A 115,343-nucleotide genomic window follows, 5' to 3' on the forward strand; every position below is an offset into this window, starting at 1 on the left:
TCAAACCTGGGGAAATCTCAGGGATTATCCAGGTAGGACCGGAAACCTACGTCATTCTCTACTGCCTGGGCTTCACCAAACCCGTGGATGTGGATTTTGCTTCCGTCAAAGACATCCTCACGGAGGATATTCGGGAAAAGAAACTGCGTCTTGCCATGGCAGACTATTTTGACAAGTTGCGGGCGGCCGCCACGATTGACAATTTCCTGGCCGGCACCACCCAGTCCCCCAATTTGACTCGTCGTGCCGCGGGGATGGAATCGACCGTTCGCTAGGCCCTGCACCGGGTTTACCGATACGAGAGAATGACGGGAACCTCGCGAACGCGTTCTCGGGCTGTGTTCACCCCGCCTCGAGAAGACGTGTGAGGTGGCGAAAGACCTCGCGCACAGAGACCACCCCAACAAGCTGGCCGTCGCTGAGAATAGGGATGTGCCGATAACCACCGACCGCCATACGATGGATGGCAAACGCCAAGCGGTCTTCCAGTTCGAGCGTCTCGACCGGCGAGGTCATGAAATCTCGCACAGCACGGTTTTCCCATTCCGCCCGATCGAGGCTGAGCCGAAGCAGCGCATCGCGTTCCGTGAAGATACCCACGAGCTGCGACGCTTCCATGACCAGGGCACAACCGGTCCGCGCGGCGACCATCCGCCGCAGGACTTCTCCCACCGGCGTTTCCGGTGACACGCAAACGGGATCGCGGATGTCGAGCCGGCCGATGCGATCGTAGGCAACGCTTCGTTCCAGCTCATTCTGGGGAACAAACGCCTCTTCCTGGGTGAGCGACTGATGACAGCGGACACACTCGTCGGCCCCCGCCAGGTTTTCGTGGCCACAATCGGGACAGATAATCCGCGTCATACTGTCCTCTACGTGTTGTGCAAACAGTGAAGTCGAGGTGTTACCTCGCCGGAGTTCCGTCTTCCGGCACCACCCAGGTGTCGCCTTCGTGAAAGAGGTCATCCAGGGACCGAGGCCCCCCGCGGGCCGCGATTGCCTTGGCGAGCTGCTCGTTGAGCAGCCCGTCATAGGTGGGTTGTTCCACCGCCCGGAAAACACCGATCGGCTCAGGAAAATCGGGATATCGCATGCGGCTGAGGACGTAGGCGAGAGTCGGATCGGCAGCCTTTTCATCATGGACGGCGATGTCCGCCTCGGTCACGCCGTCTCCCAGTTCCACGATCTCGGGGAGACATCCCCGGAATCGAATGCCTTTGTTCCGATTCTTGCCGAAGAGCATCGGCTTGCCATGCTCCAGTTCGAGAATATGATCCTCCTTCACCTGGCGATCGGTGGCGTATTCCCAGGCCCCGTCGTAGAAAACGACACAATTCTGGTAGATTTCCACGAAAGAGGTGCCTTTATGGGCGGCCGCCCGCTCCAGCACCATCGCCAAATGCTTTTGGTAAACGTCGATACTCCGCGCGACGAATGTGGCCTCCGCCCCAATCGCAAGGGAGATGGCATTGACCGGATGCTCCAGTGTGCCGAAGGGATTGCTCTTCGTGGGATGGCCAAGGGGAGTGGTCGGCGATGACTGACCCTTGGTGAGTCCATAGATTCGGTTGTTAAACAACAGGATAGTCAGATCGACATTCCGCCGGATGACGTGCATGAGGTGATTCCCGCCGATGCTCAGCCCATCGCCATCCCCGGTAATCACCCACACATGAAGGTCCGGGCGGGTGCACTTGAGCCCGGTGGCGATGGCCGGGGCCCGACCGTGAATCCCGTGGATTCCGTACGTATTGACGTAGTAGGGAAAACGGCTGGAACATCCAATGCCCGAGATGAATACCGTCTTTTCCCGAGGCAGGCCCAGACTGGCGAGAGTTTTCTTGACCTGGGCGAGGATGGCGTAGTCGCCGCAACCGGGGCACCATCGCACTTCCTGCCCGCTGGCATAATCATTCGGAGTCAGTTTCGCAGCTTCCACAAGGGCATCGACGGACATCGGTCAATCCTCACGCACAATGATTTTCAGGGAGGTGTTTTCCTGCGAGCGCGGATTCTTTTTCAGTTTTCACGCGCTTTGTTACTTGACGTATTCCACGACAACATTTTCCGAGGGTTGCGAGGTTTTCTCTCCGGTTTCAAGGATGGCCAGGGCGGCCTCCACAAGTTCACTCACAGTGAACGGGCGGCCTTGCACCTTATTTACCCGATGCACCGGCCGGAGATATTTCGCCTGCAATAACAGGGCGAGTTGTCCGAGATTCAACTCCGGCACCATGACGTGCTCATATCGGGACAGAATATCCTCCAGATCGAGAGGCAGGGGATTGAGGTAGCGGAGGTGCGTGAAGGCGACGTCCTGGCCGGTCGCCCACAGTTCCTGCACCGCCGAATACACCGAGCCATACGTGCTTCCCCAGCTTACGATGAGAAGCTTTCCCGACTTGGGGCCTTCCACGACCTGCGGCGGATAATCCTTGGCGATGAGGGCCACCTTTTTGGCCCGCAGTTCCACCATCCGCTGGTGATTGTCACCGTCGTAACTCACCGCTCCGGTTCCATCCTGTTTTTCCAGGCCGCCGATCCGGTGCATGAGCTGCGGTGTTCCCGGAATCGCCCAGGGACGTGCCAGCCACTCGTTACGGGCATAGGGGAGGAACGGCTGTCCCTCGACGGGTTGCGGATGCTCGACGGGTATCCTGGGGAGTGAAGACATGTTGGGGATCCGCCACGGCTCGGAGCCGTTGGCCACGTAGGCGTCGCTGAGAATGATGACGGGCGTCATATGTTTGACGGCGATCCGCCAGGCCTCGATGGCGATGTCGAAGCAGTCGGCAGGGCTCCGCGGAGCGACGATAGCCACGGGGCATTCCCCATGCCGCCCGAACATGGCCTGGAGGAGATCGGCCTGTTCCGTCTTGGTGGGCATTCCCGTACTCGGTCCTGCACGCTGCACATCAATCACCAAGAGCGGCAATTCCAGCATCACGGCCAGACCGATGCCCTCGAGCTTGAGCGAAATCCCCGGACCACTGCTTGCAGTGACCGCCATGGCTCCCCCGAAGGAGGCTCCAATGGCCGCTGCGACGGCGGCAATCTCATCTTCTGCCTGAAACACACGAACCCCAAACTCGCGACGGAGGGCCAGTTCGTGGAGAATGTCGCTGGCGGGTGTGATCGGATAACCAGCAAAAAAGAGATCACAGCCACTGAGCCGGGACGCCGCCATCAGTCCCCACGCCAATGCCTGATTTCCCATGATGTTGCGATACGTTCCCGGCGGGAGTTTGACGGGCGGAACCACGTAGCGATGGTGAATAAGTTCGGTGGTCTCCCCATAGTGGTAACCGGCCATCAGGGCCCGGCGGTTGGCCTCCGCGATGATAGGCTTCTTGCCGAACTTGGCCTCAATGAAGCGGAGGGTGGGTTCCAGCGGCCGATCGAAGATCCAGTACACCAGGCCCATCGCGAAGAAGTTACGGCAACGATCCGCTTCCTTCGTTGTCAGGCCGAGATCCTTGACGGCTTCGCGAGTCAGCCGCGTGATTTCCACGGTGACAAGCTGATAATTGGCCACCGTGCCGTCTTCCAGGGGGTTGGATTTGTATCCCGCAAGCTCCAGGTCCCGTGGGGAAAACGAGTCCACGTCCACAATCAGCAAACCGCCCGGCACCAGATCGGGAAGACTCGTGGCCAGGGCCGCAGGGTTCATCGCCACCAGGGCGTCCACCTTATCACCGGGCGTGTACACCCGCTTGGCACCGAAGTGCACCTGGAAGCCACTCACTCCGGCCTTGGTACCCCGAGGCGCGCGGATTTCCGCCGGAAAGTCGGGAAACGTGACGACGTCGTTACCCGCCACCGCCGAGGTATGGGTGAACTGGGTCCCGGCCAGTTGCATCCCATCTCCCGAGTCTCCCGAAAAGCGTACCGTGGCCTCTTCCAGCTCTATCACCCGTTTTTCCATAACGCCCTGGCCCTTCTGAATGCCGCCCGGGGCAGGATTGTTGGAAGTTGCGGAAATCGGAGGTTCCATGGGATTGTTACCTTTCAGGGCCCTTCACGCTCGATCAAAACGTCAGGAGTTGGAGGTAATGTGTACACCGCACGCGGAAAATGTTCCACAAGCCACTGAATGATGTTGATCGCATCGACCATCCCCACAACCTGTCCATCGTCATCCACCAGGGGCAGATGCCGATAGCCACGGTAGGACATGCGCGAAATAGCTTCTGCCAGACTGTCTTTCTTTTCCACAGTCACCGGGTTGGGAGATGCCACGTCTCCTATTGGGGTCTCCAAATCCGTGGCCTCCGCCAAACAGCGGAGGGCGTCTCTCTCTGTGAAGATCCCCACGGTTTGACCGCGATCGCAGACGGTCACAGCGCCCAGCTTCTGATCCCGCATTAGCTCCAGAACAGTTCTCAGGGGAACGCCACGCGCCACAGAAACAACAGGAGACGTGGCCAGCCGTGCCACGGGCTCACGCGAGATGTTGAAGGTGTTCAAAAGAGACGCCATGGCCTTGGTTCCGGAATGGCGCGACGAGCCACCCTTACCGCTGCTCCATCCCTGGAGAGTGACCCGACAAAGCAAAAGTCTTTCACGCAACTCACACTTGTAATCCGCTGGCCGGTGTTTTACCCCGGATCCGGTGCCCTTTCGGTCCCCCACATGGGCACGCCGTCCCCGTGAGGCTCGCGCTTCCCGGCCATTTCCCCGTAATCTGCAGGGAATTGATGCCCTCCCGCCCCTTCACTAAGCAAACCATCGGCAAACTTTCCCATTTGAGGATATCAATTTTGTCACTCTTAATTCTTTCATTTCCAGCCCCCTATGTCAATGCAGCGATTTGCTGATACATTCCCACTTTCCCTCTGGCGACGGGAATGCGCGGGTCCGCGCGGGCTCGCGGCACCATCATACGGACCGCGATTCGGTAGGGGCAATTCATGAATTGGCCCAACCTACGTCGGAGGGACCCGCTTGTCGGGTCCGCCGTTCAACCTTCGATCGTCCATTCCGCCTCACCGGGCACGACCAGCGTGCCCCTCCGACCCATCTCTTCGGAGGGACGTCCTTGTCACGTCCGTTCTTCAACATTGGATCGTCCATTGCCTTTCGGCGGGGACTCAAGTCCCGCGCCGAAAGCGGGGCTAAAGCCCCGCACTCCATGGAGTGCGGCGATTCATCGCCGCTTTTCGGTGAAGGCTTTAGCCTTCACCACCTTGCCGTTGGCGATGTTTTGCCACAACCACGAAAGCGTACCCCTGGTAGGGGCAATTCATGAATTGGCCCAACCTGCGTCGGAGGGACCCGCTTGTCGGGTCCGCCGTTCACCTTTCGATCGTCCATTCCGCCTCACCGGGCACGACCAGCGTGCCCCTCCGACCTATACCGGAGGGACCTGCTCGTCAGGTCCGCTTATCCACGTTCGATGTTCCATTTGCCTTCACCGGGCACGAGAGGCGTGCCTCTCCGACCCATCTCTTCGGAGGGACGTCCTTGTCACGTCCGTTCTTCAACATTGGATCGTCCATTGCCTTTCGGCGGGGACTCAAGTCCCGCGCCGAAAGCGGGGCTAAAGCCCCGCACTCCATGGAGTGCGGCGATTCATCGCCGCTTTTCGGTGAAGGCTTTAGTCTTCACCACCTTGCCGTTGGCGATGTTTTGCCACAACCACGAAAGCACACCCCTGGTAGGGGCAATTCATGAATTGCCCCAACCTACGTCGGAGGGACCCGCTTGTCGGGTCCGCCGTTCAACCTTCGATCGTCCATTCCGCCTCACCGGGCACGACCAGCGTGCCCCTGCGAAGTTTACCAGACGCCGTGGACAACGTCCCTCCAATAAACGCGGCTTCCACCCGGGCCAAGGCACACGACCATACGTACCCCAATTCGGTAGGGGCAATTCACGAATTGCCCCTCCAACACCCTGTGCCCGCGGCATGTCACGGGTTTTTGCAAAAATGGGGATGGCTCAGCACCGAGCGGGGACCGACCTGGGCGATTATCTACTGAGACGCTGGTGTTTTTAAATCGTGAGGAAAGTTATTCCCAAAGCCAGTCCAACTGCGCCACGGCGGCGGGGATGGAGATGAAAAATGGCAGCCATACCGCAAACGCCGGGGATAGTAGGTAGATGTTGCCCAGATATTCGCAGGTGAGGACGACGGCTGTGAAAAGGCCCACGACAAGAATGCCCAACCCCAGCGCGATGAAGACGTTTCTCTGCTCCCGCCGCACCACCAAAGGCAACCCTAAAAACAGCAGGTTGAGATCGCGAAGAGGCTGCACAATCCGGGCATGGATCCGCACCCGCACGTCCGCGCCCAGATCCAGACTCGGATTATGCAATCCGCGAATCAGACCCAGCGTGGAGGAATATTCCCGCCATGCCCTTCCTCCTGTTAACTGTTCAAAATCGATGTTACTGACCACAAAACACTGATCGTCCTTAAGCCAGGGATGATCGTGCGGAGTGAGGATGACCGGGCGTCCCCGGAGGAAGAGCGAGGGTTTATCCTTCAAATCCTTGGGGCGGACCATCCTGTCCAAAAGATAGCCGCTGGGGTGGTCTTTGGTGGCGGGAAGATAATACGCATTCTCGGCCTGAAGCTGCCCGCCGTACTGATCCAGACCCGGCGGCAGGAGGAAGTTGGGTTCGGCAATCCGATAGTCTTTTCGGTAGGCGGCACGACCGCGAAGTAGGATATCCGTCTCGTTATCATACCGGGCCTGAATCGGCCAGCCTTTCTCGCCCAGCAGATCGGTGTTGGTTCGGGCAAGGAGGTGAATCATGCGGGGAAGAATCATTTCTCGATTGCAGACCCCAAGCAGGATGAGCACAACCGAGCCGACCACGACGGGGGCGGTCACCCGGGCACGCGAAATCCCCGCCGCCAGAAGTGCCACCATCTCCTGCTGCCGCTGCAGCCAGGCCGTGGTGAACATGGCGGCCGTCAGCACCAGCAGCCCGAGCATACGGTCCAGAAAAGCCAGCGACTGCGGACCGTAATAGAGGAGTGTCAGTTTCAGCAGCCCGCCCCCCGCGTCGGCGGCGCGGAGAAACTCATCGAGGTTGGTAAAAAAGTCGAAGACCACAAAGATGCACACGAGACTGAAAAAGCAGACGAAGAAAGACTGGAAGAAGTGCCGGGCGATGTAGCGATCAATGATGGTGGCGAAAAACATACCGGTTTCCTCCGTGACATCTCGGCCGGTCCGTCATTCCACTTAACGTGGGGCGGCACTCCCACATCGCGCGATGGCCCGTGCCAGGCGTGCCATCCCCTTCTCCAGGCTGACGTCATCTGGCATGGCGAAGCTCACGCGGAGACAACAGCGCCGTGGCGGTTCCCCTTCTTCGGGAAAGCAGTATTCCCCCGGCACATACACGACACCTTCCTCCACGGCTGACTGGAAGAGCGGCCCTTCCACACCGGTGTCCCATTCTTCGGGCAGTTGCAGCCACACGTAGAGACCGCCCCGGGGCGGCACGTAATCCACTGCCACGACCGGCCGGAGCATGCCCTCCACAGCCTTGAGAGTGGCTTCCAGTTTGCGGCGGTAGATCGAGCGCAGCCGCGCCACGTGTTCTTCCAGCCAGCCTTCCTCGAGGATCGTGGCCATGACCATCTGGTTGAAATTGGGCGAGCCGAAATCGTGATGTCCTTTGAGGGAAAGCACCGGGTCCAGGAGCGCAGGGGGAAGCAGTCCCCAACCCACTCGGAGTCCCGGAGAAAACGATTTTGAAAACGAGCCGAGCATCACGACGTACTGACCGGTGGCGTCATAACTGCGGAGGGAGGACCACTCCTCTTCGTAATACGAGAGATCGCGATACGCGCAGTCCTCAATGATGTAGAGGCGATGTTTCCGCGACCAGCGTTGGGCCACTTCGACGAGGGCCGGACGCCTTTCCGACGCAAGGCTGAGCCCCGTCGGATTGTCGAAATAGGAGGCCACGTAGATGGCCTTGACGCGGTCCAGCTCGCCACGTCGTTCCAACCACGCCAGCCGGTCCTCCAGGGCGTCGGGAATCATGCCGTGATGGTCGCAGGCCACACCGACGCTGCGGGCCCCGAAGCTTTTGATCATTCCCAAGAACACGAAATAACTCGGCGCTGCGCAGAGGATAATATCGCCCGGATCCAGGAGCGCCTCAGCCACAAGATAAAGCAACTGATTGCTCCCCGCCGTAATGACGATCTGCTCTGGACCGGCGTGGCGCAGGCCCACCGCCGCGTCCTCCTGACAGAGGCGTTCCCAGATGGCCCGGCGAAGACGGGGATGCCCCAGGGTGGTCCCGTACTGGAGCGATTCGAGGGCCACTGTCCGACTGGAAAAAAGTTTTTCGATTGCTCTTTCCACAAGCTCCACCGGGAGGGAGAGGTGCTCCACAAAGCCAGCCGCGAGGGAAATGAGGTCCGGCTGGGCGAGGACCCTGGCCATCAGGACATTGGCAATCGGAGGCCCCCCAGACCAGGCGGCTCGCCGGCTCAACCCGGATAGGACTCGCTCCACCTCCGCCTGTTCTTTTTGCCATGAAGGCATCATTTCCCGCCGACTTTCTCCATTCCCAGTCAATGCGCGTTCCCCCATGTTCCCCATCTATTCTCCAGGATCATCCCGCCCGGGATGGTGGCCTGACTCGACCCAACCATACGGCCTTCCAACGATTCGCGCCGCCTGTGGAAACGCCACCGGCGAAGCCGTCAGACCTGGCCTTGACACCTGCGTGCCCAACACGCAGGTTACGGAAGCTGGAAACCGTCTTCGACCCCGTTTATGGTAACTCTACGGAGTGGGGCGGATCAATGGTTTTCAATGAAGTCAACGTGACGGTGAGAAAAAAAGGAATGCATGATCGAACGTTCAGGAGCGGACGTGACAAGCACGTCCCTCCGGAAAATCCTTCGGAGGGGCGCGCTTGTCGTGCCCGGTGAAGCGCGAGTGGATGATCGAAGGCTCGGAAGCTTTGACGAGTGATTCGGCAGCGTCGCTCACCGCCGGGCACCCCTTATCCAGCGGGCGCTGGTGGGTTAAAACCAAGTTGAGAGGGCACTCCGACGAAAGGACGGGCCAATGTCTTGCAAGTCTTTCGGGGAGTAGAAGCTGATTGTGGGAGCGCCACCTCATAAAACACAGGATCGCGGATGAACTCGCGGAATCGGCAGAAAAATTACTGGCTGACCCGGCGTTCGGCCCCGGTCGCGGGCAACGGCCAGCTTCGGCGGAAGGACATCCCCGCGGGGGAAACGCTGTGCTTTTACTGCCCTGCCAAGTGCTGCCATTACATCGCTTTGACGATTGATCGTCCTCGAACCTGGGAAGAGTTCGACACGGTCCGCTGGTTCCTCCTTCATGAGCGGACAGCGGTTTTTGTGGACAACGGGCAGTGGTACTTATTGGTGTTTCTCACCTGCACGAAGCTCCAGCCGGACGGCCGCTGCGGGATTTATCCCCTCCGCCCAAAAATCTGTCGCGACTACGATACAGATATCTGCGAGTTTGAAGAGAACGCGGTGTACGACCAGTTCTTCGAACTTCCCGAGCAATTGGAAGAATACGCGGAGGCGCTCCTCGGTCCGCGGGAGGGTGGATCCCTGCGATCTCCCCGGCCGGAACTTCTGCCCGTCCTCTCCTGAGGGAGTCGCCGCCCCTTCCTCGCCCCAGCCGCCGTTGCTGGATATGGGGTGGAAAAGACCGGAATGCCGGGAGGGCTGCACCGCGCATTTCTATTGTGGGGTTTTACCACCATGGCCGAGAAATTGATTCCCCCTCGCACGCTGAAAGGTTTTCGCGATTATTTGCCGCAGGTGATGATCCCCCGGGAACGCATCATGGAGATCGCCCGGCGGGTGTATCGTTCCTACGGTTTTGCCCCGATCGACACGCCGGCCTTGGAATATCTGGAAATCCTGGCGGGCAAAGGGGGCGAGGAAACCGACAAACAGATGTACCGCTTTCAGGATCACGGCGGGCGGTGGGTGGCGCTTCGCTTCGACCTTACCGTTCCGGTGGCCCGTTTCACCGCTCAGCACCTCAATGAGTTGGGCATTCCGTTCAAGCGTTACCACATCGCTCCTGTGTGGCGGGGAGAAAACACCCAGCGCGGACGTTATCGGGAATTTGTGCAGTGCGACTTTGACACGATCGGGACGCGTTCACTAACGGCGGACATCGAAACAACTCTCGTCATCCACGATCTGCTCCGTGCCATCGGTTTTCAGGAGTTTGTCATCCGCATTAACAACCGCAAGCTCCTCAACGGTCTTCTGGAACGCCAGGGGCTGGCGGATCGTGCGGCGGGCGTGCTGCGGGCACTGGATAAATGGGGCAAAATCGGCACCGAAGGAGTCAAACAGGAGCTCGAGCAGATCGTGGGGTTGACCCCTGATCAGGCCACGGCAGTGCTGGAATTGACCCAGATCCACGGCGACCACGATGAGGTCCTCTCCCAGGCGGAGAAGCTCGTCCAGGGCAGTGCGGTGGGCGAAGAGGGAGTCCACGAACTGCGGGAAGTCCTTCGCGGGGCTGCGGCAGGCGGTGTGGCCCCAACATACCTCGTGCTCGATCTGGCCATCGCCCGCGGCCTGGACTATTACACCGGCACGATTTACGAGACCTATCTGACGGCCCTTCCAGGAATTGGCAGTGTTTGCTCTGGTGGCCGGTACGATAACCTGGCGGAACTCTTCACCACACAGTCCCTTCCTGGAGTCGGGGCTTCTCTGGGACTCGACCGGTTGCTGGCGGCCATGGAAGAGCTCGGCATGCTGGAGGCCGTCAGCACCCCTGCCCCCATCCTTCTTGTGTTTTTTGACCCCGGCCGTCGTGATGATTACCTGCGGCTGGCAGCCCAGCTTCGCTCTGCCGGGTTCAATGTGGAGTTCTATCCGGAACCCAAAAAAATCAGCCAGCAACTGAAATACGCTGATCGCCGTGGGCACCGCGTGGCCCTGGTGATCGGCGAGAGTGAATTTGAAAAACAGGTGTGCCAGGTCAAAGATCTTCGGGCGGGCGCCCAGAAGGAAGTGCCCCTCGAATTGAAGGCCCTGACGGAAGCGATCAGCGAAATCCTCGCCCGATGATCGATCATCGGCGGGCAGTGCCAACCAGCGTGGAGCCGGAGACGGTGGGCGTTTCGGCGTGCACCGGTGCCAGCACCGTTTGCGGAGCAGGGAAAGGTTGGCTTTCTGCGAGTCCGAACAATTCCTGAACCGGTCTGGCGACCGTTCGAAAATCTCGCGCCGCGACTGCCACCGTCTGCCACTGGGGTGAGATAACCCGGCACAACCGGCGATATTCTGCTAGCTCCACTCCCAGGAATGCGTACCGCTCCCCACGGAAGGAAACCACGAGCGGCTCCTGGACCGGCAATCTTCCCCCCACAATGTGGAAGGCAAACACAAATAGCCCGCGAAACCCGTCTCCAAAAAGCGTTTCCCATTCGGCCAGGCTCTCCAGATCATCTTGTGTGGACCAGTTTTTCCAGTACTGGAGGTGCTCCTCGCCGGAGGGAAAACGGCGTCCCTTGACATCGACGAGCCAGGTTGTTCGGCCGCGGGGGGCCACCAGGAAATCGAGGCTTTTCAGGGAACGGCCGTCGGCCATGAGGGCTCGGCGGGCCTCGTCCACCGCGATGTAGGGAATACCCGACTCGCGGAGGAAGGCCTCAAACGCCGCTTCATAGTGATTCCCGCGCTTCGCCACGCGCCAATCCCTTTTTGCGAGAATTTCCTTTCTCTGAAAAAGCATATCCCGCCATCGCCGGGCTTTCAACCCTGATAGAGGAAATTCGCCCGACTGCTGACACACGCTGATGCCAATATCGTGTCCGTTGAATCAAAAAAACGTACTGCTGATGTGCCGCTTCGGGCTTTTGCCTTGCCGGAGATTGTCCGGTCACAGGAAAAAGACTGAAGAGCGGGACAGAGCGTTCCGATACGCTCTATGTGGACGAAAGTAATTTTGTCGGCTATCCGGTTCATTTCGCTTTTGCGTTGCCGACCGGGCCATAACGGCGGGCAAGGAGAGCACGGACCTGTACGGATACGGAGTGTAGACCATGAGACACTGGTGCGTCTTTTTCGGCTGTGCGATCGCGGCACTTCTGAGTGGTTCTGTTTGGGCTGGGGAGACGGCATCGGCACCGGCACCCCGGGTCATTGACGTGGCCCTCCAGGACGGCGGAATTCTGCTGGGCCAGGTGGTGACACCCGAGGGTCGGCCGGTTCCTCAAACCACAGTCGCCGTGGAAAACGGACAGCAGCAGCTTCTGGGGGTGGTAAAAACGGACGAGAACGGGCGTTTTGCGATCAAGGGCCTCTCTGGAGGGGTCTATCGGTTGTCCGCGGCTAACGGGACAGGTACCTACCGTCTGTGGAACCCCCGCACCGCCCCACCGGGTGCCCAGCAGGCGACCTTGCTGGTGGCAGGTCAGGACATCAACCGCGGTCAGGCCCTTTCCCGAATCGGTCAGTGGATGCGAAATCCCTGGATCGTTGGCGGTGCCATCGCCACAGCGATTGCTGTCCCCGTCGCCGTCGCCGAACACGAGGAAGGTCCGGCTAGCCCGTGATCGGGGTGTTGCAAGTGAGCCGCTGGATCTCGAACAGAAGTCCTTGGGAAAACGTCGATTGGGGTATTCACCCCAGCCATCACCAGGTTTGAAAACCGGTTGAGACGCCGACACCTCCCGATCCTACGGACCCACCGGCCTCGCCGTTGCACGACAAGGCCGGTGGTCGTTTTTGATGAATGCATTCTGCCGCCAAGGCCATTCCGCCATCGGCCACGCCCCCCATTCCGCGGCCGAAGGTGTTCAAGGTGGGTGGCTGCCCGGGTTGCACGGGCCACAACAGGCATCCTCCTGCAACCTCTCGAAGAAACCTTCTCGTGAGGGCCCCGTTCAAGGTGGGATCGCGCATTCCCTTCCACGAGACTGCGTCCGCTGGGCTCGGTTTCCTTTTCGGTGTGGGACAATTCATGGTATTGTGACTCTCCTCCATCGAGCGTTTCGCTTTTCTCGATATTCTTGAGAAGATGGGTGTGATTAAGCCCCGGGTCGGGGCTGGTTTTGTTCCGGAACCGTGCGTAGAATGGCGCGGTTCGTTTCGCGAAAGAGATTCCAGCGCCTGTGGGAACTGACCCACACGCGGACTCATTCGTTCCCCCCATGTTTCGTACCAGCGAGGTCAGCCATGCGCTCGGATCAGATCAAACTCGGCGCCGCTCGGGCACCCCATCGGAGTTTGCTCCGCGCCACCGGCGTCCAGGATGACGATTTCCGCAAACCTTTTATTGCCATCTGCAACAGCTACACCGACATCATTCCTGGTCATGTGCATCTGAATGCCGTGGGCGAGTTCATCAAGGAGTGCGTCCGCGAGGCCGGCGGCGTGCCCTTCGTCTTCAACACGATCGGCGTTGACGACGGCATCGCGATGGGCCATACGGGGATGAAGTATTCGCTGCCCAGCCGGGAACTCATCGCCGACTCGGTGGAGACAATGCTCCAGGCGCACTGTTTCGACGGGATGATCTGCATCCCCAACTGCGACAAGATTGTGCCCGGGATGCTCATGGCGGCGGTGCGATGCAACATCCCCACGATCTTTGTGAGCGGCGGCCCCATGGAGGCCGGACGAACTCCGGACGGTCGAAAGGTGGATCTCATCGACGTCTTCATCGCGGCAGCCGCGCGGCAGGATGGCAAACTGAGTGAGGAAGAGCTCGCGGAATTGGAGCGACTCGGCTGTCCCACCTGTGGCTCGTGCTCCGGGATGTTTACCGCCAACAGTATGAACTGCCTGTGTGAGGCCCTGGGTATCGCACTTCCCACCAATGGCACGCTCCTGGCCACCAGTGCCGAGCGGAAGCGTCTCTACCGACGCGCGGCCCAGCGGATTGTGGAAATGGTGTGGGAATTTGAAAAGCTGGGCCCTGGCCACGGCCTCCTGCCCCGGGAGATCATCACCGCGGAATCCATCGACAACGCCATGGTGCTCGACATGGCGATGGGTGGAAGTACGAACACGGTGCTCCACATCATGGCGGTGGCCAAAGAAGCGGAGATCGACTACGACCTGCGACGCATCGATGAATTGAGCCGGAAGACTCCCAACATCTGCCGTGTCGCACCCAGCAGCCACTACCACGTGGAGGACGTTCACAATGCCGGGGGTGTTCACACCATCCTGGGGGCCATTGCCCGGGGACGGCCTGGTCTGTTGCACCTGGATTGCATGACCGTGACGGGAAAGACACTCGGCGAGAACATCGCTGAGTACGACATCCGCGCGCAGACCGCCAGCGAAGAGGCCCTTGAACTTGCGGCAGTCACAGCGGGAGGGCAGCGAAATGTCCCGGGATTGAGCGTGCCGCGCAAGGCCCGGTCGATTCGGGAACTCACACCCGAACAACTCGGCTTCGATCCCTACGACTGCATCCGTGAGGTGGAAAACGCCTACAGTCAGGAAGGTGGGCTGGCCATCCTGTACGGTAACCTGGCGCCGCGGGGGGCGGTGGTCAAAACGGCAGGCGTGCTCCCCCGCATGCTCCGCTTCACCGGGCCGGCGGTCATCTTTGAATCCGAAACCGAGGCCTATCAGGGCATTATCAACGGGAAAGTGAAGGCCGGTGACGTGGTGGTCATCCGCTATGAAGGGCCAAAAGGCGGGCCCGGAATGCAGGAGATGCTGGCCCCCACCACGGCCATTAAAGGTGTCAAGCTCGACGACAAGGTGGCCCTCATCACGGACGGACGTTTCAGTGGTGGGACGGCCGGGGCCTGCATCGGACACATCAGCCCGGAGGCCGCCGCGGGAGGCCCCATCGCTCTTTTGGAACCCGGGGATCTCATCGAAATTGATATCCCCGCGCGCAAGCTCAACGTGCTGGTCAGCGAGGAAGTCCTCGCCGAACGCCGAAAACGCTGGTCACCGCCGCCACCGCGGTTCACCAAGGGCTATCTCGCCAAATACGCGCGGATGGCTACCAGTGCCGACCAGGGGGCCGTCCTCCGCTGGGAGTGAGCGCACGCCACTTTCCACAATTTGCGCCCGCCTGCCTGAAGCCCCGCGGGTCCGCTCTACACAAAGACCTTGCCGGGTGTATGCCCAATTCAACTCACAGAGGCGGCTCGCCAATCGCGCGGAGATACTCTGCCAGCCGGGCATACAGGTCCAGCAGACTCTGCCACTGCCGCTGGTCGAGCGTCACATGCTCGTCGTCGGAGGCCTGATGGACCGTCCCCGTGCGAATGACCCGCCGCAACCGCAGGTGGAAAAACTGCAAAAGCTCGGCCAGCTGGGCCAGTTGAGCGGGAGAGAGATCGGCGGGGAGTTCCGGCGGGATGAGCTCGGCGATGGGCCGCAGGCTCTCCGCTTCTTCCTCCCAGTGGAGTTCAGAATCAAGCGACGGGGAATACCAGGAAGAACTCCACTCGGAACTGGAAACCGCTTCCTCCGGCGACACCTTGCCCTTCTTCTGACGCTCCGCTTCCAAGCGTTTGCGAAGTTCGGCCAGCCGCTGGGCAATTTGCTGCCGGGATCCGACCAGAATGACCGTTTTGCCGAGAGTGATGAGATCGCCCGGCCGAATCTCCGCTACCTGGACAGGTTCCCCGTTGACCCGCGTGCCATTCGTGCTGGCCAGATCGGTGAGGACAATCCGATTGCGGTCTTCCTGAATTTTGAGATGAAAGCGGCTCACCCGCTCGTCGCTGAGCCGCACCACGTTTCCTTCCTCTCGCCCCACGGTGATGGGGGTTGGCAAGTCTTCATACACCCGGCCGCGATCCACTCCGTCCACGATACGAAGTGTCACCAAGGCCATGGTCGTTACCTTTGTTGGAAATGGAAGGTGGCCCTGAGGGCGACCACCAGGATGTGTTGGGTTTTGTGATACACGGTCACCTGCCGCCCCATGGGGACAAAATCAGGTATCTCCCCTATCCGGCGCAACCGCGCTCCGGCATGTTTCATTCTAAGCCGTTTTCGCTTGACAAAAAAAGAACCCCGGCCAACCGTGATAAGAGCAGCCATTTCTCGCAGCAAGATGAGTTAACAAGTCCGGAAAAGCCACCATCACCATGCCTGCCGCAAAGGCAGTTGCGGGGCAGGGGGAGGTAGCACCGCCGGAGAGCCGCCCGGCAGGACACTCCCCTGAGTATTGGAAGAGGATGGAACCGGGACGGTGCGCGATGTGAATGGATCAGAAGCAGGGGGCGGTGACGTACGAAAGATGCCTTGGCGAGCCTGCCCCGCCGACGGCAAAAGGGCTGCGCGGCCCTGCACACCTTTGGGGGCCGTCACATCCGCCCACCAGTTCCTGATCCGCTCCCACAGCGAGGGCTGAGTTCCTGGAGTCGCCGTGCCCCAGGCGGTCGTCCCAGGATAGGGAGGTGATGGCGCACCCGGCGCTGTTGCAGAAGGCCACCTAGGAGTGGCGATCTGACCTGACGGCCTCGGAATCGCCGTCCCCGAGGCGGTGGCCGGTGGATTCGTCGTTGAGGCCGCCCAACCGTCGGAGAATGTGTTTTGCGAAATCGGAGAGGGACTCCCCACCGTTCCAGAGGAAACGTTTGGTACACCTGTCGCCACGCCACTTGGGGCTCCTACCGCTGGTGTCTGGAGAGCGGGCGTCGCGGTATGCGGGGGCGGCACGAGCGTCGGCGAACTTCCGGATGGCGGCAGGGCATAAGGCACGGCATAGGCCGACCATCCCTGAGCGCTTTGAGACCCGCCACTAGAAATGGCGGACGATCCTCTCAAACTAGGAGCGGGTGCCACCGCGGCAGATCCACCCCCACTCCAAACGGAAGGCATCCCCGGCGAACCCGACCCGGCGATGATCGTGCCCGGCGGCACGGGGGTGTTGCCGACCCCGCTGGGCACGCTTGCCGACGTTTTCCCCCACAGCGAATTCCACCATCGCGCAAGCGGTGAGGGCTCGGCAGTTCGGTTGCGGCCGAAGAGGCGGGGCAGCGAGGTCCCCAGTAACGGTCGGGACTGCTCCTGAAGGGGAGGCACTGGCGCCGGCGTTCCGTAGGGATAGGGAACGACCGAGGGGGAATGCACCGTTCCCGACGGCATGGTCGACGGCGAAACGCCCGAGGTAAGAGGCACAGCATTCTGAGGGGCCGGGATCATGGCCGGCGGCAGCTCCACGCTTCCCGAGGAACCTGTCCCGAGCCGTGACTGGCCCGCTGCAGCGGATGATGCCCGGCCTGTGGACTGACCCTTGGCAAACCAGCCATCGGAACCGGCACTGGACGACGCCGACCCGCTGCGATTGTCTCCGACTCTGGGTTGAACCTCCGCGGACTGGAAAGTCCGGAAAGAATCTTTGCGGGCATCGGCAGATGAATTCCCCGCTTCCAGCTCGGCTTCGCTGGGGGCAAAGAGGATCGGCCCACCGTCGGAGGCCCATGCGCACGGCACACCAAACGGATGGGTCGCCACTAGCGAACCCAGCAGCAGGATTGCCAGCAAAACTGCGAAACAATGAACAGGTGATTTCTCTCTCCAACGCATGGTGCGCTTCTCGCCCGGGATGTGGCGAGCGAGCCGCTACCTCCCTGCGCGACTGGCTACCTTAAGTCGACAGGCCGTCACGTCCTTTCGGGGCCTTTCCCGGACGGCCAGAAATCGCCAACACACCGCCCTCTTGTGCGATCTCGGCGGAATGCCCCCACGAACTTGGAGCAAACGGCTGCCAGCACTCCAGCCGGTATCTCCCGATTAGCTTGCCCGGCCGGAAAAAGGAAACCCGGAGACGGCCACAGGTAGCACAGAGACGTCAAAAGGGTGATCGAGACGAGGGGGTAGAGTTCAATAGACGCCGTGGAATGTGTCCCTTGAAAAACCCGGATTCCACCTGGGCGGCGGAACTGGTAGGGGCAATTCATGAATTGCCCTTACAACGTCGGAGGGACGTGCTCGTCACGTCCGCTTTTCGGAGGGACCTGCTTGTCAGGTCCGATGAACACCGATTGAGGCCCTATCCCTCCAGACCGGGCACGACAAGCGTGTCCCTCCGAAAAAACTCCGGAGGGACGTGCTCGTCACGTCCGCCTCTCGGAGGTATCCGCTTGTCGGGTCCGTCGCTTAATGTCTGATCGTTCATCCCCCAATCACCGGGTACGGCAAGCGTGCCCCGCCGATCTTCCGGAGGGACTCGCTTGTCGGGTCCGTTTGTCAACGTTCGATCATCCATTGCCTTTCAGCGAGGACTAAAGTCCCGCGCCGAAAGCAGGGCTAAAGCCCCGCACTCCATGGAGTGCGGCGATTTATCGCCGCTTTTTGGTGAAGGCTTCAGCCTTCACCACCTTGCCGACGGGCAGGACAGAACCAGGACGACCAGTCGGGGTGGAATCCCAGCCAACAAACCGGCCATGTGTCGGAACTCATCGCGCCGCGCCGGCTCCCTGTGGCACCTAATCGACCGCTGCGATGTCCTGTTCCGTGATGGCCAGCACGTGAATTCGATTGCGGAGCGCCAGGTCCAGCACGCGATCGGGGTCCAGAAGGATCGTCTTTTCCGCCTCGATGGCCAGAACAGCCCCCCTGGCCGCGGCCATGACCTCCAGTGTGTTCGTGCCCACCGTGGGAACGTCGAAGCGCATGTCCTGGTGGGGTTTGGCCACCTTGACGACCGTGAATCCCCCCGAGCTGCACAACTCCCCTGCCCGGCGTATGCAGGCGTCAGTCCCTTCGATGGCCTCAACCGCCAGAACCGCCTGATTCTTGACGACCACCGTTTGGCCGATGTCGAGACGCCCCATTTCCTTGGCGACCCGCCAACCAAAAGCGATATCCTTCCATTCCGCCCGGGTGAGAGTGGCCGGCGTCAGCGGCCCTCTTTCCACGAGGACATCGGGCAAGTACGCCGTGGCCGGTCGGACGGTAATTCCGACCCGCTCGATTTCGTGGCACACGGTGGCCAGGAGCGTATCGTCCCGATTATCGCGAGAACGAAACAGAAAATGTGGCCCGAACGCACGCACGCCGCCCCAATCCGGAAAATGGTGGAGCCACATCCAGGGTCGAAAGAGTGTCACCTTGTGGATTTTCCCGGCCAGCGTGGCCTCTCGCACACCCCAGGTGCGGAGCAGTTGTAAAGACCGGCCCACCTGCCCGAGTCCGATCCACGCAAATCGTGTACACCATTGGGCCAGGGCCGGATCGGCATGGTCTCGCACTGCCAGGCAGCACACTTCGTGCCCGTGGGCCTGCAAATGCTGCGCGAGAATGAGGGGATACCGTCCCCACCCCGCAATGAGTCCGACCCGCATGGACCGCGTCTGGGAGACGGCCATGCCGTGCCCGTCGGCGGTACGGCGGATGGTGGCGGGTCCGCCCTCCATGGGTGACGTCTCCTTCACGCCGCTTCCTTGGACTGATCCAGACGGGCCACCAGTTGACGAAGAGTCTCCTGAATTTCTTTAAGCTGCCGCCGCATTTCGGGCAATTTGGCGAAGGCAGCCTGTTTGAGCATCTGTTCGCGTTCCGGGGTGGCAGGAATCCCCACGAATCGCGCGTGCGGAGGCACGTCATTGATGACGCCCGCCATGGCCCCCAGCACGGCTCCTTCTCCAATATGCACATGGTCACGGACACCGACCTGGCCGGCCATCACCACGTAGTCGCCGGTCGTTGTACTGCCGGCGATGCCCACCTGGGCGCAAATCAGATTGTGACGGCCAATGCGGCAGTTATGACCGATCATCACGAGATTATCGATTTTCGTTCCCTCGCCGATGGTCGTGGAACCGTAGGTACCGCGATCGATTGTGGTGTTGGCCCCGATCTCCACATCGTCGCCCAGGACGACATTCCCGTACTGGCTGGCAAGGACGTGCCTGCCATCTTCGCAGCAGTATCCGAACCCGTAAGCCCCCAGCACGGCCCCCGCGTGGATGATGCAGCGGTCTCCGACGATGGTATTTTCGTACAAGACCGCGTTGGGAAAGATCGTGACCTGACGTCCAATCTTACAGCCGGGCAGAATCCGCACGCCGGAATGAATTGTGGAACCTTCCCCAATCTCCACATCATCGCCGATGAAGGCGAAGGGATGGACTTCCACGTCTGGACCAAGCCGCGCGGTGGGGCTGACAATGGCTTGGGGATGAATTCCCTTCCGCTCGTTTTCCCGAGGGGGTCGAAAGAATCGGACGATGAGGCTGAAGGCCCGGTGGACGTCCTCCACCCGAATGATCGGGAAAGGCGCGGCCTCGACCTTGCGGGGAACCACGGCTGCGGCGATTTCGTTCGCGGAGACCTTGGATAACCGTTCCGGACGATCGATGAGGGTGATCTGGCGCGGACCGGCCTCCCCAAGCGGGGCAGCTCCTTCAATGACCAGATCTGCCGGCCCGACGAGATCCCCTCCAACGAGGGCGCTAAGTTCACCCAGGGTGGTCGGCATACGGCGTCCTTTCCGTTTTTTGCTCGGGTCGAATCGTTGTCTGCCGGGGCCTGTCGCCCATGCCGTCGAGTGTTTGATATGCTATCTCAAAGTCCCCTCGGCAGGCAAGATCAACTCATTCCGACATCCCCATTCTGCAAAAACCTGAGATGGCATGCGCGATATGTTTGGTATGGGCAATTCATGAATTGCCCCTACCGGTGAACCATTGTCCTTCCCGTTAACGAAAAACATGATTCGGAGGGGCACGCCTGTCGTGCCCGGTGAGGCGGAATGGACGATCCAACTTGGACGGCGGACCCGACAAGCGGGTCCCTCCGGCAAAAGGAATCGGAGGGGCACGCTCGTCGTGCCCGGTGATAAGCGATGGACGATCAAACGTTAATAGGCGGACCCGACAAGCAGGTCCCTCCGAAAGGCGGACGCGACAAGCACGTCCCTCCGACGTTGGGTAGGGGCAATTCATGAATTGCCCCTACCGTGCGTCGAACCAGTTGGCTGTCACATCATGCCGGGGTGCGGTCGCCTCTCTGGTATCTTTCCTAAATTGATCGATTCCCTCATAATGGATTTTTCTGCTTGCCGTCCGGTGGACTCTTTCGGTAGTCTGAGTGATCCAGGAAAGATTGGAAAACAAGAAAGTTGCGGTCTTCGGTGTCCGCCCACCCAAGCCGGGAACGGGTTTGAATCAGACACCCAACGAAGTTCTTGAGGTTTCAACCCAGCGAATATTTGTTGGAACATTAAGAGGAAAGCCATGAGCACAGGCGAGGCCAAGGTCTTCTGGCACGAACATGCCGTCACGCGCGAAGAGCGGGAAAAGCTGAACGGCCACAAGGGTTGCGTTCTCTGGTTTACCGGCCTGAGCGGCTCCGGAAAAAGCACGCTCGCTAACCTCGTCGACCATCGACTCTACTCGCTGGGATACCACAGTTTTGTCCTTGACGGCGATAACATCCGCCACGGTCTGAACGCCAGCCCCGCCATGCTGCGGGAACGGCATGGGGAAGAATTCGCCAAGCGCTTCGGGCTGGGATTTTCGCCCCAGGATCGCGAGGAGAACATCCGCCGGATTGGAGCCGTGGCCAAGCTCTTCTGCGAGGCGGGCATCATCGCCATCACCGCTTTTATCAGTCCCTACCGCATCGACCGCGACCGCGTCCGGGCTACCATGAAACCGGGAGATTTCATTGAGATCTTCGTGGATGCTCCTCTTGAGGTGTGCGAAGCGCGAGACCCCAAAGGGCTCTACAAAAAGGCGCGGGCTGGCGAGATCAAGGGCTTCACCGGCATCGACGATCCCTACGAACCGCCGCTCAACCCCGAAATCCATCTCGATGCCGCCCGACATTCCCCGGAGGAACTGGCCGACATCGTCCTCGACTACCTGAAAACCCACGGCATCATCCCCGCCAGTAAGTAAATCCCAAAACGACCGGGCTATCGCAGGTGGCGTCCACCGGCGGCCGATTCATGCCGTAAGTCACGTCGAAGTAACAAGATCCATCCGACCGATTTCGGCCTTGATTCCATTCGATCCGGAAAGTAGGATTGCGTTAAACTTCCTTCCCGCAGGTGCCTTCTCTCTCCATCCTGCCGAGAAGGGCGAGTTGCCCTGAGCCTTCGATTCGAACTTTCCGAAGCGCGGTGGCACTCTGTACATCTCCATCTGGGGTTGTTTTTTAGAGGGTAACGCACGGCTATGGAAAAACTTTTGCCCATCCTCATGTTGATCGGTTCCAACATTTTCATGACGTACGCCTGGTACGGACACCTTAAAGATCTCAAGAATGCCCCCATTTTCCTGGCCATAGTTGCGAGCTGGGCGGTGGCATTCTTCGAGTACTGCCTGCAAGTGCCGGCGAATCGCATCGGAAGCCGGTATTATTCGCTACCGGAACTGAAAGTCATGCAGGAGGTGATCACGATGGCCGTTTTCGCGGCCTTTTCCACCTTCTATATGCGGCAACCTGTCAACTGGAACTACGCGATCGCAGGGGTCTGCCTGGTGGTCGCGGCGTTCTTCATGTTCCGGGGAATCACTCACGGCGCGTGATCCGAAGACGAGTTTTCCCGCTGTGATCGATTCGCCTCGCCAATCCGCAGTCCGCGGTGGATGGGGGCTTCCTTTTACCATGGGTTTTCCGGTTCAAAGTCAACCGTGGCGGGGGTCTGTCCGCGACCAAGGACAGCGACGAACACCTCCTGGGCACCCGCTTCGAGAAGGACTTTCGCCGCTTCGTGACAGGTGGCGCCCGTCGTGAGAACATCATCCACCAACAGAACCCGGCGGCCCGCCAACCGGGGATGAATGGCCCGCGAACGAGCTCCTTGTTTTGCTGTCCGCTCGGGGGTGGATTCCTCTTTGAGCGGGTCTCTTTTTTGACGGAACGTCACCCAACCGGAACGCCGGTCGCGCGTGCGCTTCGCCACAATCCGGTCCCAGAACGTGGACACCACTGAGAACGCCCCGCGAACGTTTTTCCATCGCTGGGCCGGTTTGAGAGAGGATTGCGGAAGGGTCGGCCGCGTGCGGCGGAGAAGATGTTTCTCGCAAGGAAGCCTCAGAAAAGTCGCCAGGACGTCGGCGAGCACCTCTGGGCTGTTCATGTGTCGATGCCGTTTGCGACGCCTGTGCATGGGAATGGGAACAACACAGTCCGGTGCCAACGCGCGGAGTTGTGCTCCTCTCTGGCACCAGAACACACGGGCCATGGCTCGGGCGAGACGTTCTCCCTGAGGCAGTTTCATCGCCGTGATGACGTTGCGGAGCGGGCCCCAGTATGGTCCCAGTGACACAGTCCTTGAAAAGGCAAACTTCTCGCGGTGACACCAGGAGCAGCCGTTAGGAAGCAAGTTCTCCGTGTCGGCCTTCCCTCCGCATCGTGGACATGCCTTCCATGCCGGAAAAGACAACTGGGCAAGACAGGCCGGGCAAAGCAGATTGCTCGCTCCCCGCCGCGGTGGCCGTCCGCCTTCCCAAAGGGCTTCATATAGGCGATCCGGATAGGCATGGACATGCCCCTCGAAAACCCGATCCCAGCCTGGAGGATCCCCATCCCAGAAGACCGGCTGACCACACGCCGCACACAACGGGGGATAAAGGAGATTCAGAAACGACATGGCAGCGGGAAGCCCAAACGGGGTGGCGGAGGGGAATTACCCCAGGACGGGTCGCACTTGATTGCAATCACAACTCACGCCGCTTTTTTCACAGTCACCGTCCTACTTTACAAGACAGGGCCAGTCAGAGGGAGTTCCGGGGCATGCCGAACGTTCTCGGACAAATAAACCCTTCCGAGCACAGGACGCCAATGTCCGTTTCCTCGTCGAATTAAGATTAATTGTTTCAGCCCATTCTTTCGGACTCCACCGCAGACAGCCAATTCTCGATTCTGGCGGCACCCGCACAAAACGCGTTTAGAAAAGACTTGACGAAGATGAATGATACCGTCAAAGTCAACGTTTTTATCTTCGAAATAAGACACATAGCGCTTGACAGAAGGATTTGCTGTCTGTAATATGGTCGGGGCGTGGGAAGTGCGAAGCCAGGAAGGTAGGTGGGTCCAAGTTTCCGCGTTGCATTCTCTAGTCATGTGAGTCGAGGAGGTGTGCGATGCAGCGTAAGGCCTTTACTCTCGTCGAGTTGCTCGTGGTAATTGCGATCATCGGTATCTTGATCGCCCTTCTGCTTCCTGCAGTCCAAGCTGCGCGGGAGGCCGCGCGACGAAGCGACTGCTCGAATCATCTCAAACAACTCGGTCTAGCCCTGCATAATTACCACGATGTGCACAAGGTTTTCTGCGCGTTCAATGCCGGAACGACAGGGTGCGCATGGCCAAACCACTACGACTGCAATTACGGTTATATGGTAGGGTGGGTCTCGCTTCTTCCGTACTACGAGGAAACGGCGCGCTGGCAACAAGTATCGTCTCCGATGACGGTGAATGGGCAGTACTATCCGGCCTTTGGCCCTTATGCTTATGAAGACTCCGGCCGTGGTTGGCCGCCAATTCAAGGACAGATATCCCTATTGTTATGCCCCTCCGATGGGCCCGCGCACCAGTTACCCGCCCCAACCCGCCAGGGTTTTACCAATTACCATTTGAGCTTCGGGGATAAGATCTATAACAACTATTTGGCTACAAACCCCCGGTCGCCTTTCGGACGCCTTACCTGGAAGGGGTTTCAGGATATCACCGATGGTTCTTCCAACACGATCGCAGCTTCCGAGGCACTGGTGGGAGCTGTAGCCAACCGTCAACGGTTTGTCAAAGGTGGCGTGGCTGCGAACCAAAGCGGTCTAAGCCAAAGTCCAATCACATGTTACACGCGAGTTGACCCCAATGATCGAAGCCTCCTTACTGGAACGGTATGGGCGACACGGGGCCGTTATTGGGCTGAAGGTCATGCCCATGTTCAGGGCATCACCACGGTGCTGCCTCCCAATGCCCCCTCTTGCGCTTGTGGCGAAGCGCAGTATTGCTACTGGGGCGTCTACCCGCCAAACAGCAATCATCCCGGCGGGGTCAATGTGTTGATGTGCGATGCCTCCGTGCGATTCGTGAGTGATACGATTGATACGGGAAACCTTGCAGCCCCGGAACCCGATGGCATCAACGGATTCGTGCAAATGAAAAGCCCTTATGGCGTATGGGGTGCCCTGGGGTCCATGGCATCTGGGGAGACCATTCCCAGTTTCTAATCAGCTCGTGGCGATCGCCCGCGACCGAGCCCGAAACACTGAGCACGACAAGTGCCCGCTCCATCATTTCAGACTTCAGCAGGTGGTTGCATGACTCAGACAGGTGTGCCGGGTTCACACCGGGTTACATTGATTCCGGCGGCTTGATCTCAGTGCGAAACCCGTGCTGATCGTCACGCCCGCGCGACCACGGAAAGAAACCCGGGATTTTGATCGCAAGAGGGAGCATGGAACATGTCCAACCGATCGGTTAAAACGACTGCCATTCTGCTAGGCCTGCTGATCGCATTTGCAAATCTGCCAGGGTGCGGTAAAAAGTCTCACTTCCCGCTGGTTAAAACGACCGGCCGGCTTGTGTATAAGGGGCAGCCTGTCGCGGATGCTTCTGTCATGCTTTCTCCACTGGAAGGGCAGCGGGCAGCCGTGGGAAAAACTGATGCCCAAGGCCGATTTGAGCTGACAACCATGAACCCCAGAGACGGAGCGATGCCGGGAAAATATAAAATCGTAATTACCAAAGCCGCTGCCGTTGAGGCCGCCGCCGATGCTGCAGAAATGCCGGACATCACAAAAGAGCAATCCTTGGCCAAGCCCGCCCCAGCGGCAATTCCGGCAAAATATTCTAACCCTAACACGACACCTTTAGAATGTACGATCCCGCAATCGGGCCGGCATGATCTCGGTGTGCTTGAGTTGACAGATTAATCAACTGTTGCAAAGGCAAACGGCCTCGAGTAGTTGGCTTTTCCCTAACGGGTCGACGTCGTTGCAGGGGGAATTTCCCCGGGGCCCAAGCCGCGTTCGTCCCGCCATGGGATGTCCTTAACCGATTGGATGTGCTCCTCCAGTAATCGCACCATCTCCTCGTACAGTTCAGGACGGGTTGTCCGCAAATCCTGTTTCTCGTAGGGATCCGCTGCCAGGTCATAGAGTTCATCCGGCGGCTGCTTACCCTTTTGCGGTGCAGGCCGGATGAGCTTGTAATCCCCGCGCCGGGCGGCGTAGCTAAAGACACCTCCCTCCAGGCGAACCCAAAACAGGTCCCGCGATGGCAAGCGATTCTTTTCTCCTTTCCAGATCGGCAGCAGCGTCACACCGGTGCGTCCTTCCGGCACAACCGCACCGGCGGCATCGAGAATGCTGGCGAACAGGTCCATGGTGATGGCCACCGCGTCACTCTGGCTCCCCGGCGCTATCCGGCCGGGCCAGCGAACCACCATCGGCACTCGAATACCGCCTTCATACATCGTCCCTTTGCCGGAGCGATAGGGGCCGTTACGAGCACCCACATCAAGCTGGCCGCCGTTGTCGCTGGTGAAAATGACAAGCGTTTCCTCGGCAAGACCGGATCTGTCCAAAGTATTCAGCACCTCGCCAATACCCCAGTCCATGTGTTCAATGAGGGCTGCTAATTTGGCCCGTCGTTCTGGAGCATCAGGATGTCGTTGACGGTAACGCTGGAGCCACTCGTCCGGCGGCTGGATCGGCACATGGGGGGCATTGTAGGCAAGGTAGAGGAAGAACGGTTGGCCCCGCCGAGCTGAATCCGCGCGGGAATCGATGTACTCACAGGCCCAGCGGGTAAAAAGGTCCGTGGCATGCCCGGCCGGATCGATCTCAGTTTCGTTTTCCCGCATGTAGTTGATTCCGTGACGGCGATGGTTGAAATAGTCGTCCATCATGTCGCCCAGGAAGCCGTGAAAATAGGCGAATCCCCGGGCAGTAGGGATGTTGGGACGATCCAAGCCCAAATGCCACTTTCCCACCAGCGCCGTGTGATACCCAGCCTGCGCGAGAAACGCCGGAAGCAGTTCCACCTGCGGATTGAGATAACCCCAGGAATTGTTGCTGTGCGTGCGGATGACCCCCGGCACGCCCACCGCATCGGGATAGCAGCCAGTCAGCAGCGAAGCCCGGGTGGGCGAACACACAGGGCAATTGGCGTAAAAATTGATCATCCGCATGCCTTCCCGTGCAAGGCGGTCCACGTGAGGCGTTTCCAGGTCCGGAGCCCCAAAGCACCCCAGATCACCCCAGCCCAAATCATCCGCCAGAATGACAACCACGTTGGGACGCCCTTTCGACTCCGCCCAGAGACTGCCATTGCCGAGAATGCATCCCCACACAAAAAACGCGATCGCCGCAATTCGCATGCATTTGATCATGGCTGCATTCCTCTGCGGGAAAGGTCCAGGGAATTCCTGACGATTGTGAAATCGAGATTCCCACCCCACGCGATTCACCAAGTCGAACACGAGACTGGCCGCCCGGGCTGCATTCCGGTCTCAGCTCTGAAGGCCATGCCGTACCCTTCGACTGCAACACGGCATGCAGCTCCGACGACGTTAAGATTGTAACGATTTTCCGTCTTGCATCAGCCGCCCTGTCCCGCTAGAGTATTTCCGGCATAAACCACAATGGGGGGTTGAGTTTCATCGCCCGAGCAGGGATACTTTTGTGGTTGTGGGCAGGATTTGGCTAATTGGGGCAAGCGATCGCGGCCGATTTGAAGGTGAAGTGGGGCGTTCCATCTGGGCAAGCAGTGGAAGGAACACGTTCCCGGATGCGTCAGACGGGCGGGAGGGTCACAAGCCAGGCAACGACAGAAGAAGGAATACAGAAGGGCCATGTCGGAGAATCCGTCCGCATCAGCAGTTTCTCAGGCGCAGGGCGCGAATAGCTGGGAAAATTTGACCAAGCGTCCCAAACGGGGGGTACCTGCCGGTCTCTGGCTGCGGTGCCCTGGTTGCGGTGCCACGGTCTTCCGAAAAGATGTGGAGAAGCTTCTCGGCGTCTGTCCGGAGTGCGACTACCACTGGTATGTATCGGCCCGGGAACGCATCCGCCAGCTTCTCGATGAGGGCACGTTCGAGGAATGGTTTGCCGATCTCGAACCGTGCGACCCTATCGAATTTGTGGATAAAATGCCCTATCGGGAACGTCTTCGCCGTGAGCAGGAACGCACTGGCCTGCGCGATGCGGCCGTCGTGGGCACAGGGATGATTCGGGCGCGCCGGGTGGCCATCGGCGTGACGGATTCCGCCTTCATGATGGGAAGCATGGGCTCCGTCGTGGGGGAGAAACTCACGCGGCTTATCGAACGGGCCCAGGAGGAACAGCTCCCTCTTATCATTGTCTCCGGCTCCGGTGGGGGAGCTCGCATGCAGGAGGGAGTTTTCTCCCTCATGCAGATGGCCAAGGTTTCCGCAGCTCTTGCCCGGTTCGACGCCGCCGGCGGTTTGTATATCTCCGTTCTGACAAATCCCACAATGGGTGGCGTGGCGGCCAGTTTTGCCTCGCTGGGAGACGTCGTCATCGCTGAGCCCAAGGCCCTGATCGGTTTTGCTGGCCCGCGCACGATTATGGCCACCATCCGTATCGAGTTGCCGAAGGGCTTTCAAACCAGCGAATTTCTGCTGGAGCATGGCTTTATCGATCGGATTGTTCGTCGGCCGGAGCTCAAATCCGAACTCGCCCGCATTATCGACTACTGCGGCAAATAGTGTCCTCTCCCACCCGACCAACTGAGTGCCGCTGAACGGCTTGGCCGGCTTTCTGAACCGGCTATGTCCGCCCCGCGAAATGATTGCGCTGGCCTAACCACTCAGCGGGATTGCCGTTGTTTCCTACCGGAAAAGTCGCTATCCTTTACGCAGAAATCGGCGGTGAACGACCGTACCGCTCGCCCTGCAGGACGGCGTGTTTCCTGCTGTCTGCTTCGATTCGGCTTCAGAAAGTACAACCCTTGTGCTTCTTCTGGGGCTTTCCAGGATGTTCCCAATCCATCCTTCGGGGAATCGAAAAAAGGAGTGACCACCACCATGCCCACCGTGACACGGATGACATTGCCCGCGGCTTTCGCCACTCTGTTTCTCTTCGCATCAAACTTCGCCTGGGCACAAAAGTGGGCGGAGGCCATGTTTGACCACACCAGCCACAATTTTGGAATGGTCGCCCGGGGTGCCAAGGTCGAACACGTTTTTCCCCTCAAGAACATCTATGTGGAGGATGTCCACATCGCTTCCGTGCGCACCTCCTGCGGATGCACTCAGCCCCGCATCACCAAAGACACGCTCAAGACGTTTGAAACCGGCGCCATCGTTGCCACGGTGGATACACGGGGTTTTCTGGGCCGAAAAGACGCCACCATCACGGTGACGTTCGACAAGCCCTTTCCGGCCGAGGTGCAATTGCACACTTACGTGTACATCCGCAGCGACGTCGTGTTTGATCCGGGAGTCGTCCTCTTCAATGCCGTGCCGCAGGGCTCCGCTGCCGAGCGCACCGTCAAGCTCCTCTACGCAGGGCGGAGTGACTGGCAGATTGTCAAGGCTGTCCCCAGCGCCGATTTCCTCGATGTGCAAATCAATCAGACGGGACGTGGTGCCGGTGAGGTGAGTTACCAGTTAGTGGTCACGCTCAAACCGAATGCGCCGGCGGGATATCTCCAGGAACAAATCGAACTTTTGACCAACGACACTCTGGAAGAAGCCAGACGGCTCGTGCTGCCGGTGGAGGGTTCGGTCGTGCCCCAGGTCACCGTTCAGCCGGCCCAGCTCGCCCTGGGAACGCTGTCGCCTGGACAAACGGTCGCGAAAAACCTCGTCGTTCAAGCGCGGATTCCCTTCCGAGTGGTGGGACTTCAGGTTCCCGACAAACGATTCAGCTTTGTCCTACCCGACACGGAAAAGAGCGTCCAGGTCATTCCCGTGACCTTTACGGCCGATCAAACGGCGGGCCCCATCCGCGGGGAAATCGTCATCGAGACGAACCTGTCGGGCTACGAACAACTCAAGGTCCCTGTGCTTGGCACAATCAAGGCCAACGGGCAATAGCACCGCGTCCTGACTGCGTTGTTCTCTGGCGGACCGGACGAGTCCCGTGGCCTGTTCCTGACGCTTGCCGACACGACCAAAATAGAATCGTCCCGCGCACTGGGTGACGCATCGCGCGATGCGTCAGGTTCGATTTTCCATTATCAGGCCGCAGCAATGGGCAAGCGTCAATCGGCTCAACAGAACGTTCAAATCGATCTGAGAATCGGGACGTCCGGCTGGACTTACGATGATTGGAGCGGCAAGTTCTACCCCGAGGATATAAAAGGTCCGGCCCGACTGGAGTTTTACGCCACCCAGTTTAACGCGGTGGAAATCAACGCCACCTTCTATCGCCTCCCCACCGCCTCGATGGTCACCGGCTGGAACCGTCGGATGCCCCCCGACTTCCATGTGGCTGTGAAGGGATCCCGACGCATCACGCATCTGAAGCGGCTGCAGGATTGCCAGGCTGAACTGCGGGAATTCATCGGGCGGGTGGCACCTCTCCAGCAACTGAGGGTGATTCTCTGGCAGCTTCCCCCCTCGTTTCGGCCAGATTTGCCTTGTTTGGAAAGTTTTTTCGCTCTTCTCAGAGATGAAGCCGCCGCGATACCCCATGTCCGGCATGCGATGGAATTCCGCCATGCCTCGTGGTGGGATGCGGAAGCCGAAAAGCTCCTCCGCCACCATCAAATCCCCTTTGTCGCTGTGAGCCATCCCCGCTTGCCGGACAGCATCATTTCCACCACGGATTTCCTTTATCTGCGGTTCCACGGGCTGGGGCGCCAGCTTTATCGTTATGACTACTCGCCCGAGGAGCTGCAACCGTGGGTCGAACGCGTCGTTGCGGCGATCAGGACTTCCTCCGTCCGCACCGTGTACGCCTTCTTCAACAACGATTACGATGCCCACGCCGTGGAGAACGCCCGCGTTTTTCGGGACCTTCTCGCCCAGGCCTTGAAAGAAAAATGACGTCTGACCAAGCCATCGGTCCGGGCAATTCAAGAATGGCCCCCACAACATCGGAGGGACCCGCCTGTCGGGTCCGCCGTCCAAGCTTGGATTGTCCACTCCGCGTCACCGCACTCCATGGAGTGCGGGGCTTTAGCCCCGCTCTCTACGCGGAACTTCAGTCCCCGGTAAACACCAATGGTTGATCCAACGCCAAACGGCGGACCCGACAAGCAGGTCCCTCCGAGAAAAACGGACGTGACAAGCACGTCCCTCCGAGAAATCGTTCGGAGGGGCACGCTTGTCGTGCCCGGTGAAAGGCCAATGGGTTATCGATCCGTGTTGATTGGCCCCGACGAGCGGGTCCTTTCGAAAGGCCCCTCCCGCCTGGCGTTCACCCCTCTCAAGACCTCGCCGAGGTTCAAGCGACTTTCCCAAGGCGGAGCCAAGGTGGGGACGGGTCAATTGGCCCGTGGGCTTGACGTCCGCATCTGCGGGGAGCAAAGTAAAAGAGTTCTCCGGCAAATGAGTGGCTGACACGGTCCACAGCCGCGGTTCTTTTTCTGTGATTGGTTCCATCCTGGTTTTGGCCAGGCAAAACGTTGCGACCTTGCCCGGGAGTACCGACAGATTGTGCGGGACGGCTCCCACCAGCATCCACCAGAAAGGAGAGACGCTCCATGATGCGGGGAAATGCGATTGTCGGTCAGAGCGGTGGCCCGACGGCCGTCATCAACGCCAGTCTTTGTGGCGTCATCGAAGCCTGCCGACAGTATCCGGAGATCGAACGCTGCTTGGGCATGCGATTCGGCGTCCAGGGCTTTCTGGAAAGCGACGTCATCGACCTCTATCAGGAAGCCCCCGAAACAATCGAAGCCCTCAAACGAACACCCAGCTCCGCCCTGGGAAGCTGTCGCTACAAACTCCGGGATGAGGATTTCCCTCGCCTGCTGGAGCAACTCCAGCGCTTCAACATCCGGTATGTGTTCCTCATCGGCGGGAACGACACGATGGACACCATCCATCGTCTGGAAGAGTTCTGCCGCAAGCAGAACTATCCGATGCTCGGCGTGGGCATTCCCAAGACGGTCGATAATGACCTGTTTGGAACCGACCACACGCCCGGCTACGGCAGCGCCGCACGGTACGTGGCCATCTCGGTGCGGCAGGCGGGCATGCTGGCGCGGGACATGCGCCGCGTCGATCAGTTCGTCATTTTCCAGACGGTTGGTCGTTCCGCGGGCTGGCTGGCAGCGGCCTCTGCCCTCGCCAAATCGGCAGAAGACGATGCCCCCCACATCATCCTGGTCCCGGAACGCCCCTTCGATCGCGATAAATTCCTCGCCGACGTCAAGCGCGTCTACGACAAATTCGGTTGGTGCAGCGTCGTCTGCGGGGAGGGAATCACCTATCCCGATGGCCGCCCGGTCAGCCAGGCCACCGTCACTGACCAGTTCTCCAACGTTGAATTCGGCGCCATGGGGGGCACCAGTGCCGCCATGATGCTCCATCGCATGATCAGCCAGACCTACGGCTGGCGGGGCGAGTTCCAGGTGTGCGAATCTCTCCAAATGTGCGCGGCAGATCGCGTCAGCGAAATCGATCTCGAGGAAGCCTATGCCTGCGGCAGGGAAGCGGTGCGACTGGCCTCCGAAGGTGTCAGCGGCATGATGGTCTCCATCCGTCGGGAATCGAGTCAACCCTATCGCTATCGGCTGGATACCGTCCCGCTGGCCGAGGTCGCCATCAAGGCCAAACCAATGCCCGATGAGTTCATCAGCGCCGAAGGCAACTACGTCACGGAAGCGTTCCTCGAATACGCACGTCCCCTGGTGGGCCCCCTGCCCGAATATGTTCGCCTCAAAGGCTACAAAGTCGGGGCGTAAATCGGCGGATCATGCCGACCCATTTCCCCGGTCGGTGCGTCCCTGAAGAAAATCGGTCGTGCTTTGCACCCGAGCCGCCCGTCGATATCCTGAGAAAATAGCGAGGGGCATGTTATCGACATTCCCCAGCGGGAAATTTCTCCCGCGCGGGGTTTATTCTTAGAAAGATAACGTCAGGACAGATTCCCCCTGGCATTGATCATCCGGCACCCGGGAGTGATTGGCAACGCGACAAAGGTGACAGGTATGGAACTTAAGTTGATTACAAAGCAACAGGCCCAGCCACCGTTTTATGTGGGAGTCGATTTGGGGGGCACAAACATCAAGGCGGGCGTCACCGATGACCGGGGACAGGTGCTGTGGGTCGGGCAGGAACCCACCCTCGTTGAACGCGGCCCGGAAGATGGAGCACGCCGCATCGGCGCCCTCATCCGCCGTGCCATCCAGGAGGCAGGTCTGCGACCCGAGGAAGTCGCCGGCGTTGGCCTCGGCTCCCCAGGCACCATGGACATCCCCGGTGGACGCCTCATGGTCCCCGCCAATCTCAAGGGCTGGGAGTACTTCCCCATCCGCGACCGCGTCAGCGAACACTGTGGCATGCCCGTCACCTTCGCCAACGATGCCACCGCCGCCGCTTTCGGTGAGAAATGGGTGGGAGCGGGACAACGCTTCCACAGCTTGATCCTCCTCACCCTGGGCACAGGAATCGGATGCGGGATCATTGTCGGCGATCTCCTCCTGGACGGCGAGCACAGCCACGGCGGTGAATACGGACACACCGTTATCGACTGCCGCCCCGACGCGCGGAGTTGCTCCTGCGGCCGTCGCGGACACTTCGAGGCCTACGCCAGCGCCACCGCCGTGACCAAACGCGCCCAGGAGGCCCTCGCCGCAGGACGCGTCAGCATGCTTTCCCGCCGACTCGCCGAAGGTGCCAAGCTCGAACCGAAACTCATCGCCGAAATGGCCGAGGCCGGAGATGAACTCTCCCGCCAGCTCATCCTCGAAACCGCCGAATACCTCGGCATCGGCATCGTCAACCTCATGCACACTATCGACCCCAACGGCATCCTCATCGGGGGCGCCATGACCTTTGGCGGGAAAGAAAGTCGCATCGGCCGGATCTTCCTGGAACGCGTCAAACAGGAGGTCTTTCTCCGTGCTTACCCGGCTGTCGGAGATACCACCGAAATCGACTTCGCCACGCTCGGCGGCAACGCCGGATTCATCGGTGCGGCGGGCATCGCCCGTCTGGAAAAACTCAAAAAATCCTGAATTCCACCGCAGCACAGCCGCTTTCATGGAAGAGTGAATCGGGAGGTGTCATCCACGTGGGGGAAAAAACTTCAGAAACATCCGCCACCGCCAGTCCTTCCGCCTCGCCGGACCTCATCCGGCGCGAGATCGCCACCGAAACCAAACTGCTCGTCGTCAAGGTGGGGACCCGCGTCGTCACTCACCCCGATGGGCGACTCAACCAGGAACGCATCGCCCAGCTCGCCGAGGAAATTCACGCCGTTCGCGCCACCGGCCGAAAAGTCGCCCTCGTCAGTTCCGGTGCGGTGGGGGCGGGCGTGGGACGGCTCGGCCTGCCCGGGCGACCCACCAACCTGGCCGACCTCCAGGCCGTCGCCGCCATCGGCCAAAGCCTCCTCATGCAGGCCTACGACGAACATTTCCGAAACCATGGGGACATCGTCGGCCAGATTCTCCTCACCGCCGACGTCATCGAAAATCGCACCAGCTATCTCAATGCCCGCAACACCCTCCTCGCCCTGCTCAATCGCTTCGATGCCGTCCCCATCATCAACGAAAACGACACCGTCGCCGTGGAGGAGTTGCGCATGACCTTCGGCGATAACGATCGACTCGCAGCCCTCGTCACCAACCTCCTCCAGGCCGACCTCCTCGTCCTCCTCTCCGATGTGGAAGGCCTTTTCTCCGGCGACCCCAGCGACCCCCAATCTCAGCTCATCCCCCTCGTCCGCAAAATCGACGATTCGGTGTTCGCCCTCGTCCGCGACAAAAAAACCGGCCTCAGCAAGGGAGGCATGGAAAGCAAGCTCCGGGCCGCGCAAATCGTCACCACCGCCGGCGCTAACGCCATCATCGCCTCCGGCAAGCAGCCCGGCGCACTGAAAAAAATCATCGCCGGCGAACCGGTGGGTACGCTCTTTTTCGCCCAGGGCGCCACCGTCAAGGCCCGCAAACGGTGGTTCGGGCTGAGCATTCAGCCCCGCGGCCGCATCATCGTCGATGCCGGAGCCCGCCAGGCCATCGAAAAACGCGGCAAGAGCCTTTTGCCCGCTGGAGTCGTCGATGTTGTCGGCCAGTTCCACAAGGGCGACCTGGTCTCCCTCTGTGATTGTGACGGATGCGAATTCGCCCGAGGGTTGACCAACTACTCGGCCGAGGACATCCGCCGGATCAGGGGCCTGCGGACCCGACAGATTGCCCAGGTCCTTGGCTGGCTTCCCTACGAGGAGATCATCCACCGGGATAACCTGTTGGTGACCCGCTCCGCTTGAAGTGGGGAGCCGGGGCGGCCATGCCTACCCAGGGGGGCTTGCCGTGGCCACATGCTGGGGAATGTGTCTCAAGGGTAGCATCCCCACCAGCTGGTTATTCGATGCCATTCTTGGAGCGGGCTTGACAGATTTTTGGGGCTCTTGTACGCTTAGTTGCAGTCGATCTCCAGGGATTTTCGCACGACCGGCGATCGACTGCAAAACAGGGGGTGGAGGGAGGGTGGAAAGCCCGGAAAATATCGGCTTTCCGGGGAGGGTCTTAATCGAACCAAGTTGGGATTGAAACGCGGACTGGATCGACGTGATTTTCCGGATCTGCGATGGTCTTAATCGAACCAAGTTGGGATTGAAACTACAGCGTCGGCAATGGTCTCTGTGTTCACCGTCATAGTCTTAATCGAACCAAGTTGGGATTGAAACTGAAGATGTTCGCCTCAATGTAACTTCTGAAGCACGGATAGTCTTAATCGAACCAAGTTGGGATTGAAACTGCTGAATCCTGAGTTTCAGGAACGCTTGAAGGCGTTTATGTCTTAATCGAACCAAGTTGGGATTGAAACAGCGGAGAAGGGCGAGCTGGCAGGTCACGTCCTTGAGGTCTTAATCGAACCAAGTTGGGATTGAAACCGGGCGGGGCCACGGCCGCTTGGGCCTCGTGGCGTGAGGTCTTAATCGAACCAAGTTGGGATTGAAACCAAGATGCGTGCTTCACTTGTAACGTTCAGTTTAACGTCTTAATCGAACCAAGTTGGGATTGAAACTATCCTTATCTTTTCGTTATCATTGTGTGTTTCTCTCTCTTGTCTTAATCGAACCAAGTTGGGATTGAAACCACACAAAAGGTCACTCGGAAGGTTTTTGGCGGTCGAGTCTTAATCGAACCAAGTTGGGATTGAAACGGGTGCTTTGTTGGGGTTCCCGGAGCGGGGAAGACGACGTCTTAATCGAACCAAGTTGGGATTGAAACCCGGGAAAAAGCTAATCGATAATGTTGTCAAAATTGAAGAGTCTTAATCGAACCAAGTTGGGATTGAAACCCAGTTGATCGGCCTCTTTGAGGACCTTGCGATAGAGGTCTTAATCGAACCAAGTTGGGATTGAAACGCAGATCTGCTCATCACTTACTCCATCCCGTTTCAACTGGTCTTAATCGAACCAAGTTGGGATTGAAACATGGGCGGGGCGTACACCCGCCCACGGGGGGGCGGCGTCTTAATCGAACCAAGTTGGGATTGAAAGCGTGTTGTCCCGCGGGCACTGTCAACAGCCCGGTTCAGTCTTAATCGAACCAAGTTGGGATTGAAACGAATTAAAAGCGAGTGGCGAGTAGCGAGTTGCGAGTAGTATTCCTGGAGCACGTCAAACGGAAGAGTACACCGCCTGTTAGTCGTGTGTCATCACCTAGCTTGGAACTGAAAAGAGAAAACAATCGCGTTTGCGGAAACAATCGGCGGTCTACTGAAAAACCAATTGTCCACCTTCACCACTCGCTATTCGCCATTCGCTATTCGCCAAAACAAATGGAACCAAGTTGGGATTGAAACGAATAAAGGGGCGAATGGCGAATAGTGAATAGCGAATGGTAAGCGTCGCGGCCGGGAAAGAATAACGTCGGGCAGAGATTCATGGCAGGCGGGCGCTCGGTCTTTCTGGGCCAACCTGCCGTTTTAACGCGATTCGAACTCGTCTTCCAAGTTCACGGTAGGGGCCATTCATGAAATTCCCCCAGATTGTCGGAGGGACCTGCTTGTCAGGTCCGCTTAGCCGCCTGGATCATCCATCCCTTCTCGTCGGGCACGACAAGCGTGCCCCTCCGAAAAAAGTTCGGAGGGACCCACCTGTTGGGTCGGCGATTTGAGGTTCGATGATCGATCGGTGTTTTACCGCGGACTAAAGTCCCGCGTGGAAAGCGGGGCTGAAGCCCCGCACTCCATGGAGTGCGGCGATTCATCGCCGCTTTTCGGTGAAGGCTTCAGCCTTCATCCACCTTGGCAATTTCAGATGTTTTGCCGGGAGCACGAGAAGCGTTTGCGAACGATTTGTCGGAGGGACCTGCTTGTCAGGTCCGCTTAGCCGCCTGGATCATCCATCCCTTCTCGTCGGGCACGACAAGCGTGCCATCCCGAAAAGATTTCGGAGGGACCCGCCTGTTGGGTCGGCGATGTGAGGTTCGATGATCGATCGGTGTTTTACCGCGGACTAAAGTTCCGCGATGAAAGCGGGGCTAAAGCCCCGCACTCCATGGAGTGCGGCGATTCATCGCCGCTTTTCGGTGAAGGCTTCAGCCTTCACCGGGCTGGCCGACGTCTGGGCGGTCCACAGCGAAAAAATCTTGCAATGGAGGACTTTTTTGGTAAACTCAAGATGGGCCCGGCAGTAAAGTTCACAAATGGGGTGGGGTGGTAGCAAAGCGGAGCTCTCGTCATGAAAAGAAGGGTCAGGCTCGTCTGGTTCGCTCTGGCGGCAGGTATTGCCCTGATTGCCGGCTTTGCACAGTCAGGCTGTTTCACCAGGACGGCAAGCAAACCCCGGGAAGAATCGACGATCAAGGTTCTGGGACTCCTTTATGGCCAATACATGGGCCAGCACATGGGCAAGGCCCCACCCAGTGAGCAGGCCTTCCGCGAGTTCGTGCAGAAGCAAACGGCGTTTCTCCAGCAATTCCACGTTGAGAATGTGGACGAACTCTTTCGATCGGCACGGGATGGGGAGCCCTACACGGTGGTCTACGGGGATCTCTCCCAAGCGGGCCAGCTTCTGGGGGCCCCTGTCATCGCCTGGGAAAAGAAAGGTGTCAACGGACGCCGTTATGTGGTCAACACTCTGGGAAGCGTAAAGGAGGTGACCGACGAGGAATTCGCGAAACTGGGCCGCCCGTCGTAAGGGCCCGGGACCTTTCGGCCATGCGTGGCTTGCGAGTGGGTGACCCGCGGAAGCGGCAAAGGGAAAATTCCCGGGTTTGCGTGATCGGCGAGTGTCTTTTCTGAACCAGAACGGTGGAGAGGAGGTGACGCCATGTCTCGGAGACAGTCCCAACACCCCAAGGGCTTCACCCTCGTCGAGCTGCTGGTCGTGATCGCCATCATTGGGATTTTGATCGCCCTGTTGTTACCGGCAGTTCAGGCAGCGCGGGAAGCCGCGCGGAGAAGTCAGTGCAGTAACAATCTCAAGCAAATTGGGTTGGCGCTGCACAATTTCCATGACGTGCGGAGGACGTTTCCCACAGGGGGCACCCACCCCTGGCCACCCTACGCGGGAGAAGAGGAATACGAATGGCGGCCGGCGAACGGGGCCCCCTTTGGCCCGGACAAACAGGGGATGGGCTGGATGTACCAGATCCTCGATTACATCGAACAGTCGGCCGTCCTGCAGATCACCGATTGGAACAGAGTTCGCGAGACGGTCATCGTGACGTACAAATGTCCGTCGCGTGGCGGCATCCGCAAACAGGGCAATCGGTTCCTCAATGATTACGCGGCCGCGGTTCCCGGCACGGATTTTTGGAACGGGGAAACGTGGAACGTTCCGCAGGGGCGTCGCTATCGCGGCGTGATTGTGCGGACCAACTGGCGGCAGTTCGGGACGCATGACTGGCGACCCGCCGATTCGACGCAGCCCATCTCCATGTCGGACATCCTCGACGGGACGAGTCACACCTTCGTGGTGGGGGAAAAACGCCTTTTCACGCGGAACTGGGACTCCGGCGACTGGCACGACGACTGCGGCTGGGCTGATGGGTGGGATCCGGATACTCTGCGGCTAACAGGATTTGGGCAGGATCACACGGGCTTCGGTCCCGACGACACCGCCATTGATGGTGACGACGCCGACGCCGACAAGGATGACGACCCGGGATATCACTTTGGTGGCGCGCATCCCGGCGGCATGAATGGGCTGTTTGTTGATGGGACTGTTCGGTTCATCTCGTGGACCATCGATCGCCAGATATTCGACTGGCTTGCCGATCGCATGGACCGGAACAACACGCCGGGCTGGTGACTCGTCACGACAAGCAACGATCGCTGTCCTGCAAGCGGCCCATGTGGCGGGACCGTATGCCGGGAAAAGGCTTTCTGGCCCAGGCGTCGGGGGCTCTTACGCCGGGTGGCATGCTCAGTCGAAGTCCAGCCACTCCGCCGTCGAAGGCGGCTTAGGCCCTTGTCGGTGGAATGGGTTTGTGTCCTCGGAATGCTGCTGCGGCGGGGGATTGAGGTTCAAATCCGCGAGGGAGGCTTCCCGGACTTGGGGAGCAACCTCTTGCGGCCCGGGGTGATCGCCCGCCATTGCAGCGGTTTGCGACTCCCTCCGACAATCGCGCGGTCCTGAGACGGAACCAACGAGGAACAATTGTTTTCGGCCGACGAGAGCCACCCGCCGCCCACGCACCAGATTGAGAAACTCTTCGCCACCGACCTGAGCGACAAATCGACCGAGAGGGAGGGTCAAGCGCTGGGGCGGAAGAATCCACAACTCGGGACAGCGGCCCAGACCCCGCAACCGCTTTCTGAGGCTGTGGAACACTTCCTTTGATGCCCCTGGCCCCGTGGGAAGGAGAGTCACCTGGACGACACCCCACCGCAGAAGCTCGCTCCACCGTTCAGGCGGCACGCGGTCGAAGCGGACGCCGAAGGCCACCACCGGATGGACGCCGTGCGACCGCAGGGCCAGCGCGTCGAGAAGCCGCTCCACCGCCAGGACATGGGGCGGCCGGGCACCCGCCAGCACTTCCACCCCGAAAAGGCCCAATGTCTCCTGCCAAGGATGACGGAAAAGCCAGCCGGGCGTGAGCTGTCGGAGCGGCCGGGCCCACAACGTGACCAGCTCGCCTGCCGCATTATGAATGGGACCGATCAGGCTGTTCTCAAGGCGTCGATCTTTCAACCAGTACTCCAGCGTCTGCCGGTCGCTGCGTCCTGTCTTGCGATAAGCCTGGAAACATTCCTCCAGCGATCCAATGACGCCGATCGCCAAGTGGCCCACATTCTCCCACTTTACCCCGGCGCTTATCAGAAATGCCTTGGCAGCCAAGGCGAGTTCCTCCTCTTGTGTCAGCAGTTTCTGCCGGGCAAAAGTGAGAAGCCACTCGGCGGCACGGCGCTTGGCGGCATCAAGCTCGCGCTCCGCCACCGCCAGTAATTCAGGAACGGGTACCGTGAGAGGCGTTGTGGGGTCCGGTGGCTCGCCCGGGCTTTGAGCCGCGGGGGAACTGTCTGTCGCGTTGGTGCCGGTTGGCACCGGGGTGGTTGATCCTTCGGCGGAGGTTGTGTCATTCTGTTTTGCAGGGTTGGCTTTCTGCCGGGGACGCCGTGGACTCATAGGGGTCTCCTCATCATCCGTTGTTGATGGCACTTCTCGTCAACCGGCGTGAAAACAACCGGAAAAGAGCCTCTTCCGTAGCTGGCCATGGCACATCAACCGGCCCCATGGGCGACCTCGCCAAATTTTTCCACCTGATAGACCCAAATTTTTGCATCCGGCTGGCGCCACGTCTTGCTGGGAAGACCGGCCTTCTGGCAGAGCCGATCGAGAAACTCTTCAGGATCGGGAAGTTCTTCCCAGACCTGGGGGAGAAAGGTGGCTCGTGCTCCCCGCCATTGAAAGATCACGCCATCCACGCCTGGCCGCAGCTTCTGCAGCAGTTCCTCGGGAGACCTGAATTCGAGCGGTTGCGGCGGAGAAAGCACGCTGATTTCCACCGTGAGGTCCGCCAGTTCCCAATCTTCCAGGGGCAAAAACCGCGGATCCCGGGCGGCATTGCGGGCATTTTCCATCACCGCGAGGTACAGCGGCTGATCCGCCGTCAAGGTTCCAATACAACCCCGCAGGGCACCCCGCCGCCGCAACGTGACGAAGCACGCCCAGGGTTCGCGAAGCCGTGGCGGCACCGCTTTGCTATCCACGACGGGGAGCCGACCGTCCTGCACGAAGCGCCGCAAGGTGGCCCACGCCAGATCCAGCAGGAAACGTTTTTCCTCCGCTGTGAGATTGGGGAGATGGGCCAATCCTCCCGACGGGGCTTCCGCCGTCCCCTCGCCTGCGATTTCTGTATCCTGTTGAGGGGACGCATCCGGCTCGGTTTCCTCGGTGTTTTCTTCTACCTCCGGCCCGCGCGGTGCAACGCCTCCACAAAATGCCATCGCCCCGTAGCCGACCACGGCTGATTTGTCCCCGGATGTGTCTCCACTATTGCGATAGTCGAGGAGGACGGGCTCCCAGTGGTAGGCCCGCGCCAAATGGAGGGCCACGAGCACCCCTGTGCTGCCACAGGGGCTCAATTCCGGCTCGTAGCGAAGGCCTTCCAGGTAATCAAAATCGAAGCGGACGATGGCATCCAGCGTCCGTCGATCCACGTCGCAGGCGAGACGATACGGCTGATAATGGGAAAGATCAGTGCTCACCACGAGGAGCGTCTGATCGTCGAGGATGGTGGCCAAGGCCTCCGCCGCTTCGCGGGGATCCACTTTTCCGAAGACAATCGGGACAATTTCGAAATCGGACAGAACGGTCTGGAGAAAAGGGAGCTGGACTTCCAGGGAGTGCTCGTAAGTGTGGGGTGTGGCGCCAGAGGCACAAGCTCCCCAACCACCCGGTGGACGGACCCGCGCTGGCGGGTCAAAGGCAAACGGCGGATGCTGAGCGAGGATGGCGGCCTTGTTGGAAAGCGGCACCTCTCCCAGCGGAGTTTGAAAAGCGTCCACATCGGGGATGGCAGCGCCCTCGAAGTAGGCGTAATGGGAGGGACCGAGAAGCACCACCGTGGCGTATTTGCGACCGGCAATCTGTTTGTACGCGACGCCCGCCACCGGTCCCGAATAAGGATAGCCCGCATGGGGCACAACCAACCCCCGAATGGGCACCTGCGGATCCACGACGAGAGGAGCCCCGGCAAGATATTGTTGAATGGTAGCCGAGAGGCGGTCAGGGCGGCCGGGGTAGAATGTCCCAGCAACGGCGGCCGGCCGAATCCGATCGGAAAGGTGTGCGTTCACGGCAGAAGACCTGACTCCCATTCGCAAGGACCAGGCGACCGTCCCTTCATAAGACCATCCGCACTCCCCAAACCGTCGCCCGTTCTGCGAAGACTTTCTGGCCCCCACGCGGACGTTTCCGGTTCGCCCAGGTGCTCGTTTTCATTCTACCCGTTTCCCGCGAGAGCGCTTATCCCGCAAACTGGGGGAGACAAAGTCAAGCGCAGGTGGAGTGGCGAATCGGCGGCTCCCTTCTCGGTTTCGGTCAGGGCGAGACGCAAGAAAAGATCGCGGGGTTTCCTCCACGGGCGAACCGGCCCGAATTGTGCGCGGAGCCAAGCCCGGGGTCTCTGCACGAGACCTAAATTGGAAACGGAGATGCATTCCCCAAGGTTGCACCTTGCCTCTTTGCTGAAAAGCCCGACAATGCGATGATGAAGGGGAAGTGTCACGTTGGAAGCGAGAGCGTCATTCTCGGGGTGTTTTCGCAGCGGGTTGGACATCGTCGATTCGAAAGGAGGCAGCAGCCCGACGAGAGATCCCCAGCGACGCCATTTTTCCCGCCTGTTCCGCTTGACTCTTTGCGAGTTTTTGCTCATTGAATGAAGAACTCTTTGGGAACCAACAATGCACGAGTTTGGTGAACGCGTCTTCCATGTCCTGCCGCGGCAGGTGGACCAGACGGTGGCGGCCGCCCTCCGCGAGTGGCTGCCCGGGGTTTCATGGTCGCGGATCAAAAAGCTGATCGCCGGACGCTATGTCCAGGTGAGCGGGAACCTCTGCCTGGATCCCGCCCGACGACTGAAACTTCAGGATGTTGTCAAAATTCTTCCGCGTCCTGCCCAGGCTCCTCCCACCCCCCATGATGTGACCGTCATCTACCTGGACGAGCACCTCGTGGTGGTGGACAAACCGCCGGGTATGACGACCAACCGCCACCGGGACGAGTTACGGGCATCCGCCCGACGGCGTCAACTTCAGCCTACACTGGACGAAGTCCTCCCCCACATTATCGCGAAGATCGAGGGCAAGAAGAAACGCTACAAGGGCGTGCCGCCGCCGGTCCGGGCAGTCCATCGTCTGGACCGCGAAACAAGCGGGCTGATCGTCTTTGCCCGCACCGGCGAGGCCGAACGCGGGTTGATGGAACAATTCCGAAAACACACGACGGAGCGGAAGTATCTGGCAATTATTCACGGCTATCTGCCGGCGCAGACGATCAAGTCTTACCTCGTGCGCGATCGCGGTGACGGCCGACGCGGCAGTACCAAAAACCCCAACGAGGGTCGGATCGCCATCACGCATGTTCGCCCAGTGGAGCGGATCGGCAATTACACTCTCGTTGAATGCCGCCTGGAAACGGGACGCACCCATCAGATTCGCATCCATCTGGCGGAGGCGGGCCATCCCGTGTGTGGGGAAAAAATTTACAACCGGCCCCTGTTCGGGGAGCCCATTCCGGATCACAGCGGCGCACCGCGACTCGCCCTGGCAGCCGTCGAGCTGGGCTTCATCCATCCGATTACCAAGCAGCCCATGAAGTTCGAAATCCCGTTGCCCAAGGACCTCACCGATTTCCTCCATGAGCTTCGCCGGCGCGCCCGGCAGGAAAAGTCTTCGCGGGCTGAAACTAAAGAGCCTCCATCAGCTTAAACTTGAACACATGAGAAGAACCCGTTGATGCCTCCTTGACTTCAATGACCACGGGACGCTGCCATGCCACTTTTGGGTGCGCATCAGTCGATTGCCGGGGGATATCATCGGGCGGTTGACCGAGCCGTGGCCGCCGGTTGCGAGTGTCTCCAAATCTTCACCAAAAGCACCAATCGATGGGAAAGCCCACCGCTGACCGACGAACAGGTGGCTCAATTTCAGACGGCCCTGTTGCGGTCGGGAATTCGGCGGGTTATCGGTCACACGGCCTACCTCATCAATGTGGCAAGTCCGGATCCCACTTTGTGGAAAAAATCGGTGGAGAGCCTGGCCGAGGAGTATTCCCGAGCCGACCGGCTGGGACTGGAAGGTCTCGTCCTCCACCCCGGGGCCGCCATGTCAGAGGATCGCGATGGGGCAGCCGCCCGAGTGGCCGAAGCGCTCAACCGCGTGCTTGAGCGCTTTCCCGGGGCCAAGCCCCTGATCCTCTTGGAGACCACGGCTGGCCAGGGCACCAACCTGGGAAGTTCCTTTGAAGAACTCGCCACCATTGTGGAAGCAACCGAACAATCGCACCGCCTGGGCATCTGCTGGGACACCTGCCACATGCTGGCAGCGGATTATCCCATTGATCATCCCGACGGTTGGAACAAGACCGTGCGCTGGTTTGATCGCATCCTCGGCCTGCACCGCCTCCGGGCGATCCATCTCAATGACAGCCGGTCACCCCGGGGCAGCCACGTCGATCGGCACGAGCACATCGGCCGCGGCCATGTGGGGCTGGAAACCTTTCGCCGCCTGCTCCATGATCCCCGCGTCAATCACCTGCCGATGTTTCTGGAAACGCCTAAGGGAAAAACGGACGACGGCCGAGACTGGGACGTGGTCAACCTCACCGTCCTTCGCGAGCTACTGGTGCGTACACCCACCCCCTCTTCGCAGGAACCCCTTTAATACCGCACGTTCCCAAGAGGGTGCAGGCTGTTGGAACGAAGCCAGAACACTCGCTTACGGCACCGTGACGCCGGGCGGGAGAGCCGCCTTCCAGCCCGCGTGGAGCAGATCCGCCATCTCTTTGCGGACCTGTTCGTAGGCCGGATCATCCACCACGTTCCGGGTCTCCCAGGGGTCTTTTTCCAAATCGTAAAGAGCGGCCGGGATAGCGCCCTTTTTGAACTCCATGTAACTGTATTTCTTGGTCCGCACGCACTCGCCGAAGGCGTCCCCGTCATCTTCCACAATGAAGGCGGCCTTTTTCCAGGGACGTTGCGGATTCACCAGCAGCGGCGCGAAGCTGATGCCTTCCAGGTTTTTCGGTAGGTCCAGCTTGAGCAACTCGCCAAGCGTCGGCACGAGGTCAACAAACTCGACAATTTCATCGCATGTTTTGCCGTTGGCCGGGGCACCGGGAACGCGGACAATCAGCGGTGCCCGATGCGTCGCTTCCAGCATCGAGTATTTAGACCAGAATCCGTGGTCGCCCAAATGGAATCCGTGATCGCCCAGGAAAATGACGATTGTGTTTTTGTCCAGGCCGGTCTCTTCGAGGGCATCGAGAATCATCCCAATGTTGTCGTCCACAAACGTTAGACAGGCGTAATAGGCCGCGATCGCCTCCTTAGCCTGCTGCCGTGTGGGTTGCTTGAGCGTAAAGATATCCGGATTGCCGCCGAACGCCCGCTTGGGATAGGGAAAATTGACCAGACTTTCCGGCGGGGCGGGTGGATCGGGGATTTTAGCGGGGTCGTACATGTCGATGTACTTTTTCGGGCAGATGAGCGGAGTGTGCGGTCGGGACTGTGCCACCGCAAGGAAGAACTGCTGCTTCGATTTTGCAAACTCCTTCAACAGGGCCGCCGCAGTCGCAGCCATTCGGTAATCGCCTTCCTGTTCCCGCGTTCGCCCGGAATCTCCGTACCGATCCGATTGCTTCCTGCGCCACTCGCGATATTCACGGCTCTTTTCGTCCTTGGGCGGTGGCTGCCAATCGGCGGAACGCGGGACGGGAGGAAACTTGATGATCGGTCCCGGACCCTTCCAGCCTGGCGGCGGCGTGTACATCTCGATGCGATCGAACACCGAGAGCTGCTTTTCCGCGTAGTCTGTGCGGTGGAATAACTTGCCAATCACTGCCAGATAAAAGCCTTTAGCTTTCAAATACTCCGGCAGGGTAAGAACCCCTTCCGGTAAATGCGCGTCCATTTCCTGTTCATTGCGGGTCACCCGGGTTGTCAGCGGACGAAGGCCGGTGAGAAAAGACGTGCGGGAGGGATTACAGCACACTGCCTGGACATACGCCCGATCAAAACGAACCGCGGTCTGGGTGAATCGGTCCAGGTTCGGCGTTTTGCAGATTGGATTCCCGTAACATCCCAGGGCTGGGGCATTGCAGTCCTCGATGTCGATCAGCAGGACATTCATGTGTGAAGTGTCGGGCAGAGCCTGCACTTCACCCGTCAAACAAGTTGCCAGAAGCAATCCCCACAGGACAGACATACGGCACCTCCCCAACTGCGCAATGAAGAACCATCACCCTCTGGACAAGCCAATGTGGGAGAAAAACGCTCCCACGCCTGAAGCCGACGCCATTATACCTGCGCCCAAGTTGGACGAAAGAGCCCTGCCAGTGTAACTCCTTCAGGCTCGTTTTTTTCCGGATAACGGCGACCACATGAAAAGGGGTAGAGTCCGTCTTCGGAGAACCCCGCTTGACGGGTCCGCTTCTTCCGGAGGGACCCGCTTGTCGGGTCCGCTTTTCCAGGATGGATGATCCGTTTGATTCGATCGGACACAAAAACGGTTCACTGGTAGGGGCAATTCATGAATGGCCCCTACCGGAAGCCAGTCAATTTGGCCAGGATCCATTTGTTGTAGGGGCGATTCATGAATCGTTTCTACCGTGTAACTACCAGCCGAACCGAGCAGGTGAAGCCCGACCGATGAAACGAATTATCCACGCCTAGAATGTGGACCTGACAAGCAGGTGCTCGGGGTTGGATTTTGCTCCCACGCGAGCCCGTGTGGACATCCGCATCCCCGTGGGCGCGGGAAAAGTGGGGATGTGTCAGGTTGCTTCGGCCATTTACAATGGAAGGTTCGGAAAGAGATCTGGTGAGATTTGGAGGTTGACGTGATGGTCATCAAGCCGCAACGGGCGCTGATCAGTGTCAGCGACAAAACGGGTCTGGCCGAGTTCGCCCGACAGCTCCACAAATTGGGAATTGAGATCTTCAGCACGGGCGGCACCCGCCTGTTTCTCGAGCAGGCCGGTGTTCCGGTGAAGGATGTGGCGGCCTACACGGGATTTCCCGAGATGATGGAAGGCCGGGTGAAGACCCTCCATCCGCGGATCTTTGGGGGAATTCTTGCCCGCCGGGACCGCCCGGAAGATCTCCACTCCATGGCGGAGCACGGGATTCTGGCCTTCGATCTTGTGGTGGTGAACCTCTATCCGTTCCGTAAAACGATCGAGCGACCCGGCTGCACAGAAGCGGACGCCATCGAGAACATTGACATCGGGGGGCCTTCGCTGGTGCGAGCGGCGGCCAAGAATCACGCCTTTGTCGCCGTTGTAACGCAGCCCGCGCAGTACGCTCAGGTTCTCAGTGAACTGCAAACCCACGACGGAATCACGCTGGATCTGCGTCGCCGCCTTGCTGCCGAGGCCTTCGCACATACTGCCGAGTACGACCAGGCCATCGCGACATGGTTCGCCAAACAGGTGGAACCTGGTGTCTTTCCACCACGCCTGTTCTTCCGGTACGATCGGATCTCCACACTTCGCTACGGGGAGAATCCTCATCAGCAGGCAGCCGTGTACGCACTCCCTGAAGCGAAAGGACCATCCGTTGTCACCGCCCGCCAGCTCCAGGGAAAGGAACTTTCCTATAACAATTTGCTCGATCTGGAGTCCGCTCTGGAAATTGTGCGCCATTTCGAGGCCCCAGCCACAAGCGTCATCAAGCACAACAACCCGTGCGGGGCGGCCGTCGCGGATTCACTGGCTGAAGCCACCCGTAAAGCGCTGGCCGGGGATCCTGTGAGCGCCTTCGGTTCCGTGCTGGGGATGAATCGGGTGGTGGATCGCGCAACGGCGGAAGTCCTCTGTGAGCCGGGACTCTTCATCGAGGCCATCATCGCGCCGGCTTTCGATCGCGAAGCCCTGGAAATGTTGACCACCGTGCCCAAGTGGAAAAAGAACGTGCGGCTCATGGAAGTGGGGGAACTGACCCGGCCGGTTCCCTGCTGGAACTACCGTCCACTCCAGGAGGGACTGCTTGTGCAGGACGCCGATAACCTTCCCGACGACGAGACACAGTGGAAGGTCGTCACCCAGATGCAGCCGGACAATGCTCTCCTCCCCGATCTCCGGTTTGCCTGGGCGATGGTCCGCTTCGTCAAATCCAACGCCATTGTCCTTGCCAAGGACCGGATGCTGGTGGGAGTGGGTGCCGGCCAGATGAGTCGCGTGGACTCAGTTGAGATCGCGATCCGCAAGGCCGGAGACCGGGCCGCCGGCAGTGTCCTCGCCTCGGACGCCTTTTTCCCCTTTCCTGATTCTATTGAGCACGCAGCCAAGGCGGGGATTCGCGCCATCATTCAACCGGGCGGTTCTGTGCGAGATGAGGAGGTGATCGCCGCCTGCAACCAGCACCGAATCCCCATGATCTTCACGGGAAGGCGCCACTTCCGACATTGAGGCTGCGGCATCGCAGGGGGAAGGCTCAACTCCTACACGCACCCTAGGGCAGGTACTTTTGGAGCACCTCGGGCAAGTCATCCACCGTGATTAAGCGGCTGAAGTCGAGCAGACCACTGAGCGCTCGGGAATACACCTGATAGCCGATTTCCTCGAGAATGGCGATCGGGTTGAGTCCGGCGATCACGATAACCCCGACACGCCCCGAGATGACGGGAATCCCCAGCAAAGGCTGCGAGGGGAGTCCCACTGCCATGATGCCTCCCAAACCGATGCGCGCCATTTCCTCTTCCAGATGAATGACCACGTCCCGGGCATCCTCAGGGATTTCCCGAAAGCTGGCTCCGATCAGGCCGTTTCCATCTGTGATCGCCCCACGGTAATTCGTCATTCGGCTACGGATGAATATTTCCAGGGGATCGATACTGGTTCCGTCATAATGGATGATCTCTGCGAATCGCACGGGCTTGCCATCGCGAAGTTCCAACAGGCCGCCGAATCGCGACGCCGTGGGAATCCCGTGCTTAAGCAGCACACTGTTGAATGTGATTGAGCAGATGGTGCAGAAACCTATTTTCCCGGCAGGAATCTGAACCCCACCGATCGTTTCGCCGGGCTCCAGAATGGCCAGCCGTCGCCCCATACCGTAGCCCTTGTAGAAAACCTGACACACGGCATCCAGACATTGGGCGAGATCCCGCGGATTGACCACCGAGGTGTTGACCACCACCGTGCCGGTGCGGCGTTCCAGGTCGAAAGTCATCTTGTAGGTCATTTCGTCGATTCGGGCGGAAAGATATCCCACCCGCTGCACTGTCTGAGCGATGCGGAGTTCGGCGAGGCCTTTCTCGGAGATGGTATGGCCGCGATGGCCATAGGAGATAGTCAATCCTTCCCGATCGAGTTCATTGAGGTACAGGCGAACAGTCCGCTCACTGAGCAGGTAACCTGCGGAGGCCAGTGCCTCGGCGATCTCGCCTGACGTGAGAGGCTGCTGCGACTTGCGGAGAACGCGGAGGATTTCCATCCTGTGACGTGACTTGCGTTCTTCCCTTCGGGATACGGGCATTTCTTCCCGCACTCGCGGTAGGGGGGATTTCCTGCTCATGGCCGAACCTCCGAGCCCACAGTTCGAGACAGCTCACCACACCCGGCCGGACACATGCCGCGAAGTTCCGGCAGAGAATTGGCAATCTTGTGATCAACTTTTCCGGACGGCCGTTTCATCTGGCATTCAAACAGTTTACATTCAGCGAATCTTGCCGAAAACTATCCAGCAATCGGTAATTTTGCCGTTTTTTAGGAAATGGCCACAACGCTGATATGATAACTGCTCTTCGCTACTGCGGGAAAACCCGTGGGTTTGTGAACAGCCCTGTATTGACGTAATCTGGATATTTGGTAACATGATGCCGATTATTCCTGAATGTTGCTGCCGATTTGTCGGCCTGTTTGTGGTTTTCAAACTTCCGGGAGACGTACGATGAGTTTCATTCAGTACCGCAAGCAAAACGATGTTCTGGGAACGGTGAACCGGGGAAACCCGGCCGATTCGGGATTGTGCACCCTTTGCGAATCGGACTGCAAGGGGAAGTGTGAAACCTGGCTCAGCTCGCTGGTAGGCCGAAAGCTGCTCTATCCGCGGAACTTCGGCCATGTCACCGCCGGTTCCGCCAATGTTGTGGCGCTGGGCGTGGGTTATCACGCCCTTCGCATTCAGGGTTACGCCTACGACGCGACGGGATTGCCGCCGGGGATGACGGACTCGCCCGATGACTGCGTCTTTCCACGCGTCGATGTGACCACCGAATTTGGTCGTGAGGTCAAGACCAAGTGTCGCGTGCCGATCATGACCGGGGCACTGGGCTCCACCTTCGTGGCGGCGAAGTACTGGGATTCCTTCGCCATCGGCGCCGCGCTGTGCGGATTTCCCATTGTGGTTGGTGAAAACGTTGTGGGAGTGGACCGCGGTTCGAAGTTCAAAGACGGCCGGGTGGTGGAATCTCCCGAGATGGATCGCCGCGTCAATTCCTTCCTCCGCTACTACGACGGTTACGGCGCCATCATCGTGCAGATGAACGTGGAGGATACCCGCAACGGCGTGGCGCAGTATCTCATTGAAAAATTTGGCGATAAAGTCATTCTGGAGCTGAAGTGGGGACAGGGCGCCAAGGATATCGGAGGTGAGATCCAGGTGACCGATATCGAATATGCGCGGTTCCTCAAGGACCGTGGCTATATTGTGGATCCCGATCCTTATGATCCGATCGCCGAAGCCGCCTATCGTTCCGGTGCACTCCGCTCGTTCGCCCGACACAGCCGCTTGGGTGCCACCAATCTTCACTCCCCGGAGGATGTGTACGAGGACTTCATGAACTCGATCGACTTCTTCCGCAAACTGGGCTACAAGCGGATTTCGCTGAAAACGGGGGCCTACGGGTTGGAGGCTCTGGCCCTGGCACTTCGCTGCGCTGCGGACGCCAAACTCGATCTTTTGACGATCGACGGCGCCGGCGGCGGCACGGGAATGAGCCCCTGGAATATGATGGAATACTGGGGCATTCCTTCACTCCATCTCCATGCCAAAACGTACGAATACTGCCAGGTTCTCAAGCAGCGCGGGATCCAGCCCCCGGATATTTCACTGGGCGGTGGATTTGGTCGCGAAGACCACATCTTTAAAGCGCTGGCCCTCTGCGCTCCGTATACGAAGCTCGTGTGCATGGGCCGCGCCATGATGATCCCAGGTTTCCTGGGCAGCAACATCGAAGGGGTTCTGCGGCCGGAGCGGCGGGAAGCCGTCAACGGCAATTGGGACAGCCTTCCCCCCAGTGTGACGGCCATCGGGCAAAAGCCAGAAGAAATTTTCGCCGCGTGGGAGACGGTCAAGGCCAAGGTCGGTGCCGAAGAAATGAAGAACATTCCCTTCGGCGCCGTAGCAGTGTGCTGCCTGGTGGACAAGCTTGTGGCAGGTCTTCAGCAACTGATGGCGGGCGCCCGCCGGTTCAGCCTCAGCGCGATCTGTCGGGAAGATCTGATGGCCGCCAACCGCGAGACGGCCGAGGTGACCGGCATCCCCTTCATGCTCGATGCCCAAAATGATAAGGCCCTCGAGGTTCTCAAGAAGTAGCGCCGGGTCCTGATTTACACGAGAGATCTCAGGTGCGACCGTCGGCGTGTGCCGACGGTCGTTTGTTTTGAACGGGGGACAGGGCGCCGACGCGAGGCAAAAGGGCGTTCACTCCGAACGCGACGCCTGTCGTTCGCTTTCCTCAGCACATTTGACGCAGGTTGTGGCGTAGGGGATGGCTTTCAGGCGAATTTTGGGAATTCGCTGGCCGCACATCTCGCACTTCCCGTAGGTGCCCTCCTCGATGGCCTTGAGCGCGGCGTCGACGCGCTCCAGAACCTCTTTCTCATTCTCCACAAGTGACAGTGTGAATTCCTGCTCGTAATTGTCGCTGCCCAACTCTGCGGGATGGATGGACGATCCTGCCCGCCCGGCCAACCCTTCCTCGTTTTGATTGAGGGCCGCCTGGGTCAGGTAGCGAACGTTACCTGACAGACGCTCCCGCAGGGCCAGCAACTCCTTTCGGAATTGTTCCAGCTCTTCTTTCTTCAACGACTCATTCTTCATTGTCCACACCTCACGGGTGCCAAGCAAAATTGTGGCGACAATCAGGGCCAAAATTCGATTGTAGGTGGGCCGCGGAAGCCTGTCAAACAGCTTCCATCTCGAGAAATCCCCAGTTTTCCTTTGGCGATGGCCCGGAGGGGCGTGCTTGTCACGTCCGCTTGTCAACCTTGGATGAGCCACCCCAATTCACTCGCCTCCCGGTAGGGACGATTCATGGATCGCCGTTGTAGCACGTCCACACTTGGCAAATCGGTCCTATTTCGGTAGGGGCAATTCATGAATTGCCCCCCGCGCTGGTGACGCCACGTGGCCAAATGACACCGGGCACGACAAGCGTGCCCCTCCGATTCCCTTTTCCCGGAGGGACCTGCTTGTCAGGTCCGCTCTTCGGATTACGCCTGGTGGGGCAGATTGGAGGGCCCGGTTCCACCCGCCGCACGCTACTGGTAGGGGCAATTTATGAATTGCCCCTACAAAACTTTGTGCACGTGGCATGTCAAAGATTTTTTGCAAAGTGGGGATGGTTCAGGCTTCCTTCTCTTCCTGCAACCTTTTCGGCATTCCAGGTTCCCAAAAGTTTTTGTACGAAATTTCAGTCGTCGGGGCACTAATAATGTGGTGGGGTGGTGTGGCCGACCTGGCGCCTATATTGAGCCAATCCATCCCTTGGTTACCTCGCTCGGAAATGGGAGCGGGACATTCTCCGGTTGAGATTTTCTCGAAAAAACTCTCTCACCCTGCGGAGACAAACCCATGCGGTTGACCCTACGGACGCTTCTGGCCTATCTGGACAACGTTCTCGAGCCTGAAGATGCCGCCGAATTGGGGAAAAAAATCGAGGAAAGCGAAGTGGCGAAGGCTCTCGTCCGGCGGATTCGGGAACTTCTCCGCAAGGACAAGCTTGGCGCTCCGGAAGTCCTCGATCATCGCGAGAGTCTCGATCCCAACACGGTGGCCGAGTATCTCGACAACACTTTGCCCACGGAAAAGGTCGCCGATTTTGAAAAGGTGTGCCTGGAATCGGACGTCGAACTTGCGGAAGTAGCCGCGTGCCACCAGATCCTCGCCCTTGTGCTGGGAGAACCGGCCGAGGTGGACCCGGCCCTCCGCGAAAAGATTTACAAGCTTCCCCAGGTGGCGGCTCAGCACGAGTCTGCCGTGGAGCGGATTGCGCGGGATCTTACCTCTGCCGTGGAAGAAACTCCTTCCGTTGAAACCCAACCATCTCCTCCCCCCCGCACCCGACCACTCTCAGAAGAGCAATTTGTGTCCAATGTTCCCGACCACACCTACCGGCGGTGGTTGTTGGGACTTTCCGTGCTGCTCATTCTGGGCTTTGCCGTGGTTGGCGGACTGCTTGCCTATCGAATGTGGTGGCCCGCGCCGGGTGGACCGGAGACCGTCCTGGCCACCAAAGGCACGGAAGCCCCGCCGACTGCCAGCGATAAGGAACCGGAAACGAAACCCGCGGAATCCGGAGCTGCCGGTACAAAAGACTCCGCACCCGCGACGGGGCAGGGGGAGTCTGTTTCCACTCCCCCTGCTACTGAAGGCCCAGCGAAAGAGAGCCAGGAAATGCCTCCCTCTCCGCCGGTCTCGGGTGCTTCTCCGTCCGGTTTGCCTGCTGAAACAGGCCAGACGTCCCAGGAGCGCTCCCCAGAGGCTCCAGTCGCCGAACCACCCAGCGCTGCGCCCCAGGAACCGATGACGCCACCGTCAGCGACGGCCGCGCAACCCAGTCCGGCACCGACAGACGTGGCAGCGGCACCGCAACTTCCGCAGTCACCCAGACCGCCGGTGGGTGATCTCCTTCCGACACCATCACCAGTAGTGCCAGGACCACCAGCCAGTTTGTCGGGAGGCACCATTCCGGACGCTGTGCCCCCGGTGAACGTGGCACCTCTTCCCCCCGAACCGGTTGGGACCCTCCTGCCAGATCCTCGATTGCCGCAGCTCCTGTTCCTGACTGTGCCGAATCGCCCCGCTCAACGGGTATCTCCGGACCAGCAGGTGAAAACGGGCGACAGCTTTTTTGTGCCGCCCTCCTTCCGACCCAAACTCCGGTTGGGGGAAAATGTGGAGGTCGAGTGCATCGGTCCTGTGTTCTGGGAATTGGCACCTGTCGATGCTCAAGGGCGCGTGGGTCTCCGCGTCGCCTACGGATATCTCGCCATCACAGCCACGGCCCCCAACGGTGCCAGTGTGCGGCTCACCTGCGGGCCTATCGAAGGTATCCTGGAACTGAACGATCAGCACACGACAGTGGCGCTGAGCGTGGAGCGGACCCCGGATTGCCCCGGTGATCCGGAGACGCAGCCTGTTCCCTGGGTCACCGATCTTTATGTGCTCGGCGGAGCCGCGCGATGGTTGGATAGTGGGCGGACCCGTCCGCTTGTTCTCCGCGCACCCGTTCATGTCCGATTAAGTGAAACAGAGCTTCAAACGGCACCGCTGGAGAATCAGCCGGAGTGGATGCGGCCAGCCGGTGGGACGGCCGCCATCATCGAAGAACGGGCCATGGCCGTTCTGGAACGGGCCCTCCGAGATACCGAAAAGGACCCCCTCCAGGTCCTCCGGGAGAATGCCGCCGTTCGCCAGCGCGAGGTGGCGTGGCTCGCCAGGCGGATCCTTGGTTACCTGGGAGCCGCGGACGATCTTTGGAAGACACTCGAGGATTTGGATCAGCGGGCCTACTGGAATGACGCGTGGTTAACGCTGCGCCAACTCGTGCGTATTTCGCCAGCCCTGGCGGCCAGTGTACGTCGCGCTGCGGAGAACGTCCTGGTTTCGGACGGGGCTGCCGCTTACGCAATGCTCTGGCGCTATCCCTCCACCCAGCTCACGCTGGCCCAGGCTGAGGAACTTGTCCAGTACCTGGATCATGAGAAGCTGGCTATTCGCATCCTGGCGTCGTTGACGCTCCGCCAGGTGACACAAATGACGCTCACCTACGAGCCGCAAAGCTCGCCTGCTGAGCGAAGGCGGGCCATCGAGCTCTGGCGCGAACGGCTCAAGTCGGGCTCGGTACGCGGTGTCGTTTACAAGCCAGCTGCGGAACGGCCCTGATGTTGTATCGGGCGAGACAAGCGTGCCCCTGATTCCTTTTCTCCGGAGGGACCCGCTCGTCGGGTCCGCTCATCAGGATCGGATGATCGATCGCCTTTCTGCGGGCACGACAAGCGTGCCCCTCCGACCCGTAGGGGCAATTCATGAATTGCCCCTACCCGTCTTCGCCCCCAACATTTCGCATGTTTAGAAAAGTGAAAATCGGGCAGCGTGCCGATTTGTTGAGCCATGAGGCAACAGTAGGCTAAAATGCCGATATGAGTCGGGACGACCCAGCCTATCAATATCCGGTGGCCTGTCAGCGGTGCGGTGTGGAGTTGCACCTCGGTCGGGGATCCTGTTACCTCATCAACATTGAGGCCATGGCCGACCCCTCTCCACCCCAGTTCGATTTCGATGACTTATCGGCCGATCTCAACAAGGCTTTCCGCGATGTTCTGGAGGAGCTTTCACAACTGTCTGCGCAGGAAGCGATGGATCAGGTCTATCGTCGTGTGAGCTTTTATCTCTGCGCCCGATGCTATGCCCGATGGATCGAAAATCCCACGGGATGAGGCCGTCGATGTGACTTGTTTTGCCCATTTTCGGGGCGGAAGTCTTCCAACGCGTTTTTCCCAAGTTTTTCCCGGAGGAACCGGCTTGTCACGTCAATGTGTTGGGGGGACCTTTTCCGGAGGGACCTGCTTGTCAGGTCCGCGGTTTAACGATTGCTCGTCCATCCTTCCTCACCGGGCACGACAAGCGTGCATCTCCGATTCGTTTTTATTCGGAGGGACCCGCTTGTCGGGTCCGCTCGTCAGGATCGGATGATCGATCGCCTTTCTGCGGGCACGACGGGCGTGCCCCTCCGATTCCTTTTTTGCCGGAGGGACCTGCTTGTCAGGTCCACTGTTTAACGTTTGGTGATCCATCCCTTTAGTCGGGCACGACGGGCCTCCCCCTCCATTTCGCCCTTTGCGTTGCACGGGCTCGGCGACATCTATACGATTGAAAGGGGATAGATCCGGTTGGGGTAGCATCCTTTTGCTCGTGCCGGCAGGTGCTTCATTCATGAGATCACTGTCTGAGAATAGGGCCGTTCTAGCGGCGGGACTCCTTCTGGCGGGAGTTATTTTATTCGCACCAGGACATCCGTGTGTCTCCTCGGGCCCAGCCCTGGCCGACGAACCGGCCAAACCATCCTGGTGGTCGGCACTTCGAGACAGAGTTCTTTCACTTCTCGGGGAAGACGAGGGGCCGCCCCGTGGGCCGGATGCCGCAGCACGCGACGAGTCACTCCCGGAAGTCTATCGAGAGGGCGAGTACGGAGGGGGAGTTCTTCGCATCGTCAACCAGGTGCCCGTCTTGATCCTGCACGGTGACCCCGAGGCGATTGCGGAGCAGGAAGCGGCCCTCACGCACGATGCGACGGCGAATCTGGTGGCGGCACCGCAGGATTTCCTGGCGACGCTGGCCTACCCGGGCGGTTGGGAAGGACTGGTGGATCGCGGTCGCGGCCTGTGGCGGTTCATCCCCGAGGATTACCGCCGCGAATTGACGATTCTTGCAAAAAAGGCTGGCGTTTCCCTGGATGAATTGCTGGCCGTCAATGCCCTTCCCGATATGTATCGCGATCTGGCGTGTTCGTCACTTGTCGTTTTGCCCGAGCGGAGCGTCACCGGCACGATGCTTTTCGGCCGAAATCTCGATTTCTTCTCGCCCCGCCAGCTTTATCGTTACACGATCGTCAAGGTGTACGATCAGTCGGGAAAGCGTTATCGCTTTGCCTCGGTGGGATTTCCCGGCTTCATTGGTTGCCTCTCAGGCATGAACGAAGCGGGTCTGTGCCTGGCGGTGCACGAGGTCCACCTTACGGGCGACGGCGCCCCCATGTTTTCTCCCCACGGCATGCCGTATGCAATGCTGCTGCGGCGGATTATGGAACAGTGCGCGACGGTGGATGAGGCCGTGGCGGTTTTGCGTTCCTCTCCGCGCACCACGCTGCTCAACATCGTCCTCTGCGATCGGCAGAAGGCGGCTGTGGCGGAAATCACGCCGAAGAGTGTGGAAGTTCGTTATGCGGAGGACGGACTGCTGGCCTGCACAAATCACTTTCGCACGGCACGGTTACGCACGCCGGTACTTTCGTGGCGATACGAGCGGTTGATGGAGGCGGCCGAGCTGTCACGGATCGACCTGCCCACCCTTGAGCGGAAGCTGGACGAGGTCAATCTTCGTTTTCTGACGATTCAATCGATGGTTTTTGATCCGGAGAATCTGACACTCCATCTGGCGCGGGGACAACCTCCGGCGACAAAAAGACCCTATCATCGTGTGGAACTGTCGCAGTGGCTCCGAAAAAATTCACCGGCAAGTGGAGGGGAGAAATGATGGCCGATGGATCCCGTCGAGCGTGAGGAACACTTAGAGAACGTTCTCCAGGCCATCGACCGCAAGGAATATCTTCGCGCTCTCAGTGAGGCCGATCAGTGGTTGACCGAAGATCCTGCGGATGCGACGGGATATTCGATGCGGGCCCTGGTGCTGATTCGGCTGGGGCGATTCCGGGATGCGCTGGAGGATGCCCGCCGGGCGAGGCAGCTCGAGCCGCATGATCCGCAGGTGGTGATGGTCTTCGCGATGGCTGCCGAGGCCGAGAATCGGCTTTCCTGGGCGCAGGAGGCGTGGGAAGAAGCGGTGCAACTGAGCCACAGCGCGCCAGCCGTGCTGCGAGAATTTGCTCGTTTCATGGTGGATCACCGGGGTCCCAAGCCCGCGCTGGAAGCAGCGCGTCGGGCGGTGGAAGCAGACCGAAGCAACTCGCAGGCGTGGAGTCTTCTGGCAGCCGCCCAGCTCCGTATGCACCAGTTTCAGGAGGCGGAAGAGTCACTCAAGCGGGCACTGGCTCTGGATCCCAACAACGTGCAGGCGCAGGCGCTCATGGCGCAGTATCTGCTACTTCGTGGCAAACAGAACGAGGCCCTGGCGATCAGCAAGTTGCTTCAGGACCATGAGCAGGCTCGCCCCATCGTGGAGTGGATCCAGGGCGAGACCAAAAAACGAAACCTGGAACGGATCCTTGTGGAGCGGGCACTGGACCTCGAAGCGCGCCGACCGGATCCCGGGTCATGGCGATGGTTTTCCCTGATGTGGTGGGTTCTGGCCTACACTGGCGCCCTGGCCGTCGCCCTCGTGCTGGATGTGGCGGGAATCGGCAACTGGATCTTTCTACTGGTGCTCGCCTTCCTGGGAATTCACCTGGTGCTTTGGGCACTGCTCTTCCGCGGCTGAGCAACCATTGTTCCCTGTGCCATGCAGCCCTTTCCCAGGTTGGATTTTGTCGTGAAAAGGAGCGCGAAAGGTTCAGCCTTCCAGCACGTCTTTTTCGCGGTTCTTGGCCAGTTCGTTGGCTTTTTCTTCGTATTCTTTCGTCAGCTCCTGGATCCGCTCCTTGAGACGTTCACAGTCGTCTTCGGAAAGCAGTTTGTCTTTTTCAGCTTGGTCGGCCAGTTTGTTGCCTTCACGACGAATGTTGCGAATGGCGATTTTAGCCTCCTCGCAGAGCTCGCGGATGCGGGCCACCATCTTCTTGCGAACTTCCATCGACAGCGGCGGGACATTGACGCGAATGACTCGTCCATCGTTTTGGGGATTGAATCCCAGGTCGGCCGCGCGAATGGCCTTCTCGATGTCTTTGAGTGTGCCGGGATCGTACGGTCGGATGACGAGCTGTTGCGGTTCGGGGGCTCCCACGGCCGCCAACTGTTTCAGTGGCACGGATGTCCCGTAGGCTTCAACCTTGATTGATTCGACGAGTCCGGGATTGGCGCGACCTGTGCGGATGCCCGCCAGGTTCTCCTTGAGGACGGAGATCGCTTTCTCCATTTTCTCTTCGACGGTCAGGAGGATTTCGTCTTCCGTCATGCAGCACACCCTTTCCTTGAGGCTCGTCCAGCAGGCAGATCACGTCGCCCCCGGACCCCAGGACGCGACTTTTTCGATGATTGTAGCGGGCTGTCGCGAAGTTCACCAGTTCACCCCACTCACCCGTCATCCGGGAGTGGCGGAGAGCTCCGATTCGCGAACCGGCGTTTCCGTTTCGGTGATGAGGGTCCCGACCCGTTCGCCACGCACAGCTCGCTCGATATTGCCCGGCCGCCGGAAATTGAACACGACGATGGGCAGACGATGCTCGGCACACTTGGTGATGGCCTCGGGATCCATCACGCGGAGGTTCTGCCGCAGCACGTCACGGTAGCTGATCTGACTGTAGAGAATGGCGTGCGGGTTCTTGGCAGGATCGTCGCTGAAGACTCCATCCACTTTGGTGGCCTTCATGAGAATATCGGCCCCGATTTCCAGGGCGGCCTGGGCTGCCGCCGTATCGGTCGTCACAAAGGGGCGACCGGTACCGCCGGTGAGGATGACAATCCGGCCTTTTTCAAGATGTTGCTGGATACGGCGGTGAATATGGGGTTCAGCCACACCCTCCATCGGTACAGCGGAGACGAGCCGGGTCTCTACACCGAGCGATTCGAGGGCATCCTGAAAGGCCAGACCATTGATGACGGTCGCAAGCATTCCCATGTAGTGGGCCGTGGCCGGTTGTATGCTGGTCGTCCCCGCCGAGAACTGTGCCCCCCGCAGGATATTCCCACCACCGAGGACAATCGCCAGTTGGACCCCTGATTGAGCCGCCCGATAAGTCTCCTCTGCCAGCGCCACAACAGACGCCATGTTGATCCCGCGTTCACCGCTTCGGGTAAACCCCTCTCCCGAGATTTTCAGGACGATCCGCCGATACGGTGAACCCGACTTTGCAGCTTCGGCCACGGCTCACTCCTTTCCCACCTCCCAATACCAGTAGCGGACAAGTTTCAGCCCGGCCTCTTCCGCCACTTTGCCCACGGTCTTCTTGGGATCTTTGACGAACGGCTGATCCACCAGGCAGTGCTGAGAGTAAAAGTCTTTGAGACGGCCTTCCACGATCTTGGGGATAAGGTTTTCCGGCTTACCTTCCTTGCGGGTGGCCTCGGTGAGGATCTCACGCTCCTTTTCCACGAGGGCCGGGTCCAGGTCCTCGCGGCGGAGTGCCGTTGGCCGCATGGCCACCACATGCATGGCGATTTCCCTGGCTACCTGGAGGTCGTCTCCCTCGACCTGCACGACGGCCGCCTTGCTCCCATCGTGATGGAGGTAGGCCCCACACTTCCCCTCCACGCGAAGAAGCCGTCCGATACGGAACGCCTCGCGAATCCGGTTGATCGTCTCCTCATACAGATCGCGAAGCTTTTTGCCCGGCTCGCTGGATGGCTGATCAAGGAGTTCTTCCGCAGTGGAAGCTCCCGGCCCCAGGGCAAGTTGCCGCGCTAACTCGCCCACCAGTTTGACAAAGTCTTCGGCCTTTGCCACCGGCGCGCTCTCGCAGAACAGTTCCACAAGCGCTGTTCTGTCCGGGTCGCTGTACAGGCCGATGCGGCCGAACGCCGTTTCCCGGCCTGCTCGCTTTTCCATGACCTTCTGTCCGGACTTGCGGAGGATTTCGATGGCCTTTTCGGGATCGCCGCCTGCTTCCTCCAGAGCACGCTTGCAATCCATCATGGGCAGACCCGTGCGTTCACGGAGGGCCTTCACAGCGGAAGCAGTGATTTCCGGCATATCAGTTGTCTCCTTGTACTCGGTACCGTGATTGCTGCCTTTGCAGGACGCACATCAGCTTAAGGACAGATTACTTCGGCACGGCAATTGGTTGGCGTGCAACCTCGGAAGTGGCCCCCGCAATCACGCGTGGGAGGCGACAGGTTGCGGCTCTTCTTTGGAGATCGCGCTCGCTCTGCCCTCGAGGATGGCGTCCGTCAGATATCTCAGAATGATTTCGATGGAACGCATGCTATCATCGTTGCCGGGGATGGGAAGATCGACTTCGTCGGGATCGCAGTCAGTATCAATCAGAGCCACTGTGGTGATCCCCAGCTTTCTTGCTTCCCGCACGGCGTTCTTCTCTTTGTTGGGATCCACGATGATGAGGCACTCGGGCAGGCGATCCATCTTCCGCAAGCCGTGCAGGTTCCGATAAATCTTACGGTATTCGCGGTTGAGCGCCGACTGCATCTTCTTCGAATACGTGTTGATCGCCTCGCTGTGGACAAGGGCTTCGAGTTCTTCCAGGCGGGCAAACCGACTGCGGATGGTGGCGAAATTCGTGAGCGTCCCACCCAGCCACCGGTCGTTGACGTACGGCATGCCGCAGCGTTGGGCCTGCTCCGCGATGATGTCCGCTGCCTGCCGCTTGGTCCCCACGAAAAGAATCATCGAGTTTTTCGCACCGAGTTGCTGGAGATATTTGCGTGCCCGCAACAGACCGCGCAGCGTTTCGCGAATGTCAATGATGTGGATGTCATTTTTTCGGCCGAAAATATACGGCCGCATTTTGGGATTCCAGCGACTCGTGCGATGGCCGAAATGAACTCCCGCTTCGATCAGATCTTTGACCAAAATGTTACTCACACGTTTCTCCTACCACAGGCACAGCGGCTATGTCCCCAGAAGAGGGGCGTCCGCCGTTAGTTCAACAATTCACCCGGTCTACCAACTTTCCCGCTCTACCTTGGACCGCTCAAGGCAGAGACTTGTAGCATACCCGCTTTCGCAAAATGGGTCAACCAGCGGTTGAACGCGGCCTGTCCGCAGATCTCCAGTCTCCACTTCTTGCACAGGCCTGTGAGAAGCTGCGATTTTATCCGGATCCATGGTGGTGAGATTGTGAAGGCTAAAGCCTTCACCAAAAAGCGGCGATAAATCGCCGCACTCCATGGAGTGCGGGGCTTTAGCCCCGCTTTCCGCGCGGGACTTCAGTCCCCGCTGCAGCGGAGCGGACGATCCAACGTTGAATCACGGCCCCGACAAGCGGGTCTTTCCAAGAGGCGGCCCCGACAAGCGGGGCCCTCCGAAAAAGGATTCGGAGGGGCACGCTTGTCGTGCCCGGAGTAATTGAACGCGTCACGATTGGACACCGTAAACGAGTCTATCCATGTCATGGATTACAGGATCGTATTTCACCCGACCGGTACTCCGTTTACATCCGGACCGACGGTGAGATTGTGAAGGCTAAAGCCTTCACTAAAAAGCGGCGATAAATCGCCGCACTCCATGGAGTGCGGGGCTTTAGCCCCGCTTTCCGCGCGGGACTTCAGTCCCCGCTGCAGCGGAGCGGACGATCCAACGTTGAATCACGGCCCCGACAAGCGGGTCTTTCCAAGAGGCGGCCCCGACAAGCGGGTCCCTCCGAAGAAGGTCCCGGCGGGTTGAATCTCGCTGCCATGCCAATCTGTGGGGACGTCTGCCTAGCCGTCGCCACAAGAAAAAACGCGGGATGTGTCAGCCCCTCGTTTCTGATAGCCTTTTCAGACCAAACCGCAAATTCCGCGAATTTGATCAAAGCCTCACAATCGGAACGCCGATAATCTTGACGCCCAGGGGGACAGAGGGTTGCACCGGCGGAAAGGCCGGCAGGTGCCTTTTTGGGAGTTCATCCGGAGAAAAGCCCTATGCCACGCACACATCTCCGCGTTTACTACGGCCCTCAGGAAGACGAGGCCCCAACCCAACAAAACACCATTTCTTCACTGGTGAACGTGCGGCTGGGCGAAATTCTGCCCCTTTTAGTGGATGCCGTGCGCTGTCAGCGGACCTGGCTGAAAGATTTTGAACAGGAAGAAATCACGATCTCCCTAGATCTTTACGAAGTCCTCCTAGCCTACCAATATTACCGTCGTCCGTCCGCCTGAACACGTTTTCGCACCATAGACCGTCGGATTCGCACCTTCCAGGTCGATATGGGTGGAGGCCCCGGTTCCATCCGGGCCACCGGACGCGGTCAAATGCCCCCGTTAATGGACGGCCGGGAAGCCCCAAAGGACAGCGTGAAGCCGTCCCTCCGCCGGGCGAAGACCCTCCCACCGATGGACGCGTAAAAACACGTTTCTCCAGTAAAGTGGGGGTTGGGTTCCACCCCGACCGATCAACCCAGCTCCATCAGGCTCACGGTACTGGAAGGCCGTAATCTTGCGGCTCTTTCCCCCACGGGGAAGCTGGGCTTACCGCTGGAAGACGCGTCGGATTTCCGGCCGTAGTCCGGGAAAGCGGTCCATAAACTCCGCCCGATGTTTTTCCAACGCCGTCTGTTTTTCCTCAAATACATCGTGGGGGAAGAGTTTCTCGGGGTGGAAAAGGATGGAATCCACGAGGCGGACCGCGGTGGGCACATGGAGTTTGGTTCGGGGGGAATAGACCCACTCGTCGAGGCCGCCGCGGAGGATCGAGTCCAGAATCCCCATCGTGTCCTGGAGGCGGATGTCTCGCATCGATTCGCCTTCTCCCACGTAGCCAGTGTTCAGCAGGTAGCACTGGATGTGGGGATTCTCCTTGAGGATATCGTAAAACAGGTTGGCGTGCTCCGCGCGGTCTCCAGCCACAAATGGATCGTAGAAGAACACGTTTTTGATCTTACCCGCCTGAGTGGGATCACCGGCCGAGGATTCCATGGACTGTCCCAGAACCATGAATGCGGCGGCCTCCTCTTGAGTCAATTTGGCCACCGCAGGGATAGTGCTTCCCCGAGTGATGAGGAACAGATTATCGACGCGTTCGGCATTGATGGTCTGCGCGGCGTGCATAAAATCGCGGCGCTCCACCACCGCCCGACCGTTGGACGTCCGCTCCATGTTGAAAAAGTCAATAGTTCCGTCGGGTTCAATCCAGACGTTTTCCAGAAATGTCTCCCGTTTAAGGCATGCGTAGTAGGCCTCGAGCTGATCGCCGGGGTTAAGGCCATCCGTTTTGATAAAAATTCCGCCGGGCTCAAACCCTCGGAATGAGCCATCGCGATACAGGGCGCCTCCGTCATCCTGAATGAGCCAGGAACGCTCCCGACCTTTTCGGGCCAGCACTTTGCAGGTGGTGCTCGTCTTCCCGTTGGCGCTGAGTGCGGCAAACAGGGAGCACACGGTGCGATATCCACCGTGGGGTGTTTCCAGGGTGTCCCGCCGGCATCCCACATGCAGAAAGATCGCGTTGCCCTTTTGCTTTACCCGCCAGTCCTCACCCGCGAAGACGCCTTTTTTCCACTCGCCGAAGTAATTGCTGTTCCTGACGATCTTGACCATCCGGCCGTCGGGGGAGTGGGCCAGGCGGATGGTGATATCTTTTTCCGGAAGCTTCTTGCGTTTATTGGCCTCGAAGGCTTCATCCATGAACATGATCACCTGGTAGGTGGGGTTATCCGTGCTGGTCGGCTTGAAAAGCTTCAGCCCTGCGTAGGCCACATGAGCATACCGCCGGGGGACGATGAGCCGGGCGGTGATCCCTTCCGTGCCGTCGCCAACCTGGACATCGATGCTCACCAGCTCCTGCTGAGCCAACCGGCGTTTGGCAGCCTCGAGAAGATCGTACTCCTCTTTGCCGAACTTGGTGTCAATATTGTTCTTGGTGAACATCGCCGCCCGGGATGTAGGCTCCGAGTCCACCTCCAGGCTGCCGTAGCGGGTTTCGCGGACTTCGGGTTCTTCGAGAGCCATCGCGCGGAGGCGCGCTGTATCGGGGTTGCGGATCAGTCTTCCTTCCTGCTGCGCCTGCTCGAAAATGGTACGTGCGGCCTGCAAAAACTCTTCGAACATAACGTCCCTCCCGGAAAATGAAACGACAAACCCCCTGTCTCGGCTCGCTGAGCCTCTTTTTTAGGCTAATCGCTGGTCTCCAAAACTGCCAGCCCCCGTCCAGGTACGCCTGCCCCAAATCGACCGATGCATCATCCCCGATAAATGCCAGGTCATCCCCATTTTGGAAAAACCTGTGACAACCCACGAGCGCAAGGTGTCGTCGGGGCCATGCATGAATAGCCCCTACCGGGGAACCCGTGTTGTGCCGACGAAATGGGAAACGTCCTTCGGAGGGGCACGCTTGTCGTGCCCGGTGTCGCTTGGCCACCTGGCGTCACTAGCGGGGTAGGGGCAATTCATGAATTGCCCCTACCAGAAGGCGAGTGAATTGGAGTGGATCATCCAAGGTTCACAACCGGACCTGACAAGCAGGTCCCTCCGGAGTTTTTTCGGAGGGGCACGCTTGTCGTGCCCGTGATAGGAAATAGATGGATCGAACCGTAGATGGCGGACGTGACAAGCACGTCCCTCCGAGAGCGGACCGGACAAGCAGGTCCCTGCGGGCTGAGGCAAATTACTGTGGACGTTGGCGCCCATCGCCAGAGGAAAAGTGAAGATGTGTCACCGCCAAATGGCGATATTCGCCGGCGGGACTGATCCTCTACAATAGTGTTTTTGGGGCTTTTTGAGGAGTGGAACGAATCCGTGAAACGATGGCTCAAGATTGTTCTTATTGCGCTCGGGGGATTCTTCCTTTTGGGACTGATTGTGTTTCAGATCCTCCTGATCCTGGCCTCTCGGGCCCCCGATTTTTATCTGGAAAAAGTCCAGATCGATCCGGTTCAGGCCAGCCGGATGAGCGACCAGCTCCTCCAAAAGACGACCGCGCTGGCCGGACAGGTGCAGCATCCTGGCCGCTGGTATCAAGTTTTCACCGAAGATGAGATCAACGCCTGGTTGGCCGTCGATTTGCCAAAGAATCACCACGACCTTTTGCCGCCTGAGCTGTCCGATCCGCGGATCAAACTGGATCCCGACACTGTGCGGATCGCCGTCAAGGCCAGGCAGGGCCTGCTTTCGGGGATTCTGAGCATTGACCTCCACGTCCAATCGCCCGAGGATAACACGGTCGTCGTCGTGTTTCGCCGGGTGTCGTTGGGTGCATTGCCACTTCCCGTTCGGCCGCTGATCGAACGACTCAAGAATTTCGCGGCGACAGCCGGATGGGAAATCCGCGAGATGCAAAAAGATGGTGCCCCCACCTTCGTGATCAGGATTCCTCCCATGCCCGACGAAAAAGGGCAGATCCGAGAATTGACATGGCTCCACATCGTCGATGGCCGGGTCGAACTCAGCGGGATGGTGCGCAAGCGATGAGCTGCATTTAGCGGGCTCTGCTGAGGATTTCATTCGCCAGGGCGCGGACTCTGAAATCCGGGTCCTGAGCAGCCATTGTACGGATGAGGCTTAAGGCTTCGGGCGCGGACATGGTCCCCAGTGCGGAAAGTGCTTCAAAGCGGACCGTTTCATCCGGATCACAAGCCAGCAACATCAATAGCGGAAGCGGGTCCAGACCGGTCGTGTCCCAAATCGCTGAGACCGCTTGGCGACGCTCTTCGGGATTTGGATGAAACGCGAGTCGGCCGACCAGAAAGGCTTGCGGGATCCAGCCCACCTCGCGCAGTTTTTCCTGGGCCTTTGCCGCGTCGGGACCCCCGGCCGCAAACTGGCTCCAGAGAGCCCGATCCCGCTGCCAAGGATTGTCCCGCAAGTGGCCGATCCCCACTGCGGCATCCGCGCTTCCGTCCCGAGTGTCCTGGAGCGACGAAGCTCCCGGTAACTCCAGACCCGGTGGCGAAACGGTGGTTCCACTCGGCGGCGATGCTTCCATGTCCTGGGCCACCTGTTGACGGGGCTGCTCTTGCGACGCAGACAGTGGCTGGGCGCGGTCCGGAATGCGGAGCGTCGGCGGCATCTGCCCTGGTCCGAAAGAAAGGGCGGTTTCCTCCGGCAAACGGCCAAAAGTGCGTGCATCCTGGTGGGACCTCCCGCCCGACGTTGGGATCGGATTACTCGCGGGAGAATCCGGCGTCATTCCGGTTTCCGTCTCATAATGCGTGAGTTGAAATCCCTCCGGAAATCCCTTTGCAGCGGCTGGCGGTTTCTCCCCGCTGACAACGGCAAGTGGCGAATGCGCATTTGATCGCGGTGCCCGCAGGGGATTGGCGACGGGCTTTTGGGCTTCTGCTGCTTTGTTTTGGGATGCCTGTGATAACGCAGTTGGGCTTTCTGACGCAGGCTCCTCGGCCAACCGCGGGTCCGGGGGCAGGTCCTGGAGGATGGCCGCGCACTGCACCGCCAGCTCCGCGGAAGTGCCCGAGCCGGGAGAAAGGCCTTCCAAATAATCTCGCAGAATTCGCCTTACCTTGTGCCGCCGGTCCGCCGGAATCTCCGGCCAGAGACCAAGGATGCCGGCCACGGCAGCGTCCGCCTGAGCGGCTGCCTGGGCGGACCTCCGCGCGGCAAACACCTTTTCCCAGAGCACTCGCGCAGCAAATTCGGCCACTTCTGGCTCGGGATGAAGAAGTCCGCGGGCAATCGCGGTGATGCCCGCCGGTCCCAGCTCTTCTAAGTCGGCAATCATCTGGAATGCCTGGGACTCCGGCATGGCGGCAAGCTCCCGGCCCACCTTCCGCACATGCACGCGAAGGACCACGTCTAGAAGCTGCGGTGCCCCTAAAATGAACAAACCGCACAATCCGGCGAGAAAACACAATTTGCGCAAGCAGATCAAAATTGCGGGAAGCCTCTTCGACCGCGAGGGCCGGCCAGCAGTTTGGGAGTCTGGAATTTGTTGGCTCAGCGGATTCGCACGCATGACGGCCAGGGCAGCGGACAGCAAAGCCGAGAATCGACCGCGAGATTGTCGCACGAGGTCCGGACAGAGACAAGAGAAAATAGACAAGACAGAAAACTGTTATCTGTTCCACAAACTCTTGCGCGAGGAATTATTTACCCCGGCGAAATTGCTCGCCGAATAATGGGTAGAGTGACTTTCGGTGAACAAGGCCTTCTGTCCGCGAGCGGGGCGTCTGCTTCGAGAATCAGTCCTATGACCTGGAAAATCTTCGCCCCTGATAACAATAACAGACCGAGAGAAAACGCAGTGGAAATCCCTCCGAACCTCTCGCCTGCCAGAGTCGCTACAGGCCCCTTCAGCAGACGCGATTTGCTGCGATGGTTGAGCCTCGGTTTGACGCTGGTGCTTAACGGGGATGTGCATCCGGTTCTGGCAGAGGTGGGGGCATCCCGCGGTCCCAATGAACCACCTCGTGGGAAAGCCGCAAAGCAGGAGGCGGTCAGCCGGATTCCCCTTGACCAGCTCAGCCCGACCTGGCGGGGGCAGGTCCTGGAAGTGGTCAACCATGCGGCCATGTTCCAGGTCATGAATTCCCCCATCATCGAGTGTGAGCCGGAATTCTATCGCTTCCTCGTCGAGCATCCCGAGGTGATTGTTGCCATGTGGCAGGCGCTGGGGATCACCAAATTGAAACTGGACGTGCTGGGTCCCCGGCAGTACCGCCTTGACGATAGTGCGGGCACCATTGCCCAGGTGGTTTACATCTACACGGGTACAACGCAGCACGTGGTGTATTCGGAGGGGAGCTACTCGGGCCCTCTCATGCTGCGACCGGTGCGGGGGAAAGTGGTCGTTGTCCTGAACAGCAGTTTCTTGCGGGAGGCGGGCGGAACACCGTATGTCTCGGCCCAACTGGACCTGTACGTACAGGTGGAACAGGCAGGCATGGAACTTCTCACACGGGCGATCCATCCCCTGCTCGGTTCGATGACGGAAAACAACTATCAGCAAACGATGAGTTTTGTAGGCTCGGTGTATCGCACAGCCCGACTCCGCCCCATCACTTTGCAGCGGCTTACGGCCGATCTCAAGATCGACTCCCAGACCCGGCAAACCCTCGCCGACTGGATTACCCGCATCAGTACTTGGGAAGAGTCCGAGCAGACGCGTGCTGCGATGGCTGATGGCCTGCCCAGCCTGGATGAACAAAGCCTTCGCCCGGAAAGGATCCTTCGCCAGTAATCGGCCTGCCCATTCATGGCAAAGAGTTCGGCAAGTGAGCGCCTATGACCACCCTCAGCCTTCCGCGGGTTTGGAAACAGGACCTGCGGCCAACTGCAGGGCGAGGTCGTGAAGGGCCTTGATGTCGAGTTTTCCTGTGCCCAGCACGGGGATTTTTTCCACCCGATAGAAGTTTTCGGCTTCCGGGACCCAGAGAGCGGGAAAGCCATCATCGAGGAGTCGCCGCACGAGTTGCTCCGGCGTGTGCCGCAGTTCTGTGTAGAGAACAACGAGACGTTCGCCCTTTCGCGGATCTGGTACCCCCGTCACCGCCAGTGTGATCGCTTCCTCGTCGCCTCGGCCCTCGATCTTCCCCAGGGCCTCTTCGATGGCCAGATGGGGCACCATTTCTCCGGCAATTTTTGAGAACCGGCTCAGACGCCCCGTGATACTGAGAAAGTTGTCGTCATCCACGAGGGCGATATCCCCGGTGATGTACCAGCCATCCTGAATGACTTTCGCCGTCTGCTCAGGTTGGTGGAGATACCCCTTCATCACATTGGGACCTTTGACGCAGAGCATGCCGGGGACGCCAGGTCCGAGATCTTCCCCGGTTTCAAGGTCCACAATTTTCACCGCGACGCCCGGAATAGGCCGCCCCACCGTGCCCTGTTTGGCAGAAACGAACCACGGCTCCCGGACACGGGAAGGCGGAATGTTGGAAGACACCACCGGCGACAATTCCGTCGTCCCGTACCCCTCCCAGGGACGCACACCGAATTTTTTCTCGAAGGCATCGGCGACCTCCGGTGGGAGTTTCTCTGCCCCCGTGATGACGACTTCCAGATGGGCGAACTCTTCCGGCTCGCAGCGGCGGATGTAGTTTCGCAAGAAGGTGGGTGTGGCCACAAGAATGGTCGCCCGGTATTTCTTGCACAGTTGGCCGATGGGCCGCGGCTCCAGGGGACTGAAGTGATAGACTACGGTGGGCTTAAGCTGAAGGGCCGTCCAAAGTGTCGTCGTATAGCCGAAAGAATGGAAAAACGGCAGGATTCCACACAACACATCGTTCCGTCGGAGATGAAGAATCTGATTGAATGCCGCGACATTGGAGCCGATGTTGAGATGGGTCAGCATCACACCTTTCGGCTTGCCCGTCGAACCGGAGGTGAAAATCACCGTGAGCACGTCATCCGGTCGGACTCTGTGCAGCCCCAGGATGCGTTCCAGGAGCCAGGCGGGTAGGAGAAGGGCCTGGAGGGCGGCCACCAGCTTGTCTGCTCTGGTGATCTGCGACCGCAGGTCCTCCAAATACACGACTTCAGCATCAAGATGGAAAGGAAATCGCTCGAGCACCCGGCGACTTGTGAGGACGTGGCGGATGCCCGCCGTCTTGATGCAATAGTTGATCAACTCTTCGGAAAGCGTGTAGTTGAGATTCACGCTGATGCGGCGGTCCACCGCTACCGCCGCGTTGGCGACCACCCCTGCCACCGAAGACGGCAGGAGGATCCCCACGTGGGTCTCATCATCGGCCAGAATCCGTCGTCTCAAGAACCGTCGCAGTGCCAGAACGGTTATGAGGAGTTTTCCACCAGTGAGTTCGATACCGGTCGTGTCCGCCAGCTTCCGCCGCCAGAAAAGGCTCCGGGCGGTCCGCAAGAACTGCCGCGGGGGAATGTGGGCGATCTCCTTTCGCAGCGCCACCGCTTTCGCTGCCAGGAGACTGACGGCCAACTGAGCTTCCCACGGGCGCTGCACATGACGCAGCGGTTCACCAATGTAAAGCGTCACCTGCAAGCGTCGCAGCCGAGGCCACTTCCAGAAATAGCGACCACCTGAATAGCTGAAAATGCTCCCCCAAACACCGTCGATATAAACAGGGATGACCGGCACATCAAGGCCCCGGGCGATCTTCAGAAAACCGGGCTGAAAGCCCCGCATCTGGCCTGTCCGCGTCATGCCACCCTCGGGAAAAATGCCCACCAACTCACCGTTTTGGAGGGCTTCTCGCGCCTGCCGTACGCCGTGCACGAGAGACTTGGAGCCGGGCACGATGGCGATCACCCCCGCCCGCTTCGCCAGGCTCCGAATCAATGGCGCGCTGATGTACTTGGCGTGAGCAATCATCCGGATCCGCCGGGGCATGGCCAGCATGATGAGCATCCCATCCAACCAGCTAATATGGTTGGAAACCACAATCGCACCTCCCTCGGCGGGAATATTTTCCAGCCCCACCACCCGAAAGCGATACACATGCCGGGCGATCCACCCAAAAAGAACACGAATAGCGTCAATAACCGTCAGCCAGAGGATCACTGCCGCGATCGGCAACGTGATCAGCCCAGCACACGCGAACATCTGGCGTGCTGAAAGTCCCAGGAAGCTTCCCAGAAACCAGTACACCACAGAGCCCGTGATCATGCCGGAGAAGCTCAAGAAGTTGTACGCCGCCAGGATTCTTCCCCGCTCGTACGTGGGACTTTCAAATTGCAGGATCGAAATGAGTGGAATGTCATAAAGCCCCGCCGCACAACCTAAAAGAAACAGGAGTAGACAGGCGAGATAGTAGGGCGAGGAGTTCCAGTGACCCATTCCCGCTGGCAGCAAAGTAAAGGAGAGGGATATGATGGCGATGCCGAACGCGCCGATCGGCACCAGCCCCCGTTCGATCCGTCCGTGAGACCACACGCCCGCCACCACGCTTCCCACCCCAATTCCCAGGGTGAGCGCCGCGAGCATCGGACCGACGGCGGCCTGGCCGGTCGGACCCACCAGTTCCGGCACGGCCAGCTTGTCGATGGTGAGCTGAAGGAGAAGACCCAGGGTCCAGAAATAGGTGCTTCCCAAACCGGCGAGGGCCAGCGTGCGATGGCGGAAAAGTTCCCCGAGATCGCGAAAACACTGAGCAAAGGGGTTGATCGGAATCCGCCGCGCAGGATCCGCAGGTGGCAGCGGCCGAATGAAAAGAGCGGCAAGCAACCCACCGACTCCGATTGCCAAAAGGCTGCTTGCATGGATCCACCAGCGATACTGGCCCGGACCAATTCCCAGCTGTCGGGCAAGGTCGGGATCGGGTAACGTCGTCAGACTGTAAAGCCAATTTCCCAGGGAACCGCCCACAATCACAGCGATCATCGTGGTCAGCCCGATCAGGCCGTTCGCCGCTGAGATCGCCCGCGGACCCACGATTTCCGGGATGCTCCCATACTTGGCCGGGCTGAAAAACGTGCTGTGCACACCGGCCAGAAAAAGAACCCCCGCCATCGCCCAGATGTTACCCATCAAAATCGAAGCGACCGCCATGAGGATGACGATCACTTCCGCGACCTTGGCCCCCACCAACACACTGCGCTTGCTGAAGCGGTCGGCGGCGGCCCCTGCCCAACCCGCCAGTAAAATGAACGGGAGCAAAAAGATAAACGAACCTGCCGCCCGGGCAATGTCCGCACTTTCCCCGAGCTGGCTCTGGGCGAGGTCCTTTCCAATCGGGATGAAAAGCCAGCGGAGGATGTTGTCATTGAGCGTGACCGTAAACTGCGTGATCAGCAGCGCAATGAAGCTCCGTGTCAGGAGCGTCTCTTTCTGACCTTCCAAAGGTTCAACCACGGAACGATTCATAGCCTTAGGGACACTTCTGGATCATGCTGTTCCGGCTCGGCACCACCCCCATTGTCTCTTCCCAAAACTCCTAGTTTACGAAGGATCGCTTCGAAAGGCATACTACACTTACCCCCCCATTGTGGCAATCGCAATTTTCCCGGCTATGCTGTCAAAAAACAGGCGTGACGGACTCCCAACAGGTGTCCGTCCCTTGTGCCTGTGACGGTTGCTTTCGCTGCCCGCCGAGGGATCCGGTCCCCGTTTGGCCCCATTTGGGCAATTCCAGCAGAACCAGCAAATCAATACCACAGAACGTTGCCGGTTTGGTTATACTGAGGGGAGAGAGTGTGCTCCCGATACGAAAGGACGACAAACGATGGCAGCTTCCCCGGGGCCGAGTGTTCCACCACCGGGCATCACAGTCTCCTGTCCGCACTGCGGGGTGGCCCTGCAAATTCCCGCGTCACAGGCCGGGGCGATCTGTGCCTGCCCAGTCTGCCAGGGAAAATTTCAGGCGCCGGTTCCGTCTGCGATGATGCCGGGGATGGGGCCGGGTGGCCCACCGCCTCTCCCCCAGCATGTCAGAGATTTTGTTTCCAAAAAGACCGCGGCCGGGGTCTGCGGCATCCTCCTCGGCGGCTTGGGAATCCATAAGTTTATTCTTGGGCTGACTTCCGCAGGCGTCATTATGCTCCTTGTGTCGCTGGTGGGTGGAGTATGCACCCTGGGAATCTCCACCGTGGTAATGAGTGTCATCGGGATCGTGGAGGGCATCATCTACCTGTCGAAAAGTGACGAAGATTTCTACCAGACGTACGCGGTGGAAAAGAGGCAGTGGTTCTGAAACACCCGGCCGCCCCGTGCCACGGCACAATCACCGCTGGTGACCGGAGAAGAACCGCTCGCTCCGTCTGTCACGCGGATGTCACGGCACCTGGTTCTGGAGAATCACCCGATCGATGTAGATGTTTGTCGGCGTTTGCGCCATGCTGCACCAGCCGATCCATGTGAGATCTTTAAACTGCTGGCTGCCTACGGGAAGGTCCTGAAATCTGGCCTCACCATCCGGTCCGACGACCCGGAGTTGCCATTTGCCGGTCGCCGAGCTGCCCACCGGGCAGATGATTTCCAGCGTGATCCATCTCTCCAGCGGCAATTTGGCCAGTTCCTTTCCGCCGACGGTCAATCGGCCCTCGCGGATCCACAATGACGGTCCAACCTGATAGGGCCCCGAGTCCCACGTCCGCCATTCGTGAAACAGCAGGGCCCCAGGTCCCAGCCACACGTCGAATCGCAGAGTGGTAACGCCGTTTGTATGATTCGGCCGAACGATCCAGTGCGGATTGAAGACGTTCGCCAACCCTTCGGCATCTCGCAGTAACAGCGACTTCTTACCGTCGGAGGCGCGCTCCGTCGTGACAACGACGGCATCTCCGCGGTTTTCCGAAATAGCCTGACCTTCTAGCGGTGGACGGCCGGCAGGCATAAACTCGAACGATTCGTCGAGCACCAGCGGCGGTGCCGGGGGAGGAGGCGGCGCAAATTCCACCGGCGGATATTCAAAACTCTCCGGAATTTTCCGCCACTCGGCGTCGCCCTCCAGTCCTGCCTGGGTGTAATCGAACGGCACAAAACCGATCTTGAAGGCCGGTGAATCCGGAAGCAACGTAAAATCACCCTTTTCCGGATCTCTGAACCGCGGATCCGCAATGATCGAACCGACATCCCAGCCTTTCGCTTGCCGTTCCTCCAGGGTCATTCCCTGAAAGTCGATCGGCTCTCGACCGCCATTCCAGTAGAGATTGGATGCAAACTTGACGAGATCGTCATTGATTCGGCCGGCCGTGATGAGGGGGCCGTTGTCCCACAGGACGATATTCCTTTCAAAAAAGAAGGAAATATGCTCCTCCACGCGGGATCGCTGAATTTGTCCATCCATGCTGTACGCAAAGATGTTATTCTCCACTCGGTTTTCCCGGCCATAGTGCTGATGGTAATTGCCCGTCTTTGTTCGATAGACGAGATTATTTTTCATCTCGATGTATGAACTACCTTCGTCGTTGTACAGACCCCAACCGCCGCGACCGTATTGATCATACGAATAAACGTCATGGATCACGTTATGACTGACGGTCGTCCCCGGCGAAACACCCAGGGTATAAACACCTCCCATGTCGCTCAGCACGCCCCATCCCAGATGGTGAATACGATTGAATTCAATACGATTGTGATGGGCCAGCGATTCTTTGTAACCCCACACCCAACCCACGGAAATGCCTGTGTAGTAGAAATCGCTGATGTCGTTGTGGAGGACCTCGTTGTAACCGCTGTGGCCGATCCACACACCAATCGCCCCGTGATGGATGCGACCGCCACTGTGGATGATATTATTACGACACACGATATGATGCGTTTGCACCGCGGGCTGGCTTAAATCGCTGCCCCAGCCTTCGCCGATCTTCACACCACCGCCTCCCAAATCATCGAGCCAGCACTTTTCGATGCGGCAATGCGTGCAGCCCCGACGAAACCACACGCCAGAGATCCCCACATGTTTGATCTCGCACCCTTCGATATTCACATGGCGAGCACCGTCCAGCATGATAACAGCCGGAATCGTCACTTCTGCCTGACTATTAGCGTGACCTTCCGGCGGCAAGATATACTGGCTGTATTCGAAGACCAAACCGCGAAGCGTCACATGCTCGACCCACTTCTCGTTTTCCGGTTTTCCCGCAATGACGACAAACTCGGGAACGACAGGGGCGATGACGACCGCCGTCGTCATGTCCTCATCCGGTCGCGGATAGTAAAAGAGGGTCCCGTCCCGATCGAGAAACCATTCTCCCGGCTCATCCAGGGCGGCCCGAAAATTTTCCAGATGGTACCGGCAATTCGGCCCCCAGTAGGCAAAACCCCAGGGGATCGGAGCCGTGATGGTGACGATGTTCTGCTGGGGATCGACGCCGGCCAGGCGGGATCGCGAAGTCTCCCAGGAATGATAGGTCACCAGCGTCACGTCAGAGAGCCTTTCCCGAGGGATGTTGAAAAGGGGCGCGATATCTTCCCTCCGCGCCTGAAAGGCCCGATTGCTCGTTTCCACCGATTGGCCCGTGGCAGAATCCACGAAATGGTCAATCTTTCTCTGCACGTAGAAGTAAAACTTATTGGGACTTCTCGCGCGGGTTGCCCGCCGTCCATTGACCCACAGTTGTTCGAAATACCACTGGTCTGCGGCGACTTCCGGGATGTGTGTGGTCCACAGTCCATCAGGCTGTTTTTTCCATCCGGTGATGCGGCGGCCGCCGGTGAATCGAGGCTTTTCCGGCCCCTGCGCCTCGTAAATCACAGGAGATGCATCCGTGCCGCTGTCCTGCGGTTCCAGCACCAGCGGCTGGGAGAGGGTGTATTCCCCCGGCGCGATGCGGACGCGGAAAGTTCCCAAGCGGCCTTCCGCCCTCAGTTTGCGAATGACATCTCGGGCGGCTGTGAGACTGGCCAGCGGACCGTCGCTCCGATCCTGGTTCGGAGATTCGATCCTCCCCGACCACGCGTCGTTTCCCCGGGGACTCACGTAGATGACGGTTTCTTCACCGCGGATATCCAGCGAATTAACCAGTAAGACAGCAGCACACGTTGTCCAATACCAGATGGCACGCATGGGGCAGGCCCTCTGATCGCAATGATTCGGGCGGGAGCAAATTCCGATCGACGCCGTTTGGGTCGCGTTCCCGGGCCGCCAACCGTGCCCGTGAACGCGTAGGATTGTCCCTCATCGCAGCGGTCTGGACAAGTCCCCGATCTGGGTTTCACCCATCAACGGAGGGGCGTCTCTTCCGGCGCGTCCCGCGGTCCGACCACCGGCTGTTCTGGCGTGCCTTTTTCAGAGAGCCGCTTGACAAGCCGGATTTCATTGCCGCGTTCGTTGAAGGAGACCTCGTCCATGAAGGAATAGATGAGGAGCAGTCCCCGGCCGCATGGACATTCCAGGGATTCGGGATCGTGAGGGTTGGGCAGGACGGAAGGATCAAAGCCTGGCCCCTCATCGCGAATGACGAACTCGAGCTTCTGGCGGGAGAGTTCCCCGCGAAAATAGACCCGCCGATTGCAGTAAGGGGGTTCTTTTCGGCGGCGCTCCGCTAGTGCGAAATACTGGGCCTCGTCTTCTTCTCGAAGGGCCGAAGATAGCTCGAGATTGCCATGAAAGACAGCGTTGGAAAGGGCTTCCTGAAGGGCGATATTGATCCGCGTGATTTCGCCGCTGTCCAACTCGAGGCACTCCAGCAGGCCGTGCACAAAGTTCAGAATCGGTTTCAGAAGCTGACAATCACTCGCCAGGCTGAAGCTGAATCCACAATGCTGGAGGTACTGGTTGAGTCGCGAAATCTTGGCACGCTGGACGGCCGCCTCCGCCACCTGATGGACGGTGGGAAGGAGCCGCCGCGCTGCCCAGCTTTTTGCCACATAACTGCTGGCTCCACGTCGGAGGGCCTCCAGGGCCAGATCTTCACTCCCGTGTGCCGTCACAAGGATGACCGGCAGGCCGGGGAAAGCCTGCCGTAGCGCGGCCACCAGTTCTAGCCCGTTCATGCCCGGCATCAGCATGTCGGTCACAATCACATGGGGCGAATACTCGGCGACGAGACGGATGGCCTCCTCGCCGTTGGCCGCCGTGATGACCTCGTAATCAGACGACCGGGCCAGTAAACCGGCCAGCCACTGGCGATCACCCGGCGAGTCATCCACAACCAGGACACGGATCATCCATCAGGCCCTTTCTGAAAGAAAGGTTTCTCGCAAGTTGTGTGGCCTGTCACGCTGTGTAAAGGTGCGACAATTCGCCAGCGCTGTCAAGTCTCGGAGGCCGCGTTCCCTGGAGATGGCTCCTTTCTTGAGGAAACCAACCTTGGGATATTTTCGCCCTGGCCGAGTTCATTCAAGACCTGCTGGAGCAAATCCCGCAATCGCTGCAACCGCGCGGAGCAATCCGCCTCACGGTCGGTTTTTCCGAATGCTTCCACCGATGGTACCCCACCTGTCTCGAATTCCTTGAAAGTTTTCTCCAGCTCGTAGGCCACCTCGGCAGCCGTTTTCGCCCCAAAATGGCGGAAAGCACCTCCGAGAGTATGGGCGGCTCGTCGGGCGGTGGACCAATCCCGCCTTTCCAGGGCTTCTTCCAGCGCCTGCAATTGCCGGGGCATGTCTTCGCGGAATGTCACGATCAGCTCGCGGAGCAAATCGGGATCGCCCCCCGCGGACCGCAGCGCGTGCTGCCAATCCACCAGTGCTTTGGGCGACGGAGCGCTGCTTATGGGCACCGACGATGTCTCTGCAATTGTTTTGTCGGAAGCCCGAGACGGTCCTTGCGTGTCGGCCCTCACGGTTTGCCCTGCTGCCGTGCTGTCTATCACCGGCATCACCTGCGTTTCTCCCACGTGGACCCCACGGACCTCGTGAATGACGTCGGCGATGGTCTGGAAAAACTCCGCTGCGATGAACGGCTTGGCGATGTAGCCATCCATCCCGGCGCTGAGCGCCTGTTCCCGATCCCCTTTCAGGGCGTGCGCCGTCATGGCGATGATAGGAATTCGGGGCAGTCCCAAACGCGCTTCGCGGGCACGGATTTCCTTTGTGGCGGTCAGCCCATCCATCTCCGGCATCTGAATATCCATGAGGATCAAATCGAACTCGCCATCGGCGAGCGCCTCGAGGGCCTCTTTCCCATTGGAGACTGTGGTCACGTGGTGACCGTGCTTCTCCAGGAGCCCGATCGCCACCTTTTGATTGAAGGGACTGTCCTCGACCAGGAGTACCCGTAAGGGGGACAACTCGGGAAAACTGGGGGGAATCGTCACGGGGGTGGCCGGCCGAAATTGAAGTCCCAGGACCTCCGCCAGCACGTTGTAAAGCTCGGACTGTTTGACGGGCTTGCGGAGCACCCCAGCCACGTCCATCCGTCGGAAAAGTTCTGTATCGCCCGGCCGATCTTCTGAGCTGAGCACAATAATTGCCACTTTGTCGGCGGGATACCGTTTGCGGAGTTCCGCCACAAGCTGATAACCGTCCATCTGCGGCATCCGCACGTCGGTGATGACGACGGGTGGCGGGGCATGCTCTGCCTGCTCCATGATCTTTAAGGCCTCGGCACCTGACGCCGCCAGAACGGCTTCCAGACCCCAGCTTGCGAGCATCTCGGCCAAGATTCTTCGATTGGTGGCGTGATCGTCCACCACCAGGATTTGCCGTGTGCCGAAAGTATCCAGTTCGGGCGTGGGCGGGGCAGCGGGGGCAGCGCTGGGGATTTGAAAACGCGCGGTAAAGCGAAATGTGCTGCCACGGCCGGGTTCACTCTCCAGTTCAATCTGGCCGCCCATCAGATTGACCAGCCGCTGACAAATGGCGAGCCCCAGGCCGGTCCCGCCGTAGCGCCGCGTCATGCTTTGATCGGCCTGCTCGAACGCCTCGAAAATCCGCTTTTGCTTTTCCCGCGGGATTCCAATCCCCGTGTCCCGCACAACGAACTCGAGGACCGCCTCGCGCTCCTGGCGTTCTTTGGGGACAACCTCCACCACCACCTCGCCCTGCTCGGTGAATTTGATGGCGTTATCCACCAGGTTGATGAGGACCTGGCGAAGTCGCATGGGATCTCCCACGAGCTGATCGGGCACCTCAGCAGCGATGCGACAGGCCAGCTCGAGCTGTTTTCTGTGAGCCCGCACCGCCAGGGCCTTCATGGTGTCGCCCACCACCTCGCGGAGAGAGAACTCCACGGCATCCAGCTCCAGGCGGCCGGCTTCGATCTTGGAGAAATCCAAAATGCTGTTAATCAGGGCGAGGAGGGTATCGCCCGATTCGCGGATGATGCGGATGTACTCGCGCTGCTCGGGACTGAGAGGAGTCTGCTCGAGAAGCTGCGCCATGCCCAGGATGGCATTCATGGGAGTGCGGATCTCGTGACTCATATTGGCGAGGAATTCACTTTTCGCGCGGCTGGCTTCCTCCGCCGCCTCCTTCGCCTTTTCCAGAGCCCGTTGCACCGCCACCTTTTCCGTCACATCCCAGAACACCACCTGAACGCCAATAACCTGCCCCAGGGCGTCGTGGACGGGCGACTTGAGCACCTGAACATACCGCGTTTCGCCGTGCTTCTCGTATTCCTCGATGTCTTCGAACAGTTCACCGGTTTCCATCACGCGGCGATCGTCACGGCGGTACTTTGAGGCCAGATCCGGAGGATAAAAGTCGAAATCCGTCTTGCCAAGAATTTCCTCCTTGGACAATCCCAGAAGCCGGCAGAACGAGCTGTTGGCGAACGTGAAGTGACCCTCCCGATCTTTGCGCAACACATGCACGGGAAGATTTTCCACAAGCGATGCATACAGAGCTTCCGAATCCCGGAGTTCCCGCTCGATCTTCTCGCGAAAGCGGATCTCTTCCTCCAATCGCCGATTGGCCTCTTCCAAACGCTTATTGACCTGCAGGAGCTCCCACGTCCGCTGCGCCACAAGCTCTTCCGTACGGATGGAACGCCCTCCCAAAAGGTTGATGTAAAACGACAGAAGCAGCGAACACAAGGCGCCGGTGATCAGGACGGCCCACGATCCTGGCCCCCGACGCGCCGCCAGATACTCCGGGGAAACTTCCGCCCGAATCCGCCAATCCCGATCATCAAGCTGGATCCGCCGCTCAAACCGGGGTACTCCCTGAAGAGCTTCCCATTGGCTTTTCTCGCGGACATTCGCCTCCAGCAGTGTTTCCGGTTTGCCCGGCGAGGAGCCATCTTCCACCACGATCGACACGTTCTCGGCAAAGGCCCAGTTGGCCAGGGGCTGGAGCAGTTTTTCCACGTCCACCACCGCAACCAGCACGCCCTGACACTGCACCATTCGGTCTGTGGGTTGGGCGGGCACCGGCGTCCCATGGAATACCGGCGTGGCAAAAACCAACCATCGTTGGGCAAGCCAGTCGGAAGGGATTTTTGACGCGGCGTGTGCCGCCTTCCTGACCGCCCCCTGCGACTTCGCCACCTCCTCGCCGACTTTCTCCTGCCACTGGGATGGGTCAAGAACGCCAATTTTGGGCAGCAAAAACGTGCGATAGGGTTGGGCAGCACACCCTCCCTCCAGCACCGGTTGCCATTCACGCAGGGAAAACAGATCCAATCCTACAAGCCGGTCCAGCAAAGGACTCGGCTCGATATAGAGGATGGGAAAATAGATCGGTCGGCTGCCCAGGGGACGCGGTTCACCGCTGGGCGCCACTTCCCATAGGTTCAGTTGCAGGACGCCATGGTTTTCTGCCAAATCCAAGAACGCGAGCAGCTCATCGCTGTGCACCCGGGGAGCCCAGAGGACGAAATCCACGGCCGGGAACTGCTCAAATTGGGGGTGGCAAAATTCGCGAAATTCTTCTCTATGCACATCTTCCGAGGAGGCGAAAAAAGCGGCGAGGAACCGCACGAACTCCTCCGCCCGCCGGAGGTTGAATTCCAGGTCCCGCACCTGTGCGGAGAGCTGACCGGCAAACTGTCCACCGATGCGGCCAACTTCCCGCTGGACCGTGATCCGCCAGACATAGACGGTGATTGCCAGACCGAGCACAAAGACGGTGCCCGTGACCAGCCACAGGGTGAACCGGAACCGTCGACGGCCTTGCCGCGGGAGGGTCCCGTCCACCATCCTGTCATTCGCAGAAGACATGAGACAAGCCTGAAACCCGGCTAATGAGTAATCCCTCGTTCTCCGTCCCGCCCGACTCCGCGCCGCACCGAAGCCGGCTTCTCGGCCAGACCCACCGAAAATCCCTTCCCGCTTCTTTCCCGATAACCGGGAAACTCCTCCTTCGCCGAGCAGGAAAAACCGGGATCAACGGAAAAGTCTGCCACGAGAACCTCCCCATTCAACATTCTAACAGAAAAAGAATCGGAAGAAATAATCTGCGTATTTTCAGGAAACGGTTCCGGCGATAGAGTTTGAAAAAAAGAGCCGTCGCATTAGCCGATGGAGCGAAACAGGGCCGCGGCCTGAATGCCCGTGCTCATTCGCCGCAGCGGGAGCGATTCCCCCGCACCAGCAGCATGTCGGCAGGGTCAGCACCATTGCCATCCGTATTTCGGGAAGTTGGACGCCTTCGCAAACTGATCGCCGGCACCATGCGTGCCGACCGCTTTCGGTTTGCGCAGCGGTTGCGGCTTCTCAATCACCGGGCGAACCGGGGTGAATCCCTCGTCTCTGAACTCGACCGTTTGAAGAGCGAAATTGCTGCCTCGGCCGAACTCTGCCGTCAACGCCGGGAAGCCAAACCGCATGTGGAAATCCTTCCCCATCTACCGATCGCCGCTCAATGTGAAGCGATTGCCGCGGCCCTCCAGGAAAATCCGGTGGTCATTGTGTGCGGGGAAACGGGCTCGGGCAAATCGACCCAGCTTCCCAAACTGTGCCTGAAAATGGGGCGGGGTATTGAGGCGATGATCGGACATACGCAGCCCCGACGCATCGCCGCCCGCTCCATCGCCGCTCGCATTGCCCAGGAAATGGGCGTGACGCTCGGTCGTGAGGTGGGTTACAAAGTGAGGTTCTCCGACGTGACCTCCCCGGAGACCTACATCAAGCTCATGACCGACGGGATTCTCCTCGCGGAAACCCAATCGGATCGATTCCTCGAACATTACGACACGATCATCATCGACGAAGCCCATGAGCGGTCACTGAACATTGATTTTCTTCTGGGTTACCTGCGGCGTCTGTTGCAAAAGCGGCGGGATCTGAAGGTAATCATCACCTCCGCGACCCTGGATGCCGCGCGATTCGCCGAGCATTTTTCCTGGCGTGGCCGCCCTGCTCCGGTGATCGAAGTCCCCGGCCGATCCTATCCCGTGGAAGTTCGCTACCGCCCCCCTGTCCCGGACGAAGCCACCGGTGAGGCCGACTGGCAATCGGCGATCCTCGCCGCGATGGAAGAAGTCCTTCAGGAAGGCCCGGGGGATGTGCTCATCTTCATGCCCACGGAGCGGCACATTCACGAGACAACTCAACTCCTGCGGCGTCAGGCGACGGCTGATCCGCGTTTCCGAGAGTTGGAAATCCTCCCTCTCTATGCCCGGCTTTCTGCTGCCGAGCAGCAGCGGATCTTCGAGCCGCATTCGCACCGCCGGGTAGTGGTGGCCACCAATGTCGCCGAGTCATCGCTCACCGTCCCCGGGATTCGCTACGTGATCGACCCGGGAGTCGCCCGACTGAGTCGGTACTCTCCCCGCACCAAGACCCAGCGGTTGCCGATCGAACCGATTTCACAGGCCTCCGCGGAGCAGCGGAAAGGTCGCTGCGGCCGGGAGGGGCCCGGCATCTGCATTCGACTTTTCAGCGAAGAGGACCTTCTGCAACGCGATCGCTACACCCCGCCCGAGATCGTCCGCACCAACCTGGCCTCGGTGATCCTCCAGCTTATGGCGCTCAATCTGGGCCGGGTGGAAACATTTCCTTTCCTTGATCCTCCCCGGGCCGATGCAATCCGGGACGGATACAAGACCCTTTTCGAAATCGGTGCGGTGGACGAGGACGCAAAGTTGACCCCTTTGGGACGCAAACTTGCGCGACTGCCCGTCGATCCGCGCATCGGGCGAATGATTCTTGCTGCCCACGATGAAGGATGCCTTCACGAGGTGCTCATCATTGCGGCAGCTCTGGAGGTGGATGATCCGCGGCTCCGTCCTCCCGAGCGGGCGGCCGAGGCCGACCTCTGCCATGCCCAGTTCCGCCATCCGGAGTCCGACTTCCTCGGCTATCTCAAACTCTGGGACTTCTATCAGTCCCTGAAAGCCAAGCTCTCCCGGAGCCAAATGCAAAAGGCCTGCCAGCAGAATTTCCTGTCCTACAATCGACTCCGTGAGTGGTCGGATATTTTTCGCGAATTGCAGGAGATCGTGGCCGAGTCCGGGATGAAACTCAACCGCCGCAAGGACGATCCCACGGCAATCCACCGGGCGATCCTCACCGGACTGTTGTCCAACGTGGCCATGCGGCACAACCGCTACGAGTACACCGTGGCCGGAGGTGGCAAGGCCGTTCTCTGGCCGGGGTCCGGCGTCTTTGAAACCAAACCTGCCTGGGTGATGGCCGCCGAACTGGTGGAAACCGCCCGCCGCTATCTGCGGGTGTGCGCCAGGATCGATCCCGCCTGGGTGGAAGAACTCGCGCCCCATCTGATCAAAAAAACCTACGTGGATCCGTACTGGAGTCGGCGTTACGGGGCGGCCATGGTCTATGAGAAAGTGCTCCTTTTCGGCTTGCCCGTCGTGCCCCGACGACGAGTCCCGCTGGGACCTATCGATCCTCAAACCGCTCGGGAAATGCTCATTCAGCACGGTCTCGTGGAGGGCGAAATCGAGTGCCAGGCGGCCTTTTTCGAGCACAACCAGCGGCTGGTGCGAGACCTGGAAACCGCCCAGATCAAGCTCCGACGCCTGGACCTGCTTCTCGGTCAATGGGCTCAGTTCGACTTCTACGACCAGCGGATCCCCTCGCACGTGTACGATCTCCAGGGACTCCTCGCCTGGTGGAAGGAAGCGTGCAGGGAAAATCCGAAAATTCTCCACATGCAACCGTCGGACGTCCTGAAGGAGGAGCTACCGGCCGACGTGTCCACGCGTTTTCCCGACCACTTCATCGTGGAAAAGGCCCCCATGCCTCTGACCTATCGCTTCCAGCCGGGACATCCCGAAGATGGGGTCACCCTCACCATCCCCGTGGAAGTTTTCCATCACCTGGACCCGCGACGTTTGGAGTGGCTGGTCCCGGGGATGGTGGAACCGAAGGTGGCCGCCCTCATCAGGTGCCTCCCCAAGGAACTACGTCGGCGATTGGTGCCCATCCCCGAGAAAGCGCGGCAAGCCGTGGAGCTGATGCGGTTCGGAGAAGGCCGATTCCTGCCGGCTGTGGCGGAAGCCCTCTCGCGGATTTCTGGTGAAAAAATCCGTCTGGAGGATTTCCAGCTTGACAAGATCCCCCCTGAACTGCAAATGTCCATCAAGGTGGTGGACGATAAGGGACAGGTTCTGGCACAGGGCCGGGACTTCTGGCAACTGCGTGAAAAATTGGGAAGCCGGACCACGGTCGCCTATTCGGTCATCGACGATCCCGTCTGGACGAAAGACCATCTCCGTGATTGGCCCGATCAGGACCTCCCCGAAGAAGTGGAAGTACACCGCGGCGGCATTCCGGTGAAGGCGTTCCCGATGCTGGTGGACGCGAGGGACTCGGTGTCCTTACGACTGGCCGACAGTGCCGCCCGGGCGGCCTACCAGACCCGGTTCGGTCTCCGCCGCCTGCTCGCCTTCGCCACCCAGGAACGTCTCGATCCCCATTGGGATTGGTTTCCCGATCGGGATCGCCTCCGGCTCATCGCAACGCAACTTCCGGAATTCGACTTCCAGGACCAGCTTCTCCTTGCCCTCGTCGATCGCGCGTTCCTGGACGAGAGTCTGGTTGGGCCGTGGCTGATCGGGCAGTGGGGCCAGCTTCCCCGGACCCGCGACGAGTTCCGACGTCTCCGTCACGCCGGTCTGCAACGCTTGCCGCTGGCCATCCAGGAAGTGCTGTCGCTGGTTCGGCCGCTTCTTGATGGCTACCACCAGGCACGTCTGGCCGTTGAAAAACTCACTGCGCCCCAATGGGAAGAGGCCCGCCGGGATATCGAGGAGCAATTGAACGAGCTGGTGCGTCCCGGATTCTTAACCCACACGCCATGGAACTGGCTTCGCCAGTATCCGCGGTATTTCCAGGGAATTTGTCGTCGGGCGGAAGCCCTGCAACTGGGCAATGCGATCCGTGACCGGCAGGCCCTGGCCACCTTCCGCCCCTACTGGGAAGCGTACCTTAAGCGCCGTCAACTTCACGAGGAAATGGACATTTTCGATCCCGAACTGATTCAGCTCCGCTGGATGCTGGAAGAATTCCGCATTTCCCTCTTTGCCCAGGCACTGGGTACCGCCCTGCCTGTGTCTCCGCAACGGCTGGAAAAGCAACTCGCCCGCGTCCGGGGATAGGAAACCGGGTGGTCTATGGGGCCCTGTGTTGCCCGGACTACGCAGCCCCGTTTTGGTAGGGGCGATTCATGAATCGCCTACCACATTTAGATCAACGCCAGAGTTGCCCGATCCTGGTAGGGGCAATTCATGAATTGCCCCTACCGGTCAGGCACACAGTTCTAAAAACCCCAACATTAACGAAGCGGCGACCTACCCAATCGGTCGGCCTGAAACCCGTCTGCTCCCCGCTATCCGCCGGGAGGGCAAACCTTTCAACGCCACTGCATGTTCAGCTCCGCTGAGCCAGTTCGCGATCAATCCAGAACAGACCCTGCGGTGCATCCCCCACCAGCTTCAACCGCTGGACAATCGCGTCCACGGAGGCCTCTTCCTCCACCTGTTCATCCACGAACCAGCGGAGGAAACTCTGAGTGGCCACATCGCCTTCCTGCTCTGCCAGCTTCACCAGATCAAGAATTCGTTTGGTGATATGCTGCTCATGGGCCATCACGTCGTCAAACAACTGGGACAGTTTGGTCCAGTTATTGGGTGGCTGCTGAATGGCCTGAAGCTTCACCTCTCCCCGGCGAAGGATGATGTACTCGTAAATCTTCTTGGCGTGTTCACTCTCCTCTTTGGACTGGACTTCCAGCCAGTGGGCCGCTCCGGGCAGGTTGAGCGCATGGCACCGTGCGGCCATCGCTAGATAAAGATAGGAGGAATACAACTCGGCGTTGAGCTGATCATTCAGAGCTTGCAGTAGCTTTGCACTCAGCATGGCGTCACTCCTTTCCGTTGTCACATGTCAAAGGGGCCAATCGACTCGGCCACGGACTCGGCAGGTTTCCCTGTCAGGGCGTCCCGGACCGTGGTCTCTTTCCAGAATCGTGCGAAATTCATGTATTATTAGCGTCGCGATCAGAAAAGCAACTGGCGAAAGATCTGACCGATCCCCACTTCTGCAGAAACCTATAAGACACCACGGGCGAAACGCGTTGGTAGGGGCAATTGGCGGGGGCAATACTTGAATTGCCCCTAACCGTTCAACCGGCAATTGACCCGACCAATTAAAGCTCGCTCGGTGAAATGGGTCCTCCAAACTTGGAAAGCGGACCTGACAAGTACGTCCCTCCGGGTTAAATCTCGCTGGCACGCCAACTCGTGTGGAAGTCCGAGTATCCCGCAGCAATGAAAAAGCGAGAATGTGTCAGCCGAAAGATCGAAGACCGGCTGCGAAGGCGCAATCACTTCGCCTTTTCCCCTCAGAACCGGTAAAATTGATTATTATCGCCGAAAAGCTACCGTTTCTTTGTGCTCATGTCAGTGCTGATCTTCATGCTCATGTCAGTGCTGACATCACTTTGACGGCACCCTGGCTGCTAGGTTGGCGAAAGCATCACCGCCGTACAGGAATTTGAAGGACTACTCCATGAGCAATCCGGAGCCTGCCCAGAACCTTTTTGCGCGGCCACTCGAACTTCCTCAATTGCTCAGTGTTCAGAGTCAGGCGATTGTAAGCCGGATCCTCGTCAAACACCCCAGCGGATCGATCACACTTTTCGCATTCGATGAGGGCCAGAGCGTTGAGGAGCACACGGCCCCGTTCGACGCGATGATCCACGTTCTGGAAGGTGAGGCCGAAGTGAGTATCGCCGGAGAATGGCACCTGGTGCGTGCGGGCGAGGCCATCCTTCTGCCTGCCAATGTTCCTCACGCAATCCGGGCCCCCAAGGCCTTCAAGATGGTGCTCGTGATGCTCCGTCGGCCTTCCCAATAGTCAGGCTTTCCGGGAAAGATCTTCCTGGTTCATTCACCTGACGTGCTGACCGCATCGCACGGATGGCGCTGTTGATATCGCCTCGGTATCCTCTTACTGCGCCATTAAACTTTCCATACTCTGCGAAATACGCATACAACGAATCTTATCGAATTTCTCCAATACTTCTCGTCGATGCCGCCGATAGCGATAGCGGCAAACAGTTTCTCCGTGCAAACGGTAAAGGCTTGCCAACCCGCCCTGCCAAACGCATTTACCCACCTCAATGCCAAGGAGGAGTTGAACATGAGAAAAACCGCTTTCTCGACCGCCATCTTCGGCATATGCAGCTCGGCCCTGTTATTGATAGGATTGTCTTCCCTCCGCGAACCGATTCCCGTCCTGGCGCAGAACCGTTCTTCTGGAACTTCCGCCAGGTCTGCCGATACGCTGGCTTACGCCTCTGATGCGGAAGACTTCGCACTGCGCACCGACGAAGGCGCGACGACGAACGATCCTTTCAACGGAGCCTGGGACACAGGGCCCGTGCCTGATGACCCGCTTGCCGCCCGGGAGTCCGCATCCTCAGCCGGATCCACCGATCCCGCCAGTGGGTATCGCTATTATTACCGATTTGTGCCCCAGGATGAGGATTTTGTCTGGATTGAGGATTCTGACGGCTGGCAACCGAAAACCCACTATGCCGGGGATTCAGAGAATATCGATTTGTACGATTCTCCTCGCGATCAATTGACCGACTTGCCAGAGAGCGCGACACCCTCACTGGAGCAACAACCCCTTGAATCCGCGCCATACAGCTTTGTGGACGAGTACTCCCCCGAAGAGGCCGCCCGCTACGAAATGGCCCAGGAAAACCGGAGCGAGGAGAGTTCCTCCAGCCAACTCGAAATCGCTGAGGACGGCTATTTCCCGTGGTACCAGAAGTATTACTACCTGATGGGAAGTCAGGAACACGTCGGTACCCGCCCCAATTTGTGTCGTGTTGAGGAGGAAAAAACGGCCGAACCGACGCCGGCCCCTGCGACTGATCCCTCGGGCGATGCAACCGACGGTCCTGGCTACAGTTTTGATGGCCGGACCTGGGAGCCGGATTATGAGGCCGACGTCGCTGCCGCCTGGCTGTTTGCCGCATCGCGTAACCTGACGGGAGCGGACGAGGCCGCGGAGCGGCAGCTCGCCGAAATGTCGGACAACTCTGCCCAGGAAGAAATGGAATCGCTCCCCGACGAAGCTTATGAAGAATGGGACGTATATTCCGAAATGACCGATCCTGCTTTGGAGGTGAACTCGGATGAGAGCGTCATGTTGCCTTCCGACGAGAATGCCGAGGAGCAACTGGAATCCCACCAGGCTGTGATGCCCGAGGAAGAAGAGGACTTCTCCCGCGATGCCTTGGACGACTCCGGCGAGTACGAGTCGTACGATGATGCGATGGAATACAACGAGTCCCTCACTCCCGAGGAGCCTGCCGCACCGGAGGACGAAACAACCTGGACGATCGTCAATCCCGAGCCGATCGTCTCCTCCTCGGCCAACAGCGATGATGGCTCCCCGTCGACTCCGCTGATTTTCGACACCCCGTGGCACGGAGAACCGGGCGAGAACTTCTTCTGGGTGGAAAGCGACACCGTCCCCGAAAGCCCGGCCACGGTTGACCAATCCGCGGAATCCGAGCACATGGACTCCTCCTATGACTGGAACTCGGGTGACTGGGATGCAGGCAGCATGTGGGACGTGGATATGCCCGGGTATCGGATGAGCGATGAGGCCCCTGCTGTGGGGGGAAATCGGGGCGGCCAATTAGAGGATCAGCACGACTTGGAGGGCACCTCCGATCCTGCTGGGGAAAGCTCCCAAGGCGAAAATTTCCGGGGCGAAGGTCAAGAGGAAACTCCCGCCGAAGCTGGATCGGCTCCCTTGGACGAGGCAATGGATGAGCCGCTCCCGGACGCCATGTATACCGGGGAGTACCTGGAAGGGTCCTATCAATGGGAAAAGCCGAGTCTCCAGGAGAACGGCTTGGAAATGGACGTGGCTGAGCCAGTGGGGTCACAAGCGGTGCCCGCCGATGACGAGGGGGTGTCCCTCGAACGGGTCCTTCGCGGGTTGGCGGCCGCGACCATCGGTGCTTTCCCGCGGCTGGCTCTCCGGGACGTGAGCCTGGAAATCCCGGCCAACATTGAATGAGAAACTAACCTCGAACTCCCCCTTTCTGAACCGCCCCTGTGCCTGGCCTGACTTTCCCGTCGGGCCTTTTCTTTGCGCTCACGGTGACAGATTTCCGCCCTCGGCTTTGACTGCCGTCACCCGGACGAGAAGGCGGCTGACTGGAACTTTCCGAAAAGGAAATTTCTCTAATCGTTTGGCCGGGGGAACCGCAAGCTTCGCCGGAAGGAAAAGACTAGAATTTTTTGGGAGGTGGGGCTTGCGGGAAATCGCGAGGAAATGGCGGTGGGGCGGAGGCCAATCAGTGCATCCTGATCACATTCTGCAGTTTCGCCATTTTTCCCCGCCGTCCCGGTTGAAAGTTTTTGCTTGGCAAATGCACGATTCCCAAGTTAAAATGGCCATAGTCCTCCAGAGTGTGGAGTGAACCCTCGTCGCATTGGGTGACCCGATCCAGTGGTGGGGGACACGACATCGGTCCTCAGCCGTTTGTTTGTAGGGCGTCGGAGAAACGGAACCATGGTGTGCACGCGATTGACGGTGAAAATGACGGTCGGCCTGATGGTGGCATTGGGCGTGATGGGGTCGCTTTTCTCGGTGACCACGGCCGATGAAGCGGCCGCACCTCAGGCCCAGTTGGAGCTCTTCCAGGCGGCAGACGGCAGCCAGTACTTCGCGGCTGTGCTTCCGCCAGTCCCGGCGGTCCAGTCTGGTGGACGTCACATTGTCGTGCTCGTCAACACGTCGGCAGCCCAAACGGGAGCAGTGAGAGAGAAGTCGCTCGCTGCCCTGGAGAAATTTCTGGGAGAACTGACGCCAGCGGACCGCGTGCAGATCGTGGCGGTGGACCTGAAAGCAGTACCGATGCACCCGGATTTTGTGGCCCCGGGGAGCCCCGAATTTCAGGCTGGCTGGGAAAAGCTGCAGAAGCGGGCACCTTTGGGATCATGTGATTTGAAAGCCGGATTGGAGGCCGCCATCGACGCCCTAAGCAAGGCCCCGGCGGACACACGCACCCTGGTCTATTTCGGCGACGGCCTGAGCCGTGCTCACCTTCTTTCCTCGGACGAGATTGCCAATCTGGCCGCGCAGTTGTACGACGCGCATATCCCGGTGAACACCTACCTGATCGGTGTGCAGCGCGACGTGGGGCTGATGGCCTCGGTCGCCACGCACACCGGCGGCAATCTCCTCATCGATTCGCCCGAACTTGATGCGGCAGCGGTCGGCCATCAGTTGGCCGGTGCGGTCCATGCGACAGTCGTGTATCCCGCAGAAGCCCGCTGGTCAGAAAATGTCGCGGAAGTCTATCCGCAGCGGTTGCCCCCGCTCCGTTCCGATCGTGAGACGGTCGTGGTGGGCACGCTCAAGCAGGCGGGACCTGTCGAGCTCACTGTGAAGTTACCGGGCGGGGAGCAGAAATGGGCGTTGCAGGGGGCGGCTCACCCGCAGAACGGTTATCTCGTAAAGCTTGTGGAAACCGCCCGAAACACCGCTGGCAGTGCGGTGCCGGTTCCCGGAAAAGAGGCGCTCCTTCAGTTGGCCGAGAGCGCGGAAATCGGCGTTTACAATCTCACAGAACTGGCGCGGCAGGCACTGGAGCTGAATGACGTGGCTTCGGCTCAAAGGATGGCGGAAGCGGCGCTCGCTCAGGATCCTCAGAATCAAGCAGCCCGAAAAATCCTGACGCAGGTGAGACAGGTTTCCCAGGAGGTGGCCGCTCCGGCGGCGCCCGCTCCAGCGGCTCCCGGCGCGGCCCCGGCTCAACCGGCGGCTCCGCAGGCCCCGGCGGCTGACTTGAATCTCGTTGGACCGGCCGCTCCAGCGGCTCCGGCGGAAGTCCCGGGGGCGTTGGCCGAACAGGTACTCCGCGATCGCCAGATTCTGGCCGAGGCCATCACCAAAGATGTCCAGGCGGCGATCAACCAGGCCCGGCAAATGATGGGCACAAACCCCGAAACAGCCCGTGACCAGCTCAAGCTGAAGCTCGACGAAGTAAGCCGTGTTCCGGACCTTGATCCCGAGGTGCGGGAACAGCTCCTCGATCAGCTCCGGACGGCGATCCGCCAGGCGGATGTGCGCGTGGTGGAACTTAACGAGCAGCGTCGCCGGGCGGCTCAGCTCGAAGCCCAGGCCACGGAACGCCGTCTCATTGCCGAGGGATTACTGCTTAAGGAACAGAAGCTCACGCAGCTCATGGAGCGCTTTAACTCGCTCATGAAAGAGGGTCGTTACGAACTGGCTGAAGTGGAAGCGGCGGGCGAAGCAGAGAAACTTGCTCCGGACCTTCCCACGCCGCTTCTCGCCCGACACATGGCCAGCCAGGTTGGAAACTTTGAGAAAGCCATGGTCCTCCGGGAAGCCCGGCAGAAAGGTGTGTTGGACACGCTGTATCAAACAGAGCGAGCCCACGTGCCGACGCCCGACGAGCCGCCGGTGGTTTACCCCGATGCCCAAACCTGGCAGGAGTTGACTGCCCGCCGGAAGGAGCGCTACCAGAGCATGGATCTGGGTGCTTCCAGCCCCGCGGAGCGGAAAATCCTCTCCGAGTTGAAAAAACCCACCGAACTGGACTTCGTGGATACACCTCTTTCCGAAGTGATCAACTATCTCCGCGATCGACACCAAATCGAAATTCAATTGGATAAGAAAGCGCTTACGAATGTGGGCGTGGACACCAATACCCCGGTCACCAAGAGCCTCCGGGGAATCTCGCTGCGATCGGCCCTCCGCCTCCTGTTGCGGGACCTGGACCTCACTTACGTGATCAAGGATGAGGTGCTGCTCATCACCACTCCGGAACAGGCCCAGAACGATCTCGTGCTCAAGGTGTATCCCGTCGCCGACCTCGTCGTCCCACCGAACTCAATCGGGGGTGCCGGTATCGGCGGGTGGGGAGGCATGGGAATGGGCATGGGAATGGGCATGGGCGGTTACGGAATGGGTGGTTACGGAATGGGTGGTTATGGGATGGGTGGTTTCGGAGGAATGGGCGGTTTTGGAATGGGTGGCTACGGAATGGGCATGGGTATGTTTAATGTGCCCAGTGCCCCCGCGGGTAATGGCGCTTTCCGAGCGTTCAGCGTTCAGGATGATCTGAGCAAAACGCCCGACGGCCAGCCCCGTCAAAACACGACGTCCGCCATTCTTCAGGTGACCGATGATGTCCTCAATGGCCGGGTATCGCAGAGTCAATCACCGGCCGATCTCTGGGACTCCGTCTTCGCCCAGGGAACGGTCCCAGCCAAAGATGTCCGTGAGGCCGTCCGACGTTTGGTTGCCGGTCAAAAGTTCGATCATGTGACGGCCCTCATCCACGCAGCCCTGCGGCACAACCAGCCGCAACCCTGGATGTACGAGGGGCTGGCCCTGGCCCTGGAAGCGCAGGGTGGTTCGCGGGAAGAGATCGAACGGGCTCTGATGTCCGCGGCTGATTTCGCCTCTGACCCCATGGACTTCCTCGTCCTGGGGATCCAGCTCGAGCGGCATGGTCTCGAGCAGAGAGCATTGGCCATGTACCGTCAGGTGGCGAACCTGATGCCGGAATGGCCGGAACCTTATGTGGCCGCGTTGCGGTTGGCCCAAAAGCTCAACGATCGCGAAGCCCTGAAGTGGTCCACCGTGGGAATCCTCTCCCAGGTCTTCCCGCAAAAGCATCAGGACGTGTGGCTGAATGCCCTGCGAACGGCTAAGGCTCTTCTCGATGAACTCAAAGCTCAGAATCCCGAGGAAGCTCAGAAGTACGAACAGGCCCTCAACGAAGCCGTGGCGCGAGATTGCATCATCGAGGTTTCATGGGTGGGCGAAGCCGACCTGGACCTTCTCGTCGAGGAACCGGGGGGAACGCTTTGCTCGCTCCGCAATCCGCGGACCACATCCGGCGGAGTTCTGGTGGGCGACATGAGCAGCCAGGCAGGCCGGGAATCCAGCGAAGGTTACAAGGAGTACTACGTTTGCCCGCGGGGCTTCAGCGGAACGTATCGCGCTGTGGTCCGCCGTGTGTGGGGGAACGTTGTCGGTGGCAAGGTCAAAGTGACGGTGTACCTCCACTTCCTTACGGACAAGGCCCAGTCCCTCACCAAGACCATCCCGCTCAAAGGCGATGAGGCCTACATCCAATTCGAGCTTGCCGATGGTCGCCGCAAGGCGCCGCTGGCCGAACAGCAACTTGCCAGCGCCGTCATGAACCAAATTGATCTCCGCAACCGCATTCTGGCGCAGCAACTTGGTGACGGCGGAAATGCCCCGCAGGTGGATCCCAGTTCGATGGCCTCGTTCGTCCAATCGCGAACGGATGGTGGGGCGGGCGTCAATCCGGTGTGGCCGTTCATCCCCGTCCGGGGTGGCGCGGTCGGTTATGCCCCGCAAATTACCGTGATCCCTGAGGGTAGCATGCTGACCGCGGCGGCCACGGTCTCCGCCGATCGCCGCTATGTCCGCGTGAACCCCTATCCCGTGTTCCAGGGTATTGGTGAGGTGAACATCTTCAACTTCGTGACGGGGGAAAGCGGTCAAGGCCTGGGTGGCACCGGCGGCCGAGGCTTCGGTGGCCTGTTCGGTGGTGGTTTTGGTGGATTTGGTGGCGGTTTCGGCGGTGGTTTCTTCTGAAACCTGACCCCCAACAACTGGTCGACAATATCTGGCCAATCGGAATCGTTTGAAAAATGGAGACGAGGGAACAATCGTCTCCATTTCTTTTTTACCGGCTGAGGCGAATCCATTCTGCCTTCAGGTCGGGTGGAATCTCAAGAACCACCCCCTCGTGCTCGATCTTGGGCGTCAGGACAGCCCAACGCACCCAGTTTCCAGCAACCCGCCGGCCCACCTCGACATGAAGCGCCCCGGCCAGTTTCATCGGGAGCCGCACCCTAGTGGCGCCCGTGGGAATCAGCCACCATTCTTTTGCCTCGTGCAACTGCTCATCCTCTGCAACGGGCACCAGAATGAGGTAACCGTCCGCTTCGACCAGCAGTTGGTCATCCCATCGAATTTGTCCCGCTCCCTCCACGGCCATCACTTTTCCCGACCGATCGAGGGCCACAAGCCCCGGATACCAACCAGGCAAACACATGCTCACCGAGTGTCCGCAGGGAAGCGTACTGGTGAACGTTGCTTCCTGATCCTGGGCGTTGACGAAGAGGTAGGCCTCGCCATTCTCCAGAGCGACCCGAAATCCCTGCACAGCCGGATTGTCTGGCGTGACGAAAATCCGCGCTATCCCCGCGCTGTCGATCATCTGTCGCCATCTGCCGCGAAGTTGGAGGAACAGCTCGTCCGTTCCAGTTCCCGCGCGTCCCGCAACTTCCAGTTCCTTTTCCCATAAAACCATCAGCCGTTGCGAATGGCTCTGGAGAAGTCGTTCACTGGCCGGGCTTATCGCGCCTGGGACAATCACCATCCGCACCCCTTCCAGCGTTCCTTCGTCGATTGCGTCATCCCCGGCGATGGCAAAGTCCACACCAAGCGTGAAGAGAACCCGGCTGGTGAGGAGAACCGCCTCCCGAGCCACCGCAGCACGCTCCGGTGGCGCACTGTCGGGAGAGATCACGAGGACAGCGGGTTTTTCCCACCTGGGAACAAGTCGAGACAGTAAAAGCGAAGACGCCCGATAAAACCGCAGCGACGACCGCTCCGTACCATCACAGGTCCGCAGCAGTCCCCAGGGGAAGACGCGGTCATCGTCATCCCGCCAGCACCAGTTCCTAGCAGCACTGCCCCCCAAAGCAAAGACGTATTGCGGAAAGAGCAGGAAGAGTCGCTCTTGCTCGGCCACTGATCGCCGAATATGGTAGCCGTGGCCGCCCAATTCGTGCTCCCAGGCGGGATGCGTTTTCACCCCGAACTCTCCAATCGCCAGAGATTTACCCTTCAGCCGCAAATCGATCCATTTGACAGTTGGAGCGAATTCTTCCAGATCCACCCGGGGTGGACCAAAATACCCGATTTCCGCCACATCCAGACCGTCGAGCGTTCTCCGCGGATCGAGTCCGCCGATCGGCCTCTGGTAATACTCGCTGATGATCGGATGCCGCTGGTCCACTTCCCGAATCGCTGCCACAAGACGCGCGTTCCAGTGCTCGGTCTGCGAATATTGCCAGGCCAGCGAACGTTGCTGCTCATTCCTGGGGCGTAACTGATAATCGCCGTTGAGATAATAGATGAGCCCATCCAGATGTTTGTATCGCTCCGCGAAGGTCCTGGCGAATCTGGCCTGCCTTTCCAAAGTGGCTTCGTCCACCGCAACATCCTGGCCGATGAACAGCCCCGCCCGATAAATCACCCCCGCTCTGCCCGCCAGATAAAGTATGGCGTCCAGTTGCCGCCATTCGGATTCGCTCAGTTCGTAGGGGTCGCGCCACCAGGTTTGCAGATTGGCGACGAAGTCGATGCCGGCGTCGTGCATCTTCTGAAAGTTTTCCGCCCAGAACACCGGATCGCTTTGACTGGGCGATAGAAACCAGTTGGACCAGGTCGTGGTTCCACAGAGAAAACGTGGCCGACCACTCAGACGAAAATAATTCTCTCTGAAATCAAAGCCGATCTTCCCCGGTACTGAGCGGCCATCCCACACGACAAACCCCGCCCGCCCGTGATCCAGCACCTGGCCGTCAGCGGTTTGCAGTGTCACCTCCATCTCGTACAGGCCCTCGTTCAACGGTTCGAATTGTATGTGGGTCTCGAACTTCTCGCTTGGCGATAAGCGGGTTATCGGGGCGGCGTCGTGCCAGATTATCTTTTCGTTCTTCTCCCGGCTTGCCTCCCCGCAGAAAGGAAGCTCCCAGCGTCGCAGCACGCTTTGCAATCTGCCGGAAAACAAATTCTTGCAGGAATTCTCCACGACAACGGTTACCCGGGGCTCTTCATCCGGGCGGTAACAGGCCAGGTCTGCGGCAACCTGGCAGAAGTGAATTCCAGCACGCATCCGCTTGAGAAGCGGCACGAGCACACTCTGGCGAAATTCCGGAATCGCCGGAAGATTGGCACCTTCCAGTCCGAAAAACGCCCAGTGGGAGCCGCGGAATGGGCCAGCGACGTGGGTCAGCATCGCCCCAACCGTGCCGCAAGGGCGCCCCCAGCGATCGTAACCGTGCACAATGGGTTCCCAGCGGGCCTGCCGCCGTAACACGCCCACCGCGGAATACCCGCTCAAGGGCTTTTCCGTTTTCCATGTCCAATCGCCGGCTCGCAGCTCCACTACATCCTGCAAAGGCGCGTCGGCGTCAAACAGGCCCAATTGCCAGGGGCTCACTTCCAGACCATCTTCGGGTTTGCCGAAGTGGGTGTTGACGACGGGCAAATACTCCACCGCTTCCAGTTGCACGTCGTCAAACCAGGCACTTCCTGCCGCCTGGTAGAGTCCCAACCGCACTTCGACCCGCTCGGCACCCGGCGGTATTTTCAAGTTGGCCACGACCCGCTGCCAATCCTGCGTGCCCCGGAGATTGGCGTAATCGTGCGGTTCGATCCACTTCTCACCGGCAAACGGATACACCGCGAGAAAAGCGTAGCCCGATCCGCTGACGTTTTCCGTCCTGATCCATGCCGAAATCCGCAGCGTTTGCCCCGGCGTCACATCCCTGACGGCCTGCCACATGATGGCGCTGCCTTCCTGTGTGAGACTGAACTTCGCCGCACCCCGGCCGGAATGCCCTTCACCCGTCACCCATCCACAGCTTTCCGGCGAGGACCTGCGCCAGGGTGACTTCTCCGGCGTCTCAGCCGATTCTTCGAAGGAGGAATCAGCAAGCAGGGGAGTTACACTTGCCGGTTGCCCCGGCACACCGGCCACCCAACCCGATTTGGAACGCCTCGCGGGAATATCAAAGGCGTAACCGCCGAACGTGAGCAGGTCCGCACCGTCGGTCAGAAATCGCAACAAACCGGCGCGGGCTTCGGGCAGATAGTATCGAGCGTCGGGAAAGACAAGCAGTGAGACGCCCTTGCAAACTGCCGGACACCAGGCGGCCGCCAGCTCCTCCCAGGTCATGAACTCCGTCCGATAGCCTGCCTGCTCCAGGGCTGCCACGATTGCCCGAACATTCACACTCTGAGAGAATCGAAGACTGGCCGGTTCGACGATAACCGCCAGATTCTCGCCTGGGGCTGTTTCCCAGAGGGCCGGTTGCCAAACGGAGACGGGTTCCACCACCACGTCGCGAAACCAGCACCGGCCCTGCGCCTGATGGAGTCCCAGCCTGATTTCCATGCGAAAGGCGCGACGATCCGTTTGCCCTTCCCATGTGAAGGTTTTCCAGTCTTGCGTTCCACTGAGCTGAGCAAAATCTGTAAAACTGACAAGCTGTCCCCATTCGTCGTACTGATAAACAGCCGCGTAAGCATAGCCAGTCCCCTGCGGTGGCCGAACATCCTCGCATCGCACGGTTGCCCGCACCCGCAGCAACTCTCGCGGGGGTACGAAGCATCGGGCAATGGTCACCTCTCCCGATTGATCGCAGAACAGCGTTACCCCGCCGTCGGACTCCACCGTCGCTTCGGCCCCCACCAACTGCCAGTCGTCGCGACCGATCCTCCAGGCGATCGTTGGCTCCTCTGCCGCTACCCAATCATGGACCATTCCTCCCGCAACAAGCATGATGCTTCCCAGAAGAGCCAGGAACGGCCCGGGGCGCGCGGCCCTGTCAATTTCCATCCGAAAGAACCCTTCATGCGCTGTGGGTTTCATGTGTTTGTCCTTTCAAGTCCACTCCCGGATTAGTCTCACCGAGCGCGATCAGTGTGGACCTAAGCAGGATCCCTCGGAGGGACCTGCCTGTCAGGTCCACATTGTTTGGACCATCCATTTCATGGACCGCGCTCCAACTGCTGGGTTCAGTTGCTGGCCAAACAGTAAGGGCAAAGCATGAATTGCCCCTGCAACACGTTTCGCCGTGGTATCTCGCGGGTTTTGACAAAAGGCGATATGGGTCAGAAATGATCCGCATCGGTTACCTCGTTTGACGTCATGAGTGTATCGCTTATCTTTCCCAGTGCCATGCCACCTGGGAATAGCGACTGGCCAGAAGCTCTTGCGTTTGTTCTTCCGGCCAGTGCTGGAGAATCCTGTTGGCCAACCATGCCTGACGGATCCGTGCGACGATCTGGTCTCGATCAAGAGGCAAATTAGCCACAAACATTTCATGCGCGCGACCGGCGCGATAATCTGGCTCTCGCGGCGGCTGCCGGAGCAGCTTTCCCAACCACGCTAAGTCAAACTGGTAGAGAATCGTTCCATGATAGAGGACGCACCGCCGTCCGAAACGCACGCTGTTGCCTGAGACCTTGCGCCATTGTGACGCATTCTCCCAGGAATGGCGCACACCGTCAGGGACGATGGCCAAATCACTGGCTCCCGCTTGAAGCACCCTCAGCCCGTTGACTGACAGCGCCTCTCCAAGCCTTGCGAGAACCTGGGCATGGAGATGATCGACCTTCCGCCAGCCAGGCCGGGCGTCTAACTGAACCACCAGCGAATACATCAAGCAGCCCGGCCCGATGACCACGGCACAGCCTCCGCTGCATCGCCGCAAAATGGGCACGGCCAGGGACCGGCACTGCGACACGTCTACCTCTTGCTGCACACATGAGGCCCGCCCGACGACGACGGCCAGCCGAGGAGACTCCCACACCCGCAACACTTCGCCCAGTTGACCAGCGTCGGCTGCGCGGAGCAGCGCCTCGTCGAGCGCGAGGTTCTCCTCGGGAGTTGGCAGCGTCAATTCCAGGTACTGCATCGGTTTCCGGATCGCCGCAAGCGAGAACGCTCCCCCGTTGGGGCAATGACTCCTACCGAATCCAATATCCAATTAAAACACTTGACATACGCGCAAGTTTTCTGCATAAAATATCTCCAGTCGATTGACGGCCGAGAACGATCGCCCCTTGCGGTGCAGTCGGCTCTCGGTCACACCCTTGTCCTGGGCGGCAGATTCTCGTGGCCGCCACTTCGGAGGTGGAGGATTTACCATGGTACGCGACAATCCACCCGTCGCAACGGGAGTGGGCGAACCAACGGGGCTGCAGCGGGGAAAAGCCGAGGACGCTTCTCTTGCATCGGAAACAGGCAAACCAACTGACAAGACCACTTCTCCCCCAACCATTCGCCCACACAGGCAACCATCTCTGGTTTGGCTTCTGATTTCCCGCGTGGTTCTCCCGCTTGTTCTCGTCACGGGCATCGCGCTGGGGTTCGCGCGGGTCCGGGGGCTTCTCGCCCCGCGGGTGGAGGTGGGCAACGTGGTGGCCCAACTCCGTCTCGGGGGACAAACACGCTGGCAGGCCGTCGCCTACCTCACTCCCTTCATTTTCGACCAACGCTACGATGATCTGCGACGTGATCCGGTGTTGGCTCAGGCCCTCGCCGACTGCCTCACGGAAGAACTCGACCAGCCGTTGGCGGGCTATTCCGATATGTCGATTGCTGCCCGGGCACATCTCTGCCGGATGATCCGCTGCATGGATGTTCCCTCGGTCATTCCCTCTCTCGTGAAAGCTGTTCAGTGGCGCGGCGGTGGCTCGCCGGAAATGGATTCACCTGTGCGAAAAGCAGCGGCGGAAGGGTTGTACCAGTTGGGTGAACGTCTCGGCCCGGAGGTTCTTCAGACCTATCCGGAGGTCCTCCCTGCTCTTCTGGTCGCGGTGGACGACCCAGTGGATCCTGTCCGCTCGGCGGCCGCGCTGGCGCTGGGACTGCACGGAGGACCGGAAGCCTGTGATAAGCTGGAAACGCTTCTCGGTGATCCCAACCCTGCCGTCCGCTACAATGCGGCCATCGGTCTGGCCATGGCAGGTGACGCGGCAGGCATCGCCATTCTCGAAGAGTTATTCCACTCCAAAGAGACGGAAAAGCTTGCCACGACGGGCAATCTGGAATCCATCAACGGTATGCGAACGCGGCAGCTTCTCGTGATGGGACTTCGCTCCGTCAATCGCTTGATGGACATGGACCCCACCGCCCCGGTCGATGGTTTGCGTCCAGTTCTCAGCCAGCTCCAGTACAGCCTGGTTCCAGAGGACGTCAAACAACTGGCTTTCCAGGTGGAGGTCAAACTCAACCAGCGCACCGTCCGCTGAGGGTATTAAAACGAGAAGCCGATTGTTGAGGAATGAGCGATCCAAATACGAATTAATCTCGGAACAAGTGGGTTATGCGACAGAGTTGAGACTGTTGACTCGAGCTTATGGTCGATCATAATAGATTTTCGGTTATTCGTAGCCTTCTGGTCTGGATGATAGTAGGTTGATCTCCATTACCGGAGGCATGGTTATCTGTGGGTGATCAGCGCGAAAAAGGAGGCAAGTGCGATGAGGGCATCGAATTCAACTACTCATTTTTCATCCCGCACTTCGGGAATCTCAAGAAGGGCATTCGTTTTGGGGACTGGTGTATCGATCGTGCAGCTCGGCATTTTAGGAACGCACGCTAAAGCGGATGTGTCTTCTTCTGCAAATATTCAGGCCTTAAAGCAATTATTCTCGGCTAACGGCAGCAGTAGTGTAACGGGTAAAAAGCGTCCATGGCTCCAGTACACTTCGCCGGATTCGATCGACTCCGATGACGCCACTTTCCGTACAATGCTTGAAAAGATGGACCAATTTGAGCGCATAAGTCTTGCGCAGAGTTTTCAAATACTGCCCGCCATCGACCTTCGTGATTACGGGAGCTTTGGGCTTAAGCCCTATCGGGATTATCGCGACGACGAGCGGCCGAAAACGTATAACGAGGTTCCCCCACCCATCGTAGAGCGGGCGCTCCAGGCCGGGCGAATTGACGTGGACCTGGTTAGCGCAGACAGACTTCGTCGACAGTTTATATGGGTTTCAACTAATTCTTTTGCGTATCCGTTCACCTATTCAATCGATTATGACAGTAGGGTTGTCTGGCTCGCCAAATCCTTGGATATATCCGACTCAGCCCTGCGACGAAAGAGCACCTTCGAGGTTGAGCGCACAATATTGGAAAAATTTTTCGTTGAAGTTTGGGACAAACTGACCCCTGAACAGCGGCAGAAAGTTCTCGATAACATCGAAACGGCGACCGGCCGAGCCATTCCGAACAAGGTTGCGCTTGTATCGCTTGGCGGTGCTGGTGCGCTTATGGCGCTGGGCGCTGCTGTTACACTCGCCGGCTTCTCTTTTTACACCACAATGTCCGTCGTGATCTGCACGGTCGCAGGTTTCTTTGGGGTAACACTCCCGTTTGTTGTCTATACAACTGCCTCGTCGCTTGTCTGCATCTTGTCCGGACCAATTGGCTGGGCTATCGCCGGCATATTGGCCGCCGTGGGAACAGCGCTGTTACTTCAAGCGAATCCCAAGAAAACGCTTTCTTTCGTGATGGCGCTTCATTTCCTCAAAGCTCAGGCTTTTCATGAAGCCGGGCTTCTGGCATGATCCAGATGGGAATAGCCTCGCTGTTTGCTCATCAAAAGCGTGCCATCGAGCGCGCGGTATCGCAGCGTCGGCTATTAATCGTACGGCCATTTGGCAGTGGTAAAACACTGATCGGACTGTGCGTCGCCGATCAATTGCTCAGCCACCAGGCACGCTATGGGCTTTGGGTGGGGCCGGCCCACTTGCTTTCTCAAGTTAAAGATGAAGCAAGAGATTGGGGGTTGACCCTCACCATTTGTCGCGTCTCGGATACGCCCGCTTCATTTCAACCCGGCCTCCATCTGGCTAGCTATAACCGTCTGCGACTATCAAGCGAGATTTTTTTATCCCGTCAATGGGACTTTGTTATCGTCGATGAGGTGCACCGTGCTAAGAACCCCAGCACCTGGAACTACCAACTTCTCGCAAAATTGAGACGCCAAGCCCCATGGTTCGTGGGCTTAACAGGATCGCCGTTTCAAAATGGACCGTACGAATTCTTTCAAATCGTGTCACTGTTCACGGGAAGCCGGATCATCCGAAGACTGGAGGAGTGTCTCGAATACAAGCGGAAGAAGCCTCTGACGTTCTGGGAATTCCTGTGGTGGAAGCTCTTTAACCGACGGCCGAATCGGGGGCCTGTTGTCGGTATTCGAAATCCCGATGGTATAAAACAACTGCTTCAGCCCTATATCGACTTTGCCGATGGAGAAGAGATTGTCCGGGAGTGTCACATCCCTTCGGTCGATGAAGAGGTGGTGAGTGTGCAACTGGAAGCCACGGAACTCGACCAATATCGGCGTCTTGCAGGGCAAATTAGGAAAAAGGCTCTGCGCCAGTTTTTGACGGATGACCTCGACGACTCCGAGACCGCAAGCAGTTTCGCACGCCTTTCGGAACTCCGCCAGTTTCTTTTGTCATTCGAGGGAAACCCTTCTTCCAAAACACGCCAACTATGCAATGACGTGGCAAATGCAGCAAAGGATCCCTCCGCGCGAATTCTTGTCTTCTCAAATTTTCTGGACCGTGGCGTCCGCGTCATAGCCGAGTGCTTACGCACCCTTAGTGTGCCACATCTAACTTATACTGGGCAGATTTCTCATCGCCAGAAGTCGCGGCAGATCAGGTCCTTCTCCGAGGGCCTTAAGCGAGTCCTCATATTATCCCCCGTCGGATTCGAAGGCCTCAATCTAAACAATACGACTCACATTTTTATCGCCGACCCGCATTTTAATCCAGAGGTAACACGACAACTCGTAGCACGAGCGACGCGAGCAAAAAGCTCCGTTTCCAAGGTGACCGTTTATCACTACATTGCCGTGTCCGACAAATTGGCCACCGGCACTGTGGATCAGGCGGTACGGCGAATCGCCGAGCGCAAGAATCAGGTTAATAACGAACTGAGGCACATCCTTTCCGACCTGAGCTTTGATAATTGTTCATCCGCTCGAATTGTGGAAGCATAGGAGGATACAGGGGAGAACGCCAGAACCAGGCTTACCACAGCTGCATAAGGCAAATCTCACTGTTCGCACTACGACACAACGGCACCGTTTCTCATAGGTTGCCAAGTAGTTTTACAACCTATCCATTAATTTTTAGGCTCTGTAGCCATTCCTCCCGCTACTGGCCGCGCAAAATAGTATATCGTCTAACACCACTCGGTTTGAGCGAAATTGCTAATGTAACGAGACATTAGGCCGTATGTAACGATATTTCACCACCGGTTGCGGTGGATGCGGGTAGGGTCGAAGCGGTCCACCGGGGCCGGTTTCTCCGCGGGATACCCCACCAGTATGAGGCTGTGCGGAATGACGTGGTCCGGGATGTTGAAAATATCCCGCATCCCCTCCACACGGTTCTCGCGGGGATAGACTCCCGTCCACACAGCTCCCAGCCCGAGTCCGTGGGCCGCCAGCAGGATGTTCTGGGCGGCAGCCGCACAGTCAATGACCCAGTATCCCTTGGAAAGCTCCAGACTCAGGTCGCCGCACACCAGAATGCCCAGGGGAGCGGTGCGTGCAGGCTCGGCATTGGGAAAACGTGCGGCAATTTCCATCAGTGTAGCGCGGTGATCAATGACCACGAACTGCCAGGGCTGAGCGTTTCTGGCGCTCGGGGCAGCCATCGCTGCTCGCAACAGCTGCTCCTGAATGTCCTCCGGTACGGGACGCTCTTCAAAGGAGCGGATGCTCCGCCGCGTGAAGATGGCCGTCAAAACGTCCACGTGTCAACCTCCCGAACATTTTGCCATTTCCACCAGGCGAGGACTCCGGGACCAATCCCCGGCAGCGCCCGCCTCCCCACCACGCCCTCCTCGCCTTTGAACCCGGAACACTCCGCCACGAAAAACCGGGCTGCGCTGCCCGTTGATCCATCGTGCGGGCATCGACGTAGAAAAATAGTCTAGCACATAGGGAGCGCACGCTGAATCGCGAGCGACGAATAGTCCGGGTTAACGCGGCCTGCTTGAACCAAGTTGCTTCGGGCAACGCAACGGCTCAGGTATCGAAGATCGGCCCTGCTTGCTACAATGACTCTACCTTAACTTCGGCAGTCAATGGACGGCAATTTTCGTCAATCCCATCGCGGGGTGATCCATCCCGACTTTTGCAGAAACGGATGAGATGCCCACGGATGCAATCTGTTGGTACGGGCAATTCATGAATTGCCCCTACGGTTTAATCGCCAACTGAACCGAGCAGTTGGAGCCCGGTGGGCGAAATGGATGATCCAAGCTGGGAAAGTGGACCTGACAAGCGGGTCCCGCGGGGTTGAATTTCGCTGCCGCGCCAACCGGTGTGGACATCCGGGTCTCCATCGCCAGGGGAAAAGTGGGGATGTATCAGCATCGCGGGGATAAGTTTGGCCGGGTTTTCCCTCGACCACGCACAGCATCCCAAGAGAAGGACTCAAGGCATTCATGATTCGCATCGGGGACAACGGTTTGCCACAATGGGACTATCCCCGTTACGAAGCCGGGGAAAAGGTCGCCCTGTTCATTCCCTGTTACATTGACCAGTTCTATCCCCAGATTGCGCAGGCAGTGGTGGAAATCCTCCATCGCCTGGGCATCCCGCTTGTCTATCCGGAAGAGCAGACGTGCTGCGGCCAACCGGCCTTTAACTCCGGCTACTGGGAAGAAGCTCGCCGCGTCATCCGGCACTTTTGCCGGGTGTTTGCGCCCTATCGGTACATTGTCTGTCCGTCGGGCTCCTGCACAGCCATGTGTCGGGTGTTCTTCGAGCAGGCAGACCCTGAAAATCCGCAAGTCGGAGAGGTCGGCCGGCGAGTATTTGAGTTCACCGAGTTTCTGGTCAACGTGCTGGGAGTGACAGACTTGGGAGCCCGGTTTCCTCACAAGGTGACGCTTCACAGCGGCTGTCATGGACGGCGGGAACTGGGAATCCTCGAGCAGCCGATCACGCTTCTTAAAAATGTGAAGGATCTGATTTACTGTGAACTCCCCAACATCGAGGAGTGCTGCGGGTTTGGCGGGACATTCAGTGTGAAGATGCCCGGCACATCCATCGCCATGGGCGAATCAAAGGCCGCCAACATTTTGCGTTCCCGCGCGGATGTTGTTACTTCCGTGGACATCAGTTGTCTGATGCACGTGGGCGGTATCATGCGACGCAAACCAGAAATGCGGCATATCCGCGTCCTTCACATTGCTGAGATTTTGAACAGCCGGGAGTGACACGGGGCTACAATGAACTTGAAGGGTTCACTGTAAAAATTGGTGATTTTTGAAAGCTTTCTCCATCCCGGAGTTCCGGACGGATGACGGTTGCCAATCAGCACCATGTGGTGTCACTTCGCGGGGCCGCCTTCTGGAAGGCCGAGAACAAGGGCTTGGCCGAGCCGCGAGGATCCAAAGCCCTCGGGGAATCGGCAGAACGCTCCAGCAAACACAACCGGCAGGTCGCCCTGGCCATTCCGTACTGGGAATCCTGGCGTGAGGCCGCGCACCAGGTCAAACGGTACGCGATCCATCATCTCCCGGAACTTCTCCAGGAATTTGAGCGCAACATCACGGCCAGAGGTGTGACGGTTCTCTGGGCCCGCGATGCCGAAGAAGCCAACCGCCATCTTCTGAACATTGTGCGCGAGCACAATGTGAAGACCGTGGTGAAGTCAAAGTCCATGGTCAGCGAGGAAATGGAGGTCAATCATGTGCTGGCCTCGGTGGGCGTCAAGGCCCTGGAAACAGACCTGGGCGAGTTCCTTGTGCAACTGGCGGGTCAGCGGCCGACCCATATTGTGACGCCCGCCCTTCACCTTTCCGCTGCCGATGTGGGGCGACTCTTTGCCGAAAAGCTTGGCGAACCCTTCACCACCGAACATGAAAAACTCACCGATATTGCCCGGCGGCATCTTCGGCAGGAGTATCTCCGCGCGGACATGGGGATTTCCGGGTGCAATTTTGCCCTGGCCGATGTCGGTGCGATCTGCGTCATTGAGAACGAGGGGAACGCCGGGCTGTCGATGGCGGCCCCACCCGTGCATGTCGTACTGATGGGCATTGAAAAGGTCATCCCCAGCATCGACTATCTGCCGCTATTTCTCAATTTGCTTGCGCGGAGTGGCACCGGGCAGAAACTGACAACCTACACGCACGTGTTGCTCGGCCCATCACCCGGCCGGAAGATGTATGTCATCATCATCGACAACGGCCGCTCCAATGTGCTGGCGGACCCTGCCGCCCGCAGCAGCCTCTTTTGCATCCGTTGCGGGGCCTGCCTGAATACCTGCCCGGTTTACCGTCGCGTTGGTGGTTGGGCCTACGGTTGGGTGTATCCCGGTCCGATTGGGTCCATCCTCACGCCGCACCTTGTGGGATTTGAGGAGGCCGGAAAACTGCCCTTTGCCTCGTCCCTGTGTGGGGCGTGCGGAGAAGTCTGTCCCGTGAAAATCGATATCCCCCATCAGTTGGTTCATCTGCGCCATCGGGCGGTGAACACGCGATCGCCCGTCCGATCGCCGTTTGAGCGACTGATTTGGCGGGCCTGGGCCTGGGCCATGTCTCACCCATTACTGTACCGGCTGGCGATGGGCGGCGTCCGGCTGGGGGTGCGCCTGGCGCGATTTCTGCCGTTCCACCCGGGTCCTTTGGGTGCGTGGACTCGGGGCCGGGACTTACCCGCCGTTCCGCCCCGCAGTTTCCGTGCCTGGTGGCGACGACAAAAGGAGCGTTATCATCAGACAGCGGCCAGTGCGACGAGGTCTGCTTCAAGGCACCAAAGCGCTGCAACAAACTCATGACGGGGTCGAAGGATTCTCCAAACCACGGTGTCGAGAAACGCTTTTTCCTGTTGGGCAGCTTTGACAGGCCGAATCACAAACAATCATCCGCAAGGACACAAGCACCATGGGCGCACGAGAAGTGATCCTGGATCGCATCCGAAAGAACCTTGGAACAGTCGCGGAGGAAAATCCGCCACCCGTTCCCGAGGTCTGGCCCCGGAGCCAGATCACTCCGGCGGACCTCGCACGCCGTTTCTCCGAGGAATTACGTGCCGTCCACGGCGAGCCGCTGCTTCACTGCGATTGGCCGGGCTTGCAGGAAGATTTTCAGACGCTCGTGGAAAAGTCAGGCTGGCGCGAGGCGCTGGTGATGGATCGGCCCCTGGCATGGCAGCTCGCCAACAGTGCTACGGGACTTCAAACCATCGGCATCCCAGACACTCCCGTGCCGCGCGATCTGGAAACCATTCCCGTTAGTATCCTGGAAGCCGAGTGTCTTCTCGCCGACACCGGATCGGCCGTGGTTGTTTGTCGCAATCCCGGTGAGCGACTGGCCTGCTATCTTCCCCCCGCGTGTGTCATCGTAGCCACCGTGGATCGACTCTGCGAGCACCTACCGGCCGCCTGGGACCGGATCACGGGGGTGGCCCGTCAACCCGAATGCCGCGGGGAATGCGTGATCATCACGGGGCCCAGCCGCACCGCGGATATCGAAAAGATTCTCATTCTCGGGGTTCACGGCCCCAAGAGACTGGTTGTCTATCTTATCGGTGCTGAATAACCGATCCCTGGCTCTTCAGAAAGCCGCAAGACAGGAAACCGCCGAGATGGTTCCGGCGGCGGAGCCGGTGGATCCACGGGGGGCAGTCGGATCGGGGCCGGTGTTGGTAGCAGGTCCTCTCGTGCCTCTCGGGTTTGCATGAGACGCTCCTCCTGACGCACCTCGTCGAGATGCTCCAGGAGAATGCGTTTCACCTCGAGAATGGCAAGCGGGTGAGTGTGGATTGTTGTATGCTCCGCGGGAACGGCCAGCTCGGAATTCGCGCGGTCCGAATGGGCACTTTCCCAGGAAAGAACACCATCCGTGGTGCCCGTCACACGGCCCCATAGCCCGCCATCCAGAGAGACCCCCACGATATTGTGATGAAGAACCCAGGACGCCCGGGGCGCATTGTTGAGCACCGGAAAAATGGGACACTCAGGAGCGAGTGCGTCCACGCTGTCGGTAATTTTGAGAAGGTTGTCGGGGATGAGCAGTTCCGCGTTCTCTCGGAAAAATCGTTCCTGCGTTTGCAGCAACTGCTGCGGAACCCGGATCAGCTGGGCGGCAAGTCGCTGTGTCATCCCATTAGAAAAATGCGATCCCCAGTGGGGAGTGGCCAGTGTTATGATGCGGCGGACGGAAGGATTGGGATGGAAGAAGAATATTTCCCGCAGTTCCGCCAGCGTCTCCGGATCAGCGCGGACTTCAGAAAACGGATGATCGCTGACCAGCCGCCAGAACTCGTCACCGCTTTCCATCACCTGCATTTCGGCGATCAGCCCGCCCATGCTGTGGCCCACCAGGATCATCTGATCGAGTGCCGGCTGCACGTGCTGGGGATCGATCGTCTGCCGCAATTCGCGAAGTTCACGTCGGAACTGGGCGGCGGAAATCCAGAACGGTTGACCGGTGGGATATAAATAAAACCAGAACTGGTAGTTGTGGCGGATTTCCGGAATACTGCGGAGATCATTGAACATCTGCATCCAGGTCATGGGACTGGACCACCAGCCGTGAATAAAAACCACCGGAATCTTCTGCGGTTCATAGGGCTGGACCATGTACAGTCCCGTGAGCGGCTTGTCCCGCCCCGGTTGCAGCGTGAGGAGGGTTTCCGGTCGAAGCAGCCCCACGGTCGCCAGCGAGGGTCCAAAGGCAGGATTGGAGAGAAACGCCGCCAGAGGCGTTGTCAGATCAGCCTGTAACGGGACTTGTTTTCCGTTCACGTTGACATCACTGGTGGCCACCGGATCATACAACTCAAGTTGGGCCTCATAATGGCGCTCTTCTCGGGAGGATTTGGGCGACGCATCAAAATTGGGAAACTCCGGTCGCAGAAAGACGGTGACCGGGAAACTCAAGTCAGGCGGATAATACCGAGCGGCAGGTGGCTCTCCGGGATAACTTTTTCGCACCGCGATGAGTGGCACTCCCAGCCCGAAACTGACGTGATGGTTCCGCAGGCCGATGATCCGATAATCCGACACGAACTCGAAACGGCCGAAATCCTCCGGCCGCCACCTCTCGTCACAGATGATGCACTTGAGCCTCCACACCGCATCGGCGGTGCGGACCTGAAACTCCGTCCCCGGCCGAAGCTGCTCCCCCTTGCAGACAATCCGCAGGGCAGATTCGAGGGCCGCGTTGTACAGATCGCAGGCGCCACGAAAATGGGGGTCGTATGCATTCCGGGTGGAATCAAAACGGGGGTCGAAAAGGTACTGGTAAGCCCGCAACACGGTGCCCCCGTACAGATCGAGCGCCAACCGCGGCTCCGTCCGCTCCAACCGACGCGCCAGAGCGAAACTCACCTCGGCATAGGCGTACAATCCCTCCAGGGAAGGCTCACGATCCACCACCGCCTGAACTTTCTCGAGCAACATTCGCGGAGGATCGTCAAGCGAGTTTTCCAGATCATGTTGCCGGAGAAACTGGCGGGTCCGCTCTCCCAGCGGGACAGGCTGCGGCCGAAACCACCCCGGTCGGGCCATCAGGCCGTGTCTGGGGAGAAGGCCTCGTCGTTCGAAACGCCGCAGCGCGCAGCCTAGCGAGGTCGCACACACAGCGACCAGGAGCACTGCCAGCAGCACTCGCGCGCCACGCCGTTGCATCAGCACGGGGCCATCCATAGGCGACGGGGGGATTCCCTTTCGGCCGGGGTACCCATCCAATCGCGCCGGATATACTCCCCCTCGTCCCGCCCGTCAATGGCGATTCGGCTTTCGGCAAGGGCAAAGGGCAAAGGGCAGGGGCAAAGGGCAAAGGGCAAAGGGCAAAGCTCATCAATGCCCTTTCACGGGGGACTGAAGTCCCGCGCCGAAAGCGGGGCTAAAGCCCCGCACTCCATGGAGTGCGGCGATTGATCGCCGATTTTTGGTAAAGGCTTTAACCTTCACAACCTTCCCGTTGGCCCAGAACGAAACCGGAGTAACCGCTCGGGGTGGAACCCGACCCTCCAATCCGCGCAATGGAGCGCCGCCTTCCGCGGTGGCCGTCGGCCCGGGTGGCACCGGGCCCTCCAATAAACGTGGATTCCACCCCAGCCGCGGCACTGGTAGGGGCGATTCATGAATTGCCCGTATCCCAGATTACGGGCGCTTCCGAAGGGACCCGTTCTGGAGGGACCTGCTTGTCAGGTCCGATGAACAGCGATCGTCGATCCATTCCTTCTCGCCGGGCACGACAAGCGTGCCCCTCCGAAAAAGTCCCGGAGGGACCTGCTTGTCAGGTCCGATGAACAGCGATCGATGATCCATTCCTCCTCGCCGGGCACGACAAGCGTGCCCCTCCGAAAAAGTCCCGGAGGGACCTGCTTGTCAGGTCCGCTACACATTCCGCTGGTTTAAACGGTAGGGACAATTCATGAATTGCCCCTACCGGTTTCCGAGATCCCATCGTCTCCCGCCCCGCGCAAGTTTATGAACGACGGCGAAGAGAACGGCTTCCAGCGCTTGAGATCCGTGTCTATTTACGCGGTGCAGCAGGCTTCCACGAGACACGCACCGGCGCTGGCGCGGCAGATGTACACGCTGGGTTCGTTGCCGGTCTTCTGACGATACAACTGAGCCACGGTTTGGGAGAAACTCTCCGCCACCGCGTTTTCCACCAGTGCCACGGCGCAACCGCCAAACCCGGCCCCCGTCATCCGGGCCCCCAAACAACCGGGTTGCTGAAGGGCGATCTCCACCATCGCGTTGAGCGCCGGGCTGGAAACCTCGTAGTCGTCCCGTAGGCTTTTGTGGCTTTCCACCATCAGGCGTCCGAACTGCCGAAGGTCGCCTGCCTGGAGGGCCCGGGCCGCCCTCAGCGTGCGGTCGTTCTCAGTGATCACGTGGCGCACCCGTCGCCGCGTGATTTCGTCCAATTCGTTCGCCCGCCGCTCGAATTCTTCCATGGTAATGTCGCGCAGGGCTTTCACCCCGAACTGTTGGGCCGTCCGCTCACACGCAGCACGGCGCTCGTTGTAGGCGGAGTCGGCCAATCCGCGACGGGTTCCGGTGTCAAGAATCACAATCCGTGCGGTGTCGGGGATGGGTACATGGGTCAATTCCAACGACCGACAGTCGATGAGAAGGGCGTGTCCTTCCTGGCCGCAGGCGGAAATAAGCTGATCCATGATGCCACACTGGACCCCCACCCACTGGTTCTCCGCCTTCTGGGAGAGAAGGGCCATTTTGACCGGATCCCAGGGAATTTCGGCAGTGGAAGAAAATGCCCTGGCGCAGGCCACTTCGAGGGCCGCCGACGAAGACAGGCCTGCCCCGATCGGTACGTCACCCATGATGACGCCTTCCCACCCACGCAGGAAAAATCCTTCTTCCTGGAGGGCCCAGGCCACGCCTTTCACATACTCCAGAGAACCCGAGTCGGAATGGCGGATGGCGTCCAGGTGGAATTCTCCGTATCGCTGCGTATCCGCAAAATGCACCTTGACCCATCGATCGGGACGCCGCCGAAGGGCAATCCATATTGCCCGGTCGATGGCCATGGGCAGTACAAAGCCGTCGTTGTAATCCGTGTGCTCGCCGATGAGATTGACGCGACCGGGGGCCCGCACACACAGATCGGGTGCCCCCTGCCACTTTTCTTGGAAGAATTTGACAAGGCTCTGGAAAGTCACCCTCATAGCTCGCGGAGACGACAAAAAACCAACAATGGGACGGACCACCAATCCCTCTCAGAGAGACGTCAACGGTCTCGCTCGGATCCCGATTTTTACGCCCGAACACGGCCGCCGTGGGGTTCAGTGCCCTCTCTCAAAAACGGCACAATTGTGGTATGGTGCCCCGTCAAGGTACGATCGTCAAGATAGACCACCAGGTGGCGGTTTCCCTTTTTCGAAATGTAACCGGCGGTTGCGTAACTCGGGGGGTGAAACTTCAGTTTGATGACCGTCCGAAAACGTAAAAATGGACCTTGAAACAGGCCTTTATCGAACAACCACTTGCTCCGAGACGAATCCTTCAGCCGAATTGGGATCGACGCCCAGTGCCGACGTGCCGCTGCCCATTCTTGTGACGGGGCTGGCAGGGGTGGCGGGCTACCATGCTTTCCGATGGTTGTCCGCTCGCTATCCCGGCCGGGTGTTTGGGCTGATTCCCGCCCGCAATCCGCACGTCAGGGGTGCGAACGTCCTTTGTGGCAATATCGAGGATCGCGCGTGCCTGGAAACCCTCTTCCGCCAATACGAATTCGCGGCGGTGCTCGATGCGGTGGGCAATTGCGCCCTCAAACCGTGCGAGCTTGAACCCAAAATTGCCTGGATGATCAACGTGGAGGGGTTGAAAAACATCTTGCGTGCGGCGGGACACCACCGACCGCGAATTGTGCGATTATCGGTGGACCTCGTTTTCTCAGGGAAAAAAGAAGGTGGCTATGTCGAGGAGGATCCGCCGGATCCTGTGACCGTGTACGGCAAAACGATGGCTGTGGCCGAACAGATTCTTCTGGACACCGATCCCACGGCCTGCATTCTGCGGATTTCGCTTCCCATGGGACGGAGTCCCAATGGCCATGCAGGGGCCATCGACTGGATCGAATCGCGGTTTGCGGCGGGCCGACCGGCGACGCTCTATTGGGACGAGATTCGCACTCCGACCTATGTGGACTGCCTGAGCCGCGTGTGCTGGGAGGCTCTGCGTCGACCAATGGCCGGCATTTTTCACGCCGGTGGACCGGTACGACTGAGCCTCTATCAGATCGGGCAGATTATCAATCGCGTGGGCGGTTACGATCCCGACCTTCTCTTCGGAATTCCGCGGCGGATGGCGGGGCCGATTCCACCCCGAGCAGGCAATGTGACAATGGATAGTTCAAAACTTACCCGCACGTTGGGCTATGCTCCTTTTTTGCCCTGGCCATTCGACCGGCGCCTGCTGCCCACCGATCGAGAATGGCATCGGCGAAGGGAGCCGTTTTGGCCTGAGTTACAGGGTATGGGGAGTTTGCGTGACGCGGGTGCTATAGATAAACTGTTGTGTCAGCCGCACAAGCTGGAGGAAATAGAGTCAGTGAGCGTTCTCCGGTTGCCAAGGCAATTGGGGAAAACTTGCGGATATTGACGAAATCGCAATAAACTCCTGCGTTCGGTTGACCGACAAAACAAGCGAGAGGCGATGCCCGCTCTCCGCAGCGGCAGCAGGCTGGCTGATATGAACAGACACTCGCACGTGCATCCCTCGACGTTTCAGTCCGGTGTAATCCAGTGCGTTCCCTGGGCGGCAAGCGTTGAGGGCGGCACAAGGCCCTCGGGTATGGCGTTCATAAAAAAGAGGAACTCGGCAGGAATCCGGCGCTGGCCTTGCTGCAAATTGGGCAGTCACTGGCATCAGGTGACCACCTCCGTGTGCTTCTGAAGAGGACCTTCCGGTGTTGCGACTTTCGGTAATCATCCCCGTTGTCCGCACGCTGCCACGTCTTGAAGACACTCTCGTCTCCGTCCTGGAGTACGGACCGGACAATTGCCAAGTGATCGTCGTCCTGGATCAGCCCTATTCCGATCCGTATGGCCTGGAAGGAGAAATCACGTTCATTCGAGCGGGGGAGGGATTGCAGCTTGCCCGGGCACTCAACTTGGGCTGTCGCGCGGCAAGTGGCGAATGGATCCACTTTCTTCCCTGCGGTAATCTCGTGGCACGGAACTGGGCGGAAAACGCGCTCGCGCATGCCACCGACCGGCGCATCGGGGTCATTGTCCCGCTGACGGTGGATGCTCGGGATGAGTCGCGGATTCTGGCAGCCGGAATGGGCTACGATAATGCCGGACGGCTCGTCCACCTTCAACGGGGGGTTTCCCTCGAAGGCACAACCCTCGCCCATCGCAGTCGGGTTTTACCGCATTTCTCCGGGGCGTTCTTCCGCCGGGACACGCTCCTGGCGCTCGGAGGAGCGGACGAGTCGCTGGGAGACGGCTGGGTCCTTGCCGACGTCACCCTCCAGTTTTTCCGTGCCGGTTTTGTCAGCGTTCTGGAACCAACCTGCGTGGTGCGGGGTGATCCTGCTCTGGAGCCTGTGGGCTATGACTACGCGGCTGCCCGAGACGCCGAACGTTTCTTCTGGCGGTGGAGTGATCGTCGTGGTTCCACGATTCTCCGGCATCTCGCCCTGCTGACCGGTCAGACGTTGGCCGCCCTCCCGCGAGGACAGCTCTGGCCGCACGTCGCCGGGCGGCTCGCCGGGTGGCGAGGCAGCGCCGCCACAGGGCTTGTCAAAAACAATGGAACACTGCGGTCAGCCATCCGGCAAAATACCTGCGACCGTTCCCCGCCCGAGGCCAGCTACATCGCCAAAGCGGGTTGATGACAAAAAGCCCGGTGCGCCTTGGGAGTACAACTTCCAGGCATCCCGGTTGGAAGGGCGGTCAAACGGCGGATTCTACCGAAGTTCTGTGTCCATTGCCCGCAGAGGACTATGGACTCGGGGCTGACTGATCGTCCGGCGGTTTTCTATCACTCCAGCTTATTCGCCGACCGCCTGCGCCGGATCGGAGATGACATCCTCGATGCAGATGGCCTTGTGTCCCTTAAAAATACCGGGCCGGGCAAGGAACTTGGGGATACCTTCCACCCGAACGAGCAGCGGCGTGTGGATATCTTTTTTGGTGGTGATGATGTCGCCCACCCGAAGACCAATGAGGTCCTGCGTGGTGATGGTGGTGCGTGCCAGTTGGACAACGAGTTGCACGGTGGAAGTGCGAAGAGCCCGACCAATCCGCTCGGTCGCGTCGGGGCTGACCTGGCGCTTTCCGTAGGAGGCCCAACTGTTGGCGGAAAGTTTATTGGCGATCGGCTCGATGGCGTTGTACGGAATACATAGATTAGCCATTCCGCGGACTTCGCCCAGCGCGAGTTCGAAGCTGACCAGCACAATC

At 59.3% G+C, this 115,343-nt stretch carries 77 protein-coding genes and 1 CRISPR repeat array (2 of these 78 cut by a window edge); of the genes, 41 read left to right on the plus strand and 36 right to left on the minus strand.

Going from position 1 to position 115,343, the window contains the following annotated elements; all coding sequences use genetic code 11:
- Positions 1–275 carry the end of a peptidylprolyl isomerase gene (locus tag THTE_RS00215; RefSeq protein WP_168175759.1) on the plus strand. The gene continues 1,672 nt to the left of window position 1, outside the view, so 275 of the gene's 1,947 nt are visible here — the last part of the coding sequence; its start codon lies beyond the left edge, outside the window; it ends in the stop codon at positions 273–275.
- Between the two features lie 67 nt (positions 276–342).
- On the opposite strand, the gene THTE_RS00220 is transcribed toward THTE_RS00215, so the two are convergent.
- The 6 genes from THTE_RS00220 to THTE_RS00245 all read right to left on the minus strand — a co-directional run bounded on the left by THTE_RS00220 (position 343) and on the right by THTE_RS00245 (position 8,564).
- Positions 343–864 carry a CBS domain-containing protein gene (locus tag THTE_RS00220; RefSeq protein ID WP_168175760.1) on the minus strand — a complete coding sequence of 174 codons (522 nt, stop codon included), beginning with the start codon at positions 862–864 and terminating at the stop codon, positions 343–345.
- A gap of 40 nt (positions 865–904) precedes the next feature.
- The gene (locus THTE_RS00225; protein WP_095413538.1) at positions 905–1,957 is read right to left on the minus strand and encodes a 2-oxoacid:ferredoxin oxidoreductase subunit beta; all 1,053 of its coding nucleotides are present in this window, start codon (positions 1,955–1,957) and stop codon (positions 905–907) included.
- A gap of 81 nt (positions 1,958–2,038) precedes the next feature.
- Positions 2,039–3,925 carry a 2-oxoacid:acceptor oxidoreductase subunit alpha gene (locus tag THTE_RS00230; protein ID WP_095416703.1) on the minus strand — a complete coding sequence of 629 codons (1,887 nt, stop codon included), beginning with the start codon at positions 3,923–3,925 and terminating at the stop codon, positions 2,039–2,041.
- An 83-nt stretch (positions 3,926–4,008) separates the two neighbouring features.
- On the minus strand, positions 4,009–4,479 hold the full coding sequence (locus THTE_RS00235; protein ID WP_095413539.1) for a CBS domain-containing protein: 471 nt from the start codon (positions 4,477–4,479) through the stop codon (positions 4,009–4,011).
- A gap of 1,532 nt (positions 4,480–6,011) precedes the next feature.
- A complete protein-coding gene (locus tag THTE_RS00240) occupies positions 6,012–7,154 on the minus strand; it encodes an LptF/LptG family permease (protein ID WP_095413540.1) in 1,143 nt (380 codons plus the stop codon).
- A 42-nt stretch (positions 7,155–7,196) separates the two neighbouring features.
- Complete coding sequence (locus THTE_RS00245; RefSeq protein WP_157731549.1) at positions 7,197–8,564, minus strand: aminotransferase-like domain-containing protein; 1,368 nt, start codon at positions 8,562–8,564, stop codon at positions 7,197–7,199.
- Positions 8,565–9,118: 554 nt separating this feature from the next.
- On the opposite strand from THTE_RS00245, the gene THTE_RS00250 reads away from it, so the two are divergent.
- Positions 9,119–9,610, plus strand: a complete 492-nt coding sequence (locus tag THTE_RS00250; RefSeq protein ID WP_095413542.1) for a YkgJ family cysteine cluster protein — start codon at positions 9,119–9,121, stop codon at positions 9,608–9,610.
- 123 nt (positions 9,611–9,733) lie between these two features.
- On the plus strand, positions 9,734–11,056 hold the full coding sequence (gene hisS, locus THTE_RS00255) for a histidine--tRNA ligase (RefSeq protein ID WP_095416704.1): 1,323 nt from the start codon (positions 9,734–9,736) through the stop codon (positions 11,054–11,056).
- Positions 11,057–11,060: 4 nt separating this feature from the next.
- Here the strand turns inward: hisS and THTE_RS00260 are convergent, their stop codons facing one another.
- Complete coding sequence (locus THTE_RS00260; protein ID WP_157731550.1) at positions 11,061–11,678, minus strand: HYExAFE family protein; 618 nt, start codon at positions 11,676–11,678, stop codon at positions 11,061–11,063.
- Positions 11,679–12,033: 355 nt separating this feature from the next.
- Between THTE_RS00260 and THTE_RS00265 the strand changes: the two genes are divergently transcribed.
- On the plus strand, positions 12,034–12,546 hold the full coding sequence (locus THTE_RS00265) for a carboxypeptidase-like regulatory domain-containing protein (RefSeq protein WP_095413543.1): 513 nt from the start codon (positions 12,034–12,036) through the stop codon (positions 12,544–12,546).
- Between the two features lie 622 nt (positions 12,547–13,168).
- The gene (gene ilvD / locus THTE_RS00275) at positions 13,169–15,001 is read left to right on the plus strand and encodes a dihydroxy-acid dehydratase (RefSeq protein WP_095413545.1); all 1,833 of its coding nucleotides are present in this window, start codon (positions 13,169–13,171) and stop codon (positions 14,999–15,001) included.
- Positions 15,002–15,095: 94 nt separating this feature from the next.
- Here ilvD and THTE_RS00280 read toward each other — a convergent pair whose 3' ends face one another.
- From THTE_RS00280 to lpxD, 4 genes are all read right to left on the minus strand, one after another.
- A complete protein-coding gene (locus THTE_RS00280) occupies positions 15,096–15,803 on the minus strand; it encodes an FHA domain-containing protein (protein ID WP_095413546.1) in 708 nt (235 codons plus the stop codon).
- 251 nt (positions 15,804–16,054) lie between these two features.
- The gene (locus tag THTE_RS17780) at positions 16,055–17,503 is read right to left on the minus strand and encodes a hypothetical protein (RefSeq protein WP_157731551.1); all 1,449 of its coding nucleotides are present in this window, start codon (positions 17,501–17,503) and stop codon (positions 16,055–16,057) included.
- 902 nt (positions 17,504–18,405) lie between these two features.
- On the minus strand, positions 18,406–19,335 hold the full coding sequence (locus tag THTE_RS00295; RefSeq protein ID WP_237260174.1) for an LpxI family protein: 930 nt from the start codon (positions 19,333–19,335) through the stop codon (positions 18,406–18,408).
- A 14-nt stretch (positions 19,336–19,349) separates the two neighbouring features.
- Positions 19,350–20,399 carry a UDP-3-O-(3-hydroxymyristoyl)glucosamine N-acyltransferase gene (gene lpxD / locus THTE_RS00300; RefSeq protein ID WP_095413549.1) on the minus strand — a complete coding sequence of 350 codons (1,050 nt, stop codon included), beginning with the start codon at positions 20,397–20,399 and terminating at the stop codon, positions 19,350–19,352.
- Between the two features lie 757 nt (positions 20,400–21,156).
- Between lpxD and cysC the strand changes: the two genes are divergently transcribed.
- On the plus strand, positions 21,157–21,822 hold the full coding sequence (gene cysC, locus THTE_RS00305; protein WP_095413550.1) for an adenylyl-sulfate kinase: 666 nt from the start codon (positions 21,157–21,159) through the stop codon (positions 21,820–21,822).
- A 279-nt stretch (positions 21,823–22,101) separates the two neighbouring features.
- Positions 22,102–22,455, plus strand: a complete 354-nt coding sequence (locus THTE_RS00310) for a DMT family protein (RefSeq protein WP_095413551.1) — start codon at positions 22,102–22,104, stop codon at positions 22,453–22,455.
- 74 nt (positions 22,456–22,529) lie between these two features.
- On the opposite strand, the gene THTE_RS18240 is transcribed toward THTE_RS00310, so the two are convergent.
- Positions 22,530–23,522: a ComF family protein gene (locus THTE_RS18240; protein WP_207651740.1), complete on the minus strand. Its 993-nt coding sequence runs from the start codon at positions 23,520–23,522 to the stop codon at positions 22,530–22,532.
- A 493-nt stretch (positions 23,523–24,015) separates the two neighbouring features.
- On the opposite strand from THTE_RS18240, the gene THTE_RS00320 reads away from it, so the two are divergent.
- The gene (locus THTE_RS00320; protein WP_095416707.1) at positions 24,016–25,104 is read left to right on the plus strand and encodes a DUF1559 domain-containing protein; all 1,089 of its coding nucleotides are present in this window, start codon (positions 24,016–24,018) and stop codon (positions 25,102–25,104) included.
- Positions 25,105–25,338: 234 nt separating this feature from the next.
- Positions 25,339–25,809: a carboxypeptidase-like regulatory domain-containing protein gene (locus THTE_RS00325; RefSeq protein ID WP_095413552.1), complete on the plus strand. Its 471-nt coding sequence runs from the start codon at positions 25,339–25,341 to the stop codon at positions 25,807–25,809.
- Positions 25,810–25,853: 44 nt separating this feature from the next.
- Here the strand turns inward: THTE_RS00325 and THTE_RS00330 are convergent, their stop codons facing one another.
- Positions 25,854–27,269 (minus strand): sulfatase family protein, encoded by a 1,416-nt coding sequence (locus tag THTE_RS00330; RefSeq protein ID WP_237260175.1) that lies wholly within the window; start codon positions 27,267–27,269, stop codon positions 25,854–25,856.
- A 462-nt stretch (positions 27,270–27,731) separates the two neighbouring features.
- On the opposite strand from THTE_RS00330, the gene accD reads away from it, so the two are divergent.
- From accD to THTE_RS00380, 8 genes are all read left to right on the plus strand, one after another.
- Positions 27,732–28,607, plus strand: coding sequence for an acetyl-CoA carboxylase, carboxyltransferase subunit beta (gene accD / locus THTE_RS00335; RefSeq protein WP_095413553.1), 876 nt, complete (start codon positions 27,732–27,734; stop codon positions 28,605–28,607).
- Between the two features lie 318 nt (positions 28,608–28,925).
- Positions 28,926–29,939: a DUF1573 domain-containing protein gene (locus tag THTE_RS00340; protein ID WP_157731552.1), complete on the plus strand. Its 1,014-nt coding sequence runs from the start codon at positions 28,926–28,928 to the stop codon at positions 29,937–29,939.
- Positions 29,940–30,095: 156 nt separating this feature from the next.
- Positions 30,096–30,893 (plus strand): DUF72 domain-containing protein, encoded by a 798-nt coding sequence (locus THTE_RS00345; RefSeq protein WP_095413555.1) that lies wholly within the window; start codon positions 30,096–30,098, stop codon positions 30,891–30,893.
- Positions 30,894–31,552: 659 nt separating this feature from the next.
- Entirely contained in the window at positions 31,553–32,758 is a 1,206-nt protein-coding gene (locus THTE_RS00355) for a 6-phosphofructokinase (RefSeq protein ID WP_207651741.1), read from the plus strand.
- Positions 32,759–33,004: 246 nt separating this feature from the next.
- On the plus strand, positions 33,005–34,033 hold the full coding sequence (locus THTE_RS00360; RefSeq protein WP_095413557.1) for an ROK family protein: 1,029 nt from the start codon (positions 33,005–33,007) through the stop codon (positions 34,031–34,033).
- Positions 34,034–34,089: 56 nt separating this feature from the next.
- Positions 34,090–35,286 carry a glutamate 5-kinase gene (gene proB / locus THTE_RS00365; protein WP_095413558.1) on the plus strand — a complete coding sequence of 399 codons (1,197 nt, stop codon included), beginning with the start codon at positions 34,090–34,092 and terminating at the stop codon, positions 35,284–35,286.
- 256 nt (positions 35,287–35,542) lie between these two features.
- Positions 35,543–36,592: a CRISPR direct-repeat array (repeat unit 30 nt; unit sequence GTCTTAATCGAACCAAGTTGGGATTGAAAC).
- Between the two features lie 1,118 nt (positions 36,593–37,710).
- Positions 37,711–38,169, plus strand: coding sequence for a hypothetical protein (locus THTE_RS00375; protein WP_095413560.1), 459 nt, complete (start codon positions 37,711–37,713; stop codon positions 38,167–38,169).
- Positions 38,170–38,301: 132 nt separating this feature from the next.
- Positions 38,302–39,285 (plus strand): DUF1559 domain-containing protein, encoded by a 984-nt coding sequence (locus THTE_RS00380; RefSeq protein WP_095416710.1) that lies wholly within the window; start codon positions 38,302–38,304, stop codon positions 39,283–39,285.
- A gap of 114 nt (positions 39,286–39,399) precedes the next feature.
- Here THTE_RS00380 and THTE_RS00385 read toward each other — a convergent pair whose 3' ends face one another.
- Together THTE_RS00385 and amrB are read right to left on the minus strand one after the other, a co-directional pair.
- Positions 39,400–40,602 carry a hypothetical protein gene (locus THTE_RS00385; protein WP_095413561.1) on the minus strand — a complete coding sequence of 401 codons (1,203 nt, stop codon included), beginning with the start codon at positions 40,600–40,602 and terminating at the stop codon, positions 39,400–39,402.
- Positions 40,603–40,697: 95 nt separating this feature from the next.
- Positions 40,698–42,275, minus strand: a complete 1,578-nt coding sequence (gene amrB, locus THTE_RS18155; protein WP_168175761.1) for an AmmeMemoRadiSam system protein B — start codon at positions 42,273–42,275, stop codon at positions 40,698–40,700.
- A gap of 606 nt (positions 42,276–42,881) precedes the next feature.
- On the opposite strand from amrB, the gene THTE_RS00400 reads away from it, so the two are divergent.
- Both THTE_RS00400 and THTE_RS00405 read left to right on the plus strand, forming a co-directional pair.
- Entirely contained in the window at positions 42,882–43,907 is a 1,026-nt protein-coding gene (locus THTE_RS00400; RefSeq protein ID WP_095413563.1) for an RluA family pseudouridine synthase, read from the plus strand.
- A gap of 63 nt (positions 43,908–43,970) precedes the next feature.
- A complete protein-coding gene (locus THTE_RS00405) occupies positions 43,971–44,861 on the plus strand; it encodes a deoxyribonuclease IV (RefSeq protein WP_095413564.1) in 891 nt (296 codons plus the stop codon).
- Positions 44,862–44,915: 54 nt separating this feature from the next.
- Here the strand turns inward: THTE_RS00405 and THTE_RS00410 are convergent, their stop codons facing one another.
- Entirely contained in the window at positions 44,916–46,403 is a 1,488-nt protein-coding gene (locus tag THTE_RS00410; protein ID WP_095413565.1) for a sulfatase, read from the minus strand.
- Between the two features lie 637 nt (positions 46,404–47,040).
- Here THTE_RS00410 and purH point away from each other — a divergent pair.
- Complete coding sequence (purH, locus tag THTE_RS00420) at positions 47,041–48,606, plus strand: bifunctional phosphoribosylaminoimidazolecarboxamide formyltransferase/IMP cyclohydrolase (RefSeq protein WP_095413567.1); 1,566 nt, start codon at positions 47,041–47,043, stop codon at positions 48,604–48,606.
- 43 nt (positions 48,607–48,649) lie between these two features.
- Here the strand turns inward: purH and THTE_RS00425 are convergent, their stop codons facing one another.
- Entirely contained in the window at positions 48,650–49,714 is a 1,065-nt protein-coding gene (locus THTE_RS00425; RefSeq protein WP_207651742.1) for a DUF128 domain-containing protein, read from the minus strand.
- A gap of 375 nt (positions 49,715–50,089) precedes the next feature.
- Here THTE_RS00425 and THTE_RS00430 point away from each other — a divergent pair, with 375 nt between their 5' ends.
- Positions 50,090–51,736, plus strand: a complete 1,647-nt coding sequence (locus THTE_RS00430; RefSeq protein WP_095413569.1) for a glutamate synthase-related protein — start codon at positions 50,090–50,092, stop codon at positions 51,734–51,736.
- A gap of 108 nt (positions 51,737–51,844) precedes the next feature.
- On the opposite strand, the gene THTE_RS00435 is transcribed toward THTE_RS00430, so the two are convergent.
- Complete coding sequence (locus tag THTE_RS00435; protein ID WP_157731554.1) at positions 51,845–52,243, minus strand: TraR/DksA family transcriptional regulator; 399 nt, start codon at positions 52,241–52,243, stop codon at positions 51,845–51,847.
- Between the two features lie 753 nt (positions 52,244–52,996).
- On the opposite strand from THTE_RS00435, the gene THTE_RS00440 reads away from it, so the two are divergent.
- The 4 genes from THTE_RS00440 (at position 52,997) to THTE_RS00460 (ending at position 58,579) form a co-directional block, all read left to right on the plus strand.
- Positions 52,997–55,309, plus strand: a complete 2,313-nt coding sequence (locus THTE_RS00440) for a hypothetical protein (RefSeq protein ID WP_095413571.1) — start codon at positions 52,997–52,999, stop codon at positions 55,307–55,309.
- A gap of 257 nt (positions 55,310–55,566) precedes the next feature.
- Positions 55,567–55,863, plus strand: coding sequence for a hypothetical protein (locus THTE_RS00445; protein WP_095413572.1), 297 nt, complete (start codon positions 55,567–55,569; stop codon positions 55,861–55,863).
- A gap of 496 nt (positions 55,864–56,359) precedes the next feature.
- On the plus strand, positions 56,360–57,679 hold the full coding sequence (locus tag THTE_RS00455; protein ID WP_095413574.1) for a C45 family autoproteolytic acyltransferase/hydrolase: 1,320 nt from the start codon (positions 56,360–56,362) through the stop codon (positions 57,677–57,679).
- 6 nt (positions 57,680–57,685) lie between these two features.
- On the plus strand, positions 57,686–58,579 hold the full coding sequence (locus THTE_RS00460; RefSeq protein WP_095413575.1) for a tetratricopeptide repeat protein: 894 nt from the start codon (positions 57,686–57,688) through the stop codon (positions 58,577–58,579).
- A 72-nt stretch (positions 58,580–58,651) separates the two neighbouring features.
- On the opposite strand, the gene frr is transcribed toward THTE_RS00460, so the two are convergent.
- From frr to rpsB, 4 genes are all read right to left on the minus strand, one after another.
- Positions 58,652–59,212, minus strand: coding sequence for a ribosome recycling factor (gene frr, locus THTE_RS00465; protein WP_095413576.1), 561 nt, complete (start codon positions 59,210–59,212; stop codon positions 58,652–58,654).
- A 126-nt stretch (positions 59,213–59,338) separates the two neighbouring features.
- Positions 59,339–60,121 (minus strand): UMP kinase, encoded by a 783-nt coding sequence (gene pyrH, locus THTE_RS00470; protein ID WP_095413577.1) that lies wholly within the window; start codon positions 60,119–60,121, stop codon positions 59,339–59,341.
- 3 nt (positions 60,122–60,124) lie between these two features.
- On the minus strand, positions 60,125–60,946 hold the full coding sequence (tsf, locus tag THTE_RS00475; protein WP_095413578.1) for a translation elongation factor Ts: 822 nt from the start codon (positions 60,944–60,946) through the stop codon (positions 60,125–60,127).
- 123 nt (positions 60,947–61,069) lie between these two features.
- Positions 61,070–61,795, minus strand: coding sequence for a 30S ribosomal protein S2 (rpsB, locus tag THTE_RS00480; RefSeq protein ID WP_095413579.1), 726 nt, complete (start codon positions 61,793–61,795; stop codon positions 61,070–61,072).
- A 1,040-nt stretch (positions 61,796–62,835) separates the two neighbouring features.
- On the opposite strand from rpsB, the gene THTE_RS00490 reads away from it, so the two are divergent.
- Complete coding sequence (locus THTE_RS00490; protein WP_095413581.1) at positions 62,836–63,075, plus strand: hypothetical protein; 240 nt, start codon at positions 62,836–62,838, stop codon at positions 63,073–63,075.
- A 309-nt stretch (positions 63,076–63,384) separates the two neighbouring features.
- On the opposite strand, the gene THTE_RS00495 is transcribed toward THTE_RS00490, so the two are convergent.
- Complete coding sequence (locus THTE_RS00495) at positions 63,385–64,962, minus strand: phosphoenolpyruvate carboxykinase (protein ID WP_095413582.1); 1,578 nt, start codon at positions 64,960–64,962, stop codon at positions 63,385–63,387.
- Positions 64,963–65,649: 687 nt separating this feature from the next.
- On the opposite strand from THTE_RS00495, the gene THTE_RS00500 reads away from it, so the two are divergent.
- Complete coding sequence (locus THTE_RS00500; protein ID WP_157731556.1) at positions 65,650–66,321, plus strand: hypothetical protein; 672 nt, start codon at positions 65,650–65,652, stop codon at positions 66,319–66,321.
- Between the two features lie 7 nt (positions 66,322–66,328).
- Here the strand turns inward: THTE_RS00500 and THTE_RS00505 are convergent, their stop codons facing one another.
- Positions 66,329–67,693, minus strand: coding sequence for a HEAT repeat domain-containing protein (locus THTE_RS00505; RefSeq protein WP_157731558.1), 1,365 nt, complete (start codon positions 67,691–67,693; stop codon positions 66,329–66,331).
- 363 nt (positions 67,694–68,056) lie between these two features.
- Between THTE_RS00505 and THTE_RS00510 the strand changes: the two genes are divergently transcribed.
- Positions 68,057–69,046, plus strand: a complete 990-nt coding sequence (locus THTE_RS00510; RefSeq protein ID WP_095413585.1) for a hypothetical protein — start codon at positions 68,057–68,059, stop codon at positions 69,044–69,046.
- 54 nt (positions 69,047–69,100) lie between these two features.
- Here THTE_RS00510 and THTE_RS00515 read toward each other — a convergent pair whose 3' ends face one another.
- Positions 69,101–72,646 carry an MFS transporter gene (locus tag THTE_RS00515; protein ID WP_095413586.1) on the minus strand — a complete coding sequence of 1,182 codons (3,546 nt, stop codon included), beginning with the start codon at positions 72,644–72,646 and terminating at the stop codon, positions 69,101–69,103.
- Positions 72,647–73,004: 358 nt separating this feature from the next.
- On the opposite strand from THTE_RS00515, the gene THTE_RS18245 reads away from it, so the two are divergent.
- Positions 73,005–73,472, plus strand: a complete 468-nt coding sequence (locus THTE_RS18245; RefSeq protein ID WP_207651743.1) for a TM2 domain-containing protein — start codon at positions 73,005–73,007, stop codon at positions 73,470–73,472.
- An 81-nt stretch (positions 73,473–73,553) separates the two neighbouring features.
- Here the strand turns inward: THTE_RS18245 and THTE_RS00525 are convergent, their stop codons facing one another.
- The 4 genes from THTE_RS00525 to THTE_RS17785 form a co-directional block, all read right to left on the minus strand.
- Positions 73,554–76,289 carry a right-handed parallel beta-helix repeat-containing protein gene (locus THTE_RS00525; RefSeq protein ID WP_095413587.1) on the minus strand — a complete coding sequence of 912 codons (2,736 nt, stop codon included), beginning with the start codon at positions 76,287–76,289 and terminating at the stop codon, positions 73,554–73,556.
- 155 nt (positions 76,290–76,444) lie between these two features.
- Entirely contained in the window at positions 76,445–77,392 is a 948-nt protein-coding gene (locus THTE_RS00530) for an ATP-binding response regulator (protein ID WP_095413588.1), read from the minus strand.
- An 86-nt stretch (positions 77,393–77,478) separates the two neighbouring features.
- On the minus strand, positions 77,479–81,327 hold the full coding sequence (locus THTE_RS00535) for a response regulator (RefSeq protein ID WP_095413589.1): 3,849 nt from the start codon (positions 81,325–81,327) through the stop codon (positions 77,479–77,481).
- 20 nt (positions 81,328–81,347) lie between these two features.
- Entirely contained in the window at positions 81,348–81,512 is a 165-nt protein-coding gene (locus THTE_RS17785; RefSeq protein ID WP_157731560.1) for a hypothetical protein, read from the minus strand.
- 87 nt (positions 81,513–81,599) lie between these two features.
- Between THTE_RS17785 and hrpA the strand changes: the two genes are divergently transcribed.
- Complete coding sequence (gene hrpA / locus THTE_RS00540) at positions 81,600–85,670, plus strand: ATP-dependent RNA helicase HrpA (protein ID WP_207651744.1); 4,071 nt, start codon at positions 81,600–81,602, stop codon at positions 85,668–85,670.
- A 271-nt stretch (positions 85,671–85,941) separates the two neighbouring features.
- Here hrpA and THTE_RS00545 read toward each other — a convergent pair whose 3' ends face one another.
- Positions 85,942–86,430: a ferritin gene (locus THTE_RS00545; protein WP_095413591.1), complete on the minus strand. Its 489-nt coding sequence runs from the start codon at positions 86,428–86,430 to the stop codon at positions 85,942–85,944.
- A 651-nt stretch (positions 86,431–87,081) separates the two neighbouring features.
- On the opposite strand from THTE_RS00545, the gene THTE_RS00550 reads away from it, so the two are divergent.
- The 3 genes from THTE_RS00550 to THTE_RS00560 all read left to right on the plus strand — a co-directional run bounded on the left by THTE_RS00550 (position 87,082) and on the right by THTE_RS00560 (position 94,203).
- On the plus strand, positions 87,082–87,429 hold the full coding sequence (locus THTE_RS00550; RefSeq protein WP_095413592.1) for a cupin domain-containing protein: 348 nt from the start codon (positions 87,082–87,084) through the stop codon (positions 87,427–87,429).
- A 285-nt stretch (positions 87,430–87,714) separates the two neighbouring features.
- Positions 87,715–89,616 carry a hypothetical protein gene (locus tag THTE_RS00555; protein ID WP_095413593.1) on the plus strand — a complete coding sequence of 634 codons (1,902 nt, stop codon included), beginning with the start codon at positions 87,715–87,717 and terminating at the stop codon, positions 89,614–89,616.
- Positions 89,617–90,114: 498 nt separating this feature from the next.
- Positions 90,115–94,203: a vWA domain-containing protein gene (locus tag THTE_RS00560; protein WP_095413594.1), complete on the plus strand. Its 4,089-nt coding sequence runs from the start codon at positions 90,115–90,117 to the stop codon at positions 94,201–94,203.
- A gap of 91 nt (positions 94,204–94,294) precedes the next feature.
- Here THTE_RS00560 and THTE_RS00565 read toward each other — a convergent pair whose 3' ends face one another.
- A complete protein-coding gene (locus tag THTE_RS00565; protein WP_095413595.1) occupies positions 94,295–98,278 on the minus strand; it encodes a hypothetical protein in 3,984 nt (1,327 codons plus the stop codon).
- A gap of 292 nt (positions 98,279–98,570) precedes the next feature.
- Positions 98,571–99,326, minus strand: a complete 756-nt coding sequence (locus THTE_RS00570; RefSeq protein ID WP_095413596.1) for a lipoate--protein ligase family protein — start codon at positions 99,324–99,326, stop codon at positions 98,571–98,573.
- 232 nt (positions 99,327–99,558) lie between these two features.
- Between THTE_RS00570 and THTE_RS00575 the strand changes: the two genes are divergently transcribed.
- The 3 genes from THTE_RS00575 to THTE_RS00585 all read left to right on the plus strand — a co-directional run bounded on the left by THTE_RS00575 (position 99,559) and on the right by THTE_RS00585 (position 103,430).
- On the plus strand, positions 99,559–100,665 hold the full coding sequence (locus THTE_RS00575) for a HEAT repeat domain-containing protein (RefSeq protein ID WP_095413597.1): 1,107 nt from the start codon (positions 99,559–99,561) through the stop codon (positions 100,663–100,665).
- A gap of 231 nt (positions 100,666–100,896) precedes the next feature.
- Complete coding sequence (locus THTE_RS00580; RefSeq protein WP_157731562.1) at positions 100,897–101,985, plus strand: hypothetical protein; 1,089 nt, start codon at positions 100,897–100,899, stop codon at positions 101,983–101,985.
- A 5-nt stretch (positions 101,986–101,990) separates the two neighbouring features.
- Positions 101,991–103,430, plus strand: coding sequence for a helicase-related protein (locus tag THTE_RS00585; protein ID WP_168175762.1), 1,440 nt, complete (start codon positions 101,991–101,993; stop codon positions 103,428–103,430).
- A gap of 251 nt (positions 103,431–103,681) precedes the next feature.
- On the opposite strand, the gene THTE_RS00590 is transcribed toward THTE_RS00585, so the two are convergent.
- Positions 103,682–104,191 (minus strand): nitroreductase family protein, encoded by a 510-nt coding sequence (locus tag THTE_RS00590; RefSeq protein WP_095413600.1) that lies wholly within the window; start codon positions 104,189–104,191, stop codon positions 103,682–103,684.
- Positions 104,192–104,887: 696 nt separating this feature from the next.
- Here THTE_RS00590 and THTE_RS00595 point away from each other — a divergent pair.
- From THTE_RS00595 to THTE_RS00605, 3 genes are all read left to right on the plus strand, one after another.
- Positions 104,888–105,664, plus strand: a complete 777-nt coding sequence (locus THTE_RS00595) for a (Fe-S)-binding protein (RefSeq protein WP_095413601.1) — start codon at positions 104,888–104,890, stop codon at positions 105,662–105,664.
- Positions 105,665–105,747: 83 nt separating this feature from the next.
- Positions 105,748–107,229: a lactate utilization protein B gene (locus tag THTE_RS00600; protein WP_095413602.1), complete on the plus strand. Its 1,482-nt coding sequence runs from the start codon at positions 105,748–105,750 to the stop codon at positions 107,227–107,229.
- 106 nt (positions 107,230–107,335) lie between these two features.
- Positions 107,336–107,992, plus strand: a complete 657-nt coding sequence (locus tag THTE_RS00605) for a LutC/YkgG family protein (RefSeq protein ID WP_095413603.1) — start codon at positions 107,336–107,338, stop codon at positions 107,990–107,992.
- On the opposite strand, the gene THTE_RS00610 is transcribed toward THTE_RS00605, so the two are convergent.
- Positions 107,971–110,085, minus strand: a complete 2,115-nt coding sequence (locus THTE_RS00610) for an esterase/lipase family protein (RefSeq protein WP_157731564.1) — start codon at positions 110,083–110,085, stop codon at positions 107,971–107,973. The two genes, THTE_RS00605 and THTE_RS00610, sit on opposite strands and share 22 nt — an antisense overlap.
- An 857-nt stretch (positions 110,086–110,942) precedes the next feature.
- Entirely contained in the window at positions 110,943–112,094 is a 1,152-nt protein-coding gene (gene galK / locus THTE_RS00615; RefSeq protein ID WP_207651745.1) for a galactokinase, read from the minus strand.
- Positions 112,095–112,383: 289 nt separating this feature from the next.
- Here galK and THTE_RS00625 point away from each other — a divergent pair, with 289 nt between their 5' ends.
- Both THTE_RS00625 and THTE_RS00630 read left to right on the plus strand, forming a co-directional pair.
- Positions 112,384–113,535, plus strand: a complete 1,152-nt coding sequence (locus tag THTE_RS00625; RefSeq protein ID WP_095413607.1) for an SDR family oxidoreductase — start codon at positions 112,384–112,386, stop codon at positions 113,533–113,535.
- A gap of 307 nt (positions 113,536–113,842) precedes the next feature.
- Positions 113,843–114,772 carry a glycosyltransferase family 2 protein gene (locus THTE_RS00630; RefSeq protein WP_095413608.1) on the plus strand — a complete coding sequence of 310 codons (930 nt, stop codon included), beginning with the start codon at positions 113,843–113,845 and terminating at the stop codon, positions 114,770–114,772.
- A gap of 159 nt (positions 114,773–114,931) precedes the next feature.
- Here THTE_RS00630 and fliM read toward each other — a convergent pair whose 3' ends face one another.
- Positions 114,932–115,343, minus strand: the end of a protein-coding gene (gene fliM / locus THTE_RS00635; RefSeq protein WP_095413609.1) for a flagellar motor switch protein FliM. Its footprint extends 635 nt past the window's final position; only the last 412 of its 1,047 coding nucleotides appear in the window; its start codon lies beyond the right edge, outside the window; it ends in the stop codon at positions 114,932–114,934.

Origin of the sequence: Thermogutta terrifontis (genome assembly GCF_002277955.1) — a bacterium.
Classification (GTDB): domain Bacteria; phylum Planctomycetota; class Planctomycetia; order Pirellulales; family Thermoguttaceae; genus Thermogutta; species Thermogutta terrifontis.

What these genes read in the sequence shown, in the direction of transcription:
- THTE_RS00220 (WP_168175760.1), bottom strand. Translation starts at nt 864, where the DNA reads ATGACGCGGATTATCTGTCCCGATTGTGGCCACGAAAACCTGGCGGGG.
- THTE_RS00225 (WP_095413538.1), bottom strand. Translation starts at nt 1,957, where the DNA reads ATGTCCGTCGATGCCCTTGTGGAAGCTGCGAAACTGACTCCGAATGAT.
- THTE_RS00230 (WP_095416703.1), bottom strand. Translation starts at nt 3,925, where the DNA reads ATGGAAAAACGGGTGATAGAGCTGGAAGAGGCCACGGTACGCTTTTCG.
- THTE_RS00235 (WP_095413539.1), bottom strand. Translation starts at nt 4,479, where the DNA reads ATGGCGTCTCTTTTGAACACCTTCAACATCTCGCGTGAGCCCGTGGCA.
- THTE_RS00240 (WP_095413540.1), bottom strand. Translation starts at nt 7,154, where the DNA reads ATGTTTTTCGCCACCATCATTGATCGCTACATCGCCCGGCACTTCTTC.
- THTE_RS00245 (WP_157731549.1), bottom strand. Translation starts at nt 8,564, where the DNA reads ATGGGGGAACGCGCATTGACTGGGAATGGAGAAAGTCGGCGGGAAATG.
- THTE_RS00250 (WP_095413542.1), top strand. Translation starts at nt 9,119, where the DNA reads ATGAACTCGCGGAATCGGCAGAAAAATTACTGGCTGACCCGGCGTTCG.
- THTE_RS00265 (WP_095413543.1), top strand. Translation starts at nt 12,034, where the DNA reads ATGAGACACTGGTGCGTCTTTTTCGGCTGTGCGATCGCGGCACTTCTG.
- ilvD (WP_095413545.1), top strand. Translation starts at nt 13,169, where the DNA reads ATGCGCTCGGATCAGATCAAACTCGGCGCCGCTCGGGCACCCCATCGG.
- THTE_RS00280 (WP_095413546.1), bottom strand. Translation starts at nt 15,803, where the DNA reads ATGGCCTTGGTGACACTTCGTATCGTGGACGGAGTGGATCGCGGCCGG.
- THTE_RS17780 (WP_157731551.1), bottom strand. Translation starts at nt 17,503, where the DNA reads ATGCGTTGGAGAGAGAAATCACCTGTTCATTGTTTCGCAGTTTTGCTG.
- THTE_RS00295 (WP_237260174.1), bottom strand. Translation starts at nt 19,335, where the DNA reads ATGGAGGGCGGACCCGCCACCATCCGCCGTACCGCCGACGGGCACGGC.
- lpxD (WP_095413549.1), bottom strand. Translation starts at nt 20,399, where the DNA reads ATGCCGACCACCCTGGGTGAACTTAGCGCCCTCGTTGGAGGGGATCTC.
- cysC (WP_095413550.1), top strand. Translation starts at nt 21,157, where the DNA reads ATGAGCACAGGCGAGGCCAAGGTCTTCTGGCACGAACATGCCGTCACG.
- THTE_RS00310 (WP_095413551.1), top strand. Translation starts at nt 22,102, where the DNA reads ATGGAAAAACTTTTGCCCATCCTCATGTTGATCGGTTCCAACATTTTC.
- THTE_RS18240 (WP_207651740.1), bottom strand. Translation starts at nt 23,522, where the DNA reads ATGTCGTTTCTGAATCTCCTTTATCCCCCGTTGTGTGCGGCGTGTGGT.
- THTE_RS00320 (WP_095416707.1), top strand. Translation starts at nt 24,016, where the DNA reads ATGCAGCGTAAGGCCTTTACTCTCGTCGAGTTGCTCGTGGTAATTGCG.
- THTE_RS00325 (WP_095413552.1), top strand. Translation starts at nt 25,339, where the DNA reads ATGTCCAACCGATCGGTTAAAACGACTGCCATTCTGCTAGGCCTGCTG.
- THTE_RS00330 (WP_237260175.1), bottom strand. Translation starts at nt 27,269, where the DNA reads ATGATCAAATGCATGCGAATTGCGGCGATCGCGTTTTTTGTGTGGGGA.
- accD (WP_095413553.1), top strand. Translation starts at nt 27,732, where the DNA reads ATGTCGGAGAATCCGTCCGCATCAGCAGTTTCTCAGGCGCAGGGCGCG.
- THTE_RS00340 (WP_157731552.1), top strand. Translation starts at nt 28,926, where the DNA reads ATGCCCACCGTGACACGGATGACATTGCCCGCGGCTTTCGCCACTCTG.
- THTE_RS00345 (WP_095413555.1), top strand. Translation starts at nt 30,096, where the DNA reads ATGGGCAAGCGTCAATCGGCTCAACAGAACGTTCAAATCGATCTGAGA.
- THTE_RS00355 (WP_207651741.1), top strand. Translation starts at nt 31,553, where the DNA reads ATGATGCGGGGAAATGCGATTGTCGGTCAGAGCGGTGGCCCGACGGCC.
- THTE_RS00360 (WP_095413557.1), top strand. Translation starts at nt 33,005, where the DNA reads ATGGAACTTAAGTTGATTACAAAGCAACAGGCCCAGCCACCGTTTTAT.
- THTE_RS00375 (WP_095413560.1), top strand. Translation starts at nt 37,711, where the DNA reads ATGAAAAGAAGGGTCAGGCTCGTCTGGTTCGCTCTGGCGGCAGGTATT.
- THTE_RS00380 (WP_095416710.1), top strand. Translation starts at nt 38,302, where the DNA reads ATGTCTCGGAGACAGTCCCAACACCCCAAGGGCTTCACCCTCGTCGAG.
- THTE_RS00385 (WP_095413561.1), bottom strand. Translation starts at nt 40,602, where the DNA reads ATGAGTCCACGGCGTCCCCGGCAGAAAGCCAACCCTGCAAAACAGAAT.
- THTE_RS00400 (WP_095413563.1), top strand. Translation starts at nt 42,882, where the DNA reads ATGCACGAGTTTGGTGAACGCGTCTTCCATGTCCTGCCGCGGCAGGTG.
- THTE_RS00405 (WP_095413564.1), top strand. Translation starts at nt 43,971, where the DNA reads ATGCCACTTTTGGGTGCGCATCAGTCGATTGCCGGGGGATATCATCGG.
- THTE_RS00410 (WP_095413565.1), bottom strand. Translation starts at nt 46,403, where the DNA reads ATGTCTGTCCTGTGGGGATTGCTTCTGGCAACTTGTTTGACGGGTGAA.
- purH (WP_095413567.1), top strand. Translation starts at nt 47,041, where the DNA reads ATGGTCATCAAGCCGCAACGGGCGCTGATCAGTGTCAGCGACAAAACG.
- THTE_RS00425 (WP_207651742.1), bottom strand. Translation starts at nt 49,714, where the DNA reads ATGAGCAGGAAATCCCCCCTACCGCGAGTGCGGGAAGAAATGCCCGTA.
- THTE_RS00430 (WP_095413569.1), top strand. Translation starts at nt 50,090, where the DNA reads ATGAGTTTCATTCAGTACCGCAAGCAAAACGATGTTCTGGGAACGGTG.
- THTE_RS00435 (WP_157731554.1), bottom strand. Translation starts at nt 52,243, where the DNA reads ATGAAGAATGAGTCGTTGAAGAAAGAAGAGCTGGAACAATTCCGAAAG.
- THTE_RS00440 (WP_095413571.1), top strand. Translation starts at nt 52,997, where the DNA reads ATGCGGTTGACCCTACGGACGCTTCTGGCCTATCTGGACAACGTTCTC.
- THTE_RS00445 (WP_095413572.1), top strand. Translation starts at nt 55,567, where the DNA reads ATGAGTCGGGACGACCCAGCCTATCAATATCCGGTGGCCTGTCAGCGG.
- THTE_RS00455 (WP_095413574.1), top strand. Translation starts at nt 56,360, where the DNA reads ATGAGATCACTGTCTGAGAATAGGGCCGTTCTAGCGGCGGGACTCCTT.
- THTE_RS00460 (WP_095413575.1), top strand. Translation starts at nt 57,686, where the DNA reads ATGGATCCCGTCGAGCGTGAGGAACACTTAGAGAACGTTCTCCAGGCC.
- frr (WP_095413576.1), bottom strand. Translation starts at nt 59,212, where the DNA reads ATGACGGAAGACGAAATCCTCCTGACCGTCGAAGAGAAAATGGAGAAA.
- tsf (WP_095413578.1), bottom strand. Translation starts at nt 60,946, where the DNA reads ATGCCGGAAATCACTGCTTCCGCTGTGAAGGCCCTCCGTGAACGCACG.
- THTE_RS00490 (WP_095413581.1), top strand. Translation starts at nt 62,836, where the DNA reads ATGCCACGCACACATCTCCGCGTTTACTACGGCCCTCAGGAAGACGAG.
- THTE_RS00495 (WP_095413582.1), bottom strand. Translation starts at nt 64,962, where the DNA reads ATGTTCGAAGAGTTTTTGCAGGCCGCACGTACCATTTTCGAGCAGGCG.
- THTE_RS00510 (WP_095413585.1), top strand. Translation starts at nt 68,057, where the DNA reads ATGACCTGGAAAATCTTCGCCCCTGATAACAATAACAGACCGAGAGAA.
- THTE_RS00515 (WP_095413586.1), bottom strand. Translation starts at nt 72,646, where the DNA reads ATGAATCGTTCCGTGGTTGAACCTTTGGAAGGTCAGAAAGAGACGCTC.
- THTE_RS18245 (WP_207651743.1), top strand. Translation starts at nt 73,005, where the DNA reads ATGGCAGCTTCCCCGGGGCCGAGTGTTCCACCACCGGGCATCACAGTC.
- THTE_RS00525 (WP_095413587.1), bottom strand. Translation starts at nt 76,289, where the DNA reads ATGCGTGCCATCTGGTATTGGACAACGTGTGCTGCTGTCTTACTGGTT.
- THTE_RS00530 (WP_095413588.1), bottom strand. Translation starts at nt 77,392, where the DNA reads ATGATCCGTGTCCTGGTTGTGGATGACTCGCCGGGTGATCGCCAGTGG.
- THTE_RS00535 (WP_095413589.1), bottom strand. Translation starts at nt 81,327, where the DNA reads ATGTCTTCTGCGAATGACAGGATGGTGGACGGGACCCTCCCGCGGCAA.
- THTE_RS00545 (WP_095413591.1), bottom strand. Translation starts at nt 86,430, where the DNA reads ATGCTGAGTGCAAAGCTACTGCAAGCTCTGAATGATCAGCTCAACGCC.
- THTE_RS00550 (WP_095413592.1), top strand. Translation starts at nt 87,082, where the DNA reads ATGAGCAATCCGGAGCCTGCCCAGAACCTTTTTGCGCGGCCACTCGAA.
- THTE_RS00555 (WP_095413593.1), top strand. Translation starts at nt 87,715, where the DNA reads ATGAGAAAAACCGCTTTCTCGACCGCCATCTTCGGCATATGCAGCTCG.
- THTE_RS00560 (WP_095413594.1), top strand. Translation starts at nt 90,115, where the DNA reads ATGGTGTGCACGCGATTGACGGTGAAAATGACGGTCGGCCTGATGGTG.
- THTE_RS00565 (WP_095413595.1), bottom strand. Translation starts at nt 98,278, where the DNA reads ATGAAACCCACAGCGCATGAAGGGTTCTTTCGGATGGAAATTGACAGG.
- THTE_RS00570 (WP_095413596.1), bottom strand. Translation starts at nt 99,326, where the DNA reads ATGCAGTACCTGGAATTGACGCTGCCAACTCCCGAGGAGAACCTCGCG.
- THTE_RS00575 (WP_095413597.1), top strand. Translation starts at nt 99,559, where the DNA reads ATGGTACGCGACAATCCACCCGTCGCAACGGGAGTGGGCGAACCAACG.
- THTE_RS00580 (WP_157731562.1), top strand. Translation starts at nt 100,897, where the DNA reads ATGAGGGCATCGAATTCAACTACTCATTTTTCATCCCGCACTTCGGGA.
- THTE_RS00585 (WP_168175762.1), top strand. Translation starts at nt 101,991, where the DNA reads ATGGGAATAGCCTCGCTGTTTGCTCATCAAAAGCGTGCCATCGAGCGC.
- THTE_RS00595 (WP_095413601.1), top strand. Translation starts at nt 104,888, where the DNA reads ATGATTCGCATCGGGGACAACGGTTTGCCACAATGGGACTATCCCCGT.
- THTE_RS00600 (WP_095413602.1), top strand. Translation starts at nt 105,748, where the DNA reads ATGACGGTTGCCAATCAGCACCATGTGGTGTCACTTCGCGGGGCCGCC.
- THTE_RS00605 (WP_095413603.1), top strand. Translation starts at nt 107,336, where the DNA reads ATGGGCGCACGAGAAGTGATCCTGGATCGCATCCGAAAGAACCTTGGA.
- THTE_RS00610 (WP_157731564.1), bottom strand. Translation starts at nt 110,085, where the DNA reads ATGCAACGGCGTGGCGCGCGAGTGCTGCTGGCAGTGCTCCTGGTCGCT.
- THTE_RS00625 (WP_095413607.1), top strand. Translation starts at nt 112,384, where the DNA reads ATGGACCTTGAAACAGGCCTTTATCGAACAACCACTTGCTCCGAGACG.